The 111714-nt window shown below is 63.1% G+C and carries 106 protein-coding genes and 4 tRNA genes (2 of these 110 running past the window's edge); 66 read left to right on the forward strand and 44 right to left on the reverse strand.

Annotation, left to right across the window (positions count from 1 at the left end; translation table 11 throughout):
* The 7 genes from FJ543_RS01885 to FJ543_RS01920 form a co-directional block, all read left to right on the forward strand.
* Nucleotides 1-461 carry the final stretch of a phospholipase D-like domain-containing protein gene (locus FJ543_RS01885; protein ID WP_140873555.1) on the forward strand. Its footprint begins 1447 nt before the window's first position, so 461 of the gene's 1908 nt are visible here — the last part of the coding sequence; its start codon lies off the left edge, out of view; it ends in the stop codon at nucleotides 459-461.
* Between the two features lie 167 nt (nucleotides 462-628).
* Nucleotides 629-1804, forward strand: a complete 1176-nt coding sequence (locus tag FJ543_RS01890; protein WP_140873557.1) for an MFS transporter — start codon at nucleotides 629-631, stop codon at nucleotides 1802-1804.
* 96 nt (nucleotides 1805-1900) lie between these two features.
* Nucleotides 1901-3061: an MFS transporter gene (locus tag FJ543_RS01895; RefSeq protein WP_140873559.1), complete on the forward strand. Its 1161-nt coding sequence runs from the start codon at nucleotides 1901-1903 to the stop codon at nucleotides 3059-3061.
* Between the two features lie 98 nt (nucleotides 3062-3159).
* Nucleotides 3160-5229: a prolyl oligopeptidase family protein gene (locus tag FJ543_RS01900; RefSeq protein WP_140873561.1), complete on the forward strand. Its 2070-nt coding sequence runs from the start codon at nucleotides 3160-3162 to the stop codon at nucleotides 5227-5229.
* A gap of 244 nt (nucleotides 5230-5473) precedes the next feature.
* Entirely contained in the window at nucleotides 5474-6853 is a 1380-nt protein-coding gene (locus FJ543_RS01910) for an aspartate aminotransferase family protein (protein ID WP_140714867.1), read from the forward strand.
* A gap of 134 nt (nucleotides 6854-6987) precedes the next feature.
* On the forward strand, nucleotides 6988-7353 hold the full coding sequence (locus FJ543_RS01915; RefSeq protein WP_015317450.1) for a hypothetical protein: 366 nt from the start codon (nucleotides 6988-6990) through the stop codon (nucleotides 7351-7353).
* 81 nt (nucleotides 7354-7434) lie between these two features.
* Nucleotides 7435-8079 (forward strand): cytochrome c oxidase assembly factor Coa1 family protein, encoded by a 645-nt coding sequence (locus FJ543_RS01920; protein ID WP_015317451.1) that lies wholly within the window; start codon nucleotides 7435-7437, stop codon nucleotides 8077-8079.
* Between the two features lie 282 nt (nucleotides 8080-8361).
* Here the strand turns inward: FJ543_RS01920 and mmsB are convergent, their stop codons facing one another.
* The gene (mmsB, locus tag FJ543_RS01925; RefSeq protein WP_140873563.1) at nucleotides 8362-9246 is read right to left on the reverse strand and encodes a 3-hydroxyisobutyrate dehydrogenase; all 885 of its coding nucleotides are present in this window, start codon (nucleotides 9244-9246) and stop codon (nucleotides 8362-8364) included.
* A 26-nt stretch (nucleotides 9247-9272) separates the two neighbouring features.
* Nucleotides 9273-10439, reverse strand: coding sequence for an isobutyryl-CoA dehydrogenase (locus FJ543_RS01930; RefSeq protein ID WP_140615970.1), 1167 nt, complete (start codon nucleotides 10437-10439; stop codon nucleotides 9273-9275).
* Nucleotides 10440-10583: 144 nt separating this feature from the next.
* Between FJ543_RS01930 and FJ543_RS01935 the strand changes: the two genes are divergently transcribed.
* Nucleotides 10584-11198 carry a dimethylsulfonioproprionate lyase family protein gene (locus tag FJ543_RS01935; RefSeq protein WP_140661069.1) on the forward strand — a complete coding sequence of 205 codons (615 nt, stop codon included), beginning with the start codon at nucleotides 10584-10586 and terminating at the stop codon, nucleotides 11196-11198.
* Nucleotides 11198-12673, forward strand: a complete 1476-nt coding sequence (locus FJ543_RS01940; RefSeq protein ID WP_140714872.1) for a cobyric acid synthase — start codon at nucleotides 11198-11200, stop codon at nucleotides 12671-12673. The genes FJ543_RS01935 and FJ543_RS01940 overlap by 1 nt, the downstream gene beginning before the upstream one ends.
* A gap of 167 nt (nucleotides 12674-12840) precedes the next feature.
* Here FJ543_RS01940 and FJ543_RS01945 read toward each other — a convergent pair whose 3' ends face one another.
* The gene (locus tag FJ543_RS01945) at nucleotides 12841-13011 is read right to left on the reverse strand and encodes a hypothetical protein (RefSeq protein ID WP_023769888.1); all 171 of its coding nucleotides are present in this window, start codon (nucleotides 13009-13011) and stop codon (nucleotides 12841-12843) included.
* A 51-nt stretch (nucleotides 13012-13062) separates the two neighbouring features.
* On the reverse strand, nucleotides 13063-13848 hold the full coding sequence (locus FJ543_RS01950; RefSeq protein ID WP_015317457.1) for a TSUP family transporter: 786 nt from the start codon (nucleotides 13846-13848) through the stop codon (nucleotides 13063-13065).
* 114 nt (nucleotides 13849-13962) lie between these two features.
* On the opposite strand from FJ543_RS01950, the gene FJ543_RS01955 reads away from it, so the two are divergent.
* Nucleotides 13963-14394, forward strand: a complete 432-nt coding sequence (locus FJ543_RS01955; RefSeq protein ID WP_015317458.1) for a TerB family tellurite resistance protein — start codon at nucleotides 13963-13965, stop codon at nucleotides 14392-14394.
* 16 nt (nucleotides 14395-14410) lie between these two features.
* Here the strand turns inward: FJ543_RS01955 and FJ543_RS01960 are convergent, their stop codons facing one another.
* The 5 genes from FJ543_RS01960 to FJ543_RS01980 form a co-directional block, all read right to left on the reverse strand.
* Nucleotides 14411-16033 (reverse strand): dipeptide ABC transporter ATP-binding protein, encoded by a 1623-nt coding sequence (locus FJ543_RS01960; protein WP_140873564.1) that lies wholly within the window; start codon nucleotides 16031-16033, stop codon nucleotides 14411-14413.
* Entirely contained in the window at nucleotides 16030-16899 is an 870-nt protein-coding gene (locus tag FJ543_RS01965) for an ABC transporter permease (protein WP_015317460.1), read from the reverse strand. Before FJ543_RS01965 ends, FJ543_RS01960 begins: the two co-directional genes overlap by 4 nt.
* A complete protein-coding gene (locus tag FJ543_RS01970; RefSeq protein WP_140615980.1) occupies nucleotides 16896-17843 on the reverse strand; it encodes an ABC transporter permease in 948 nt (315 codons plus the stop codon). Before FJ543_RS01970 ends, FJ543_RS01965 begins: the two co-directional genes overlap by 4 nt.
* A 34-nt stretch (nucleotides 17844-17877) precedes the next feature.
* Entirely contained in the window at nucleotides 17878-19356 is a 1479-nt protein-coding gene (locus FJ543_RS01975; protein WP_140873566.1) for an ABC transporter substrate-binding protein, read from the reverse strand.
* A 162-nt stretch (nucleotides 19357-19518) separates the two neighbouring features.
* Entirely contained in the window at nucleotides 19519-20799 is a 1281-nt protein-coding gene (locus tag FJ543_RS01980; protein WP_140873568.1) for an acetylornithine deacetylase/succinyl-diaminopimelate desuccinylase family protein, read from the reverse strand.
* A gap of 215 nt (nucleotides 20800-21014) precedes the next feature.
* Here FJ543_RS01980 and FJ543_RS01985 point away from each other — a divergent pair, with 215 nt between their 5' ends.
* Complete coding sequence (locus tag FJ543_RS01985; protein ID WP_140714882.1) at nucleotides 21015-21443, forward strand: L,D-transpeptidase; 429 nt, start codon at nucleotides 21015-21017, stop codon at nucleotides 21441-21443.
* Between the two features lie 69 nt (nucleotides 21444-21512).
* Here the strand turns inward: FJ543_RS01985 and FJ543_RS01990 are convergent, their stop codons facing one another.
* From FJ543_RS01990 to FJ543_RS02035, 10 genes are all read right to left on the reverse strand, one after another.
* Nucleotides 21513-22496 (reverse strand): lipid A biosynthesis lauroyl acyltransferase, encoded by a 984-nt coding sequence (locus FJ543_RS01990; protein WP_181171093.1) that lies wholly within the window; start codon nucleotides 22494-22496, stop codon nucleotides 21513-21515.
* Nucleotides 22497-22622: 126 nt separating this feature from the next.
* On the reverse strand, nucleotides 22623-23651 hold the full coding sequence (locus tag FJ543_RS01995; RefSeq protein WP_140714884.1) for a zinc-binding dehydrogenase: 1029 nt from the start codon (nucleotides 23649-23651) through the stop codon (nucleotides 22623-22625).
* Between the two features lie 36 nt (nucleotides 23652-23687).
* A complete protein-coding gene (locus FJ543_RS02000) occupies nucleotides 23688-24959 on the reverse strand; it encodes a beta-ketoacyl-ACP synthase (RefSeq protein ID WP_140873570.1) in 1272 nt (423 codons plus the stop codon).
* A gap of 44 nt (nucleotides 24960-25003) precedes the next feature.
* Entirely contained in the window at nucleotides 25004-26194 is a 1191-nt protein-coding gene (locus tag FJ543_RS02005) for a beta-ketoacyl-ACP synthase (protein WP_140723841.1), read from the reverse strand.
* Nucleotides 26195-26249: 55 nt separating this feature from the next.
* Nucleotides 26250-26531 carry an acyl carrier protein gene (locus tag FJ543_RS02010; RefSeq protein WP_010909964.1) on the reverse strand — a complete coding sequence of 94 codons (282 nt, stop codon included), beginning with the start codon at nucleotides 26529-26531 and terminating at the stop codon, nucleotides 26250-26252.
* A 175-nt stretch (nucleotides 26532-26706) separates the two neighbouring features.
* Complete coding sequence (locus FJ543_RS02015; protein ID WP_181173898.1) at nucleotides 26707-27849, reverse strand: slipin family protein; 1143 nt, start codon at nucleotides 27847-27849, stop codon at nucleotides 26707-26709.
* Nucleotides 27850-28206: 357 nt separating this feature from the next.
* Nucleotides 28207-28271 (reverse strand) — tRNA-Met (locus tag FJ543_RS02020).
* Nucleotide 28272: 1 nt separating this feature from the next.
* Nucleotides 28273-28346: transfer RNA gene (locus FJ543_RS02025), tRNA-Tyr, on the reverse strand.
* Between the two features lie 230 nt (nucleotides 28347-28576).
* A complete protein-coding gene (locus tag FJ543_RS02030; protein ID WP_015317470.1) occupies nucleotides 28577-29125 on the reverse strand; it encodes a histidine phosphatase family protein in 549 nt (182 codons plus the stop codon).
* A gap of 93 nt (nucleotides 29126-29218) precedes the next feature.
* On the reverse strand, nucleotides 29219-29467 hold the full coding sequence (locus FJ543_RS02035) for a hypothetical protein (protein ID WP_140873571.1): 249 nt from the start codon (nucleotides 29465-29467) through the stop codon (nucleotides 29219-29221).
* Between the two features lie 57 nt (nucleotides 29468-29524).
* On the opposite strand from FJ543_RS02035, the gene FJ543_RS02040 reads away from it, so the two are divergent.
* The 3 genes from FJ543_RS02040 to FJ543_RS02050 all read left to right on the forward strand — a co-directional run bounded on the left by FJ543_RS02040 (nucleotide 29525) and on the right by FJ543_RS02050 (nucleotide 33222).
* A complete protein-coding gene (locus tag FJ543_RS02040; RefSeq protein WP_140873573.1) occupies nucleotides 29525-30475 on the forward strand; it encodes an AEC family transporter in 951 nt (316 codons plus the stop codon).
* A gap of 179 nt (nucleotides 30476-30654) precedes the next feature.
* Nucleotides 30655-32112, forward strand: a complete 1458-nt coding sequence (locus tag FJ543_RS02045; RefSeq protein WP_140661079.1) for an NAD-dependent succinate-semialdehyde dehydrogenase — start codon at nucleotides 30655-30657, stop codon at nucleotides 32110-32112.
* An 87-nt stretch (nucleotides 32113-32199) separates the two neighbouring features.
* Entirely contained in the window at nucleotides 32200-33222 is a 1023-nt protein-coding gene (locus FJ543_RS02050; RefSeq protein WP_140661080.1) for an aldose epimerase family protein, read from the forward strand.
* Nucleotides 33223-33227: 5 nt separating this feature from the next.
* On the opposite strand, the gene FJ543_RS02055 is transcribed toward FJ543_RS02050, so the two are convergent.
* Complete coding sequence (locus FJ543_RS02055) at nucleotides 33228-34151, reverse strand: sugar kinase (RefSeq protein WP_140873575.1); 924 nt, start codon at nucleotides 34149-34151, stop codon at nucleotides 33228-33230.
* Nucleotides 34152-34302: 151 nt separating this feature from the next.
* On the opposite strand from FJ543_RS02055, the gene FJ543_RS02060 reads away from it, so the two are divergent.
* Nucleotides 34303-34752 (forward strand): FixH family protein, encoded by a 450-nt coding sequence (locus FJ543_RS02060; RefSeq protein ID WP_041163818.1) that lies wholly within the window; start codon nucleotides 34303-34305, stop codon nucleotides 34750-34752.
* 7 nt (nucleotides 34753-34759) lie between these two features.
* On the forward strand, nucleotides 34760-35959 hold the full coding sequence (locus FJ543_RS02065) for a cytochrome c peroxidase (RefSeq protein WP_140661082.1): 1200 nt from the start codon (nucleotides 34760-34762) through the stop codon (nucleotides 35957-35959).
* Between the two features lies 1 nt (nucleotide 35960).
* Here FJ543_RS02065 and FJ543_RS02070 read toward each other — a convergent pair whose 3' ends face one another.
* Nucleotides 35961-36413 (reverse strand): Lrp/AsnC ligand binding domain-containing protein, encoded by a 453-nt coding sequence (locus FJ543_RS02070; RefSeq protein ID WP_015317477.1) that lies wholly within the window; start codon nucleotides 36411-36413, stop codon nucleotides 35961-35963.
* 163 nt (nucleotides 36414-36576) lie between these two features.
* On the opposite strand from FJ543_RS02070, the gene putA reads away from it, so the two are divergent.
* Complete coding sequence (putA, locus tag FJ543_RS02075) at nucleotides 36577-40185, forward strand: bifunctional proline dehydrogenase/L-glutamate gamma-semialdehyde dehydrogenase PutA (protein ID WP_140792271.1); 3609 nt, start codon at nucleotides 36577-36579, stop codon at nucleotides 40183-40185.
* An 8-nt stretch (nucleotides 40186-40193) separates the two neighbouring features.
* Here the strand turns inward: putA and FJ543_RS02080 are convergent, their stop codons facing one another.
* The 4 genes from FJ543_RS02080 to FJ543_RS02095 are packed head-to-tail and all read right to left on the reverse strand — an operon-like array spanning nucleotide 40194 to nucleotide 44326.
* Entirely contained in the window at nucleotides 40194-40508 is a 315-nt protein-coding gene (locus FJ543_RS02080; protein WP_140873577.1) for an antibiotic biosynthesis monooxygenase, read from the reverse strand.
* 57 nt (nucleotides 40509-40565) lie between these two features.
* Complete coding sequence (locus tag FJ543_RS02085) at nucleotides 40566-41672, reverse strand: TonB family protein (RefSeq protein ID WP_318011594.1); 1107 nt, start codon at nucleotides 41670-41672, stop codon at nucleotides 40566-40568.
* 24 nt (nucleotides 41673-41696) lie between these two features.
* A complete protein-coding gene (locus FJ543_RS02090) occupies nucleotides 41697-42134 on the reverse strand; it encodes a hypothetical protein (protein ID WP_140873579.1) in 438 nt (145 codons plus the stop codon).
* Nucleotides 42135-42136: 2 nt separating this feature from the next.
* Nucleotides 42137-44326 carry a TonB-dependent hemoglobin/transferrin/lactoferrin family receptor gene (locus FJ543_RS02095; RefSeq protein ID WP_140873581.1) on the reverse strand — a complete coding sequence of 730 codons (2190 nt, stop codon included), beginning with the start codon at nucleotides 44324-44326 and terminating at the stop codon, nucleotides 42137-42139.
* Nucleotides 44327-44523: 197 nt separating this feature from the next.
* Between FJ543_RS02095 and hemP the strand changes: the two genes are divergently transcribed.
* The 5 genes from hemP to FJ543_RS02120 are packed head-to-tail and all read left to right on the forward strand — an operon-like array spanning nucleotide 44524 to nucleotide 48639.
* Complete coding sequence (hemP, locus tag FJ543_RS02100) at nucleotides 44524-44730, forward strand: hemin uptake protein HemP (protein ID WP_015317483.1); 207 nt, start codon at nucleotides 44524-44526, stop codon at nucleotides 44728-44730.
* A 23-nt stretch (nucleotides 44731-44753) separates the two neighbouring features.
* Nucleotides 44754-45815, forward strand: coding sequence for a hemin-degrading factor (locus FJ543_RS02105; RefSeq protein ID WP_140873583.1), 1062 nt, complete (start codon nucleotides 44754-44756; stop codon nucleotides 45813-45815).
* Nucleotides 45816-45825: 10 nt separating this feature from the next.
* On the forward strand, nucleotides 45826-46734 hold the full coding sequence (locus FJ543_RS02110; RefSeq protein WP_140873585.1) for a hemin ABC transporter substrate-binding protein: 909 nt from the start codon (nucleotides 45826-45828) through the stop codon (nucleotides 46732-46734).
* Between the two features lie 5 nt (nucleotides 46735-46739).
* Nucleotides 46740-47840, forward strand: a complete 1101-nt coding sequence (locus FJ543_RS02115) for an iron ABC transporter permease (RefSeq protein ID WP_140873587.1) — start codon at nucleotides 46740-46742, stop codon at nucleotides 47838-47840.
* A 7-nt stretch (nucleotides 47841-47847) separates the two neighbouring features.
* Nucleotides 47848-48639: a heme ABC transporter ATP-binding protein gene (locus tag FJ543_RS02120; RefSeq protein ID WP_140661088.1), complete on the forward strand. Its 792-nt coding sequence runs from the start codon at nucleotides 47848-47850 to the stop codon at nucleotides 48637-48639.
* Nucleotides 48640-48671: 32 nt separating this feature from the next.
* On the opposite strand, the gene rirA is transcribed toward FJ543_RS02120, so the two are convergent.
* A complete protein-coding gene (rirA, locus tag FJ543_RS02125) occupies nucleotides 48672-49136 on the reverse strand; it encodes an iron-responsive transcriptional regulator RirA (RefSeq protein ID WP_015317488.1) in 465 nt (154 codons plus the stop codon).
* Between the two features lie 268 nt (nucleotides 49137-49404).
* On the opposite strand from rirA, the gene FJ543_RS02130 reads away from it, so the two are divergent.
* From FJ543_RS02130 to FJ543_RS02140, 3 genes are all read left to right on the forward strand, one after another.
* Nucleotides 49405-50700 carry a DUF445 domain-containing protein gene (locus FJ543_RS02130; protein ID WP_140873589.1) on the forward strand — a complete coding sequence of 432 codons (1296 nt, stop codon included), beginning with the start codon at nucleotides 49405-49407 and terminating at the stop codon, nucleotides 50698-50700.
* 106 nt (nucleotides 50701-50806) lie between these two features.
* On the forward strand, nucleotides 50807-51235 hold the full coding sequence (locus FJ543_RS02135; RefSeq protein ID WP_140821987.1) for a phasin family protein: 429 nt from the start codon (nucleotides 50807-50809) through the stop codon (nucleotides 51233-51235).
* 259 nt (nucleotides 51236-51494) lie between these two features.
* Nucleotides 51495-51992: a MaoC family dehydratase gene (locus FJ543_RS02140; RefSeq protein WP_140792287.1), complete on the forward strand. Its 498-nt coding sequence runs from the start codon at nucleotides 51495-51497 to the stop codon at nucleotides 51990-51992.
* 233 nt (nucleotides 51993-52225) lie between these two features.
* On the opposite strand, the gene FJ543_RS02145 is transcribed toward FJ543_RS02140, so the two are convergent.
* Nucleotides 52226-53626: a PLP-dependent aminotransferase family protein gene (locus FJ543_RS02145; RefSeq protein WP_140873591.1), complete on the reverse strand. Its 1401-nt coding sequence runs from the start codon at nucleotides 53624-53626 to the stop codon at nucleotides 52226-52228.
* 107 nt (nucleotides 53627-53733) lie between these two features.
* Between FJ543_RS02145 and FJ543_RS02150 the strand changes: the two genes are divergently transcribed.
* Nucleotides 53734-54624, forward strand: a complete 891-nt coding sequence (locus FJ543_RS02150; protein WP_140873593.1) for a DMT family transporter — start codon at nucleotides 53734-53736, stop codon at nucleotides 54622-54624.
* A gap of 12 nt (nucleotides 54625-54636) precedes the next feature.
* Here FJ543_RS02150 and FJ543_RS02155 read toward each other — a convergent pair whose 3' ends face one another.
* Both FJ543_RS02155 and FJ543_RS02160 read right to left on the reverse strand, forming a co-directional pair.
* Nucleotides 54637-55680 carry a zinc-dependent alcohol dehydrogenase family protein gene (locus FJ543_RS02155; RefSeq protein ID WP_015317494.1) on the reverse strand — a complete coding sequence of 348 codons (1044 nt, stop codon included), beginning with the start codon at nucleotides 55678-55680 and terminating at the stop codon, nucleotides 54637-54639.
* Nucleotides 55681-55790: 110 nt separating this feature from the next.
* Entirely contained in the window at nucleotides 55791-56252 is a 462-nt protein-coding gene (locus FJ543_RS02160; protein WP_140873594.1) for a helix-turn-helix domain-containing protein, read from the reverse strand.
* 99 nt (nucleotides 56253-56351) lie between these two features.
* Here FJ543_RS02160 and FJ543_RS02165 point away from each other — a divergent pair, with 99 nt between their 5' ends.
* Nucleotides 56352-57596 (forward strand): MFS transporter, encoded by a 1245-nt coding sequence (locus tag FJ543_RS02165; RefSeq protein ID WP_140873596.1) that lies wholly within the window; start codon nucleotides 56352-56354, stop codon nucleotides 57594-57596.
* A 3-nt stretch (nucleotides 57597-57599) separates the two neighbouring features.
* On the opposite strand, the gene maiA is transcribed toward FJ543_RS02165, so the two are convergent.
* Together maiA and FJ543_RS02175 are read right to left on the reverse strand one after the other, a co-directional pair.
* The gene (gene maiA, locus FJ543_RS02170) at nucleotides 57600-58250 is read right to left on the reverse strand and encodes a maleylacetoacetate isomerase (protein WP_140661095.1); all 651 of its coding nucleotides are present in this window, start codon (nucleotides 58248-58250) and stop codon (nucleotides 57600-57602) included.
* Nucleotides 58251-58253: 3 nt separating this feature from the next.
* Entirely contained in the window at nucleotides 58254-58949 is a 696-nt protein-coding gene (locus FJ543_RS02175; RefSeq protein WP_140661096.1) for a fumarylacetoacetate hydrolase family protein, read from the reverse strand.
* A 229-nt stretch (nucleotides 58950-59178) separates the two neighbouring features.
* Here FJ543_RS02175 and FJ543_RS02180 point away from each other — a divergent pair, with 229 nt between their 5' ends.
* The gene (locus FJ543_RS02180; RefSeq protein ID WP_015317499.1) at nucleotides 59179-59862 is read left to right on the forward strand and encodes a response regulator transcription factor; all 684 of its coding nucleotides are present in this window, start codon (nucleotides 59179-59181) and stop codon (nucleotides 59860-59862) included.
* A gap of 13 nt (nucleotides 59863-59875) precedes the next feature.
* On the opposite strand, the gene FJ543_RS02185 is transcribed toward FJ543_RS02180, so the two are convergent.
* Nucleotides 59876-61216 (reverse strand): hybrid sensor histidine kinase/response regulator, encoded by a 1341-nt coding sequence (locus FJ543_RS02185; protein ID WP_015317500.1) that lies wholly within the window; start codon nucleotides 61214-61216, stop codon nucleotides 59876-59878.
* A 14-nt stretch (nucleotides 61217-61230) separates the two neighbouring features.
* A complete protein-coding gene (locus FJ543_RS02190) occupies nucleotides 61231-62367 on the reverse strand; it encodes an FIST signal transduction protein (RefSeq protein WP_140616037.1) in 1137 nt (378 codons plus the stop codon).
* Nucleotides 62368-62679: 312 nt separating this feature from the next.
* Here FJ543_RS02190 and FJ543_RS02195 point away from each other — a divergent pair, with 312 nt between their 5' ends.
* The 4 genes from FJ543_RS02195 (at nucleotide 62680) to FJ543_RS02210 (ending at nucleotide 67785) form a co-directional block, all read left to right on the forward strand.
* Nucleotides 62680-63180 (forward strand): (2Fe-2S)-binding protein, encoded by a 501-nt coding sequence (locus FJ543_RS02195; protein WP_140661098.1) that lies wholly within the window; start codon nucleotides 62680-62682, stop codon nucleotides 63178-63180.
* Nucleotides 63181-63291: 111 nt separating this feature from the next.
* Nucleotides 63292-65637: a xanthine dehydrogenase family protein molybdopterin-binding subunit gene (locus FJ543_RS02200; protein ID WP_140723793.1), complete on the forward strand. Its 2346-nt coding sequence runs from the start codon at nucleotides 63292-63294 to the stop codon at nucleotides 65635-65637.
* 114 nt (nucleotides 65638-65751) lie between these two features.
* Nucleotides 65752-66549, forward strand: coding sequence for a xanthine dehydrogenase family protein subunit M (locus FJ543_RS02205; RefSeq protein WP_140714918.1), 798 nt, complete (start codon nucleotides 65752-65754; stop codon nucleotides 66547-66549).
* Between the two features lie 255 nt (nucleotides 66550-66804).
* Nucleotides 66805-67785, forward strand: coding sequence for an acyltransferase (locus FJ543_RS02210; RefSeq protein WP_246678812.1), 981 nt, complete (start codon nucleotides 66805-66807; stop codon nucleotides 67783-67785).
* Between the two features lie 167 nt (nucleotides 67786-67952).
* Here FJ543_RS02210 and FJ543_RS02215 read toward each other — a convergent pair whose 3' ends face one another.
* On the reverse strand, nucleotides 67953-68441 hold the full coding sequence (locus FJ543_RS02215; RefSeq protein ID WP_140873598.1) for a GNAT family N-acetyltransferase: 489 nt from the start codon (nucleotides 68439-68441) through the stop codon (nucleotides 67953-67955).
* Entirely contained in the window at nucleotides 68438-69196 is a 759-nt protein-coding gene (locus FJ543_RS02220) for a copper homeostasis protein CutC (protein WP_181172938.1), read from the reverse strand. Before FJ543_RS02220 ends, FJ543_RS02215 begins: the two co-directional genes overlap by 4 nt.
* A 199-nt stretch (nucleotides 69197-69395) precedes the next feature.
* On the opposite strand from FJ543_RS02220, the gene FJ543_RS02225 reads away from it, so the two are divergent.
* Complete coding sequence (locus FJ543_RS02225) at nucleotides 69396-69824, forward strand: SRPBCC domain-containing protein (protein ID WP_140873600.1); 429 nt, start codon at nucleotides 69396-69398, stop codon at nucleotides 69822-69824.
* Between the two features lie 102 nt (nucleotides 69825-69926).
* Nucleotides 69927-70382, forward strand: a complete 456-nt coding sequence (locus tag FJ543_RS02230) for a carboxymuconolactone decarboxylase family protein (protein ID WP_140873602.1) — start codon at nucleotides 69927-69929, stop codon at nucleotides 70380-70382.
* Between the two features lie 96 nt (nucleotides 70383-70478).
* Here FJ543_RS02230 and FJ543_RS02235 read toward each other — a convergent pair whose 3' ends face one another.
* On the reverse strand, nucleotides 70479-70910 hold the full coding sequence (locus tag FJ543_RS02235; RefSeq protein WP_015317510.1) for a cupin domain-containing protein: 432 nt from the start codon (nucleotides 70908-70910) through the stop codon (nucleotides 70479-70481).
* 341 nt (nucleotides 70911-71251) lie between these two features.
* Between FJ543_RS02235 and FJ543_RS02240 the strand changes: the two genes are divergently transcribed.
* The 3 genes from FJ543_RS02240 to FJ543_RS02250 all read left to right on the forward strand — a co-directional run bounded on the left by FJ543_RS02240 (nucleotide 71252) and on the right by FJ543_RS02250 (nucleotide 72604).
* On the forward strand, nucleotides 71252-71740 hold the full coding sequence (locus tag FJ543_RS02240) for an Hsp20 family protein (RefSeq protein ID WP_140616045.1): 489 nt from the start codon (nucleotides 71252-71254) through the stop codon (nucleotides 71738-71740).
* Nucleotides 71741-71808: 68 nt separating this feature from the next.
* Nucleotides 71809-72261 carry a hypothetical protein gene (locus FJ543_RS02245; RefSeq protein WP_140791251.1) on the forward strand — a complete coding sequence of 151 codons (453 nt, stop codon included), beginning with the start codon at nucleotides 71809-71811 and terminating at the stop codon, nucleotides 72259-72261.
* A 43-nt stretch (nucleotides 72262-72304) separates the two neighbouring features.
* On the forward strand, nucleotides 72305-72604 hold the full coding sequence (locus tag FJ543_RS02250) for a DUF982 domain-containing protein (RefSeq protein ID WP_023791605.1): 300 nt from the start codon (nucleotides 72305-72307) through the stop codon (nucleotides 72602-72604).
* A gap of 141 nt (nucleotides 72605-72745) precedes the next feature.
* Here FJ543_RS02250 and FJ543_RS02255 read toward each other — a convergent pair.
* Nucleotides 72746-72820, reverse strand: a tRNA-Asn gene (locus tag FJ543_RS02255).
* 222 nt (nucleotides 72821-73042) lie between these two features.
* Here FJ543_RS02255 and FJ543_RS02260 point away from each other — a divergent pair.
* Entirely contained in the window at nucleotides 73043-73303 is a 261-nt protein-coding gene (locus FJ543_RS02260; RefSeq protein WP_015317514.1) for a hypothetical protein, read from the forward strand.
* Nucleotides 73304-73350: 47 nt separating this feature from the next.
* Here the strand turns inward: FJ543_RS02260 and FJ543_RS02265 are convergent, their stop codons facing one another.
* Entirely contained in the window at nucleotides 73351-73602 is a 252-nt protein-coding gene (locus FJ543_RS02265) for a hypothetical protein (protein ID WP_015317515.1), read from the reverse strand.
* Between the two features lie 218 nt (nucleotides 73603-73820).
* Between FJ543_RS02265 and FJ543_RS02270 the strand changes: the two genes are divergently transcribed.
* The 8 genes from FJ543_RS02270 to FJ543_RS02305 all read left to right on the forward strand — a co-directional run bounded on the left by FJ543_RS02270 (nucleotide 73821) and on the right by FJ543_RS02305 (nucleotide 84825).
* Nucleotides 73821-73894 (forward strand) — tRNA-Cys (locus tag FJ543_RS02270).
* 90 nt (nucleotides 73895-73984) lie between these two features.
* Nucleotides 73985-74653 (forward strand): protein-L-isoaspartate O-methyltransferase, encoded by a 669-nt coding sequence (locus tag FJ543_RS02275; RefSeq protein WP_140873604.1) that lies wholly within the window; start codon nucleotides 73985-73987, stop codon nucleotides 74651-74653.
* Nucleotides 74654-74833: 180 nt separating this feature from the next.
* The gene (locus tag FJ543_RS02280; protein WP_015317517.1) at nucleotides 74834-76219 is read left to right on the forward strand and encodes a TolC family outer membrane protein; all 1386 of its coding nucleotides are present in this window, start codon (nucleotides 74834-74836) and stop codon (nucleotides 76217-76219) included.
* Between the two features lie 253 nt (nucleotides 76220-76472).
* Nucleotides 76473-77297 (forward strand): PopZ family protein, encoded by an 825-nt coding sequence (locus FJ543_RS02285; protein ID WP_140873606.1) that lies wholly within the window; start codon nucleotides 76473-76475, stop codon nucleotides 77295-77297.
* Between the two features lie 315 nt (nucleotides 77298-77612).
* Nucleotides 77613-80396, forward strand: a complete 2784-nt coding sequence (locus FJ543_RS02290; protein WP_140873608.1) for a valine--tRNA ligase — start codon at nucleotides 77613-77615, stop codon at nucleotides 80394-80396.
* Nucleotides 80397-80755: 359 nt separating this feature from the next.
* Nucleotides 80756-81979 carry an OmpP1/FadL family transporter gene (locus FJ543_RS02295; protein WP_140873610.1) on the forward strand — a complete coding sequence of 408 codons (1224 nt, stop codon included), beginning with the start codon at nucleotides 80756-80758 and terminating at the stop codon, nucleotides 81977-81979.
* A 289-nt stretch (nucleotides 81980-82268) separates the two neighbouring features.
* A complete protein-coding gene (ilvD, locus tag FJ543_RS02300; protein WP_140873612.1) occupies nucleotides 82269-83993 on the forward strand; it encodes a dihydroxy-acid dehydratase in 1725 nt (574 codons plus the stop codon).
* Nucleotides 83980-84825 (forward strand): tetratricopeptide repeat protein, encoded by an 846-nt coding sequence (locus FJ543_RS02305; protein WP_181173899.1) that lies wholly within the window; start codon nucleotides 83980-83982, stop codon nucleotides 84823-84825. Before ilvD ends, FJ543_RS02305 begins: the two co-directional genes overlap by 14 nt.
* A 23-nt stretch (nucleotides 84826-84848) precedes the next feature.
* On the opposite strand, the gene FJ543_RS02310 is transcribed toward FJ543_RS02305, so the two are convergent.
* From FJ543_RS02310 to erpA, 4 genes are read right to left on the reverse strand one after another with little or no spacing between them, the layout of a single operon-like run.
* Nucleotides 84849-85166: a hypothetical protein gene (locus tag FJ543_RS02310; protein ID WP_181173900.1), complete on the reverse strand. Its 318-nt coding sequence runs from the start codon at nucleotides 85164-85166 to the stop codon at nucleotides 84849-84851.
* A gap of 50 nt (nucleotides 85167-85216) precedes the next feature.
* The gene (xth, locus tag FJ543_RS02315) at nucleotides 85217-86014 is read right to left on the reverse strand and encodes an exodeoxyribonuclease III (protein ID WP_140873614.1); all 798 of its coding nucleotides are present in this window, start codon (nucleotides 86012-86014) and stop codon (nucleotides 85217-85219) included.
* Between the two features lie 7 nt (nucleotides 86015-86021).
* Complete coding sequence (locus FJ543_RS02320; protein ID WP_140716618.1) at nucleotides 86022-86414, reverse strand: VOC family protein; 393 nt, start codon at nucleotides 86412-86414, stop codon at nucleotides 86022-86024.
* A gap of 7 nt (nucleotides 86415-86421) precedes the next feature.
* Complete coding sequence (gene erpA, locus FJ543_RS02325; RefSeq protein WP_140661113.1) at nucleotides 86422-86769, reverse strand: iron-sulfur cluster insertion protein ErpA; 348 nt, start codon at nucleotides 86767-86769, stop codon at nucleotides 86422-86424.
* A gap of 76 nt (nucleotides 86770-86845) precedes the next feature.
* Here erpA and FJ543_RS02330 point away from each other — a divergent pair, with 76 nt between their 5' ends.
* The 13 genes from FJ543_RS02330 (at nucleotide 86846) to FJ543_RS02390 (ending at nucleotide 102960) form a co-directional block, all read left to right on the forward strand.
* Complete coding sequence (locus tag FJ543_RS02330; RefSeq protein WP_015317527.1) at nucleotides 86846-88060, forward strand: deoxyguanosinetriphosphate triphosphohydrolase; 1215 nt, start codon at nucleotides 86846-86848, stop codon at nucleotides 88058-88060.
* A 60-nt stretch (nucleotides 88061-88120) separates the two neighbouring features.
* Complete coding sequence (argS, locus tag FJ543_RS02335; protein WP_015317528.1) at nucleotides 88121-89878, forward strand: arginine--tRNA ligase; 1758 nt, start codon at nucleotides 88121-88123, stop codon at nucleotides 89876-89878.
* 103 nt (nucleotides 89879-89981) lie between these two features.
* Nucleotides 89982-93473 (forward strand): SPOR domain-containing protein, encoded by a 3492-nt coding sequence (locus FJ543_RS02340; RefSeq protein WP_140873615.1) that lies wholly within the window; start codon nucleotides 89982-89984, stop codon nucleotides 93471-93473.
* 248 nt (nucleotides 93474-93721) lie between these two features.
* On the forward strand, nucleotides 93722-94741 hold the full coding sequence (gene nagZ / locus FJ543_RS02345; protein WP_140716626.1) for a beta-N-acetylhexosaminidase: 1020 nt from the start codon (nucleotides 93722-93724) through the stop codon (nucleotides 94739-94741).
* A 62-nt stretch (nucleotides 94742-94803) separates the two neighbouring features.
* On the forward strand, nucleotides 94804-95604 hold the full coding sequence (locus tag FJ543_RS02350) for a ScpA family protein (RefSeq protein WP_140874440.1): 801 nt from the start codon (nucleotides 94804-94806) through the stop codon (nucleotides 95602-95604).
* Entirely contained in the window at nucleotides 95601-96365 is a 765-nt protein-coding gene (gene scpB, locus FJ543_RS02355; protein ID WP_140873617.1) for an SMC-Scp complex subunit ScpB, read from the forward strand. The genes FJ543_RS02350 and scpB overlap by 4 nt, the downstream gene beginning before the upstream one ends.
* 180 nt (nucleotides 96366-96545) lie before the next feature.
* The gene (locus FJ543_RS02360) at nucleotides 96546-96767 is read left to right on the forward strand and encodes a twin-arginine translocase TatA/TatE family subunit (protein WP_015317533.1); all 222 of its coding nucleotides are present in this window, start codon (nucleotides 96546-96548) and stop codon (nucleotides 96765-96767) included.
* A gap of 29 nt (nucleotides 96768-96796) precedes the next feature.
* Complete coding sequence (gene tatB / locus FJ543_RS02365) at nucleotides 96797-97570, forward strand: Sec-independent protein translocase protein TatB (protein ID WP_140873619.1); 774 nt, start codon at nucleotides 96797-96799, stop codon at nucleotides 97568-97570.
* Nucleotides 97567-98442: a twin-arginine translocase subunit TatC gene (tatC, locus tag FJ543_RS02370; RefSeq protein ID WP_140873621.1), complete on the forward strand. Its 876-nt coding sequence runs from the start codon at nucleotides 97567-97569 to the stop codon at nucleotides 98440-98442. Before tatB ends, tatC begins: the two co-directional genes overlap by 4 nt.
* Before the next feature lie 102 nt (nucleotides 98443-98544).
* On the forward strand, nucleotides 98545-99849 hold the full coding sequence (serS, locus tag FJ543_RS02375; RefSeq protein ID WP_140873623.1) for a serine--tRNA ligase: 1305 nt from the start codon (nucleotides 98545-98547) through the stop codon (nucleotides 99847-99849).
* The gene (gene surE, locus FJ543_RS02380) at nucleotides 99849-100607 is read left to right on the forward strand and encodes a 5'/3'-nucleotidase SurE (RefSeq protein WP_140873625.1); all 759 of its coding nucleotides are present in this window, start codon (nucleotides 99849-99851) and stop codon (nucleotides 100605-100607) included. The genes serS and surE overlap by 1 nt, the downstream gene beginning before the upstream one ends.
* On the forward strand, nucleotides 100604-101263 hold the full coding sequence (locus FJ543_RS02385; protein ID WP_140873627.1) for a protein-L-isoaspartate(D-aspartate) O-methyltransferase: 660 nt from the start codon (nucleotides 100604-100606) through the stop codon (nucleotides 101261-101263). The genes surE and FJ543_RS02385 overlap by 4 nt, the downstream gene beginning before the upstream one ends.
* 164 nt (nucleotides 101264-101427) lie before the next feature.
* Nucleotides 101428-102960 (forward strand): peptidoglycan DD-metalloendopeptidase family protein, encoded by a 1533-nt coding sequence (locus FJ543_RS02390; protein ID WP_140873629.1) that lies wholly within the window; start codon nucleotides 101428-101430, stop codon nucleotides 102958-102960.
* A 103-nt stretch (nucleotides 102961-103063) separates the two neighbouring features.
* Here FJ543_RS02390 and FJ543_RS02395 read toward each other — a convergent pair whose 3' ends face one another.
* The gene (locus tag FJ543_RS02395; protein WP_140874442.1) at nucleotides 103064-103960 is read right to left on the reverse strand and encodes an NAD-dependent epimerase/dehydratase family protein; all 897 of its coding nucleotides are present in this window, start codon (nucleotides 103958-103960) and stop codon (nucleotides 103064-103066) included.
* A 115-nt stretch (nucleotides 103961-104075) separates the two neighbouring features.
* Here FJ543_RS02395 and FJ543_RS02400 point away from each other — a divergent pair, with 115 nt between their 5' ends.
* Nucleotides 104076-104894, forward strand: coding sequence for an AraC family transcriptional regulator (locus FJ543_RS02400; RefSeq protein ID WP_140873631.1), 819 nt, complete (start codon nucleotides 104076-104078; stop codon nucleotides 104892-104894).
* 39 nt (nucleotides 104895-104933) lie between these two features.
* On the opposite strand, the gene FJ543_RS02405 is transcribed toward FJ543_RS02400, so the two are convergent.
* Complete coding sequence (locus FJ543_RS02405) at nucleotides 104934-105809, reverse strand: ATP-binding protein (protein ID WP_140873633.1); 876 nt, start codon at nucleotides 105807-105809, stop codon at nucleotides 104934-104936.
* A gap of 291 nt (nucleotides 105810-106100) precedes the next feature.
* On the opposite strand from FJ543_RS02405, the gene yajC reads away from it, so the two are divergent.
* The 6 genes from yajC to FJ543_RS02435 all read left to right on the forward strand — a co-directional run.
* Nucleotides 106101-106442: a preprotein translocase subunit YajC gene (yajC, locus tag FJ543_RS02410; protein ID WP_010909882.1), complete on the forward strand. Its 342-nt coding sequence runs from the start codon at nucleotides 106101-106103 to the stop codon at nucleotides 106440-106442.
* Between the two features lie 51 nt (nucleotides 106443-106493).
* The gene (secDF, locus tag FJ543_RS02415) at nucleotides 106494-109043 is read left to right on the forward strand and encodes a protein translocase subunit SecDF (protein ID WP_140873635.1); all 2550 of its coding nucleotides are present in this window, start codon (nucleotides 106494-106496) and stop codon (nucleotides 109041-109043) included.
* Between the two features lie 27 nt (nucleotides 109044-109070).
* Nucleotides 109071-109463, forward strand: coding sequence for an Mth938-like domain-containing protein (locus FJ543_RS02420; RefSeq protein WP_015317544.1), 393 nt, complete (start codon nucleotides 109071-109073; stop codon nucleotides 109461-109463).
* Nucleotide 109464: 1 nt separating this feature from the next.
* Nucleotides 109465-110313 carry a phytoene/squalene synthase family protein gene (locus tag FJ543_RS02425; RefSeq protein ID WP_181173901.1) on the forward strand — a complete coding sequence of 283 codons (849 nt, stop codon included), beginning with the start codon at nucleotides 109465-109467 and terminating at the stop codon, nucleotides 110311-110313.
* A gap of 84 nt (nucleotides 110314-110397) precedes the next feature.
* On the forward strand, nucleotides 110398-110832 hold the full coding sequence (locus tag FJ543_RS02430; protein WP_140873637.1) for a hypothetical protein: 435 nt from the start codon (nucleotides 110398-110400) through the stop codon (nucleotides 110830-110832).
* Nucleotides 110832-111714, forward strand: partial view of a sterol desaturase family protein gene (locus tag FJ543_RS02435; protein WP_181173902.1) — the 5' portion only. Its footprint extends 68 nt past the window's final position; the window shows 883 of its 951 coding nt (coding positions 1-883); the start codon lies at nucleotides 110832-110834; its stop codon lies beyond the right edge, outside the window. Before FJ543_RS02430 ends, FJ543_RS02435 begins: the two co-directional genes overlap by 1 nt.

The following is a 111714-nucleotide window of genomic DNA, read 5'->3' on the forward strand; positions in this document are numbered from 1 at the left end:
ACAAGTCGAACAAGGACGGCAAGTCGCCCTTTGTCTGTCCGGAGAAAGTCTGGGAGGCCCCGAATGTCTCCATCGTACGGGCGGCGAACCTGACCGGGGCCACGATCGCGACGGATTTCCAGGCCGAAGTGCTCACCGTCGGCCACGCGATCGTGCACGATAAGATCGTTATCATCGATCCGATGGAGGACAACGCCACCGTCATTACCGGCAGCCATAACCTCGGTTACAAGGCTTCCTACGAAAACGACGAGAATCTGGTCATCGTGGAAGGCGACAAGACCTTTGCCGCGGCCTATGCCGTGCACATGCTCGACGTCTTCGACCACTATAAGTTCCGGGCCTGGCGCAGGACGATCGGCAAGGGCCCTTCCGATGCTGACGGGATTGCCATCGACGACAAGTGGCTGAAGCCCTATGCGGACGGCAAGAAAGGCGCAATCGCCCGCTACTTCCCGTAGCCATCGCGTTCTGTATCCAAGGTTCGTTCATCCGGGCCGATGGCGTCGGCCGGTCGGTCGATTTCCTTGGTGCAAGCGGATCTCCGGTTCGGCTCTTCCTTTCCTCTGGTCGAACCAGTAGCTAGTCGTGCTTGCTGGCCGATGGCCGCATTGACATGGATGACGGCATGGTCGCGACCGGCTCGAGCGAAGGCGAAGCGGGAACGCAATGGGCGGCGCTCGCGGGCGTCACCGCCGCATTAGCCATGTTCGGAGCGGCGCAAGGGTTGAGCTCGCCGCTGTTTACGCTCCTGATGCAGAAGCAAGGCATGTCGCCCGCCCTGATCGGCTTGTCGGCGGCGATGATGCCGGTTGGCCTGATTCTGTCGGCCTCTTTCGTGCCGGCTGCCGTGCGGCTGGTCGGGGCGCGAAACCTGGCGGTTGGCTGCTCGCTGATTGGGGCGATGTGCTTCCTGGCCATCTTCTGTCTGCAAGACTGGGTTGCCTGGTACGTCATCCGATTCATCATCGGCATCGTCATCAACCCGCTCTATGTGCTGGGCGAAGTCTGGGCGCTGTCGCTGGCGCCGCCGTCGCGGCGCGGGCGAGTGATGGGCGTGTTCAACACACTGATGGGCGCCGGCTATGCCGCCGGCCCCTTTACGCTCACTCTGGTCGGTATCGAGGGCTGGGCTCCCTTCAGCGTCGGCATCGTCGGTTTCCTGCTCTGTGCCGTCATTTTGCGCCTTGTCTCCTCGAAGCTCGCCGGTTTCGAGGATGACGGCCAGCCTGCCGGCAGCTTTGTCGGTTTTGCCCGGCTGGCGCCGGCGCTGCTGCTGGCGGTGCTGGTCTCGGCCGCCGTCCAGCAAAGCACCTATGCCCTGGTTCCCGTGTTTGGGGCCGGCTATGGCTTGCCCGAGGCGGTGCTCGCCGCGCTGGTGATGTCGCTGTCGCTGGGCAACATCCTTCTGCAGATCCCGCTCGGCCTGCTCGCCGAACGCTTCGGTGGCCGACCGATGATCCTGGCCTGCGCGGTGGCGACGACCGTTTGCGCTGTTCTGCTCCCGCTGCTGATTACCACACAGCTGATCTGGGGCGTGCTTCTGGTGATGGGCGCGGTGGGCTACGGTGTCTATACGATGGCGCTGGTCGAACTCGGCAGCCGCTTCAGAGGTTCGCTGCTGGTCACCGGCAATGCGGCGTTCGCCTTGCTATGGGGTGTCGGCGGTATCGTTGGTCCGCCGGGCGCGGGCCTGCTGATGCAGGCGATCGGGCCGGTGGGTTTGCCAACCGTGATCATTGGCCTCGACGCTTTGCTGGTCGCCTTCGCGCTTTATAGATCGGCCAGCCGCGCAGGCTCCTGACAGGGTTTGGCTGGAGCCGGGCATCCGTCCGGGCCGCGGGGCTTACCGCCGCCGGGCCGAACCGCTAAGTCTGCAACCGCGACAGCGTTATGGATCATGGACCTGGTGGACACGAGAAGCGACGAGACGATGCGATGGGCAGCGATCACCGGTGTGATCGCGACCGTGTCCGTTTTCGCCATCGCGCAGGGCCTGTCCTATCCGCTGCTGAGCTTCATCCTGCAGCGCCAGGGTGTCTCGCCCGCGATGATCGGCCTGTCGGCGGCGATGACGCCGATCGGGTTCATCGTCTCGTCGCCAATTATTCCAGCGCTGGCGAGGCGGTTCGGAGCAGGGCGCACGGCCCTCACTTGCGCGGCGCTTTCAGCTGTCGTGCTGGCGCTGATCGGCTGGACGCAGAACGTCTATCTCTGGTTTCCGCTGCGCTTGCTGATCGGCGCCGTGACCAACCCGCTCTATGTGCTCAGCGAAATCTGGGTAATCGCGCTGGCGCCGCCGGCCCGGCGCGGCCGCATCATGGGCCTCTATTCGACGATCATTTCGGCCGGCTTCGCCTCCGGCCCGCTCTGCCTGCTCGCCGTTGGCACAGAAGGCTGGCCGCCGTTCCTTGTTGGCATTGGCGCCTTCGTGCTCTGCGGCATCTGCCTGGCGTCGGTTCTGCCACGGCTGCCCAGAGTAGACGAGGCCGGGCATCAGGTTTCGGTGATGGCTTTCATGCCGCTCGCATGGCTGCTTCTGTCGGCGGTGGTCGTAGCCGCGGGCTTCGAGCAGGCGGTGCTGGCGCTGCTGCCCGTCTACGGCACGCATCATGGCATCGCGGAGGCTCGCATGTCGGCGCTGCTGTCGGTCATGATCGCCGGCAACATCGCCATGCAGGTTCCGCTTGGCCTGCTGGCCGAGCGGCTGACGGCCCGTCTCGTGCGCTTCATCTGCGTCCTGCTGACGCTGTTTGGCTGCGTGCTTTTGCCGATGCTGATCGACACGCCGCTGATCTGGCCTTGCGTCTTCGTCTGGGGAGCTGTGTCCTACGGCATCTACACGATGTCCATCATCGAACTTGGCGAGCGCTTCACCGGTTCGGCGCTGGTTGCCGGCAATGCGGCATTCTCCCTGATGTGGGGTGTCGGCGGCATTGTCGTCCCGCCGCTAGCGGGCGGCATAATGGATGTGACCGGTGCGAGCGGCCTGCCGCTGACGCTCGGCGCGATCTGCGCCGTGCTTGCGTTGGCGACGATTATCCGTCGGCGGGTGCGGTGAAGCAACGCCGCAAGGGCCGCGAAAGGCCGTATCGCACCTTGAATGTCAGCGCCGCCAACGCAATGTAGGCGAAGCCGTTCAAAATCCCGGAGACCTGCATGACCGCTTCGACGACCAGAGCCCAGCCCTTTCAGAAGACCGGCGATCCCTTCCTCTGGCTGGAAGACAGGACCAGCAAACAGTCGCTCGACTGGGTGCATCGCCAGAACGAGGTCACTGTAGCGGAATTGCAGGGCGACCCATCCTACCAGGCGTCGTTCCACACGGCGCTCGACCTGATGACGGCCGAGGACAATATCGCGGTTGGCGCGGCGATCGCCGGTCATGTCTACAATTTCTGGCAGGACAAGACCAATGCGCTCGGCCTGTGGCGCCGCACGACGGTCGCTTCCTACAAGACCGACAAGCCCGACTGGGAGACGATCATCGACTTCGACCAGCTGGCTGGGAAGGAGGGGATAAAATGGGTGTTCGGCGGCGCGGTCAGGCTCTACCCCGATTTCAACCGCTGCCTGGTATCGATGTCGCCCGATGGCGGTGACGCCAGCGCGATGCGCGAGTTCGACATCGCGGCCAAGTCCTTCGTGGAAGGCGGTTTTCAGGCACCGGCCTCGAAATCGGGCTTCGGCTGGCTGGACGAGGATACGGTCATCGTCTCGGCCGCTTTCGAAGAGGCCGACAAGACAGAGTCCGGATATCCGCGTGTGGTCAAGCTCTGGAAGCGGGGCACCAGGCTGGAAGAGGCGACCCCGATCTTCGAGGGAGAGATCGAGGATCTTGCCGTTGGCGCCGGTGTCGAGTTCGACGGCGAGAAGCGTCACCTGTTTCTGGCGCGGACACTCAATTTCTTTGCATCGCACAGTTTCCTGCGGCTGCCTTCGGGCGAGAACCGCCGTATCCCGCTGCCCGACGACGTCACCGACACCTCGCTCTTTAGGGATCAACTGGTGTTCGGGGTGCGCACACCATGGACGGCGCCGGACGGCACCGCATGCCAGCCGGACGGGCTTTACTCCTTCGACTTCGCGCATTGGATCGAAGCCGGCGGTTTTGGCGCCATCGAAACCTTATTGGCGCCGGCGCATCGGGTTTCCATTGCCGGGCTCGCCAGAACTCAGGACCGCCTGTTCATCAGCTTGATGGACAATGTGCGCGGCAAGGTTCTCGTCTGCGACCGCGAGCGCGGCGCCTGGTCGCTGAAACCCGTCGTGCTGCCTGAAAACGGCACTGTCGGCATCAGCCATGCCGAGCATTTCGGCTCCACCGTCTCCTTTTCCTTCACCGATTTCCTGACGCCAAGCTCGATCATCTGGTCCGATGACAATGGCGAGACGCTGGCGACCGTGAAATCGCAGCCGGCCCGCTTCGATGCCTCGCCGCTGATCTCGGAGCAGTTCGAGGCGCGCTCGAAGGACGGCACGATGATCCCTTATTTCGTCGTCAGGCGGCGCGACCAGAACGGTCCGGTGCCGACGCTACTCTACGGCTATGGCGGTTTCGAAGTGCCGCTGTTGCCCGGCTATGCCGGCGTGCGCGGCAGGCTGTGGCTGGAGAAAGGCAATGCCTATGTGCAGGCCTGCATTCGCGGCGGCGGCGAGTTCGGACCGGCTTGGCACCAGGCGGCGCTGAAAGGCAAGCGCCAGAACGGGTTTGATGATTTCGCGGCAGTGGCGCAGGACGTCGTCGAACGCGGCATAGCAACGGCTCAATCGCTCGGCATCCAGGGCGGCTCCAATGGCGGCCTGCTGACCGGCGCTTCCCTGACGCAGCATCCCGAGCTTTTCGGCGCCGTCATCATCGAGGTGCCGCTGCTCGACATGCTGCGCTACACCGAATTGCCGCCGGGCGCTTCGTGGATGGCCGAATATGGCGATCCGTCAAAGCCGGAAGACGCCAAGTGGCTTTCCGCCTATTCACCCTATCAACATGTCAAGGCCGATGCCGCCTATCCGCCGGTGCTCTTGACGACCTCGACCGCCGACGACCGGGTCCATCCCGGCCATGCGCGCAAGATGGCGGCCCGCCTGCACGAGGCAGGACATGGCAGGACGCTGTTCTTCGAGGAGACCGAGGGCGGACATGGCGGGCGCGGCGACCGCCGGCCGCAGGCGGCGCAGACGGCGATGAAGTATGTCTTCCTGCAGCGGGCACTGGGCGGAAAAGCCTGACCTCATTCCATGGCACCCCTGAGCAAAGGGTGGTTCACCTCGACCGCCCTTTGCTCTAAGGTACCTTCATGGCTCTCGCTACACTATCAGCTCGCGCATTCCGGGTCGCGGTGACACCGTCGTCACGCACGCTGCGCGCCGAGCTTTTGCGGCTGTGCGCCCGCATCGGCTATTCGCCGCCTGCCGTCCTCTGACGAATTCGCCCCGGCACCGCCGGAATGATTTCAGAGGAAAGACCAGATCAATGACCTATCAGAATTATTCGCTGAAGCAGCTTCAGCAGATCGACGCCGCGCATCACCTGCATCCCTTCACCGATCATAAGGAGCTGCGTGAGGCAGGCGCGCGCGTCATCACCCGCGCCAATGGCCCGTTCATCTACGATTCCGAAGGGACGGAACTGCTGGACGGCATGGCCGGCCTGTGGTGCGTCAATATCGGCTACGGCCGCGACGAGCTGGCCGAGGCCGCCTATGCACAGATGAAGGAACTGCCTTACTACAATTCCTTCTTCAAATGCTCCACGCCGACGCCGGTGCTGTTGTCGAAGAAGCTGGCCGAGATCGCACCACGCAACGTGAACCAGGTGTTTTACGGCTCGTCCGGTTCGGAGGCCAACGACACCGCCTTGCGCCTGGTGCGCCATTACTGGGTGCTTGAGGGCAAGCCGGAGAAGAACCGCGTCATCTCGCGCAAGATGGCCTATCACGGCTCGACCATTGCCGGCACTTCGCTCGGTGGCATGGATGCCATGCACAAGCAGCTCAACGGTGCGGTGCCCAACATCGTCCATGTGATGATGCCCTATGCCTACGAGCTGGCTCTGCCGGGCGAAAGCGACCACGATTTCGGCCTGCGCGCGGCAAAGTCCGTCGAGGACGCCATCCTCGAGGCCGGTGCCGACAAGGTCGCGGCCTTCATCGGCGAGCCGGTGATGGGCGCTGGCGGCGTCAAGATACCGCCGACGAGCTACTGGCCCGAAGTGCAGCGCATCTGCCGCAAATACGATGTGCTTTTGATGCTGGACGAGGTCATTACCGGCTATGGCCGCACAGGTGAGTGGTTCGCGGCGCAGACCTTCGGCATCGAGGCGGACACCATCACCACGGCCAAGGCGCTGACCTCGGGCTATCAGCCTCTTTCGGCGCTGCTGGTTGGCGACCGCATTGCCTCGACGCTGGTCGAGAAGGGCGGCGAGTTCAACCATGGCTACACCTATTCGGGGCACCCGGTGGCTTGCGCCGTGGCCTTGAAGAACCTGGAGATCATCGAGAGGGAAGGGCTGGTCGACCGTGTCAGGAACGACACCGGACCTTATTTCGCTAGCGCGTTGCAGGAGCGTATTGCCGGGCATGATCTGGTCGGCGAGGTGCGCTCGATCGGCCTGATGGGCGCGATCGAGATCGTCAAGGACAAGGCGACGAAGGAGCGCTTCCTGCCGTCGGGGAGTGCCGCGGTGACGGTGCGCGACCACGCGATCGCCAACGGCATGATGCTGCGCGCCACCGGCGACACGATGATCCTGTCGCCGCCGCTGATCTGGACCCGTAATACGATCGACATGGCTTGCGAGCGCATCGGCAAGGCGCTCGACCTGGCACAGGCGGACCTGCGCAAGCGATAGGAGCAAACCTCGATTGGGCGTTTTTGCGAAGAAACGCCCAATCCCGGAAATATGCGCTATGAGCGGGAACGAATTTCGCCTTCGGCGCGTAATGTAAGGGGCGGCCGATCCGGCCGCGACAGGGGATTGCCCACATGAGAAAGACCGGCAAAAGCCGACGCGTGCAAGAGGCGGCCAGCCTTGGCGCGGACCTGATGCTGGCGCCGCTGGTGGTGATGATGCGGCTGCCGCTGATGGCCATGGAGGCGCGAAGCGGCGAGCCCTGGAGCGCGGAGACGGCAATGGCTGTCAGCGAGAAGACCGTCGCCATGGCCGAGGGCGCGCTTGCGGCGCAAATGTCTTTCCTGCAATCGGCGTCACGTTTCTGGCCGGAGGTTCTCTCGGGTCGAACGCCGTCGCTGTTCAACGGCGTCGCGGCCGAACGGTCGATCAGCGCAGCGCTGAAGCCGGCCGGCCGCGCGGTGAGGGCAAATTTTCGCCGCCTTTCCACAAAGGGTTGAGGCGGAAGCCCCGGAACTTTTTTGCGCATCGTCGAAGTCTTGCGCTAGAACCAATCGGCATACACGCCGATGGGGAACAACATGGCCGGACAACCGCTCAACCAACCGGCTGAAATTCCAGCCGAACTCGATCGCTGGAACTGGGGCGCCTTCTTCCTCAACTGGATTTGGGGCATCGGCAACAGCACCTTCATCGCGCTGCTGGCGCTGATCCCCGTCGTCAACCTCATCATGATCTTCGTGCTCGGCGCGCGCGGCAGCCGCTGGGCTTGGCAAAACCGGGCTTGGCGCGACGCCGAGCAGTTCCGCAAGACGCAGCGCAATTGGGCGATTGCCGGCCTTGCCGTATGGGTGGTCAGTATCGGCGGTTGTGCGACGATGGTCGGCAGCATCCCTTTCGTGCTCAAAGGCAGCGACGCCTACCGCATGACCATGGACGCCGTCCGCACCGATGTTCGGGTCAAGGCCGCCATCGGCGACGATTTGGCCGACAATTTCTGGGTCGGCGGTCATCTCAACGTCAATGCAAATGGCGCGGGCGACGCCCAGTTCAGCATTCCCGTCCACGGCGCCAAGGGCAAGGGCACCGTATATTCCCATCTGGTTCGCAATGCCGGCACATGGAGCACGCGCCTGCTCGTGGTCCGCGTCGACGGCGTCGATGCACCGATCGTGCTGACCAATGAAGACCATGTGCCGATCCCGGGTGCGGCGATCGGAATATAGACGGATCGTCGGTAATAAAGGGGCCGGAAATGCAAAAACCGCGCCCCATCGGGAACGCGGCTTTGCCAGATACGCATGGCGTTTCGCTACCAAGACACTTGCGAAACTTACGGGCTCCGGTACGCGAGACCTGATCCGGAGCGCCGGGCGGATGCGATATGTCCGCCTCGCAATCTGTTTTATAGGGACATCGTTACCGCGGAGTTATCGAGAGCTTAAGCAAATCTAAATTTGCGGCCCTTGGTCCGAAGAACCCGAAAAAAACTAAACCAAATCCGCTGCTTACGCCGAGTTGCCGCGCAGAAAATTTATTATGCCGGAGAAATCGGCGCCGCCATGGCCCTGGGCGTTGAAAAGGGCATAGAGCTGCGCCGCTTCTGCGCCAAGCGGTGTCATCGCGCCCGCGCCAAGCGCTGCTTCCTGCGACAATTTCAGGTCTTTCAGCATAAGAGCCGCCGCAAATCCGGGCTTGTAATCCCTGTTGGCGGGCGAAGTGGGAACCGGGCCAGGCACGGGGCAATAGGTGGTCAGCGACCAGCACTGGCCCGACGAGGTCGAGGCGACGTCGAACAGCGCCTGATGCGACAGGCCGAGTTTTTCCGCCAGCACGAACGCCTCGGCGACGCCGATCATCGAAATGCCGAGGATCATGTTGTTGCAGATCTTCGCCGCCTGTCCGGCGCCGTCACCGCCGCAATGGACGATGCGGCCGGCCATCGGCTTCAGGATCGGCTCGGCGGCCGAGAAAGCATCGTCGGCTCCCCCAGCCATGAAGGTCAATGTACCGGCCGTGGCACCACCGGTGCCGCCCGAAACCGGCGCGTCGATGGACAGCAGGCCGTGCTTTGCTGCAATCGTATGCGCCTTGCGCGCCGATTCGACGTCGATCGTCGAGGAATCGATGAACAGCGCGCCGTTCCTGGCCTTGGGAGCAATGTCCCCATAGACCGACAGCACGTGCTTGCCGGCCGGCAGCATGGTGATGACCACGTCGGCATCCTTCACCGCCGCGAGCGCATTGGCCATAACGACGACGCCATGTTCGCGCGCGACCGCGAGGTTTTCCGGCATCAGGTCGAAACCGTGCACGGCATGCCCAGCCTTGACCAGGTTTGCGGCCATCGGATTGCCCATATTGCCGAGGCCGATGAAGGCGATCGTCGTCATAGTCTCTCTCCCGGAGTTTGCTGGCGTCAGCGGCCGATCAGGGCGCGCGCGATGATGACGCGCATGATTTCATTGGTGCCTTCGAGGATCTGGTGCACCCTGAGATCGCGCACCAGCTTCTCGATGCCGTAATCATGCAGGTAGCCGTAGCCGCCGAGCAGTTGCAGCGCGTCGTTGGCGACGTTGAAGCCGGTGTCGGTGACGAAGCGCTTGGCCATTGCCGACCATTTACCGGCGTCCGGCGCCTTGCGGTCGAGTTTGGAGGCCGCCGCATAGAGGAAGATGCGCGCCGCCTGCAACTCTGTCTCCATGTCGGCCAGCCTGAACTGCAGGGCCTGGAACTGGTTGATCTTCGAGCCGAATGCCTTGCGCTCGGCGGTATAGGACAGCGCCTTGTCGAGCGCCGACTGGGCGCCGCCCAGCGAACAGGCGGCGATGTTCAGCCGGCCGCCGTCGAGCCCGGCCATGGCGATGCCGAAGCCGGCGCCTTCGCCCGACAAGAGGTTCTCCGCCGGCACCTTGCAATCCTCGAAGATGACCTGGCGGGTCGATTGCATGTGCCAGCCCATCTTGTGCTCATTGGCGCCGAAGGAGAGGCCGGGCGCATCCTTGGGCACGACGATGGTGGAGATGCCTTTCGGGCCGTCGGCGCCGGTGCGCACCATGACGGCATAGACATCGCTGTCGCCGGCGCCGGAGATGAACTGCTTGGAGCCGTTGAGGATGTAATCGCCGCCGCTTTTCGCCGCGCGCGTCTTCAGCGCCGCCGCATCCGAACCCGAGCCAGGCTCGGTCAGGCAATAGCTCGCCAGCCATTCCATGGAGGTGAGCTTCGGCAGGAAGCGCTGGCGCTGCTCATCATTGCCGAACCGGTCGATCATCGAGGCCACCATGTTGTGGATCGAGATGAAGGAGGAAAAGGCCGGGTCGGCGTGCGACAGCGCCTCGAAGATCAGCACGGCGTCGAGCCGGCCGAGCGCGGAACCGCCGACATCGTCCCTGACATAGATGCCGCCGAGGCCGAGCGGCCCCGTCTCGCGAATCACATCGGCGGGGAAATGTCGCCTGCGGTCCCAGTCGAGCGCATTGGGCGCCACGCGATCGGCGGCGAAGGCCCGCGCCATCTCCTGGATGGCACGCTGTTCCTCATTGAGTTCGAACTGGCTGGTGCTCGCATCGACCGCGGCGTCCATGGCGTGCTCCCTGTAGGCTGGCCAGCTAGCCCGCTGGCCTGTCGTTTTTGGCTTTGCGCGCGCATCAATCTAGACCAATGATGCCGCCGCGCAACCCGACCTATCGCGGAGCGGCTGTGCACCAATGCATGCCCGGAGCAAGATGTGACGACAAAATTCGATGAGCTGCTGGAAAAGTTCCACGCCTATCTCGCTTCCGTCCATGACGCTCTGGTGCGCGACGCCGTGGCACGCACAGGTTGGGACATGCCGGCCCGAAAGTTGGAGCCGCATGCGCTTGGCTGCCTGCGCCATCTTGATCGCGGGGCCGGACTGGCACCGCCGGATGCGAGGCCGCTGGTGCGATTGCTGGCCGAGCAGCGCAACGAACTGCATTGGGGACAGACCTACACCGAGGCTGATTTCGGCAGGGCCTTCATCGACAATTACGGCTGGCTGGAAATCTTCGGCACGCGTGGGCACTTCGTCAACGAAGAGGCTGCCGCCGGGCTGCTGATTCTTGGACCCGGGATCGTCTACCCCGACCATCATCACGTCGCCGAGGAAATCTATATTCCGCTGACCGGCGGTACGGAATGGCGCATGGGCGAAAGCGGTTTTCGCAGGCGGGAGGCCGGCGAGGTCGTCCACCATGCCTCCAACGTCAACCATGCCATGCGAACGGGCAAGGAGCCGCTGCTGGCGCTCTATATCTGGCGCGGCGGGCCGTTGGCGCAAAAATCCACGATCACCGGCACCGCGACGCAGGTCAGAGGCTGATGGCCAGGGCAATCATGCTGCAAGGCACAGGGTCGGATGTCGGCAAGACGGTGCTGGTCGCAGGCCTTTGCCGCGCCGCGAAAAAGCGTGGCCTGAAGGTGCGGCCATTCAAGCCGCAGAACATGTCGAACAACGCCGCCGTCGCCGATATCCCCGGCGACAACAACCATGGTGGCGGCGAGATCGGCCGCGCGCAATGGCTGCAGGCGATCGCCTGCGGCGTGCCGCCATCGGTGCATATGAACCCGGTGCTGCTCAAGCCGCAGACCGATGTCGGCGCGCAGGTCATCGTCCAGGGCAAGGTGTTCGGCGAGGCGCGGGCGCGCGACTACCAGGCGCTGAAGGGCCGGCTGATGGATGCAGTGCTGGAGTCCTGGGGCAAGGTCGGCGAGGGCGCCGACCTCGTCATCGTGGAGGGCGCCGGCTCGCCGGCCGAAATCAACCTCCGCAGCCGCGATATCGCCAATATGGGCTTTGCCACGCGCGCCGATGTGCCGGTGGTGCTGGTCGGCGACATCGATCGCGGTGGCGTCATCGCCTCGGTCGCGGGCACGCATCTGATCCTGCCGCAAGAAGACCGGCGCATGATCGTCGGCTATCTCATCAACAAGTTCCGGGGCGATGTCTCGCTGTTCGATGACGGCATCAAGGCGATCGAGAAGTTCACCGACTGGCGCTGTTTCGGCGTCGTGCCGTGGCTGAAGGCTGCGGCACGGCTACCCTCGGAAGATTCCGTGGTGCTGGAGCGGCTGGCATCCGGCGAGGCGCGCGCGCTCAAGGTGGCGGTGCCGATGCTTGGCCGCATTGCGAATTTCGACGATCTCGACCCGCTCAAGGCCGAACCGCAGGTCGAAGTGGTGTTCGTGCCGCCGGGAAAGAAGCTGCCGCCCGATGCCGGGCTGGTGGTCATTCCCGGCTCCAAGTCGACGATCGGCGATCTCCTGAAGTTTCGCGAGAATGGTTGGGATCGGGATCTTGCGGCGCACCGCAAGCGCGGCGGCCATGTCGTCGGCATCTGCGGCGGGTTCCAGATGCTCGGCCGCATGGTACGCGATCCCGACGGCATCGAAGGCTCCGTCATGGAAGCCGAGGGGCTCGGCCTGCTCGATGTCGAGACGGTGATGGAGCCCGAAAAGACGGTGCGCAATGTCAGCGCGCGCTCGATCCAATTCGACCTGCCGCTCGAAGGCTACGAAATCCATCTCGGCAGCACCACGGGCCCCGACACCAGGCGGCCGTCGGCGATCATCAATGGCGCCGAGGATGGCGCGATCTCGGCAGACGGCAAGGTGATCGGCACTTACATGCATGGCCTGTTCGGCGCCGACGGCTTTCGCGGGAAATTCCTCGAAAGCCTAGGCATCAAGGGCGGTGGCCTCGACTATCGTGCCGAAGTCGAGCGGGCGCTGGACGAAGTCGCGGCCGAGCTGGAGACCCATCTCGACTGCGACGCGATTTTTTCGCTGGCGCGTTGAAGGTCAGGCCTTCTCGCTGGCCTTCGGCCAGTACGTGCCGAACGACCAGACATCTCGATTGGCATTGCCCATCCTTCCGCCAAGCGAATCTAGCAGAGCCCGCATTAGAATCAAAAACGCCCGGCTTGGCCGGGCGCTCTCAGTCCCCGCTTGTCGAGGGAAACTTGTCAGGCGCCGCGCATCAGGCAGCCGGCGGCCAGCACGATGTAGGCGATAAGCACAATCCACACCGATGCGATCGGAATGAACGCAAGGACGCCAAGCGCGGCAAGAATGCCGATGATGGCGATGACAACGGAGATGATGAAAACAATCTGGGTAGGCGCGCTGAGATTCATGTCTGGCTCCTCCAACATGATTCGAACATCAGCATTGTAACAGGCGCGTGATTACAGACCAATCATGACGCGCAACGGGTTGGCCGGATCGGCAAGCAGCTTCACCGCCAGAGCCACGCAGACGATGACCAGCAGCGGCTTGATCAGCTTGGCGCCGATGCGCATGGCCAAGCTCGCGCCGACGCGGGCACCGAGGAACTGGGCGACGCCCATCATCAGGCCAATCTTCCAAGATATGACGCCGACGGCGGCGAAGATGATGAAGCCGCCGATGTTGGAGGCGAAATTGAGCAGTTTGGTGTGCGCCGTTGCCTTGAGCACGCCGTAGCCGGCGAGCGTCACGAAGGCCAGCATGTAGAAGGAACCGGCGCCCGGCCCGAATACGCCATCATAGAAGCCGATGGCCGGCACCACGGTCACGCCGAACAGGAAGGGCGACAGGCGCTCGGCCCGGTCGACATCGTTCATGTTGGGCTTGAGCGCGAAGTAGAGCGCAATGGCAATCAGCACCAGCGGCAGGGCCGCGCGTAACAGGTCGCCGGGCACGATCGTGGCCAGCAGTGCGCCGATGGCGCCGCCAGCGAGGGCAAGCAGCGCCGATGGCAACTGCCGGCGCAGGTCGACATGGCCTTTCGAGGCATAGTGGATCGTCGCCGACCCGGAGCCGAACATGCCTTGCAGCTTGTTGGTTCCAAGCGCCTCGACCGGCGAAAAACCGGCGAGCAGCAGCGCCGGAATGGTGATCAGCCCGCCGCCGCCGGCAATCGAATCGACAAAGCCCGCGGCAAAGGCGGCGAAAGCGAGCATGGCGATGGTCTGGGCGGTGAGGTCGATCATCTGATATGTCGAGATGTCCGTCGGCTGCAGCGCGCGTTCGACCACGGCCACCCCGTTTGCGCAAGGCCGATTCCGCGCTAATTCTGTTGACGAGGAATCGGAAAGGGGCCGTTCATGGCATTCGCATTGCTGGACCAGATACGCTCGATCTTCGACGGCGACCCGGGCGTGCGCAAGGTCGCGGACGATCCCGTCCTGTCGGCGGAACTGCTGATGCTGTTCCGGATGATCCTGGCCGATGGCACGGTGAGCGAGAGCGAGATGATCGCCTTCCGGCGCATCTGCAAGGATGCTTTCGGCATTCCGGAAACCAGCATCGACGCGGTCATCGAATATCTCAACGAATTCGGCTACGAGACCAACGGCTCGCAGGCGATCGCGCTGTTTCGCGACCTCGACGTCGGGCGGCGCAAGCAATTGGCGCAGCACATGGCGGAAATCGCCAAGGCGGATTCGCAACTGGCCGAGACCGAGGTGCGCCTGTTGCGCCGCACGCTCGATTTGCTCGACATCAGCCCGGTCGATGTGGTGAAGCCGGAAGAGTAGCGGGCGGATCGGCAACTCACCCTTGTTCCTGCATCCGTTTCGCGATCGCCCGGCGCAGATCCGGCGCCGCAGCGACAAGCGCCTTGGCCGCCTCTGATTGTGGCTGATCGAGCACTTCGCTCGTCCTGCCGCGCTCGACGATCTTGCCGTCATGCATGACAAGCACCTCATCCGTGATGGCGCGGGCGACGGCCAGGTCGTGAGTGATGAAGAGATAGGCGATGCCGAGTTTCTGGTTGAGTCCGGCGAAGAGGTCCAGGATCTGTGCACGAATCGAAACATCGAGCGCCGAGACCGGCTCGTCGGCGACAACGAGCTTGGGGCGTGTGATGATGGCGCGGGCGATCGACAGGCGCTGGCGCTGGCCGCCGGAAAATTCGTGCGGATATTTGTCCATGTCGCGTTGGTCGAGGCCAACCTCGTGCAGCGCATGCGCCACCATCTCGCGGCGCTCGGCGCGCGTCGGTTTTTTCTCCAGGACATGCAGGGGTTCGGCGACCAGTTTTTCGACCTTCTGGCGCGGATCGAAGGAGCCGTAGGGGTCCTGGAAGACAACCTGCATATCGCGCCTGGCCGGCTTCAGCTCGGCCTCGCTCCTGCCGGTGATGGGTTCGCCGCGAAAGCGGATCACGCCCGAACTCGGCCGGTCCAACGCCAGGACCATGCGGGCAAGGGTCGACTTGCCGCAGCCGGAGCGGCCGACCAGCGCCACCGACTGGCCCGGCGCCATCGACAGGGAGACATCGTCGACCGCACGTATGTCGGGCGCGCGCCTGAACAGCGCGATGCGGCGGCCGGGGTAGTCGCGGCTGACGCCCTCAACCTGCAGCAAGGGTTGGTCCATCCCGACACGATGAGGCTTGGCGCGCGCCGGAACATGCATCGAGGCCTGCGCCAGCTGGCGCGTATAGGGATGGAACTGTTCCGAGAGCGTGCGGGCCGTGTCGCCGGCGTCCATCACCTCGCCATGGCGCAGGATGGTGATGCGGTCGGCCATCTCTGTCACGACAGCGAGATCATGCGAGATGAGCAGCAGGCCCATGCGGTTCTCCGCCACGAGATCGCGCAGGAGGTCGAGGATCTGTGCCTGCAGCACCACGTCGAGCGCTGTCGTCGGCTCGTCGGCGATCAGCAGCTTCGGCTTCAGCGCGCAGGCGATGGCGATGACGACGCGCTGGCGCTGGCCGCCCGACAATTCGTGCGGATAGCGCGACAGCGGGAATTTCGCTTCGGGCAGGCCGACGCGGTCGAGCATTTTTCGCGCCCGCTCCTCGGCGTCGGCACGGCTCGCCCCGGTGTGCCAGCGTATGCCTTCGGCGACCTGTTCGCCGATCGTCTTGACCGGATTGAGCGCCGTCATCGGCTCCTGGAACACCATGCCGATGTCGTCGCCGCGCAAGGCACACATCTGGTCCTCGGTCGCTCCGAGAATATCGATGCCGTCGAATGTGATGCGCCCGGTGGCTCGTGCGGCATGGGGCAGGAGCCGCATCACCGTCAGCGCGGTCATCGATTTGCCGGAGCCGGATTCGCCGACCAGCCCCATCACTTCGCCGGGCGCGACGGAGAGCTCCATGTCTTTCAGGATCCGTGTGTCGCCGATGACCAGCGACAGATTATCGACTTCGAGCAGGCTCATCGCTGCCGCCGCGATTTCGGGTCGAGGATGTCGGCGATGCCGTCGCCCAGAAGATTCAGGCCGAGCACGGTGACGACGATCGCCATGCCGGGGAAGATCGCCATCCAGGGCGCCACCACCATGCGCGTCTGGGCGTCGAACAGCATGCGGCCCCAGCTCGGCATCGGCGGCTGAGCGCCGAGGCCGAGATAGGAAAGCCCGGCTTCGGCCAGGATGCCCAGCGCGAACTGGATTGTGCCTTGCACTAGGAGCAGCGTGGCGATGTTGGGCAGCACGTGTTCGATCGATATCTGCGTGCTGCTCTTGCCGGCGGCGCGCGCGGCAAGGATGAATTCACGCGGCCAGACGGCCAGCGCGCCGGCGCGGGCGACGCGGGCGAACACCGGAATGTTGAAGATACCGATGGCTATGATCGCGTTGACGGCGCCCGGCCCGAAGATGGCTGTTATCATGATGGCCGACAGCAGCGCGGGGAACGCGAAGACGAGGTCGTTGATGCGCATCAGCGCCTCGTCGACGAGGCCGCCGCGCGCGGCGGCGAAGGCGCCAAGCGGCACGCCGACACCCATGCCGATCCCGACGGCGACCAGCGCCACGGCGATCGAGTTGCGGGCGCCAACCATGATCATCGACAGGATATCGCGGCCGAAATGGTCGGTGCCGAACCAGTGCGCCAGCGAGGGACCTTGCGTCTTGTCCGCTATGACGAGCCTCGTCACATCGAAGGGTGTCCAGACATAGGAGACGACAGCCATCGCCAGGATCAGCACGGTGATGACGAAACCGGTAACGAAAGCGGTGTTCCCAAACGCCTTGACCAGGATGCCGCGGAACGTCTCGTCGGGGATGTCGATGCGCAGCGTCATTGCCGGGTCCTCAGGCGGGGATCGACCACCGCATAGGAAAGGTCGACGACGAGGTTGACGGCAATGACGGCGGCGACCAGCAGCATGACGACGCTCTCGACGACGATCAGGTCGCGCTGGGTGATCGCCTGGAACACCAGCCGGCCGAGTCCGGGCAAATAGAAGACATTTTCGATGATGATGGTGCCGGCGAGCAGGAAGGCGAACTGCAGGCCAAGGATGGTCAGCACCGGGATCATGGCATTGCGTAGCGCGTGCCGCCACAGCACGGCTCGATAGGGCAGGCCCTTGGCGCGGGCGGTGCGGATGTAATCCTCGTTGAGCACCTCGATCAGCGCCGAGCGGGTGACGCGCGCCAGGATCGCCGCTTGCGGCAAGGCAAGCGCCACCGCCGGCAACAGCAGCGATTTCAGTGCCGGCCAGGCGCCGGCGCCCCAACCAGGAAAACCACCGGCCGGGACCAGACGCAGCCAGACGGCGAAGACATAGATCAGCATCAGCGCGAACCAGAAATTGGGCACGGCAACGCCAAGCTGCGCGACGCCCATTGAAATCGTATCGCCGGCCCGTCCGCGCCGGCTGGCCGAAAACAGGCCGACCGGAATGGCGATCAAGGTGGAGAGCGCGAGCGCGATCAGCGCCAGCGGCAGCGAGACGGCCAGCCGTTCACGCACGAGATCGATGACCGGGACCGAGTAGGTATAGGAGCGGCCGAAATCGAGGGTGAGCAAGCCGCCGGCCCAGTGCAGGTAGCGCAGTACGATCGGCGCGTTGAGGCCCATCTGGTTGCGCAAGAGTTCCACTTGGTCGGCACTGGCGTTCATGCCCAGCATCAGCCGCGCCGGATCGCCGGGGAGGATCTCCAGCACGGCGAACACCACCATCGAGGCAAGCACCAGCGTGGCTAAAGCGACGGCGAGGCGCTTGAGGAGGTAGGCGCTCATGGAAGGCGAGGGAGTGGCGCGCGCACCACGAACCTCACTCGCTCCACTTCACCTTGGTCAGGTCATTGGCCTGGATCGGCGCATTTTCCCACAGGCCTTGCAGCTTGGCGTCCCAGACACCGACCTTGGGCAATTCGTAGAGGAAGCCGACCACGGCGTCGTCGGCCAGGATCTTCTGCGCCTCGCCAAGCAGTTCCTTGCGCTTGGCCTCGTCGGAGGTGAGGTTGAGGTCGGCGATCACCTTGTCGAAGGTCGGATTGTCGTAGTTGAAGTAATAGTCCTTGCGCGCATAGATATCGATGTCGTTGGGCTCGGTGTGGGAGACGATGGTCAGGTCGTAATCCTTCTTGGTGAACACCTGGTCCAGCCACTGCGCCCATTCGACCGGGATGATCTCCAGGTTGATGCCGACATCGCGAAGTTGCGAGGCGATGATCTCGCCACCGAGCCGTGCATAGCTGGGCGGCGGCAGTTTCAGCGTTGCCTTGAAGCCGTTCTCCAGCCCGGCCTCCTTCAGCAGTTCCTTGGCCTTGTCGACATTGTGCGGATAGAGGCCGGTGAGGTCGGCATAATCCTTGTTGGCCGGCGACATATGCGAGCCGATCGGCAGGCCAAGGCTGGCCGAGGCGCCGTCGATGATCGCCTTGCGGTCGAGCGCGTAGGAGATCGCCTGCCTGACCTGCAGCTTGTCGAAAGGTGGCTTCTTGTTGTTGATCGAGAGGATGGTCTCGCCTTCGGTCGAACCGATCACCACCTTGAAACGCGGATCGTCCTTGACCTGTGCGAGGCTGTCGGGATCGAAGAAGGGGAAGGCCTGGATGTCGCCGGACAAAAGGGCCGGCACATAAGCCGCGGCATCGGGCACGATGCGGAACTCGATCTTGTCGAGGAACACCGGAGCGCCCCAGTAATGGCCAGATTTGACCAGCGTGATCGATGATCCCTTGGCCCAGTTCTGGAACTTGAACGGGCCGGTGCCAACCGGGTTTTCCTTGTTGGTGGCGGCGGATTTCGGCGACACCATCACCGCGTCGCCCCAGCCCATATTGTAAAGGAAGGATCCTTGCGGGTTTTTCAGCGTGACGTTCACCGTCGCCGGATCGATGACATCGACCTTGTCGATGGCCGCGAACAGGCCCTTCTGCGCGTTGACCGAATTGTCGGCGCGGGCACGGTCGAGCGAGAATTTCACGTCATCGGCGCTGAAATCGGCGCCGTCGTGGAATTTGACGCCGGTGTGCAGCTTGAAGGTGTAGACCTTGCCGTCATCGGAAATGGTCCAGCTTTCCGCCAGATCCGGCAGCACTTCGCCATTGGGTCCGATCCGGGTCAGGCCCTCGAAGACATTGGCGTAGAGCACTTCCTTGATCGCCGCAGCGGCACCAGCGGTTGGGTCGAGATGCGGCGGTTCGAGCGGAATGCCGATGACCAGGTCGGTTCGGGCCGCAAAGGCGGAGGTTCCAGCGGCCAATGCGAGAACCGCGGCGGCCAGAATGGTTTTCCACAATCTCATCGTGCAACTCCCCATGCGTTCAGGACACGTGCTCAAGCCGGGCGATAGAAGCGTGATTTCGCGTGGGAGTAAATTGCGTTTCGTGCTGCCAGGCGGGGTGGCGGGGAATGTTTTTGCCGTGCCAGCCCTGTCGGCGGGCCGAAGCTTATCGCGATGCAGGGGTTATCCCGTGGCCGTGCCGCGCAGCAGCACGTTGAGCCCGATCGCCATCACCTTGGCCGATTCCACCATGTCCGATATGCCGACCCACTCGTCCGGCCGATGGGCGAGGTCGAGAATGCCCGGGCCATAGGCGATGCAGTCGTAGATATGCCCGATGCGGGCGATGTGCTTCTGGTCGTAGGTGCCGGGCGAAATGACGTAGTCGGGCTCGCGGTCGAAGATTGCATGAATGCCTTGCGCCACCGCCTTGACGACGGGCGCGTCGCGCTCGGTCATCAGCGGCAGTACTTCCATCAGATCGCGGATCTCGTAGTCGAATTTTTTGCGCTCGCGCTTCAGCCGGTCGAGAATGCCGGTCACTTCGGCTTTGACCGTGGCCAGATCCTCCTCGAGAAGGAAGCGGCGGTCGATGGTCAGACGGCAGGAATCGGGCACGTTGGGGGAGGGCAGGCCAGGGCGGAAATCCTCGGTCTGGCCGCCATGAATGGAATTGATGTTCATGGTCGAGCGCCTGGCGCCTTCCGGCACCACCGGCATGCGCGTGACCTTGAGGTCGAGTGCCGGGAACAGTTCGTCCTCGAATGCCTGCAGCACCGCGCCCATATGGCGCACCGCATTGTCGCCGAGAAACGGCATCGAGCCGTGCGCGATTTCACCCTTGGTCTCGATCTCCGCCCACCAGACGCCGCGATGGCCGAGGCAGATGCGGTCCTTGTTGAGAGGCTCGGGAATGATGACGTGATCGACCCTGGGTTTCGAGAAATAGCCGAGCCCGGCCAGATGGGCGACGCCGCCGAAGCCGCCGGATTCCTCATCGACCGTTCCCGAGATTTCGATGGCGCCGGGAAAGTCGGGAAAGACTTCCAAAAAGGCTTCGACAGCGATGATGGATGCGGCGAGGCCGCCCTTCATGTCGCAGGCGCCGCGTCCATAGACCTTGCCATCCCTGACGATGCCGGCGAACGGATCGACGGTCCAGCCGTCGCCGGCTTCGACAACGTCGATATGCGAATTGAAATGGACGCAGGCACCAGGTGACCGTCCATCAAACCGCGCAACGACATTGATGCGCGGATAGCGATCGGTGTCGCCGGGCGTGCCTTCGGCGCGGATGAACTCGGTCTCGAAGCCGCTCTTCCTTAGCCGCGCACCGATGTAGTCGGCACATGGCCCGTAGGCTTCGCCGGGTGGATTTATGGTCGGAAAGCGGATCAGGTCGGCGGTCAGCGCCACCAACTCGTCGCGCCTGATGTCGATTGCCTTGAGGAGTCGCCCGTTCATGCCGCGAGTTGAGCAGCGATCCCAGTGGTTTTGCAAGCCCGTCGATCAAACCCGTGCAACGTGTCGTTGTGGCAACTATCGCGGGAAATCGTTCAAATTCACTGCTTTGGATTGGCGAATTGGTCAAAGACTGTGTGTTATCTGTCCATCGCCATTAAAAAGGTGAAAAACACGTGATGGCGAGCAGGCAAGGGCAATCAAAGGGGTTTGATCGCATGAAAATGTCATTTCTCAAGGCAGCAGTATTGGTCGTCGCGCTGTTTGGCGCATCGGCCGCAAGTCAGGCCGCCACATTGGTGGCGAACATTGACGTGTCGTCGCAGACAATGACGGTTCGTTATGGCGATTCTGTCTATCGGTGGGCTGTCTCGACCGCCCGTCCGGGCTATTTCACGCCGCGCGGCACCTACCGGCCGCAGCGCACGGCGCGGATGTGGTATTCGCGCAAGTACGACATGTCGCCGATGCCGTACTCGGTGTTCTTCCGTGGCGGCTATGCCATCCATGGAACGGGCGCCGTCAGGCAGCTCGGCCGTCCGGCTTCGCATGGCTGCGTAAGGCTGCATACGGCCAATGCCGCGGCCTTCTATTCGATGGTCCGCGAAGTGGGCTTCGGCAATACGCGCATCGTCGTCACCAATTAGACACTTGAAGACTGTTGGTACTGGCTTTGTTTGCTGGCGGAGGAACTCACGTTCCCGCCAGCGGCTTGCTCATGTGTTTGAGACGGGAGCCGGCTTGGTGCGGTTTTTCCGCCGCCACTTGCTGATCTCCCACCTTTTGTGGAACCACATCCATTGGCCTGGATCCTCTCGGACCCAGCGCTCGACGACGTCGTTCAGCATCTGGGTGGTGGCGTGGACATCGACGCTGCCGTCGGCGGTACGCGGCAGCACCAACTTGTCCTCGATCTCGAGCCGGAAGCGGTTGCCCGGCAACCTGATACAACGCGCCGGATAGACGTCGCAGTCATAGTGGCGGGCAAGGGTGCCGAGCACGCGGTTGCTCTGACAGGGACGGCCGAAGAAGGTCGTGTCCAGGCCGTTGGAGAATTTCTGGTCGACGAGAACGCCGATATTGCCGCCATTCTCCAACACCCCCGCCAGCGCGAACGAGGCACCGGCCATCGAAGGCAGCAAGCCTCCCATGGTGGATCGCCTTGTCGAAAGGATGTAGTCGGCGAGGTAGGGGTTGTTGGGCGGCCGAAACAGCGCCGTGATGTTCATGCCGAAGGTCGCGGCCGCCACCGGCAGCAGCTCGAAATTGCCGAGATGGCCGGTGAAGACGATGTGCGGCTGCTTCTCGGCCGCGATCTCCACGAAATGCTCTGTTCCCTTGACCTCGATACGGCCGGACTTTCCGGCCGCTGGATCATAGTCGAACAGGGCGTCGAGGAAGATGTATTCAGCGGCAAGGCGGGCCATGTTGCCCCACATGTCGGAGGCGATGGCCCGGATTTCGTCCTCGCTCTTTTCCGGATAGGCCTTGCGCAGATTGTCGAGGGCGACCTGGTGGCGTCCGACCCTTGGACCGATGAGGCGTGCGGTGCGGTCGGCAAAATTCAGCGCGCTGTCGACCGGCAGCAGGCGCAGCAGCGACATGATGACCATCGCGAGACGCGCAACAAACCAGTAATTCACCTGGCGCAATTGTCTGCCATAGCGAAATTTCAGATCGCGGCGAAGCTTCTTGAGCACGGAAATCGAGGCTCTAGAGCATGATGCCGAAAAGTGTGAAGCGGTTTTCGGATGACATCATGCTCTATTCCTTGATTTAGAGGCGGATTCAGATTTCAGGTCAATTCGACCTGAAATCATCCGACTCTAGGCGACGCGCAGGATGATCTTGCCGAAAACGTCGCGGCCTTCCATGCGCTTCAGCGCGGCATCGATATCGTCGAAGCCGACCTCGGTGTCGATCACCGGAGCGACCTGTCCAGCGGCCATCTTCTGCATGGCGTTGGCCATGTTCTCCATCCGGCAACCGAAGGATCCGAGCAGTTTCAACTGCTGCTGGAAGAGCTGCATCAGGTTGATCTGAGTCGACACGCCGGAGGTCGAACCGCAGGTCACAAGGCGACCGCCGCGCTTCAGGCACAGCATCGAACCGGCAAAGGTGTCGGTGCCCACATGCTCGAACACCACGTCGACGCCTTTCTTCTTCGTCAGCTTGCGCACGACGCCCTCGAAACGATCGTCGCGGTAGTTGATGACATGGTCGGCGCCGAGCGCCTTGGCCTTGTCGATCTTGTCGTTCGAGCCGACCGTGGTGATGATCGTGCAGCCCATCCGCTTGGCCAGCTGGATGGCCGCCGAGCCGATGCCGGATCCGCCGGCATGGACGAGGATCGTCTCACCGGGTTCCAGCCTGGCATTGTCGAACAGCATGTGCTCGACGGTGCCGAAGGTAACGGGCGCCACGGCGGCCCCGATGTCGGTCACACCGGGCGGGGCGGGGACCAGCAGGCGCGCCGGCAGGTTGATTTTCTCCTGCGCGAAACCGTCGAGATGGAAGCCGTGAACGCCCGAAACATGCTCGCACAGATTGTCGCGGCCTTCGCGGCAGGCACGACAGAGGCCGCAGGTGCGCGCGCCGTAGATCGATACCAATTGTCCGGGCAGCAGGCTGGAAACGCCGGGACCGACCGCCTCTACCTCGCCGGAGGCCTCGGCACCCACGACCAGCGGCAGCTTGCGCTTGGCGAAGGCCATGCCGCGCCAGCCCCAGACGTCGATGTGGTTCAGCGCCACCGCCTTGATGCGCAGCGTCACTTCGCCAAGCGCGGGAGGCGGCGGGGGTGGCAGGTCCACCGTTTCAAGGCGGCGGTCCTCGATAAGTTGCAGTGCGCGCATGGAGCCTGTCGGTTCTGTTAAGCGGAAAGGGCTCGCTTAGACCGGTTCCCGCGCCATGACAAGGCAAGTGTTCTGGCCGCCAAAGCCGAAGGAGTTCGACAGAACGGAGCGAACCTGCGCATCGCGCTTCTTGTTCGGCACGACGTCGAGCACGATCGCCGGGTCAGGATTGTCATAGTTGATGGTCGGAGGAATGACGCTTTCGCGCATCGTCATCAGCGAAAACGCCGCTTCGACCGCGCCCGCCGCCGACAGCGTGTGGCCGATCATCGACTTGTTGGACGAGATCGGCAGAGAGCCGATGCGCTCGCCAAACACCGTCGACAGCGACAGGTGCTCCATCTTGTCGTTTTCCGGCGTCGAGGTGCCGTGTGCGTTGACATAGTCGATCTCGTCTTCGCCGAGACCCGCATCCGCAAGTGCGGCCCGGACAGCGGCAATCGCCGGCGATCCATCCGGCTTGGAGCGCGTGCGATGGAAATCGTCGGCCTTTTCGCCACAGCCGCTGAGGATGCCGAGAACGGCGGCCCCACGGGCAAGCGCCGCCTCCAGCGATTCCAGCACCAGAGCGCCGGATCCCTCGGCCAACACGAAGCCGTCACGGTCCTTGGAAAACGGCTTGGAAGCCTTTTCCGGATTGTCGTTGTGGGTGGAGAGAGCCGACAGCAGCGAGAAGCGGATCAGCGCCTCGGCGGTTGCCGAGCCGTCGGCGCCGATCGACAGCGCCCGGTCGCATTCGCCACGGCGGATCGCCTCGACGCCGAGCTGGATGGCGGTGGCGCCGGAGGCGCAAGCCGTCGAGAGCGTGATCGGCAGGCCACGCGTGCCGAACCGGTCGGCGAGCCGGTCGGCGATCGAGCCGAACTGGGTGGTTTCGAAGAGATCGAGTTCCTTCAGGCCGCGCGCCACGCGCAGCAGCCTTTCGGCGCCGGAATCCTGCTTGTCGGAATTGTAGAGCGAAAAGCGATCGTGCCAGTCGAGTTCGACCGGCGGCGAGGCGAGGAAGAGAGGGCCTCCGAAATCGCCGGAATTCAGGCCGGCTTCGCCAACAGCCTCCTGAGCCGCGGTTTCCGCCAGTTCATAGGTGAGAAGGCTTGCCCCCCTGGAACTCGACGGCAGAAAATCGACCATGCCGGAGATCCGTGTGTTGAGGTGATCGACCGGGAAGCGGGTGATCGGGTGGATGCCCGACTTGCCCGAGGTCAGCGCGCCCCAATTGTCTGATTTGCCGACGCCGAGCGAGGTCACCACCCCGATACCGGTGACGGCAACGACGGGCCTGCCCATGTGATCTCTGAAATTGGCCATCCGGGAGCCCTCTTATCTCTGCAGTGCGTTCGCCAGACGCCGCCTCAAGCGGCGTTGACCAGCGCCACGCCCTCGAATTGGTGATAGCCGATCGCCGTTGCAAGGACGCTCGCGGGAATGCCTTCAAACGGCTTTTCGGCCGTGGCGTCAAAGACAGGGTAGGCGGCCTTGCGGTCGACCGCGAGTGCCGCCAGCGCCACGGCGAAGGGAAACTGCGCTTCCTTCATGTGCCCGGTCAACGTTGCAAAACCGCGCGCCGATATCGCCGGATTGGCGTCGAGCGCCGCCTTTTCGGCTGATGTTGCCGCATGCGCGCCCGATGCTCCCGACATGGCGAGCAGCTTGCCGTTCAGCGGCAGCGCCTGTTTGAGCAGGAGAGCGATCTCGGCGTCGAGTTCTCCGCGCGCGCGCCTGGCGCGGCCGGAGACGACGGGGCCGAGTTCAGCGTAGATCTTGCGTCCGCGGCTTGCCGCGTGTTCGCGCTGCTCAAGCACCAGGAAGGCACCGCCGGAACCTGAGACCACGCCGCCGCCCTCGGCGCCCTGCCTTTGCCAGACGGGCTTCCACGGGCCGCGATGCAGGTAACCGGCCAGCTCGTAGCCGAGCAGCATGTCGGAATGTTCCGTCTGGAAGGCGCCGCCGACCAGGATGTGCGTCGACTGGCCGGAGCGAATGCGCGCGGCTGCCGTCTCGACGGCGGCGACGCCAGCGCCTTCCTCGCCCATGAAGGTCCTGGACGAGCCGGTCACCTTGTGGACGATGGAGATGTTGCCGGCGAGCAGATTGGAAAGCTGCGCCAGGAAAAGCGTCGGTCGCAATTCGGTGGTCAGCTTCTCGTTGAGCAGCACGTCGCGGTCGTTGCGGTTTTCCGAAGCGGCTAGAATGTCGGCGTCGACCGCTTCGTCGCGCTCGCCGCCGCCGGCCGCCACAACCATGTCCATGGTGGTGCAGAGTTCGTCATTGCCCTTGATGCCGGCGTCGTCGAGCGCGAGGCCCGCTGCATAGGTGCCGAGCCTCTGCCATGTCTCCATCTGCCGCTGATCGCCGCGCTTGGCGATCTGCAGGTTCCAGTCGATCTCGGGCAGTGGATGAACCGTGTAGGGCGCGAAGCGCCCGGCCTCGAGCACCGGCTCCCGGCCCGGTTGCGCCAGCTTTTGCCAATGGGCGTCAGGACCTTCCCCCAGCGAGGAAACAAGGCCGATACCTGTGATGACGACGTCGTGGGGGCTGCTCATGAGCGGCTTTGTGGGTCAGGTGACGGAGCGCGTCAAGTCACGCGCCCTGATGACCTCAGGCGGTCTTGGCGGCAACCAGCGCGTCGATCTTGGCGCACAGGTTCTTCATGACGAAGTAATCGTCGGTCGAAGCCTTGCCGTCATTGACTTCCTGGGTCCACTTTTCCAGCGGCACCTTGATGCCGAATTCCTTGTCGATGGCGAACACGATGTCCAGGAAGTCGAGGCTGTCGATGCCGAGATCGTCAATGGTGTGGCTCTCGGGCGTGATGGTGTCGATATCGATCTCGCTGGTGTCGGCAATGATCTTGGCGACTTTGTCGAACGTTGTAGACAAGGGGCTTTTCCTTCTTTGCGGGCGGAATCTGTCCGCATTCGTTTGGGCGCTGTCTAATCGGTTTTTCCCGGCAGGAAAAGGCCTGTTAAGCCGGGCGCAGATGGGTAGGATGCCCAGGAAACGCAAGAAGGGCCGCCGGTCGACCCGGTGGCCCTTCCGTTGACGCTACGTAAGCTCAGCTGTCGCGGAGCTTGACCAGATCGTTCAGCAGCCCGCCCGTTCCGTTGTGGACGGTCAGCCGCTCGACCTTGCCGGCGATGGTTTCCAGAGCCTCGAGCTCCTTCAGCCGCAGCATCACCGGGTTCTCCGCCATCACCTTGGCCGTGTTGAGAAGGGAACGCGTGGCGTTCGTCTCCTCGCGGCGGCGGATGACGTTGGCCTCGGCCTGCTTTTCGGCCGAAACCACCTGGTTGAGGATCTCGCGCATCTCACCCGGCAGGATGACATCCTTGAGCGCGATATCGCTGACCTCGACCCCGATCTCGGCCATGTCGGCACGGACCTTGGCCGCCGCTTCCTCGTCGACCGTCACCTTCTTTTCGAGGATCTGGTCGAGCGTGAGCGCGCCCAGCGTCTTGCGGAACGCGTACTGCAGGGCGCGGTAGAGGGCCTCGGAGAAGTCCTTCACCGCACTCACCGCCTTGACCGGGTCGATGACCCGGTATTCGGCCGCGATGTTGACGCGGACCGTGACGCGATCCCTGGTCAGCACTTCCTGCCCGGCGACATCGAGCGACTGGCGCTTGAGGTCGACGACCTTGATCTGCACCATCCGTCCGACGTTCCAGAAGCCGTGCACGCCAGCGGCAAGCGTCCGCACAAGGACACCGTCGATGAACAGCAGCCCGGCCTGGCCGTCGACAACCGGGTGAACGGACATCAATTCCGCCTTCCGAGCCTGGCCGAGCCGGCGCATGACAGCCGGATCGATGGCAAGATCGGCCGAGGTGTCGATCACCGTCACCTTCCACGGTCCGGCATCGGTCCACAGTACCAGCTTACGGTCGGGGGCCTGCACGGAATGCAGGTTGCCGTCACGCTCGATGACGGCAACTTCCGTGCGCCCGGTGCGCACGATGGTGAAATGACGCGCGGCCACGTCCGGGAGCTTGTCGAACAACGCCTTCTCGTACGCCGAAACGAATTCCGGGCTCTTCAGATCGTGCCGGGACACCTCAAGGCTCTGGTTCCGGTTGGCGAGCCAGTGCTCACCCGGCAGCAGGACAGCCTTGATCTCTCCCTTGTAGAGAGTGAGGGCACGTTCGTTTTCCCTAACGAGGACGCGCTCGCGCCCAAGAACTGTATCGAGAATAGTCATTGTCTTACTCCTGTCGGGCATGGCCCCATGCGAGGCGTCACGTCATGCGTCGATCTTCCCTTCGTTTCTCGTTTCACTTCCAATTCCGGACACGAATGATCCGGGGACTGGTGGCATCGATGCGCGGCGGGCCTGCGGGAGCGGATCACGGGGCAGCGAAGCGGGCGCCGGAGGCGAGCCTCCCTTGCCGGCGACACTGCGCCTTGACCATCACCGCGAGCCTGGCCGCGAGCCGATGGCATCGGACCTTTCGATACGTCCTGGCCCGAAGGCCTCGGCCGTCCGTCACGTCTTCAGCATTCCAGTCCCCGGACCGTTTCAGATAACACCTGGCAGGGTGCTGGCTTATCGAGCCAATGGAGAAGGAATCGAACCTTCGACAATCAGATTATGAGTCTGATGCTCTACCAACTGAGCTATCCGTGGTGCAGACGACGGGACTCGAACCCACAACCTCCGGATTATGTCCGGCGCTCTCCCAGTTGAGCTACATCCGCGATCCCAATCCCCAAAGCGGCGCCGTATACAGGGCGGCAAAGCCGTCTGCACGGGCGGAGACGAAAGCTCCAACCGGTGTGCTCGCTTCGGTTTTCGTGACCGGGAGCGCGCCTATAGCCCCTGCGACGGGTTGTCGCAAGCGACATTGTCGTGTCGAATTCGCGGCTTCTTTCGGCGGTAGCATTTCGGCAACACTCATTGCCGCGCCCGCGTTCGGGAGCAGTGGTTCTCAGAAGGTGACGCGGCCGAGTACGCGCAAGCCGTCGCCTTGCGGCTCGACCACCACTGCTTCGCCTTCGCGCGGCGACACGCCGGTCAGCGCCACGATGTTTTCGAGATGGGTGACCAGGACCAGATTGTCGGAGCCGGAATAGGCGCGGATTTCCTTCATGATGGCGGCGATCTGCGCTGCTTTCTGCGCATCGTCACCCTTCAGGAGATCGAGCGGTGCGAACAGCTCCGGCTCGGCTTCGAAGGCGGTGCGCGCGGTGTCGAGGCAGCGGCAATAGCGGCTGGACAAAATGCGCTCGATGGGAGCCGCGCGGGCGGCAAACAGGGCGCCGATCTTGCTTGCCTGCTGCTTGCCGCGCGCCGACAGATTGACCTGGGTGGCGCAATTGCCGATGTCGAAATTGGCCGGGTCGGTGGTGCCGGTGACCATGGCGTGGCGCAGCAGCACGACATGGCCGCCATCGCGCAGCAGCGCCCAGCCGGCGTCCGTCGCGTGCGCGGCGGCGGGGACGACAAGCAGGAACAACGCCAAGGCTAACCGGATCATCGCCACCCTTCCATGCTCCCGTGTCGGGCTCCAACCATTCGCATATAAGGATTGGAAAGCAGGCACAAAGACAAGCCGGGCGTCAGCCGCGTCTCACGCCTCACTTTTGGCGAGCTGCTGCTTCACCAGATCGATCTTCTGATCGGTGAGCGGGATGGGGATCGTGTAGCCGGCTTCGGTAAAGCCCTGTTTGGCATTATCGAAGAAGGCAATCGCCTTGAGGTATTCGGGCTTGCCGCCGCGCACCGGTTCCAGCCCGCCAGCTCCGATCGGCTCGGCCGAGTGGGTTGGCGCACGCCGCACCCATGGCATCGGCAGGAAACGGATTGGTGCGGCAGGCATCGAGCAGCATGACCGGGTGCGATTGCGCAGCGACCGTGGCTCGCCTATCCCTGAAAAATGTCTCCGCTTACCGAAACCGTCCTGTTCGTCTTCAGTCTTGTCGCGCTCGGCTATCTCGCCGGGCTCACGGGCTATTTGAGACCGGCGAGCGGCGAGGGGATATCCGACTTCGCGGTCTCGGTGGCAATGCCGCTGCTCCTGTTCCAGACCATGGTGACGGCGGATTTCCATGGCGTGGCGCCCTGGCCGCTGTGGGGTGCTTATTTCACGGCGGCGGCGATCACCTGGGCCGCCGGCCATCTCGTCATCACGCGGATATTCGGGCGGGATGCCCGCGCCGGCGTTGTCGGAGGCGTCTCGTCGGCCTTCTCCAACATCGTGCTGCTCGGCGCCCCCTTCATCCTCGGCATATTCGGCCCGAGCGGCTTCGAAGTGCTGTCGCTGCTGGTCTCGGTGCATCTGCCGATCATGATGATGGCTTCGATCGTGCTGTTCGAGATGTTCGGGCGCGGCAGCGGCGAACACGTGCATCCCTTGCGCGTTATCAGAAGTTTCCTCAGGCGGCTGTTCATGAATCCGCTGATCATCGGCATTGTCCTGGGCCTGGCATGGCGGCTCAGCGGCGTGCCGCTGCCTGGTCTCGCCATGCGCCTGGTGGATGCATTGGCCGATACGGCCGGGCCGGTGGCGCTGTTTGCCATGGGGCTCAGCCTGCGCCGCTTCGGGATATCAGGCAATGTCCGGCCGGCGCTGGCGCTTTCGGCGCTCAAACTGTTCCTGATGCCGGCACTGGTTCTTGCCTTCGTCTGGCTGCTCGGCCTGCCGCCCCTGACCGCCAAGGTGGCGGTCGTGGTGGCGGCGCTGCCCTCCGGCATCAATTCCTATCTCATCGCGGTGCAGTTCAACACCGGCCAGGCGCTGGCATCGAACCAGATGACCATCGCCACGGCCTGCGCGGCGATCACCACCGCTTTCTGGCTGACGGTTGTCCTGCATGTTTTCGGGTAAGGTGGCGACGCCGTACGCCAACGCGCTCGTCTTGTGCTGGTCCAACCCCTATATGCCATCTTGCGATTGCTTGCGGGGCTTTCCCTAGGTTAAGAGCAATGGCTCCAGCGCGGGGCCTGCCTGCGCTTTACCGAAGACATCCAGATAGCGGCCCGTGAGCGCCGAACGGAGGCTAGACCATGCTTCAGAAAACCAGCCATTTCATGCGGCAGGCCAATCTCATCAACGGCGAATGGGTGCAAGCCGACAGCGGCCAGACGGTCGACGTGAACAATCCGGCTACAGGCCTCAAGATCGGCACCGTACCGAAGTCGGGCAAGGCAGAAACTCGCCGCGCCATCGAGGCCGCCGATGAGGCTTTCAAAACCTGGCGCAAGACGACCGCGCTCGAGCGCTCGAAGCTGCTGCGCAAGCTGCATGACGCTATGATGGACAATCAGGACGTGCTGGCCGAACTGCTCACCATAGAGCAGGGCAAGTCGCTGTTCGAATCCAAGGGCGAGATCGGTTCGGCTGCCGCCTACATCCTGTGGTTCGCCGAAGAAGGCCGCCGCACTTATGGCGATGTCGTGCCCTCGCCATGGGCGGACCGCCGCATCCTGGTGACGAAAGAACCAGTCGGTGTCATCGCCGCCATCACGCCGTGGAATTTCCCCTCCTCGATGCTGGCCCGCAAGCTCGGTCCCGCACTTGCCGCGGGCTGCACCGCTGTCGTCAAGCCGGCCTCGCAGACGCCGTATTCCGGCCTTGCCTGGGGGGCGCTTGCCGAGGAAGTCGGCTTTCCCAAGGGCGTCGTCAACATCCTGACCGGCGCCGCCGGCGAGATCGGCGACGAGATTTGCGCCAATCCGCTGGTCAAGAAGATCACCTTCACCGGCTCGACCGAAGTCGGCAAGATCCTGATCCAGAAATCGTCGGTGACCGTCAAGAAGGTATCGATGGAACTCGGCGGCAACGCGCCGTTCATCGTTTTCGACGACGCCGATATCGAGCGTGCGGTGGCCGGCGCGATCACCGCCAAATATCGCAATTCCGGCCAAACCTGCGTCTGCACCAACCGCTTCCTGGTCCAGGCTGGCGTCTATGACAAGTTCGTCGAGAAACTCGCCGCGGCCAGCAACGGGCTGAAGGTTGGTTCCGGCCTGGAAGAGGGCGTCCAGCAGGGGCCGCTAATCGACGAGAAGGCGGTCGAGAAGGTCGAGGAGCTGATCGCCGACGCCACGGCCAAGGGCGGCAAGGTCGTCGCCGGGGGCAAGCGCCACGCGCTCGGCGGTTCGTTCTTCCAGCCGACGGTCATCGCCAACGCGACGCCGAAAATGCGCTTCATGAAGGAAGAGATTTTCGGGCCGGTCGCACCCGTGTTCAAGTTCGAGACCGAGGAAGAGGCCGTGGCGCTCGCCAACGACACGGAGTTCGGCCTTGCCTGCTACTTCTACACCGGCGATCTCGGCCGCGCCTTCCGGGTCATGGAAGGCCTGAAATACGGCATGGTTGGGGTCAATGAAGGGCTGATCACCACACCTGAAGCACCGTTCGGCGGCGTCAAGGAATCCGGACTTGGCAAGGAAGGCGGACATCAGGGCATCGAGGATTACCTCGATACCAAATATGTGTGCATCGGCGGCCTCGGCCTCTGATAGGCTAGTCCTCGAGGCAGGTTCGTAAACCTGCCTCGAGGCTGAAGAACCAGCCGAAGTCCTTTGGATCCACTGACGTTTGCGGGCATGATGATGAAGGACGGCGAGGTTTTCGGCACGACGCAGGCAGGCGAACCGGTCCGCCGCTTCACGATCAGGGGCGGCGGCCTCACCGCCAACATCATCGGGCTCGGCGCTATCGTCCAGGACCTGCGCCTGGCCGGGCATGACGCGCCGCTGGTTCTCGGCTACAGCACTCTGGAAGCGTATGAGACCGATACTGGCTTCTTCGGGGCGGTGGTTGGGCGCTATGCCAACCGCATCGGCGACGCTCGTTTCACAATTGGCGGCAACCGCTATCAGACCGAGCGCAACTTCCTGGACAAGCATACGCTGCATGGCGGCTCGCAAGGCTATTCCCACCGGCCATGGACGGTTTCGCTGCATGGCAGGGACTTCGTCACGCTGACGCTGCATGATCCCGATGGCGCGATGGGCTTTCCCGGAGCGCTCGACGTTACCTGCACCTACCGGCTGAAAATTCCCGGCACGCTCAGCGTCGAACTGACGGCGACCTGCGAGGAGCCGACGCCGTGCAATCTCACCCAGCATTCCTATTTCAACCTCGACGATGGCGGTGCCGGCGACATTCTCGACCATAGGATGATGCTGAACGCCGGCGCCTATCTGCCTGTCGACGGCGACATGATCCCGACCGGCGTGGTCAAGCCGGTCGACGGCACGCCCTTCGATTTTCGCCAGGCGCGGCCGCTGCGCATGGAGACCGAGGGCGAACAGTTACCCTACGACCAGAATTTCTGCCTGGCCGCGGCGCGCGGTCCGCTCAAGCAGGCAGCTTGGGTGCAAGGGGCGAGTTCCGGCATCGAGATGGAAGTCTGGACCACCGAGCCCGGCGTCCAGCTTTATACCGGGCAATATGTGACGCCACGCACCGGCCTGGAAGGGCGGGGTTACAAGGCCTTCAGCGGCTTCTGTCTGGAGCCGCAGATATGGCCCGACGCGCCGAACCGGCCGTATTTCCCGCAGGCGACGCTATGGCCTGGCGCGATCTACCACCACGTGACGGAATATCGGTTCCGGCAGGGCTGACTTTTTCAGGACTGGCCGAACGCCGCCCGTAGCGTCTCGAACGGCGCCAATGCGCCGCGGACCTGCACGACGGCGGCGGCGACGCGGTGCGCACGCTGGACAGCGTCCGCCGGGGCAATCCCGCCAAGCCGTGCGGCGAGATAGCCGCCGTTGAAGGAATCGCCGGCACCGGTCGTGTCCACGGGCGCAGGCACGTGGATTGCGGCGACCTCCCGCGGCGCTCCACCCTTGCCAATCAACGCCGGTGCCTCGCCGTTCTTGACCACGACCTCCTTGACCAATTGCCCGAGGCGCTCGGCGGTCGCCTGCGGTGTGTCATCGCCGAACAGCATCTGCTCGTCCGGGAACGTTGGCAGCGCGATGTCGGTAACCGCAAGCGCCCCGGCGATCGCTGCTTGTGCGTCCTCGCGGTTGCGCCAGAGCCGTGGCCGATAGTTCGGGTCGAAGGCAATCAGGGAGCCCGCCGCGCGCGCCTTTGCCACAGCGGCCAGCAGCGTCTTGCGCGCGGCCTCATCGAGAATTGCCAAAGTGATTCCGGAAAAGTACACAAGCGCCTGATCTTCCAGGTTTTTCGCCAGTGCTGCCGGGTCCGAGGCGAGCTGCCTGGCGGCGGCGTCACCGCGCCAGTAGGTGAAGGAGCGCTCGGCGCCGGTCAGCGTGATGGCATAGAGGCCGGGGCGCGCGCCCGGTATGACCGGACTGGAGCCGATGCCGATGCCGTTTTCGGCTAAGAAGTCGATCTGGCCCTGCGAGAAAGGGTCGTCGCCGAAAGCCGAGACATAGGTTGCCGGCCGGCCAGCGCTTAGCGCATGCAGCGCCCACAGCGTGTTGAACGTGTCGCCGGCAAAGCCCATGCGCCAGTTCGGCCCGGTCTGGCCCGACAGTTCCAGCATGCATTCGCCGATCGAGGCGACGCCGTTTCCCACCATCTGCAATCCTCCAGTGCTTTCGGTGCTGTAGCTTTTTGCCGAACGCAGCGCCATGCTTGGCAAGCAGGCTTTTTTCCGCCACAGCGTTTTCCCACAGGCTGGCGGGATGCGATCCGCCCGGCAGGACGTTATCTGCGAAAGAGGAACCGGTTTGGCATCGTTATGGCGTTATCTCCTGGCAGGTCTTGGTCTGGCTGCTTTGCTGGTCGGCGTTCTCGCGGCCGTTTATCTGACCGCGCCGCATTCGGCACAGCCCGCCGGCCCGGATGTCTCGCGGACGAAAAAAACCGACAACGGGTTGTACGTAGCGAGTTTCGTGCCGGAACGGGGCGTCGTGCGGCAGGGCGAACTGGAATCCTGGCTTCTGACGCTGAAGACAAAGACGGGGGCCTCGGTGGAGCGAGCCGCGATTGCCATCTCCGGTGGCATGCCGCAACACAATCACGGTCTGCCGACCAGCCCGCAGGCGACCGACTATCTAGGCGAGGGACGCTACCGCATCGAAGGGGTGAAATTCACCATGAGCGGCTGGTGGCAACTGCGTTTCGCCATATCGTCCGGCGCGGGCTCCGACACTGTGCTGTTCAACGTGGTGCTGTGAGCGGTCGATGAGGCGCTTTTTCTGCTTTTTGGCACTGACGGTGGCAGCCATCCTTGCCGGTTGCGGCAAGCCGGATTTTTCCGATGCCGAGAAGAAGACGATTGCATCGCTCGCGCTGAATACGCTGCCGGCGCTGAAGCCTGATACCACCAACCGCTTCGCCGATGAGCCGGCCGCGGCGGCGCTCGGCTCGACGCTGTTCTTCGACGTCGGGATGAGCCGCGACGGTACGGTGTCCTGCTCGACCTGCCACAAGATCGACCGGCAGTTCCAGGACGACCTGCCGCAGGCGGTCGGAGTCGGCCACACCAACCGGCGCACCATGCCGCTGGCCGGCGTGGCGCGCGACCCCTGGTTCTTCTGGGATGGACGGCGCGACAGCCTGTGGGCGCAGGCGCTGACACCGCTCGAAAACCCGTTGGAACAGGCGGGAAACCGTGCTGCCTACGCGCATTACATGAAGGCGCGTTTCGGCGAACGCTATGAGCGCATCTTCGGGCCATTGCCTGATTTGTCCAGCATTCCGCCAAATGCCAGCCCGCTTGGAAGCGATGCCGAAAAAACCGCCTGGAACGCGATGAGCGATGCGCAGCGCGACGCAATCAACGGCGTCTATGCCAATATCGGCAAGGCGATCGCCGCTTTCGAACGCTCGATCGAGCCGGCACCGACACGCTTCGACCGCTTTGCGCTGGACCTTGCGACAGGCGCCGAGCCGAAAGGCGATGCCGTCTTTTCCACGGAGGAAATCCTTGGGTTGAAACTGTTCGTCGGCAAGGCCAATTGCGTGAGCTGCCACAACGGCCCGCGCTTCAGCGACAACGGTTTTCACAACACGGGTGTACCGCCTGCTGCCGGCCTGCCGGCGGATCGTGGGCGCGTCGATGCGGTGGCCCAGGTCGAGGCCGACCCGTTCAACTGCTTCGGAGCCTATCGCGATGGCGAGGCCAGTGCCTGCGGCGAGCTGCGCTTCATGGTCAAGGATGCGCCGGAACTTGTGCGCGCCTACAAGACGCCGTCGCTGCGCGGTGCGGCGACGCGGCCGCCTTACATGCACGCCGGGCAGTTTTCATCGCTCGACGAGGTCGTCGCTCACTATGCCAAGGCTGCGCCAAGCGTCGAGGGCAGTTCTGAAATTCACCCGCTGGAGCTCTCGGACCGCGAGCGCGCCGCACTGGTGGCGTTCCTGAAGACGCTATCGGAATAGGTTACCTGTCCTTGACCGTCTCCATCGCCACGAAGGTCGAGGTCTGGGCGACGTGGGGCAGGGCGGAGATGCGCTCACCGAGCACGCGGCGATAGGCGGCGATGTCCTTCGTGCGGACCTTAAGGAGATAGTCGAAGCTCGACGCCATCATGTGGCACTGCTCGATTTCCGGCACGGCTTGTACGGAGCGGTTGAAGGCATCGAGCGCGGCGGATCGGGTGTCCGATAATTTCACCTGCACGAAGGCGACATGGCCTTCGCCCATGCGTTCGCGGTCGATGATCGCCTGGTATCCCCTGATATAGCCGTCCTTCTCCAGCCGCTTCACCCGCGCCTGCACCGGTGTCTTCGACAGGCCGACCTTGACCGCCAGTTCCGACATGGAAAGCCGGCCATTGCCGGCCAGTGCCGACAGGATGTTCCTGTCGATGCGGTCCAATTGATCTTCTGTCATCGAAACTGCAGCCCGAATGAGCAATTTTTCGGCAACATGATAGATCAATTGAGCTGCCCTGTCGATTTTTTCAGACCGCCTGAAATCTGGCACTTGTGCTAGCTTGCGCCATTCGGTCCGGTGACCGCCGGCCCGTTCCCTTGTGCTTGCTCATAGGACCGCCATGCCGCTCGACGCCATCCGCCAGCAGATCCGCGCCAATTATTTGCCCGACGAAGACGCAGCGGTTAAGCGATTAGCCGAGGCGGCCGGGCTTTCGGCCGGAGACCGTAAGGCGATCTCGGCGCGTGCGGCCGACCTGGTGCGGGCGGTGCGCGGTTCGTCCGATCCCCGGCTGATGGAAGTCTTCCTCTCGGCCTACGGCCTCTCCACCAAGGAAGGCGTGGCGCTGATGTGCCTGGCCGAGGCGCTGCTGCGCGTACCCGACACAGAGACGATGGACGATCTCATCGCCGATAAGATCGCGCCGCACGACTGGTCGGCGCATTCGGGCGGTTCGAGTTCGATCTTCGTCAACGCCTCGACCTGGGCGCTGATGCTAACCGGCCGCGTGCTCGATGAAGGTGAGGGCGGTATCGAAGGCACGCTGCGTTCGATGGTGCGCCGGCTGGGCGAACCGGTCATCCGCAAGGCAGTGGCCGCCGCCATGCGCGAGATGGGCGAGCAGTTCGTGCTTGGCCGCACGATCGCGGAAGCCGTCAAGCGCGGCCGGCCAATGACGCAGAAGGGTTACCTCTACTCCTTCGACATGCTGGGCGAGGCGGCCCGCACCGAGGCGGACGCGCTGCGCTATCACAAGGCCTATGCCGACGCCATTTCCTCGCTCGATGCTGGCTCGAACGGGCCAGATATCCGCCAGAACCATGGCATCTCCGTCAAGCTTTCGGCACTGCATCCCCGCTACGAAGAAGCGCAAAAGGAAGAGATGCTGCCTGTGATGGCCGAGCGGCTGTTGTCGCTGGCCCTGGCCGCACGGCATTCGCGGATGGGGCTCAACATCGACGCCGAGGAGGCGGATCGTCTCGACCTGTCGCTCGACGTGATCGAGCGGGTGCTGGCCGAGCCGGAACTCGCCGGCTGGAACGGCTTTGGCGTCGTCGTGCAGGCCTATGGTCCGCGCGCGGCTTTCACCATCGATTGGCTCTATGCCCTGGCCAACAAGCATAATCGCAACATCATGGTCCGGCTGGTCAAGGGTGCCTATTGGGACACGGAGATCAAGCGGGCGCAGACACTCGGGCTTGCCGGTTATCCCGTGTTCACGCGCAAGGCCAACACCGACGTCTCCTACATGGCTTGCGCGAAAAAGCTGCTTGGCATGACCGACCGCATCTATCCGCAGTTCGCCACCCATAACGCGCACACCGTCGCCGCCATCCTGTCGATGGCTGACAGTCGCGACACCTTCGAATTCCAGCGCCTGCATGGCATGGGCGAGGCTTTGCACGAAACGGTGCGCAAGGCCGAAGGCACGCGTTGCCGTATCTATGCGCCGGTCGGCGCGCATTCGGACCTGCTGGCCTATCTGGTCCGCCGGCTCCTGGAAAACGGCGCCAACTCCTCCTTCGTGCACCAATTGACCGACGAGGAGGTCGAGCCGGAGGATATCGCACGCGATCCGCTGGAAACGGTTGAAAGCCAGGGTCCCGCCGCCAATCCGGCGATTGCCCGGCCTTCCCAGATCTTTGGGATCGGGCGCCGCAACTCGAAGGGATTCGACATCACCGACACGGTGACGCTGGCGGCGATCGAGCAGGCCAGAGCGGCATTTGCGGGTCCCGATCGCTGGCACGCCAAGCCGATCACGCGCGCCGCCGGCTACGGCAAGCAGCGCCCGATCCTCAATCCGGCAAAGCCTTCCGAGGTGGTCGGCACGGTTCACGAGGCCGCCGCCAAGCAGGTCGCAACCGCCGTGCGCATCGCTGTCGAGGCGCAGCCGGCGTGGGCAAAACGCCCGGTCGCCGAGCGTGCCGCTATCCTCAACCGTGCCGCCGATCTTTACGAGGCCAATGCCGTCGAGTTCTTCGCGCTCGCCACGCGCGAGGCCGGCAAATCGCTGGCCGACGGCGTCGCCGAAGTGCGCGAGGCGGTCGACTTCCTGCGCTATTACGCCACCGAGGCGGCGAACGCCGAAACGGGCACGCAAGCGCGCGGCGCCATCGTCTGCATCTCGCCGTGGAATTTCCCGCTCGCCATCTTCACCGGCCAGATCGCGGCAGCACTTGTCACTGGCAATTCAGTGATCGCCAAGCCAGCCGAGCAGACCCCGCTGATCGCCTTCCGCGCCGTCGAGATGCTGCGCGAGGCCGGCGTGCCGGAAGACGTCATCCAACTCCTGCCCGGGGACGGCCCGTCGGTCGGTGGTCCGCTGACAGCGGACCCGCGTATTGCCGGCGTCTGCTTCACCGGCTCGACCGAGGTCGCCAAGCTGATCGAAAAGCAATTGGCCGAGACCGCGGCGCCGGACGCCATGCTGATCGCCGAGACCGGCGGCCTCAATGCCATGATCGTCGATTCCACGGCACTTCCTGAGCAGGCGGTGCGTGACATCCTCGCGTCGGCCTTCCAGAGTGCCGGCCAGCGCTGCTCGGCGTTGCGCGTGCTCTATGTCCAGAAAGACGTCGAGAAGAAGATGCTGGAGATGCTGAAAGGCGCCATGGAGGCGCTCAATGTCGGCGATCCCTGGCGGATTTCGACCGATGTCGGTCCGGTGATCGACGATGACGCGCAAAGTTCGATCCGCGATTATTGCACGACGATGGGCCTGCAGGGCCGGCTGATCGCTAAACTTGAGGCGCCCAAGGATGGCCGCTTCGTCGCGCCGCATGTCTTCCGGGTCAAGGGCATCGAGGAGATGGAGCGCGAAGTGTTCGGTCCGGTGCTGCACGTCGCGACCTTCGACGCCGACCAGATCGACAGCGTCATCGCCGCCATCAACCGCAAGGGCTACGGCCTGACCTTCGGCCTGCACACCCGTATCGAGGGCCGGGTGCAGCATTTCGTCGACGGCATCCATGCCGGCAACATCTATGTCAACCGCAACCAGATCGGCGCTGTCGTCGGTTCGCAGCCATTTGGCGGCGAGGGCCTGTCCGGCACCGGGCCAAAGGCCGGCGGGCCGCACTATCTCAGGCGTTTCCGGAAAGGGCCTGAAGCGGGCACGGAAGTCGGCGAAGGCCATAAGGTGACCGCGACCGAACTGGCCGACAATCTGCCCGATCCCGCTCTCGGCGGCTGGTCGACGCGGCCGGACCGGGTCGCCATCCTCAGGAAGCATCTTCGCGGCAAGGGCGCGGCCGCGATCGGTGCCGCCGCCAGCATTGATTTCGGCCAGGTCGATCTGCCCGGGCCGACCGGCGAGGCCAACACGCTGTCGCTGTCGCCGCGCGGCCGGGTGCTGTGCTTGGGGCCGGACGGCGACACGCTGCTGGCGCAGACCATCCAGGCGCTCGCCGCCGGCAATGCGGTGCTGGCTGTTGCGCCGGGCGCACCGGCTGCGCTCTCGGCATTGACCGGCAAAGGCCTGCCGCTGGCGGCCATCGACGGCCGCCCCGATCCTGTCGAGGCGCGCTCGCTGCGGGTCGATGTGGTTGCTTTTTCAGGCACGCCCGAGGCGGCGCGCATCGTGCGCAAGGTCATCGCCGAGCGCAGCGGGCCGATCGTCCCGCTGGTCAGCGAGGTGCTTTATCCGGCGGCTTATGCGCATGAGCGGGCGGTCTGCGTCGACACGACCGCCGCGGGTGGCAATGCCAGCCTCTTGGCCGCCGCATAGGTCGGTATCTACGCGCCCTCGACGACGGAAAAGCCCTCGAATTGCGGGTGGCCGAGATAGTGGACTTTCGTCGTGCCGACATTCCGGTGGGCGGCGCGGAAGTTCTCCGACTTGGTCCAGGCGACGAAATCATCGTGAGTCGCCCACACCGTGTGCGACGCAAACAGCGTGTAGCCCTCGGTCTCGTTGACCGGGCCGCGCAGCAGGTGGAATTCGCGAAAACCCTTCATCTTGGCCAGGCTGGAGTCGCGGTTCTTCCACATGGCTTCGAAGTTGCCCTCCGAGCCGGTCTGGACCTTGAAGCGGTTCATGGCGATGTACATGGGGTCCCTTTCACGCGGATGTTGATGGTTGCGCCGCACCGCTTGTTCCGGGCCTAGTCAAAACGGGCCGATCCCGACCTCGAACTCCAAGCTCGGGTTCGATGCCTGTGACGGAATTGGAGGGAAGGGAGCGGCCTTGCGCACGATGCCAAGCGCGGCCTCGTCGAAAATCGGCGATCCTGAGCTTTCCAGAATGCGCAACTGGTCTATGTCGCCCTTCCTGCCTATGGCGAACGCCACAACAGCATTGTTACGCGCGGCCAATTGCAGCGAAGGCGGGAGAGTACGATTGACGCTGCCGAGTTTTCGAAAGACGTTGCCGCGGTAGCTGTCTTCAGCAGTGCTGCCTGGGTCTTTTTGCCTTTTGCCCTTGCTGGCCGCTTCCGCCAGCCGGTCCTGGCCATCGGCCGTGCCGCTCCGTTCATTCGCTGCTCCAGCAGTGGCAGGGGCAGCCGCCGCAGTTGGCCTTGCAACGGGGATCGGCGGTTGGTCCGGAACGGTGACAGGAATTTCGGTGGTTTCGGCCTGGGCGTTCGGCTGTGCCGGCGTTTCTGTCCTGGCAGCCACGCTCTGGTCATCCGGGCGCGGGGTTGCCGCCACCAGTATGTCCGGCGTGGCCACGGGCTGTTTGACAGGTTCCGCCGAGGGCTCCGAAGCCTGTTTCGCGGCCTGGGCAGGCTCGGGAGCGTGTGTCACCGGTTCCTGCGCGGGCTGTGAAGGTTTAGTCGGCGCCGGCCTGGCCGCCTTTGCCGGATGAGGCTTGGCCGTCGGCGGGGGTGGCACCAGCGTGACATTCATTGCCGCCGGGTCCTTGTTCAATGCACTGCCGGCGACCTTGTCACCTTGGTGATCGCCGCCTTCCGACTGCTCTGCCTCCCTCGAATCGAACTTGCCGGCGGACGAGATCAGAAAAGCCGCCGCCACGCCGGCATGGACCAGGCAGGAGATGGCGATCGCAGCCTGCCACTTGCCGTTGCTGGCTTGCGGTCGTGCCTGGGCAAGTCGCTCTGCCGGCGCTATTGCCAACTCGCTGCCAGCGTCGGGGAGTGGACTGATTTCCTGCATGTCGCGGGCGCGAAATTGCAGCGATACGCGCAGACTTGTCAAATCAAGATCGGCTGCCTCAACCGGTAAGCAATCGAAGCCGGCCAGCGGCCCTGCCACGGTCTTTTCTTATGCAGTCCCACTTCAGACGCCGAAAGCGATGCCGGTCCTGGTGTCCGTCTTCAGCTTGCGCATGCAGGCAGTTGGTTCGACGCCCGTGCCAGCGCAATCCGTTCCGCTGTTGACCAGCACGCGGCTGACCTTGGTGCAGTCGGTGCCGGCCAGGTCAAAGCGTGTCACCTTGGTCTTGCCGTGCGGCAGGTCCTTGAAGTCGAGCACGGTCAGCCGGTCGACGATGCCGGCCTTGTTGAACAGAGCGATCTCGAACGCCGCCTTGGTCAGGTCGGCGCCGAGATTGTTGCTGATCAGGAAGGTCAGCCGGCAGCCCTTGCCGGAAGGCTGCGCGGCATTGAGTTCGAGGGTCAGGACCGGCGCGGACTGCTCAGCCCACGCCGGAATTGTCGTCAGCGACATCGCCAGCGTCGAGGTCAGCAAACGAAGGGATGCCGTCAAGGGCGTCATGGTCAGCCTCCAAAGCGCATGGTTGCCGCTAGCTTCAGCGTGATACCGGGTTCGTAGACCGCAACCGTGGTGCTGCCGTTCAGCGGATTGGCGTATTTGACGTCGAACAGATTGTCGGCGCGGAAATCGACTTTCAGATTGTCGGTCGCCTGATAGCTGGCGAAGGCATTGACCAGCGTGTAGTCCGTCGCAACGGCATTGCCCTTCGGCTTGCCGTTATACTGCACCTCACCGCCGACGGTCAGCTTGTCCTCGAGGAAACGCAGGCCAAGCTGAGCGGTGACCTGAGAGGAGGGAATAGTGGCGAGGTCGGCTTCCACACCCTTGTAGGAAACGGTGTGGCCATCCGTGATCGAGGCCGAGAAGCCGGCATAGCCCCATGCCGCGTCATAGACGCCTTCCAGCTCGAAGCCGTTGATCTTGGCCTTGGCGAAATTTTGATACTGGAAGCAGATCGGGATTCCGGGGCCGAAGGGGCAGCCACTGCCTGGAGCGAACGGCGACAGCGTTACGCCGTCGATATAGTCGTCGACATCGTTGTTGAAATAGGCTGCTTTCAGGCGCAAGGCGTCGCCCGGCTCGAAGATATCGTTCTGCTTGTAGTTGACGCCGAACTCGGTCGTCTTGCCGGTTTCAGGCCGCAGATTTGGATTGGGCAGGAACGGGAAGCTGACGCCGGCCGGATGATTGCCGCTGATCAGCGTTTCCGTGATGGAGGGCGAGCGGTAGCCTTCCGCATAGGTGCCGTAGAATTGCAGACCGGCAAGCCCGGCGCTCTCGAACGGCGAGACACCGACGGTGACGCGCGGGGATAGCCTGTCGCCGGAAATATCATGCGTGTCATCCTTCAGGCTGTAGCTGTCGTAGCGCAGGCCAGCGATGACTTCGAGCCAGTCCCAGGTGAGCTTGTCCTGGACATAGGCGCCGGACACGTTGCGCTTGCCCGACGGCGTGTAGAAACTGTCGCCCCCGGCCGCGCCACCCGTCTTGACGTTGTCGCCGACCCAATCGCCGCCATAGGTCAGTTCATGCGCGATGCCGTTCGTTTCGAACCGCGACGTGTTCCAGATATCGATGCCGGTCGTGCCGACATCGAATGTCGACAGTGATCCTGCCGGCAGCACCACGGGAAGACCGGTCACCGGATCGAAGCGATTCTGCGGCGCGAGACTGGTCAGGTCGAGATTGGTCTTGTTGTAGGACGTGTTGATGTGGAGATCGAGCCAGCTCTTGTCTTCGTCCGTGATGTTGTAGCGGGCCGTGAAGGTGTTCGACTTCAGGTCGACATCGTTGACCGGCACGCCGCCGCTGGTCTCGTCCCAGCCGTCGCTCGAACCGACCCAGCCGAGCTTGAGCTCACTGTTCTCGGTTGGCCGGATGGTCGTCTTGAACAGGCCGCTCTGCACGTCGAAGCCGGTGCCGTTGACGGTGTCGCCGTCGCCGTCCTTGTAGTTGTCGTAGTCGCGGTAAACGATGTTGCCCAACACGTCCCAGTTCTCATTGATGCGATAGGCACCGGTGGCGCTGGTGGTCCAGCCCTTGCCGTTGCTCTCGTAGCGTCCGGTGACGGATCCGGCCCAGGTCTCGTCGGGCTTCAGGAAATCGACCGCATCCTTGGTATCGAAGAAGACGACGCCGCCAATAGCGCCCGAGCCATAGGTGTTGGCGACGGGACCACGGATCACGTCGACGGATTTGACGAGCTCGGGATCGATGTAGAAGGTCGACTGGGTGCCGTGGTCGGAACGCTGGAAATTCTGGCGCGCGCCATCGACGATCACCGCGACGCGGCCGAAATCCTGCAGGCCGCGGATGTTGATGCTGGTGCTGACGCGCCTGGCGTCGGCCTGCGCAGCGACGCCAGGCACACCGAAAAGCATCTCGTTCGGCGTTGTCGCCATGCGGCGATCGAGCTGTTCCTGGTCGACATGGCTGGCAGAGGCCAGCGACTGTATCGCCGTTTCGCCGGTGCGGCTGAGCACCAGGATCCTGTCGAGCAACGTAGCGCCCGCGGGGGCTGCCTTTTGCTGGTCAGTCTTCTTCGATTGATCCGTCTGCTCGCTCGCCGCCTGCGTCGCAGGTTGCGCGTGCGCCGATGGCGCGGATAGAGCGATCGCCGCCACGCTTGCGAGCAAAGCCGCCGCACCGTTCGCCGCCCACCGACGGCGCCGTTCCCAACTTATCAACCCCATGCCCCAACTCCAAATCCCAGGTTCCATGCTGGCTGGCCCGGGGCTTGCTGGCATTTTGATCGTATCCGGCATCTTAAATGTTGACTCATTTAGTCCGGTATTGCACTGACTAGTAAACATGATTATTCAAGTCAAGAATGAATCGGCAATTCGCAACGCCTAGCCAGATGCCCGGCACAGGAAAGGGATCGACCCAGATGAACACGCACAATCCCAACGAGTTTCGCTATCGCGTCCGCCGTTCCGACGATACCTCCACCCGTTTCGATCGGGTCTCGCTGGCGGTGCGGACGCTGTCCAGCAACACGCTGTTCCAGGGCGAGCACGAAATCGGAATCGAGCATCATGGCGCGCTCTACCGGCTGAAGATCACCCGCCAGGGCAAGCTCATTCTCAACAAGTAAGGCAAGGCATCAGGGGTAAAGACATGGACCAGCGCGTAAAACCCGCTCCGCATGAAATCCGGCGGGCCCGGACCGACAATCCGAAAGCGCGCGAGCGTGACCTCGCCGCCCAGCTCGGCATTTCGGAGGCCGAGCTGGTGGCCGCGCATTGCGGCGACGGCGTCGTCCGCGTCGAACCGCGCGTCAACGACCTTCTGACCGGTCTCGAGGCCGTTGGCGAGGTGATGGCGCTGACCCGCAACGAAAGCGCCGTGCACGAGAAGATCGGCGTCTATGACAAGGTCGTCACCGGCAATCACAATGCCATGGTGCTCGGCGAGAACATCGACCTGCGCATTTTTCCGAAAATCTGGGCGCATGGCTTTGCCGTGGAGAAGCGCGACGGCGACGACATCCGCCGCAGCCTGCAGTTCTTCGATGCGGCCGGCGACGCGGTGCACAAGGTGCATCTGCGCCCGGCCTCCAGCCTCCATGCCTACCAGAAACTGGTCGCCTCGCTGGAATCACCGAACCAGGAGCCGACGATCGACATTTCGGGGCCGGTTCTCGATGAGGAAAGCGAGGCCGGGGCATCGACGGCGAGCCTGGACGACCTGCGTGACCGCTGGAGCCGGCTGACGGACGTGCACCAGTTCTTCGGCATGCTGAAGACGCTGAAGCTCAGCCGCCGCCAGGCAGTGCGCATGGTTGGCCAGGACTACGCCTGGCTGCTCGACAATGACGCGGTGCGCGCCATGTTCCATCACGCCGCCGAAAGCGAGATGCCGATCATGTGCTTCGTGGGCAACCGCGGCTGCATCCAGATCCACTCCGGGCCGATCAAATCGATCAAGCCCATGGGGCCGTGGATCAACGTGCTCGACGAGACCTTCCACCTGCACCTGCGCACCGACCACATCCATGAAGTCTGGGCGGTGCGCAAGCCGACCAATGACGGCCATGTCACATCGCTCGAGGTCTATGCCGCCAATGGCGACATGATCATCCAGTTCTTCGGCAAGCGCCATGAAGGCGAAAGCGAGCGCGACGACTGGCGTTTTCTGGCCGAGCACCTGCCGCGCATTCCGAACCCGACGGCAGCCTGAGGAAAGTGTGATGCGTTTTGTTTCGAGACCGTCCGCCCTGCGCGGATCGAGGGTTGGTTATGCAATCGGCCTTTCCATGGCTTTCGCCGCGCTGCAACCAGCCGGCGCCACCGAAGGCGTTTCGGTGTTCGCCGATCCTTCGAAGATCGCCGCTATTGGCGGCTCCATCACCGAGATCGTCTATGCGCTTGGCGAGGAGAGACATTTGGTGGCGCGCGATTCCACCAGCCTCTATCCAAAGGCCGCGCTCGACCTGCCTGATGTCGGTTACATGCGCCAGCTGTCGCCGGAAGGCGTCTTGTCGGTCAATCCGACGGGCATACTGGCATTGCACGGCAGCGGTCCCAGGGAAGCCGTCGACGTGCTGAAGAAGACGAGCATTCCGTTCATCGAAGTGCCCGAGCAGTACAACCGCGAAGGCATCCTCCAGAAGGTCCGCATTGTCGGCAAGGCGATCGGGGTCGAGGCCAAGGCCGAGGTGCTGGCCAGGGCGCTCGATGCGAAACTCACAGCCGCCGAAAAGCGGACAACCTCGATCAAGGAGCGCAGGCGCGTGCTGTTCATTCTCTCGACGCAGGGTGGCAAGATCCTGGCGGCCGGCAGCGAAACCGCGGCCGACGGCATGGTCAAGCTGGCGGGCGGGGTCAATGCGGTGGAAGGCTTTTCCGGCTACAAGCAAATGTCGGACGAAGCGATCATCACCGCAAGGCCGGACGTGATCCTGATGATGAGCAATGCCGGGCCGCCGGTCTCGGACGACGAAGTGTTCGGCAATCCATCCATCGCCTCAACGCCGGCCGGAACGGCGCGCAAGCTGATCCGCATCGATGGCGCCTATCTACTCGGCTTCGGGCCGCGCACGGCCGACGCGATCCATGATCTCGCCGTTTCGCTTTATGGCGCACAGGTCACGGACTGAGCATCATGGCCGACCAGTCGATCGCAGGTCCGGCGAAGGCGATTAGGGCATCCGAAGGGGATCGTTCCGGCCGCGCCCGTGCCGTCATCCTTCTGCTGTGCCTGGGCTTGGCGATCGCCATCTTGCTTTCGCTCACATCCGGCGCATCGGATGCATCCGCCGTGACCGTCTTCAGGGATTGGCTCTTTGGCTCCGTCCCCGGCGATGCGGCGCTCAACGCCCGCGACAGCTTGATCGTCCATGACATCCGCATGCCACGCGTCATCCTCGGCATGTTGGTGGGTGCGGCGCTCGCGGTTTGTGGCGCCGTCATGCAAGGACTGTTCCGCAATCCGCTCGCCGACCCCGGTCTGATCGGCGTTTCCGCAGGGTCCAGCCTTGGCGCGGTGATCATCATCGTTCTTGGCGGGACCGCGCTGGCGCCGGTGACCGCCTTGCTCGGAACGCTGGCGCTGCCGCTTGCGGCGTTCGTCGGCGGTCTCGTCACCACATTGGCGCTCTATCAGGTCGCCACGCGACGTGGACAAACCTCGGTCGCCACCATGCTGCTCGCGGGCATAGCCCTGGCGGCACTTGCCATGGCGCTGACCGGAATCCTCATATTCATGGCCGACGATCGCCAGCTGCGCGACCTGACCTTCTGGTCACTGGGATCGCTCGGCGGTGCGACATGGGCCAAGATCGCTTCCGTAGGACCCATAATCGTCCTGGCACTGGCGGCGATGCCGTTCCTGGCCCGCGGCCTTAACGCGCTGGCGCTGGGCGAAGCGACCGCCGGCCATCTCGGCATTCCGGTGCAGCGGCTGAAATACACTGCCATCATCGGCGTTTCGGCGGCGGTCGGCGCCTCCGTCGCCGTCAGCGGCGGCATCGGCTTCGTCGGCATCGTCGTGCCGCATCTGCTGCGACTGCTGATCGGACCCGACAATCGTTACCTGCTGCCGGCCTCGGGGCTGCTCGGCGCCTCCTCGTTGCTGCTTGCCGATGCGGTCGCCCGCACCATCGTGGCGCCGGCCGAGCTGCCGATCGGCATCGTCACCGCAATATCAGGCGCGCCGTTCTTCCTGTGGATATTGCTGCGCAGGCGCGGCGTGATCGATTTGTGAGGCTGGAATGATCGAGGCGAGGAATGTTTCGGTCGATATCGCCGGCAAGAGAATTGTTGCCGGTGTCGATTTCGATGCGCGGCCGGGCGAGGTGGCGGCAATCGTCGGCCCCAATGGTTCGGGCAAGACGACCTTCCTGAGGGCATTGTCGGGGGACCTCGGCTATACCGGGAGTGTCGTCCTCAACGGCCGCGACCTCGCAGCGATGAAGCCGGTGGAGGTCGCCGTCCAGCGGGCTGTGTTGCCGCAGGCGACGACACTGTCGTTTCCTTTCACTGTGCGGGAGGTCGTCAGGCTTGGCCTGGTCGGTGGCCGTTCGGGCGCGCTGCCGGGCGAGGACGGACGCCTGCCGGAACGGGCGCTGGCGCGGGTCGATCTCGACGGCTTTGCCGGCCGCTTCTATCAGGAGCTTTCCGGTGGCGAGCAGCAGCGTGTCCAGCTTGCGCGCGTGCTGTGCCAGGTCTGGGCGCCGGTGCTCGACGGCAAGCCGCGCTATCTGTTCCTTGACGAGCCGGTGTCCAGCCTCGACATCAAGCACCAGCTGATCATCATGAACATCGCCCGCGACTTCGCCAGAAGGGGCGGGGGCGTGGTAGCGATCCTGCACGACCTCAATCTGACGGCCATGTACGCTGACCGCATCTTCGTGATGCATCGCGGCCGGCTGGCCGCCAGCGGCTTGCCCCGCGACGTGCTGAGTGACGACCTGATCGAGAAGGTGTTCGATTGCCGGCTCAAGGTCGGCGTGCTGCCGGCCGGCAACATGCCGTTCGTGCTCCCGCAATCGTCGGTCAGCTGATATTCAGCCGACACTGCACGATGCGGCAGGGATCAGGCCGCTGGGGCGCGGCGCTCCATCAGCATGTCGATGCCGAGCAGGGCGCGTACATTTGGCCTTGCCGCCACGAGGTCGGCGATCGTGTAGCGGGCAAGCACGGCGAAGAAGGCGTTGAGCGCTTCGCGCAATGCGGAGTTCAGCGCGCAGCTGTCGACCAGCGGGCATTCGGCGGCATCGTTCTCGAAGCACTCCGCCATGGCAAAACTTTCCTCGGTCACGCGCACAACGTCGAACAGGCTTATCGATTCGGCGGCACGGCCGAGCCGTACCCCTCCGTTCCGGCCGCGCACAGTCTCGACCATGCCATTCTCGACCAGAGGCTGCAGGATTTTGAACAGGAACAGTTCCGACACCGAATAGGCGGCCGCGATCTCCGGGATGCGGCTCAACCGGTCATTGTTGGCGGCGCAATACATCAGAATGCGCATGGCATAGTTGGTTTGGCGCGTAAGCCGCATCTTGTCCTCACTTGGCGCTGATATGATGCAACCACGCCAGATTCTAAACTTTGCTGGCGCGGCCCTCGTCCGGAATCCGGATCGCTGCACTGGTCTCGGCGGAATATGGCCTATACCTTGGAATAATTCCAGACTAGCCGGGCATCATAGATGAATAAACTCGTCAACTTTATGTGCGCCGCCGGGCAAAAGCCGGGACAGACAAACCGGCTGCCACGGGCATTCCGGCGGCCGCGGCACTAGATAGGCCTAATAGACGAGGAGCGGCATGGCTCAATCGGACCAATCCCTGGCGCCAGTGCGGTTCGATGCCGACGCGGGCGCCAAGCTTTCCGCGCTGCGGCGGACAAAGTTCGTCGCCACGGCAGCATTGGCACTCTGCGTGGTGGTCTTTGCCTTGGCCAAGTCCTTCCAGAGCAGCTATCCATGGCTCGGCTTCGTCGCCGCCTTCGCCGAGGCGGCAACGATCGGCGGCCTTGCCGACTGGTATGCGGTGGTGGCGCTGTTCAAACGGCCGCTCGGGTTGCCCATCCCGCACACCGCCATCATCCCGGAAAACCAGGACCGTATCGCCGACAATCTCGGCCGTTTCATCGAGGCCAATTTCCTGGCGCCGGAACCGGTGCGTGAAAAACTCGCCGAGGTCGATTTTTCGGCGCTCGTGGCCGACTGGCTGGCCGATGCCGAACGCGCCGCCGGCCTGTCGCGCTTCGTCGTGCGGCTGGTGCCGCAGACGCTTACCGCCGTCGAACAATCCGGTCTGCGCGGCTTCGTCACCAGCCGCATGCTCGAACAGATCGAAAAGGTGCCGCTGGCGCCACTTGCGGCCGAACTTCTGTCCGCGCTCACCGACGACCGCCGCCACCAGAAGCTGTTCGACGAGTTCATCAAGGTCATCGGCCGGTTCCTCAACGACGAACAGGCGCTGGCGACGATGCGCGACAAGATCCGCGAGGAACTCCCGTCGCTATTCAACCTGTTCCGGGCCGACGCCTATCTCCTGAAGAAGATCGTCGCTTCGGCTGGCTCCTTGCTGGACGAGGTGCGTGCCGATCCAGATCACCCGATGCGCGCCGAATTCGACCGTTTCGCGCAAAGTTTCGTCGAGCGGCTGCGCACGTCCAAGCAATATGCCAGGCGAGCAGAGAAAATGAAGCGCGACTTCCTCGCCAGACCCGAAATCAGGGCGCTGGCCGGCGACATGTGGGAGAGCCTCAGCCTGTTCATCGAGCAGGACGCCAAGGCGCCGAATTCGTTGATCAGGGAGCATCTGGCCAACATGTTTGTCGAAGTCGGCCGCCATCTGGCCGGAGACGCGCAGATCCGGGCCGACATGAACCAAGGATTCGTGGTGGCGCTGGCCTCCTTCGTCGAAAGCCAGAAGAGCGGTGTGTCGAAATTCATCGCCGACCAGGTCAAGCGCTGGGACCTTGCCCAACTGACACGCCTGATCGAGATGAACATTGGCAGGGACCTGCAATATATCCGCTTCAACGGCATGATCATCGGTGGGCTGGCGGGCATCGTGCTTTACACGATCGAGCTGCTGCTCCCGGTCAATTGATCCCTAGCGATCGCCTAGGCCCGTGTTCGAAATGGACACGAGGCGTTCGAGTGCTATTCTTCTCGATGAGGGCGTCCGCGACCGCGGCAAAGGGGAGATGACAATCATGGCCAGACAATCGGAATCCGATTCCTTCATGGAAATGTTCGGCAGGTTCGGCCGTGACCTGAAGGTGCCGAATGTGGATGTCGAAGCGATTCTTGCGCATCACCGCAAGAATCTCGAAGCTTTGGAGAAATCCGCGCGTGCCGGGGCGGCTGGGACGTCCTCGCTGTTGTCTAGGCAACGAGAAATGCTGCAGGACACGCTGCGTGAAATCGCTGACATGGCTCAGAGCTACCGCGCACCGGGCAATCCGCAGGAGTTGATGGCCAAGCAGACCGAGTTTGCCAGAAAATCCTTTGAGGCGGCGCTCAAGAACGCCGCTGAAGTGGCTGAGCTAGCCAGGAAATCAGGCACCGAATCGATCGACATCCTGCGCGCGCGCATCAAGGAAGCGATGGAGGAGGTCCGCGCCGGTTACGAGCAGAAGTAGGTTCTCATGGGCTGTCGTTCCGCTCTCGGCCGGGCACACCCCGTTCCCGATTCCGTAACCTTTCGCACAGTTGCATTAGCGCCACGCCATAAGCTCCCGGCAGTCTGAAAGGTCGAAAAAGTCCCAATTCGCCTGCCATCGCATGGCAAGACGTGGCACGAGTGAGCGCGAATCCGCCGGAACGGATTTGCGAGGGACGAATTGACAGAGGCCGCCGGTTCGTGGTCCGGAAGCTTTGGAAGCGATCGGGAAAGCAGGCATGACGGAAGTACGGCCTAAAACGCCGCCAACCTACGAGCAGCTGAGAACGATGTCCGGACAGGAGCTCGGCGTCTCGGAATGGACCACGGTCGACCAGAACCGTATCAACCAGTTCGCCGAATGCACGGGCGACCATCAATGGATCCACGTCGATCCTGAACGGGCGCGGCGGCAAAGCCCGTTCCGCACCACGATCGCGCATGGCTATCTGACACTGTCGATCATCGGCGCGCTGGCCCTTGAAATGGGTATCGTGCCGGAGAATACGCAGGCCGCCTTCAACTATGGTTTCGACAAGGTGCGTTTCCTGGCGCCGGTCAAGGTCGGCGCACGCATTCGCCTGCGCACGACGCTGCTTTCCATGGAAGACAAAGGCCCGGGCCAATATCTGATGAAGGCAGCCAACACGGTCGAGATCGAAGGCGAGGAAAAGCCGGCGCTGATGGCTGAAACACTCGTCATGCTCTACGAGCGCCGCAAACGGGCAGGGGCCTGAACGGCGACCCGCCAGGCCCCTTGCGTCGTTTCCTTCAGCTGTTCTTGTGCGGCAAGGAATAGGCCCAGATCTGGGTATGGCATTTCGGAAAAGGCATGATTGAGCATCCGCGCAAATGGTGAGATTTGGCGGCGTTGTGCCGTTTCATGGATGGTCTGATTTGATGGAGCAGAAGGCCGCAACAACGAGGTGTTGTCGCGGCTTATTTGTCTGCTGACTTGGTGGTTCCCATATCAGCGAGTCATCGCCGTTTCGAGCGCCTTGAAAATCCGCTCGTCCGCGCACTGGGCGACGTTGAAGCGCAGGAAGCGGCTGGCGGACTGCGACAGGCTAAACGCATTGCCGGGCGCCAGCACGATGTTGTCGGCGAGCGCACTGCGGGCGATTTCGGCCGCGTCCACGCCTTCCGGCAGGGTGCACCACAGGAACAGCCCAGCCGGCTGCTCGATCCAGGGCGTAATGCCGATCGCCTTCAGCCGGGCGCTGGTCTCGCCCATGGCCCGCGAAAGGCGGGCGCGCAGCAAATCCATGTGCTTTCGGTAGCTGCCGTCCTTCAGCAGCGTCAGCACAAGTTCGGCCGCCAGCCGTCCGCCGCCGAAAGTCGTGGCGATCTTGAGATCGGTCAGGCCCTCGATCCAGTCACGGGGCGCGGCGATGAAACCGCAGCGGACCGACGCCGACAGCGTCTTGGAAAAACTGCCGATCTGGACGACGCGACTAAGGCCGTCGAACGCCGCTAGCCTTGGGGCGGGAATGTGCTCGAAATCGGCGAAGATATCATCCTCGACGATGGTCAGATCCGACTGGTCGGCCAGTTTGAGCAAACGATGGGCCGTCACCGGAGACAGGATCGCGCCGGTCGGGTTGTGGATGGCCGAGTTGGTGATGTAGAGGCGCGGCCGGTGTTCGGCCAGCGCCTGGGCGAACAGCTCGATGTCCGGCCCCGACGGCGTGTAGGGCACGCTGACGACCTTGGCGCGGTGGGCGCGCAGCAGAGCATGGAAGTTGAAGTAGCAGGGATCGTCGACCAGCACGGTGTCGCCGGGCTCGATCAGGAACCGGCACAAGAGGTCGATGGCCTGGGTGCCCGATTCCGTCAGCATGATCTGGTCGGGGGAGGCTTCGATGCCGTGCCCGGCCATGCGCCGCGCCAGCAATTGCCGCAGCGGCGGCAGCCCGAGCGGCGTGCCGTAATCTGCGAGAGCGACATCGTCGGCACGCGCGACAGTGCGCAATGCCCGGCGCAGCCCGGCCTGTGGCATCCATGAAGCCGGCAGCCAGCCGCAGCCGGGTTTCAGGACCTCGTCGCCAGCCTCCAGGGACTGGCGCGAGACCCAGAGCGGATCGACGGCACGGTCGAGCCGGGGACCGATCTCGGCGAGCGACAGCGGTGCCAGCGACCCGGCGGCATAGAAACCGGAACCGGGCCGCGAACGGATCGCGCCTTCGGCGGCAAGCCGTTCGTAGGCCTCGACCACGGTGGATTTCGACACCTGCATGGATTTGGCGAAAGCGCGGATCGAGGGCAACCTTGCTCCAGGCGTCAGGCTGCGCGCGGCAATCCGCTGCCGGATGGCGGCCATGACCCCTTCGACGAGAGTTCCGCCGCTGTCGAGCCTCACTGCTTCGTCCATCTGTACCTTCCAGAAAACCATGACAGTTTTATCGAATTGTACTGCATTGTCTCTGGTGGCGCCATAGCCGCGGGCCCCATAGAGGGGCGAAACAAACGGAGCCTGCGATGGACAAGACGGCGAGCGGCTGGGTGAGCGGATTTATCGGCGTGCTGATTTTCAGCGGTTCGTTGCCGGCGACGCGCGTGGCGGTGATGGATCTCGACCCGATATTCCTGACGTCGGCCCGCGCGGTCATTGCCGGCCTGCTCGGTCTCGCGCTGCTGCTTGTGTTCCGCGAGAAGCGCCCCGGGCGTCATGACTTGCTGTCGCTCGTCATCGTTGCGCTTGGCGTGGTCGTCGGCTTTCCCTTGCTGACGGCATTGGCGCTGAAGCATGTCACCTCGGCCCACTCCATCATCTTCGTCGGCCTGCTGCCGCTGGCGACCGCGATCTTCGGCGTGCTGCGCGGCGGTGAACGGCCTCGGCCGGCCTTCTGGCTGTTCTCATGCCTGGGCAGTGCGCTGGTGGCGGGCTTCGCGCTTGCGCAAGGCGTGACGGCTTCGCCGGTCGGCGATGGACTGATGCTTGCGGCCATCGTCGCCTGCGGCCTTGGCTACGCCGAGGGTGCCGCGCTGTCGCGCAAGCTCGGGGGCTGGCAAGTGATCTGCTGGGCGCTGGTGCTGTCCCTGCCGGTCATGCTGGTGCTGACCTTTGCGACCCTGCCGCTATCCTTCGCCAGCGTAGGCTCCAATGCCTGGATTGGCCTTGGCTATGTCTCGCTGTTCAGCATGCTGATCGGCTTCGTGTTCTGGTATCGAGGCCTGGCGCAAGGCGGCATTGCGGCGGTGGGGCAGTTGCAGCTTCTGCAACCGTTCTTCGGGCTCGCACTGGCGGCGACGCTGCTGCATGAACAGGTCAGCCCGATGATGATCGTCGTCACGCTTGGCGTGGTGCTTTGCGTTTTCGGCGCGAAGAAGTTTGCCAAGCAGGATTTGCCGCGTCGTGCGGCTGCATAGCGATGCCTACCCTCACGAGAACTTCGTCACCACCCCAATGCCGATACCCTCGAAGCCGCCCATCGCCATCAAGGCTGCTGGCGCTTCGTCGAGGCTGATTTTCTTGCCGACCAGCAGTTCGGGTTTGAGCTTGCCGTGGCGGATCATCTCCATCATCGCGGGGTAGCGATAGGCCTGCATGCCGTGACTGCCGAGGATTTCGAGTTCGAAGGCGATCACCTTGTCCATCGGCACCTGCGGGCGGGCGTGTTCGCCCAGCATCAAGCCGACCTGCACGTGACGGCCGCGCCGGCGCAGGTTGGCGATCGAGTTGAAGGACGTCGTCGGATGGCCGAGCGCGTCCATCGACATGTGAGCGCCACCATTGGTGATCTGCTTGACGGCCTTGACGACGTTCGGCGTCGTCGAAGCGTTGATGGTCGCCACGGCGCCGATCTGTTTGGCGAAGTCCAGCTTTTCCTCGGTGAGGTCGATGGCGATGACGTTGGCGCCCATCGAACTGGCGATCATGATTGCCGACAGGCCGACGCCGCCGCAGCCATGCACCGCCACCCATTCGCCGGGCTTTACCCGGCCCTGATCGACAATGGCGCGGAACGATGTGACGAAGCGGCAGCCGAGGCTGGCGGCGGTGGCGAATTCCATTTCGTCGGGCAGGCGCACGAGATTGGTATCGGCGTGTTCGATAGCGACATATTCGGCGAATGAGCCCCAGGTGTTGAAGCCAGGCTGGGACTGGTGTTCGCAGACCTGGTGATTGCCTGATGTGCATTCGAAGCAGTGGCCGCAGCCGACGGCAAACGGCACGGTGACGCGTTCGCCCGCCTTCCAGCGGGTGACGTGCTTGCCGGCGGCAACCACGACGCCGGCCAGTTCGTGGCCCGGCACATGCGGCAGGCGGATATCGGCGTCGTGGCCCATCCAGCCGTGCCAGTCGCTGCGGCAAAGCCCGGTCGCCTCGACCTTGATGACGACGCCATCGGCCGCCGGCTTGGGGTCTGGCACGGTCTGGATCGTCGGCGCTTCGCCGAATTTCTCGAAGACGACGGCTTTCATCGTTCATTCCACCCTTGAGACGACACTCACTGCGGGAAACGATAGCCGATTCCCTGTTCGGTCAAGCGGAAATCGATTCCGCCAAGCTGGCCAGCCTGCGGACCCTGCGGTCAGCCGTTTTCCTGGTTGCGGAAATCGGCAAGCCGGGTGTCACCGGGGGCAAGCAGGCGGCCGTCTTCTGCGTGCACTTCAAGACGCCTTATCGGCCGGCCACTCTCCGTGTCGACCATGAAGGTGTAGGGCTCGCCCGGACCGGAGAAATAGGTCTCGCCCCACTGCCGCAAGGCGACCAGCACGTAGAACAGGCCGCGTCCTTTTTGCGTCAGCACATATTCATGATGCGCGCTGCCGTCGGGAGCCGGGACGGTTTCGAGGATGCCGTGCGTAACCAGATTTCGGAGCCGCGCCGACAGGATGTTCTTGGCAACGCCGAGGCTCTTTTGGAACTCGCCGAAGCGTCGCAGCCCGTCGAACGCGTCGCGCACGATGAGAAGCGACCACCAGTCGCCGATCGCATCCAACGGTCGCGCGATCAGGCAATCCGCACTCTGGTGGCTCGTTCGTTTCACCATGGCTTTCGTTGGTCCAGCTTCTTCATTTCGGTTGCAAGATAAAACTGTTCTGTTTATTCCACAAGTGGTTTCAATTTGAAACCTTTTGTGGAGAGCAGCATGAATATACAGGTGGTGAACGGCGCGCCAACGAAGGTGGAGCAGCGCGAAGAGCCGGGGCAGGTTACGCCAGAATCATCACCGGGATTGTCCGGAATGACCGCGCTGGTCTTCGCCATCGCGTGTGGCCTGAGCGTCGCCAATGTCTATTTCGCCCATCCGCTGCTCGACGCCATGGCGCATGATTTTGCCATTGCGCCGGCCTCGATCGGCATCGTGGTGACAATCACGCAGGTCGGCTATGCGCTTGGCCTGTTCTTCATCGTGCCGCTGGGCGACCTGTTCGATCGCCGCAAGCTGATTGCCGGCCAGGCGATCCTTTCGGCCGTGGCGCTGATAGCCGTTGGACTTGCACCGAACGCGGCGATGCTGCTGGCGAGCCTCGCGGCGGTCGGGCTGCTTGCCGTGATGGTGCAGGTACTGGTTGCCTACGCGGCCGACCTCGCCGCGCCGTCGCAACGGGGGCGGGCGGTCGGCACCGTCACCAGCGGCGTCATAACAGGCATCCTGCTTGCCCGCTTCGTCGCCGGCGTCGTCGCCGATCTCGCCGGCTGGCGCTGGGTCTATCTTGTCTCGGCCGGCCTTACACTTGTCATGGCGGTTGTTCTCCACACCATCCTGCCGCGCCATGAGGCAGAGCGGCCGCGCACGTCCTACATCAGGCTGTTGGGCTCGATGGTGCTGCTGTTCGTGCGGGAACCGCTGCTGCGCGTGCGCGCGGTGCTCGCCTTGCTGATCTTCGCCAGCTTCAACGTGCTGTGGGCACCGCTGGTGCTGCCGCTCAGCGCGCCGCCATTTTCACTGCCGCACACCGCGATCGGGCTGTTCGGCCTTGCCGGTGTCGCCGGCGCGCTGGGGGCGCGATGGACCGGTGGTCTGGTGGATCGCGGGCATGGTCAACTGGTCACTGGCCTCAGCCTGCTTATGATGACGACGGCCTGGCTGCCTATCGCCTTCATGGGCATGTCACTATGGTTGCTTGTCGCCGGCATCGTCATGCTGGATCTGGCAATCCAGGCCGTCCACGTCACCAATCAGAGCCTGATTTTCTCCCGTCGGCCGGATGCGCGCAGCCGGCTGGTCGGCGGCTACATGATCTTCTACTCGGTCGGCAGTGCGCTCGGCTCGATCGCCTCGACCATGGCCTATGCCGCGGCCGGCTGGAGCGGGGTCTCGTTGCTGGGGGCGAGCATCGGCTTGATGGCGCTGCTGTTCTGGGCGCTGACACTGCGCGTTGGCCGGTGAGCCTTACTCCGCGTCGATCTGGTTCTGTGGCGCGGCTTTCTGGAAGGCGGGTAGCGCCACGCAGGCGGCGTTGATGCGCGCGATTGTCGGATAGGGCGTCATGTCGACGCCGAAGCGGGCGTTGCTGGTGACTTGCGCGGCAAGGCAGATGTCGGCCAGCCCCGCCGCCTCGCCATGGCAGAATGTGCCGGTTTCGGGCGACGCGGTGAGCAATTTTTCGAGCGGTCCAAATCCTTCATTGACCCAATGCCGGAACCAGTTGGCGACATCCTGGTCGCCGGCGCCGAACAGGGTGCGCAGCGAAGTCAGCACGCGCAGATTGTTCACCGGGTGGATGTCGCAGGCGATCATCTGCGCCAGCATTCTCACTCGTGCCCGGCTCGGCGGATCCTTCGGCAATAGCGGGGGTTCAGGTATGGTCTCGTCGAGAAACTCGATGATCGCCAGCGATTGCGTCAGGAGCATGCCGTCGCTCCAGATCAGTGCCGGCACCAGCCCCTGCGGATTGACCGCGAGATAGGCCGCCTCCAGATGCTCGCCATGGCGCAGGTGATGCGGGATGTAGTCATAGCCCACCCCTTTCATCTCCAGGGCAATCCGCACCCGGTGCGAGGTGGAGGAGCGGAAGTAGTTGTGCAGGACAATGTCGCTCATGCGTCACTTCCGCTGGCCGATGGTCAGTTCGATCGTGCCGATGCCGTCGACACCGCCTGATATCGTTTCACCCGGCTTGATCGCGCCGACACCGGCGGGCGTGCCGGTGAAGATCAGGTCGCCAGCCTGCAATTCCACGCCTTCGCTGCAGATCGAGACGATGTCCGATACCGGCCAGATCAGTTCGGCGAGGTCGGCATCCTGTTTCACCGCGCCGTCAACGGCCAGCCAGATGCGTCCCTTGGCCGGGTGCCCGGATTTCCGCGCGGCAACCAGCGGGCCGCAGGGCGCGGAACGGTCGAAGGCCTTCGACCAGTCCCAGGGCCGCGCCGCCTTCTTGGCGGCATCCTGGAGATCGCGGCGGGTGAGATCGATGCCGACGCCATAGCCCCAGACATGGTCCAGCGCTTTGTCGCGGGAAATGCGAAAGCCTGAGGTGCCGATCGCCACCACCAGTTCGATCTCGAAGTGGAGGTTTTCCGTCAGGGGCGGGTAGGGGATATCAGTGCCGGAATCGACCACCGCGTCGGCCGGCTTGGTGAAGAAGAAGGGCGGATCGCGATCGTCATTGCCGAACTCGCGCGCATGCGCCGCATAGTTGCGGCCGACGCAGAAAATGCGCCGCACGGCAAAGCGTTCGCCGGAACCCGCAATGGCGACGGAAGGCGTTGGCGGGGCGGGAAGGACAAAGGCGGTCATGGCGGTCTCTGCGTTTGGCGGGGAGTCGGCGGCACATTCGGCCGATTTCCAGGGGCGGGCAAGGCGTCGCTTTTGATAAAGCATGGGCTTCGCCTAGGCTGTACAAGGAATTCAGGCTTCCGATCATTTTTTGCAGCGATGAATCCTGTTCGACGGCGATAGACTATTTGCCAATAATCCGGCCATGGTCAGGAGACTATGGTGTGCCCGGTAAACCGGAACGAGCCCTATGACAGCCCCTACCGATCGCGTCCGGTTCCTTATCATCGACGATCATCCGCTGTTTCGCGAGGCGCTGCACAGCGCCGTTCAAATGGCTTATCCCGAGGTCGACACAGTCGAAGCGCGCTCGATCGCCGAGGCGCTGGACTTGCTGGCCGACGCAAAGCCTTTCGACCTTGCGCTTCTGGACCTCAGCATGCCCGACGTGCACGGCTTCGAGGGGTTGTTGCAGCTCAGGACCCGCTATCCGCGCCTGCCAGTGGTGATCGTGTCGGGTTATGAGGAGCCTCGCATCATTTCCGAGGCCTTGTCCTACGGCGCTGCCGGCTTCATTCCGAAATCGGCGCGCAAGAGCGATCTCGCCGCCGCCATTCGCTCGGTGATGGACGGCGCGATCTATGTGCCTGAAACCTATGAGGGCCTGCCGCCGGGCGCGGACAGCACCGATCGCGCCGATATGGTGCAGCGGCTTTCCAAGCTGACGCCGCAGCAATTGCGCGTGCTGCAGATGCTGCGCCAGGGCCTGCTCAACAAGCAGATCGCCTACGAGCTGCAGGTCGGCGAGACCACGGTGAAGGCGCATGTGTCGGAGATCCTGCGCAAGCTCAATGTGTATAGCCGCACGCAAGCGGTGATCGAGGTGTCGAAGCTGGACAGCGCCGAGCTGTTCCGGGATCAGGTAGGGTTTTGAACCAACCCTCCCGCTATGCCAGCAGATGCGCCAGCAGTGCCCTTAGCTGCGCCGGCTTCACCGGCTTGCGCATCAGTTCGATGCCGCCGGCCCGTGCTGCCTTGGCCACGGCTTCGGAGCTGTCGGCGGTGACAATCAGCGCCGGCACGGCGCGGCCGAGATAGTCGCGGACCTCCGATATGGTGGTGGTGCCGAGATCGCCGCCGTCGAGATGCTGGTCGGCAATGACGATGTCGGGCAGCCAGTCGGTGTCGCCAAGCATGTCCAGCGCATCGGCGGTGGAGGTCGCCGCGCGTACCAGGCACTGCCAGCGTTCGAGCAGGAAGGTCATGGCTTCCAGCACTTCGGCGTCGTTTTCGACCAGCAGCACCTTGGTGCCGAACAGGCCGTAGCCGCGCGGCCGCTCCATGCTGGCGGCGCTGGCGATGGCGTCGGCCGGCGCGCCGAGGCCGACGGGGACATCGATGTGGAAGATGGTACCGCGGCCGACCCTGGATGAAAACGTGACGGGATGGCCGAGCGCGCCGGCCATGCGGCGCACGATGGCGAGCCCCAGCCCAAGACCGCCGCCGTCGAGTTCGGCGGTAGCCGGCAAGGTGCCGCGATGGAACTCCTCGAACACCGCTTCGCGCTGATCCTCGGGGATGCCGCAGCCCGTGTCGGCGACATCGATGCGGATGGTATCGCCGCGATGGCGTGTGCCGACAAGGACGCCGCCCGAGCGCGTATAGCCCAGCGCGTTGGAAAGGATGTTCTGCAGGATGCGGCGCAGCAGCGTCCTGTCCGAGCGGACCACGGCATTGACCGGCCGGAATTTCAGCGACAGCGCCTTCAATTCCGCCACAGGCTGGAAATCCGAGCGCAGCGACGAGAACAGCGCCTCCAGGCTGACGTCGCCAATGTCGGGCTGAACCACGCCGGCGTCGAGCTTGGAGATGTCGAGCAAGGTGCGTAGCAGGTCTTCCATCGTTTCCAGCGAGCGCTCGACCTGCCGCACGAGCTTCTTTCCCTCTTCGCTGGTCTGCACCTCGGCAAGGGCTGAGACGGAGAGATGGGCGGCGTTCAGCGGCTGCAGCACGTCGTGGCTGGCCGCAGCCAGAAACCGTGTCTTGGACAGGTTCGCCTGTTCGGCGTTTTCCTTGGCGGCGCTGAGATCGATGTTCGACTGCTCCAGCCGCCGCAACGTCGAATGCAGTTCCTCGGTGCGCGTACGCACCCGGCTTTCCAACGAGATCGCCGTCTGGAACAGCGAAAAGGCATTGCCTTGCTGGTCCATCGAGCGCTCGACGCGGCTGACCAGGGCGGCGTTGATCTTCTTCAGCCTGTCGAGATCGTTTATGTTCCTGAGCGGCATGCTGTTGCGCCGCCCTATTCAGCCGCCTGGCGGTCGCCGAAAGCGATGCCGGTGAAAGTCTGGTTGAGGTGCATCGACCGGTATTGTTCGCCATAGGTGCCGAAGCCGATGACATTGTTGACCCGGTAGAGTTCCGAAATGTCACGAAAGACCTGGCGGTTGCGCGCATCCAGCCGGCGCAGCACGCAGTCGAAGCCAAGGATCATATCGATGCCGCCCAGCCTTTCCTCGACCTCGCGCAATGCCGCTCGTGTCGCGTCCACCATGTCCTTGGGCTGGGCGATCGACAGCACGACACCGTCGTCGATGGCACAGAAGAACGACAGCGAGCCATCCGCGTGCATCTTCTGGATCGAGCGGCAGTAATATTCTCCGCCCACCTTCACCACCACTGGATGCGAGGCGAAGCTCAACGGTGTCAAGGTCTGTGGGAGGATCCCGACCGAAGCGGCATATTCCTCCGCCGCATTGGTGGCGTTGAATTCCCGCACGACGCGGTGATCCGGATCGGACGCGGTCACCACAAGCTTTTCGTCGGTGGGAACGAAATTGTCGGTCTTGAAGACGTGGAACGGAATTTCCGTGGCGACCAGCACGATGATGGCGCTGTCGGAGGTGACCCTGCCGTTCGAGATCAGACGCGTCGTCTCGAATTTCAAATCGTCGCCAGCCGAGCCGCCGAGGAGCGGTATGTCGTCGAGACCCCAGTGGATGGCCGAACTCACCGCTTCCTCGGCATAGGACAGCCCGTCGATGAAGCAGAGCGCGAAGGTGTTGCTGGTCTGCTCGCCGCCGAGCCGGGCGCGCAGCGTGCGCCGCAGGGCCTCGACCTCTTCGGTGATCCTGTCCATGCCCGATGTCGACAGATTGTCGATCATCGTGCTGACCGCCGTGAAGGACGCCGAGGGCAGCAGCATCGCCAGCATATGGCCTTCCTCGAGCCCCTGCGGCGTGATCTCGCCGGCGGTGGAACAGCCAGCATGGTGGAGACACGGCGCGTGGGCCGAGAGTGCCCGTGACAGGGCGCCGGCCTCGATCAGGCTCTGGGAAAAGAACACGAGGGCAAAGCCGGCATTGATGGCGGCGGCCTCGGCGGCTACCGCTCGTGCGAAGACATCCGGGTCGGGCTGGTCCGTGGTCAGCGCCGACAAGCCGCATGCGTAGCGCGTCCGTGAACTTGTCAGCGGCGGTCCTCCCGCATTTCCTCCGACGCCTTCTTGTGCGCGGCTTTTCAAGTGCTTCTGGCGCGCGGGCGACGAGGGCATTGTTGCCGCCAGAAGGCGTTTTGGCAATGGGGCCGGAGGAATGCACTTTGGTGCCCTGGCCATGACCGAAAGTACAATGATCCGCCTTTTCCGTCGTGCTGTTTTTTGTGCGTTGTGCGGTGTACGACTAGCACGTGGCCGAAGTGCCAGCGGCGCGTCGGCAGCGTGATGACCAAGGTTGACACCCAGGGAGGGGCTATGTCGGACGTTTCGTTGATGGTGAACGGCAAGCGGGTCGGCGGTGCCGTCGAGGATCGAACGCTGCTCGTCCATTTCCTGCGGGAGAACCTCGGCCTGACCGGCACTCATGTCGGTTGCGACACCTCGCAATGCGGCGCCTGCGTCGTGCATGTCGATGGCAAGGCGGTGAAGTCCTGCACCATGCTCGCGGTCCAGGCCTCGGGGTCGAGCGTGATTACCATCGAAGGCCTGGCCAGTGGCGCCGACTTGCATCCCGTCCAGGCAGCCTTCAAGGAACATCATGGTCTGCAATGCGGCTTTTGCACGCCGGGCATGATCATGGCCGCGACCGACATGATCAACCGCCACCCCGAAGGCCTCGACGAGGCCACGGTGCGGGCAGAACTCGAAGGCAATATCTGCCGCTGCACAGGTTACCACAACATCGTGAAAGCCATCCTCGCCGCATCGACGACGATGTCGAAGGGGGCCAAGGGCAAGGCGAAGCAAGCGGCATGAGGGAAAGAGGAGTGGAGTAGTCGATAGTCAGTAATCGGTCTGAACCGGCGGCTGTCCTCACTACTACTTCCTATTCACACTTCCTATTCACTTTTCGGGAGGAATCTCTGCATGGGTATCGAAGGTGTCGGCGCTCGGGTCGCGCGCAAGGAAGACAAAAGATTCATCACCGGCGCCGGCCGCTATGTCGACGACATGGTGGTGCCCGGCATGAAGCATGCGGCCTTCGTGCGCAGCCCGCACGCCCATGCGCAGATCAAGAAGATCGACGTGAAAGCGGCTCAAGGCATGCCGGGCGTCATCGGCGTCTTGACCGGCAAGGAACTGAAGGCCGACGGCATCGGAAACCTCATCTGCGGCTGGATGATCCATTCCAAGGACGGCACGCCCATGAAGATGGGCGCATGGTCGCCGCTGGCCGTCGACAAGGTCCGTTATGTCGGCGATGCGGTCGTGGTGGTGGTGGCGGAAACCAAGGGCCAGGCACGCGATGCGGCCGAGGCGGTCGAGATCACCTATAAGGAATTGAAGGCGGTCGTCGATGCGACAAAGGCACTCGAAAAGGGCGCGCCGCAGGTCCATGCCGAGGCCGAGAACAACCTGATCTTCGATTGGGAAATCGGCGATGCCATGGCCACCGACGCCGCCATCAAGGCGGCGGCCCATGTCACGCGCATGAAGATCGTCAACAACCGGCTGGTGCCGAACGCCATGGAGCCGCGCGCCGCACTTGGCCATTACGACAAGGCCGAGGATCATTATACCTGCTGGACGACATCGCAAAACCCGCATGTCGCGCGGCTGGTGATGAGCGCCTTCTACAATGTCGCGCCCGAAAACAAGCTGCGCGTGATCGCGCCGGATGTCGGCGGCGGCTTTGGTTCCAAGATCTATATCTACCCGGAAGAGATCGTCTGCCTGTGGGCCTCCAAGAAGACCGGCGTGCCGGTGAAATGGGTCGCCGATCGCACCGAGAGCTTCCTCACCGACGCGCATGGCCGCGACCACGTCTCGACGGTGGAAATGGCGTTCGACAAGAACAACAGGATTACCGGCTTCAAGGTCGATACGATCGCCAATCTGGGCGCCTATATGTCGCTGTTCTCGTCCTGCGTGCCAACCTATCTCTATGCAACGCTGCTGTCGGGCCAATATGACATCCCGGCCATCCACGCCAATGTGCGCACTGTCTATACCAACACTGCACCCGTCGATGCCTATCGCGGGGCAGGGCGGCCGGAAGCCACTTATCTTCTGGAACGCACCATGGAAGCGGCGGCACGCGAGCTCGGCGTCTCGCCGGCAGACCTTAGGCGCAAGAATTTCATCACCACGTTTCCGCACCAGACACCGGTGATCATGAACTATGACGCCGGGGACTATGGCGCTTCGCTCGATGCGGCGATGAAGACCGCCGACTATACCGGCTTTGCCAGGCGCAAGGCGGATTCGGTCAGGAATGGCAAGCTGCGCGGCATCGGCATGAGCTGCTACATCGAGGCCTGCGGCATCGCGCCGTCGGCGGCGGTCGGCTCGCTCGGCGCCGGCGTCGGCCTGTGGGAATCGGCTGAGGTAAGGGTCAACGCCGTCGGCACGATCGAGGTGCTGACCGGCTCGCACAGCCATGGGCAGGGGCACGAGACGACCTTCGCGCAACTGGTCAACCAGCGTTTCGGGGTGCCAATCGATTCGGTGTCGATCGTCCACGGTGACACCGACAAGGTGCAGATGGGCATGGGCACCTACGGCTCGCGCTCGGGCGCGGTCGGAATGTCGGCGATCGCCAAGGCGCTCGACAAGGTCGAGGCCAAGGCCAAGAAGATCGCCGCCCACCTGCTCGAAGCCGACGAGGGCGACATCGTCATCGAGAACGGCGAGGTCAAGGTCGCCGGCACCGACAAGAGCCTGCCGTGGTTCCAGGTGGCTTTGGCCGCCTATACCGCGCACAATTTGCCGGCCGGCATGGAGCCAGGCCTGAAGGAAACGGCGTTCTACGATCCCGCGAACTTCACCTTCCCGGCGGGCTGCTATATCTGCGAGGTCGAGATCGATCCGGAAACCGGAACGACCGAGATCGTCCAGTTCGTGGCTGCGGACGATTTCGGCAACATCATCAATCCGATGATCGTCGAAGGACAGGTGCATGGCGGCATCGCCCAGGGCATCGGCCAGGCGCTGCTGGAAGGCGCTCACTACGACGCCAGCGGGCAACTGCTGACGGCAAGCTACATGGACTACACCATGCCACGTGCCGGCGACCTGCCGTCGTTCAAGGTCTCGACGTCGAACACGCCATGTCCGAGCAACCCGCTCGGGATCAAGGGCTGCGGCGAGGCCGGTGCCATCGGCTCGCCGCCAGCAGTGATCAATGCCATCACCGACGCCATCGGCATCGTCGATATAGCCATGCCGGCCACACCGTCCACCGTGTGGGCCGCGATCCGCGCCGCGAAATGAGTGAGTAGGGAAGTAGTGAGTTGCGGATAGGGCAGCGTGCCATCTCCGGCGGCGGCCATTCCCTGCTCCCTACTGACTACTCACTGCTGACTAACCACTTAGGGGGAGGATCCCATGTACGCAGTCAACTATCACCGTGCCGCCTCGGTCACTGAAGCCGCCAAGCTCGTGAAGAGCGGCGACGCCAAGCTGCTTTCTGGCGGCATGACCTTGATCCCCGCCATGAAGACGCGGCTGGCGGCGCCGTCCGATCTGGTCGACCTGTCCCGCATCAAGGAACTGCAGGGGGTCAAGGTGTCGGGCAAGACGGTCACGATCGGCGCTGCCACCACGCATTTCGACGTCGCCAATGACGAGAAGCTGCGCAAGGCCTGCCCGGCACTTGCCCATCTGGCGTCGCTGATCGGCGATCCGGCGGTACGCCACAAGGGCACGATCGGCGGTTCGATCGCCAATAACGATCCGGCGGCGGACTATCCGGCCGCACTTCTGGCGCTCGGCGCCACCATCATCACCAACAAGCGCGAGATGTCAGCCGACAAGTTCTTCAAGGGGCTGTTCGAAACCTCCTTGAAGGACGGCGAGATCGTCACGGCGGTCTCCTTTACGGCACCGGCGAAGGCTGCGTACGAAAAATTCCGCAATCCGGCCTCGCGCTACGCGATCGTCGGCGTGTTCGTGGCCAAGGGCAAGGACGGCGTCAGTGTTGCCGTCACCGGCGCCGGCGACGACGGCGTCTTCCGCTCGAAGGAGATCGAGGCAGCACTTGCCAAGAGCTTCGATGTCGCTTCGCTCAATGGTGTGAAAGTTCCGGCGAAGAACCTGATGAGCGACATTCACGCTTCATCAGACTACCGTGCCAATCTGATCACAGTCATGGCCAAGCGCGCGGTGGCGGCAGCCAACGCCTGACGCAAGATCGATTACGGACGGGGGAACGGGCTGTCACGGCCCGTTTTCATTCCCGGCGACCGTAGGCCTAGTTCCCGTCGGCCACGTCCCCATCCTTGCTTGAAGCAATTCCGGCCCATGCTGCGGGGGACATGCATCGGCGGCAATCTCGCACTTGCACAAACTTATATTGCGCTGCAGTATAGATCAGGGCGGGAATGCGAGCCGGGTTCGGGAATAGCCGTGCCTTTCGCATTACAATGCGAAGGGATCGGCATGTCCGAAATTTCCGCGACCCATCTGGCTCCGCCCCGAGCGATCGTCGAGCGACCGGCCAGGACAAGACTGGCCTATCTCGATGGCTGGCGCGGTCTGTCGATCGCGCTCGTGCTGATCGGGCATTTTTTTCCCGTTCCCGGGATCAATCTGGGCGTGCTGGGCGTCGAATTCTTCTTCGTGCTGAGCGGCCGGCTGATGGCCGAAATCCTGTTCATCGAACGCTATCCGCTGAAGAAATTTTTCAAACGCCGGTTCTCGCGCATCTATCCGGCGCTTCTGGTCTTTGTCGTCGTCGCCATGATCGCGCTCTCAGGCACGTTCATCGCCTTCAAATGGAAGGCGGCCCTGACGGCGCTGACCTTCACCTACAACTATGCCGGAATTCTCCTGAATCGGGCCGGCGCGCTCGACCACATCTGGTCGCTCTGCATCGAAGAGCATGCCTATATCATCCTGGCGGCGATCAGCGCGGTCGTTGCCAGCCGCAGCCGTGTCATCCCGCTGCTGCTGGTCCTGGCTCTGCTGGCCATGGTCAATGGCGCGGTTTCCTACTGGTTCCTGCACCTGGATTATGAAGCCACGTACTGGCGCACCGACGTGCACATCGCCTCGATCCTGCTGTCGGCCGCGATCTGCCTGCTCAAAGCGGACGGCAAGCTGCCGACCTTGCTGAAGGGGCCTTATGTCGCCGTTGCGGCGGCCGTCGGCGCGGTTTGCCTGTTCATGGACTCGGTACCGACACCGATCCACTACCTGGCCGCGGTGCCATTGCTGGCGATTGCCGTCAACGCGCTGGATTTCAGCACGCGGTTCTTGTCCGGATGGCTGTCGTCCCTGCCGATGACGACGCTGGGTCTATGGTCATATTCGCTCTATCTGTGGCAGCAGCCCTTCTACAAATTCGTCTACGAGCAGGGCAGCAATCCATGGCCGATGCTGGCCGGGGATTTGCCTGCGCGCTCTGCAGCTACTACCTGATCGAGCGCCCAGCACGCGAATGGCTCAACCGCAATTGGTGAGCCGCCCGATTGTTTTGATGGTGGCCAGACGATAGCCGTACGACCGCGAGGTCCCTTTTCGTCAGATAGCGCTTAGCTGTTTTCCGGGGTGGCGCAGCGTCCAGGTGAGTCGGCGGGTGCCACCGATCAGGCGGCGATCTGCCTGACGTAATAGCGCACCGCTTTCTTGCCGCCGTGGATCACCGCGTCGCCGACTTCGGCGAAGCCGAGTGCGGCGTGGAAGGCATCCGAGGCGGGGTTGGGCGGGTCGGTGTTGACCTCGCAGGTGACCAGCGCGTGACCGGCGCTCCGCGCATGGTCGAACAGGTCCCGATAGAGCCGGCGAGCATGGCCGCGGCCTCTTGCGTGCGCCGCCACGACGACGCGGTCGACATAGATGAAGCTGATGTAACGCTCGCGAAACCAGACGAAGTTCGGGCTGTCGTAGTTGGCATCCTGGTCGAAGGTCATGATGAAGGCTTCGAGATCGCCGATGCGGCGCGCGTAAAAGGCCTCGGCGAGCAGGAACGACAGCCGTTCGGCTTCAAGCCACGACAATTCGGCGGCGTGCTCGTTGTTGAGCGCCAGTATTGCCGCTTCGTCGGCCTGCGCAATGCGGTCTATGGGCGAGGTCATGCCTTGGCCGCCGCGATTGTCGCCGCCACCAGCGCTGTATCGGTCAGCGTGTTGCGATATTCGCGGTCGAGATCGGAGCCGCCCATGCCGACCTTCGGATTGCGGTAGCGCATGGCGCTCGACACGTCCTTGAGGGCGGCGAAGTGCATTTCGGCCAGGCCAGTCCTTGCGCGCACCTCGGCGATATTGCCGAGATCGAGCCCGCCGCAACCGAGGATGATGATGCGCTCGCCGGCCAGCCGGACCAGCTCTTGCAGCAATGCCAGGCCTTCGATCGCCGTGTCGCGCTGGCCGCTGGTCAGCACGCGGCCAACCCTGCAGCGGATGAGCGCTTCCAGGGCTTCGGCCGGATCGCGAGTCATATCGAAGGCGCGGTGGCAGGTGACGTTCAAGGGGCCCGCCGCCTCTGTCAATTCGCGCATGCGCTGCTCGTCGATGGCGCCGTCGGCGTTCAGGCAGCCGAACACCACGCCGGGCACGCCGAGCTCGCGAAGCGCGGCGACGTCGGCAAGCATCGAGCGGTATTCGGTCTCGCTGTAGAGAAAATCCCCGCCGCGCGGCCGCACCATGACATGAAAGGGCACGGTCGCCTGGTCGAGAGCGGCGCGCACGGTGCCGAGGCTCGGCGTGGTGCCGCCTTCGACAAGGCTGGCGCAGAGTTCGATCCGGTCGGCGCCGGCGGCCTGCGCGGCGAGCAGGCCATCAATGCCTTCGACACAGATTTCTATAAGCGGCGGGCGAATTTTTGGGGTCAAGGGGCGATCCAATCCATGGTGTTGCGCAAGCCCTAGCACCCGGGCGCCTGGCGCGGAAGCGTGAACGCTACGCCGCCACTTGGACCAGACGGCAGATTCCATTCTTGACAGTCACATAACTGCAGGGTTATGGGTTATACATAGCTGATGGGTTATGATTTTGCCCGTGGCACCACGACAGCAACGAGAGGAGCAAGGCATGACGGAAACCAAATCGATCGTCGTCGAAAGGCTGATTCCATATTCGGCGGAAAAGATATGGCGAGCACTGACCGTGCCGGCACTCGTCGGCGAATGGCTCATGCAGAATGATTTCGCTGCCCAAGAGGGGCATCGCTTCACATTCCGTGCGACACCAGTTCCCGGGTGGTCCGGGGTGACGAACTGCATGGTGCTGAAAGTCGAGGCGCCGCGGCTGCTGGCTTATAGCTGGGGCGATGGGACGGAATCGGACAGCGGGTTGAAAACCGTGGTGACGTGGTTACTGACACCCGAGGGGATGGCGACCCGGGTGCGAATGGAGCAGTCGGGATTTCGGCCCGCCGACGAGCGTGGCTATATCGGCATGGGAAGCGGCTGGCCGCGCATTCTCGAACGGCTCGAACAGGTTACCTCAAAACAGGCCTGACACCCGGCAGGCAGCTAACAGTTCCATCAAGTCGAAACCCTGGATGCGAGGCGTCCGGGCCGGGAAAGCACGCCCGGAGAACAGTTCAAAAGGAGAAGACACATGCAAGCGAGAATCAAGAGCCCGGTGACGCTCATCCCAGGCGCCCTGCAGGCGTTTCTGGCGCTGGACAAGTCGACCGAGGCAGCGGACCTGCCCTATGTGACACGCAAGCTCGTGCATCTGCGCGCCAGTCAGATCAACAGCTGCAGCGTCTGCGTCGACATGCACGCGCGCGAGCTCAAGAAAGCCGGCGAGAAGGAAGAGCGCATCTTTGCCCTCGCGGCCTGGAGGGAAACGCCTTATTTCACCGACGCCGAACGCGCGGCATTGGCGCTGGCAGAAGCCGGCACAAGGCTCGCCGACCGGCCGGACGCGGTGCCGGACGATGTCTGGGAGGAGGCGGCCCGGCATTATGACGAGAAGGCCCTTGCCGCACTGATCATCCAGATCGCCCTGATCAACGCCTTCAATAGGCTGAACGCGACGACCCGGCAGCCGGTTGGCGCCTGGGGCTGAGCGCCGGGTTCGCATGGGGGGCTGGATCCACGAGGCGAGGGGGCGGGCGGCGAATTGCCTTCCCGCCCCGCCGGGAGCACCTATGTAACCTGGTGGCTACTGTCGCAATTCGGTATTCTTGGCGCCTTCCTCGACCTGATCGATCACCAGGAGCTTGACCGGTCCGTCGCCAATGTTGGTGGCCTGGTGCCACTGCCCGATCATTTCGATGATGAAATCGCCAGTCTTGTAGGTGTTGCTGTTGCCGGTTTCGACGTTGGTGACCTTCAGCGTTCCAGCCTGGACATAGGCGTAGCGCGGGAAAGGATGGCGATGGACCGGCAAGGTCGCGCCGGGCGCGATGTCATAGGTCGAGACCAGCACCTGCACGTTCTTCCGCGGCAGCGTGATCGGCTGCCCGGATGCAGTGGTGGTACGTGATGCGAGTGGCGTCACGACGACCGGGGTTCCGCTGCTGTCCAGTGCATGAGCGCCGGTCGCGAACGATGCTGCCGTGAGCAGCAATACCGATGCCAGGATTTTCCGCATGATGTCCTCCCTTGACCGACGCATCTATCGCGCGGCGGCGGCAGCGTGCAAGGTCGCTCGTGACCAGAGGCCGAACCTGGCGCGCATTTGCACGGGCGGTTGATCCACCACCCGGGCCATATTCCTCACCCGCTTCCAACCGGAAGGCTGTCGCCGCAAGGCTTGATGCATGCCCGGTCAGGAATGGCCGTAGTGCCGCTTCAAAAAAATTTCGGGCGACCTCTTGAATAAAAAAATCGTGATTCCCAGATCGTTTTCTGTCGAGGCTTCGGCTCGACATACCGCGTCGCGGCGGCGCTGCGGCGACCCGTAAACCATGTTGCTTCACGGAGGATATGGCTATGAGAAGCTTTGATTATTCGCCTCTTTACCGCACCACGGTCGGCTTCGACCGGCTCTTCGACATGCTCGAAAACAGCGTGCGCTCCGACTGGCCGCCCTACAACATCGAGAAGAATGGCGACAACGACTATCGTATCACGATGGCCGTCGCCGGCTTCGGTCTCGACGAAGTGGAACTTGTGCAGAACGGCCCTGAATTGTCCGTCATCGGACAGAGAAAGCCCGATCAGCAACATCGGGAGATCCTCCACCGGGGCCTGGCGATAGGTAACTTCAAGCAGGTGTTCAAACTTGCAGACCACGTCAAGGTCAAGGCGGCCAATATTCATAATGGCCTGCTGTCGGTGGACCTGGTCCGCGAAGTGCCCGAGGAACTCAAGCCCCGGCGCATCGAGATCGGTTCCAACGCCGCAGCGGTTCCGCTTCAGGATGGCGGCAACAAGCAGTCCATAGATGTGGATGCCGAGCCGCAACGCAAGGTGGCCTGATACAGGAAACCTCAGTCTGTGGTCCGCCTCCCGGCTCGGCCGGGAGGCACAGATCGCGGAGAACGGAGATGAGATCCCAAGCTTACAGTTTTCATGAATCCAAACCGACGGATTACGCAGCGGAATTCGCTGCGCTGCGTACGCCCGAGGACGTCCTGAACGAGAACATGACGATCGGCGAGAAGAGGGCTCTGCTCGCCTTCTGGGCCTCGGACGCCCATGCGGTTCCTGACAATCCAACCCTGCGTCAATTGGACAACGGTGCGATGGCGCAGGTCAGCGAGATTCTTCGTGCGCTCCACACCTTGGACGAGATTGCGCGCAAGCCGCCGGCCAGAGCGCCGTTTGATCGCGGTCCATCCTCGAACCGGCATCGCAACAAAACCAGGCGCAGCTGGCTGCGATACCCCTGGCGAGATGACGATGACGATGATCCGCCGCCGGTTCCGGCATACGCCGGAGTCCCACCCAGATGCGGGGATGGCGGCATGTTCGCGGAGCCTGAGCATGCCGTCGCGTAAAAAGCTGAAGCAAACCAACTCGCCCGACCGAATGGAGGACTATATGAGCGACAGGACGTTCGATCGACCGGTGCTGGTCAAGGATGGCCAGTTCATCCAAGAAATAGGAAGCCTTGAGGATGCGTTCGATTTCCTGGATGAGTGGCCGCGGGAGCGTCGAGGCCCGATTTTCGAAACGGCGTTCCGGGCTTGCCAGCGTGCTTACGATGGCCAGATACCACTGTCGGTCGCGCGCGATGCCGTCGCTGGGTTCGCGAGATCCGTCAAGATGCTGCAGGAGCCGCTTGCTCCGCTGCCCTGGATGAGCGGCACCAAATCTGGCCGCGGTGGGGTGGCCGCCTAGCTGCGACAACGGCAGCGGCACTGCCTAGAGGTGTCGCTGCCCGCAGTCCCATACGGGTGAGCAGGACGGGTCACAGCCACGGCAAACCCCACTATGTCGCGTGGTGCCGACGATGGCAGGCAGAGAGGTCTTTTGAGAAATTGGCTCCCCGGGCCGGATTCGAACCAGCGACCAACCGGTTAACAGCCGGTTGCTCTACCACTGAGCTACCGGGGAACGGAGGCTCTTTGAGCAAGTGGCGCAGCCTATAGCAAACCCGTTTCGGCTTTGCAAAGAAGCATTTCGCATTTTTCCGAGACTTTTTCGCTCAGGCGTTTCTCGCAATCGGCCTTGCCCACCCTCATATTAGCCGTCTTGGCGACGAGCGCGGAACCGAAAGGGCGGTCGCGGCTTTCGTAAAATGAGATTGTCGAGCCCTAACACAGGCAGTTCTTCACGATGACGGCAGCGGACGAAAACCCGATACCCGCAAGAAAGATCTCGGTGTTCGGGCGTGAATTCACCATGCCGCAGTCGCGCGGCCTCAGAATCACGATCGGCGTGCTATTGACCCTTGGCGGCATCCTCGGGTTCTTGCCGATCCTCGGCTTCTGGATGGTGCCGCTCGGATTGCTAGTGCTCTCCTACGAAATTGCCATGGTGCGCCGCCACCGGCGCCGCCTGGTCGTCTGGTGGGAGCGGCGACGCCGGCCGAATTGAGCGGCCGATACCGATGCATGTCGCATGGCGGTCGCCTTCGACGAGAATCAATCGTCGCGCTGTTTCTCCGTGCTGGTGCCGGATTCCTCCGAATTCGGTTGCTGGCCTGCCTTCAGATCTTCGCTGATCTCCTTCAGGACTGCTGAAGCCGAGGCCAGGCGCGCCCGGTCGCGGGGTGAAAGCCTGCCGGTGCCTTCTATTCTCAGGCACTCGATGGCATAGCGCACCAATTCCTCGCATCCCAGTAGCGGCACGCTTTCGGTTTCGTGCGTTTCGTCCTTCGGTTTGGCCAGGGCCATGATGCAGTCCTCCCTGTTTCTCAACGCAAGCCGGTGCGCGGAGTTTCGCTCGATCATTTGCCATGCTTAACGGAATTGCCAATGTGAGTGGGCGGCTCTGACGGCGATCTAACAGGGCGCGGAGCCGGCGCAAGGAAACCGTTTCGGAATGCGCGTGGCCGCTTGACGGCATTTTCGCCGCAACCTATTGGAACCGGGTGGAACGCCGGGAGCAATGAGGCCTCGTGGCGGAGTGGTTACGCAGAGGACTGCAAATCCTTGCACCCCGGTTCGATTCCGGGCGAGGCCTCCAATACCCGGGCTCCAGCGCGTCAGCGCCGGAGCCTGAAGTTCCGGTCGAAATGAACCGCGATTCTGGCGCGGCAAGCAGATTGGTTGGAGCATGAGCGCTGATTTTTCCGAACTTCGCGTCAAGATGGTCGATGGTCAGATTCGCACCACCGACGTGACCAGCGCGCCGCTGCTCGACGCGATGCTTTCGGTGCCGCGCGAGGTCTTCGTCGGCGATCGCCAGCGCGATCTGGCCTATATCGACGAGGACATCCGCATCGCCGACAGCGCCGATGGCCCGCGTTACCTGATGGAAGCTTCGCCACTGGCCAAGCTGATGCAACTGGCCGAGATCAACCCGACCGACTCGGCGCTCGATGTCGGTTGCGGCACCGGTTATGCCTCGGCCATCCTGTCGCGCCTGGCGAGATCCGTCGTGGCGCTCGAAAGCGATTCGGCACTGGCGCAAACTGCCGCGTCGACCCTGTCCGGGCTTGGCTGCGGCAATGTGACCGTGGTTCAGGGCGCCCTGGCGCAAGGCCATGCCGCGAAGGCGCCTTACGAGGTCATCTTCATCGGCGGCAGTGTCAGTAAAGTACCGTCGGCGCTGCTCGACCAACTCGCCGAAGGCGGCCGCCTGGTGGCGGTCGAGGGCCAGGGCAATTCAGGCGTGGCGCGACTTTTTGTCAAAGCCGGGGGGGTTGTAACCGGGAGAAGGGCGTTTAATGCGGCAATTAAGCCACTACCCGGGTTCGAACGTGAGCATGCTTTCGAATTCTGAATGATTTGCCTTGCAGCAAAGACCTTGTCATGGTCGCTTGCATTTGAACGATCGTTGCTGATCCCAGACTGGGGGCACTTTGGGCTGAGCGACAGGGAACATAAACACGCCACGTCGCCTGCTCTGGAAGGAGAAGCCGGCGCGGCGCGGTTCCCATGGAAAACGAATGAGGGATACACCGTGCCGTCAGTACGCAAGTCACTTTTCACCGCCGTCCTTGTTTCGGCGACCGCGCTATCCCCACTGGCTGCTTCGGCTGAAACCATCACCGGCGCGCTTTCAAAAGCCTATCAGTACAATTCCACGCTGAATGCATCGCGCGCCGGCGTGCGTGTCACCGACGAGAGTGTGGCCATCGCCAAGTCGGGCTGGCGCCCGACGGTTACAGGTTCAGCCAACATTGATTATACGAACACGCGCCGGGCAAATGGCGGCGGCAGTTCGAAACTGACAAGCGGCAGCTACGGCATTCAGATCAATCAATCGCTGTTCGACGGGTTTCAGACGAGGAATAATGTCGCGGCCGCCGAATCCCAGGTCAAGGCGTCGGTGGAAAGCCTGCGCAATACCGAGGAAAACACGCTGTTCAACGCGGCCATGGCCTATATGGACGTGATTCGCGACCGGCAGATCGCGGTGCTGACCGAGCAGAACCTGCAGTTCCTGAGCGAGCAGGCGCGCGCCGCGCGCTCGCGCTTCGAAGTCGGCGAAGGCACGCGCACCGATGTCGCGCAGGCCGATGCCTCACGAGCGTCCGCGGTGGCATCGCTGAGCGCGGCCCGCGCACAGGCGCTGGCCAGCGCTGCGACCTATCACCAGGTCGTCGGTGACGAGCCTGGCAAGCTCAGGCCCGCTTCGCCATTGGGCCGGTTGCTGCCGTCGAGCCTCGACGCGGCGATCGCCGTCGGCTCGGCCGAACACCCGGCCATCCTTGCCACTCAGCATCTGGTCGACGCCGCAGCGTTTTCAGTCAAATCGGCTGAAGGCGCGCTGTTGCCGCAGCTGTCAGCTTCGGCCGGCGTTTCGGAAGATTACCGCAAGTCCATTCCCGACATCACCGGTTCCAACGGCAATTCGACCTCGGCCAATATCGGCGCGACGCTGACCATTCCAATCTACTCCGGCGGCCGGACGTCGGCGGTCGTGCGGCAGAACAAGGAATCGCTGGGGCAAGCACGCATCCAGGTTGACGTTACCCGCGACCAGGTGCGCCAGGCCATCGCCACGGCATGGTCGCAATACACCGCCGCGCAGCAAAGCGTATCCGCCAACAGGCAGGTTATCGACGCCGCACAATTGGCGCTGAACGGCGTCATCGAGGAACGCAATGTCGGCCAGCGCACGACGCTTGACGTACTCAATGCGCAGGCCACCGTGATTACCGCCAAGATCAACCAGGCCAATTCCGAACACGACGTTGTCGTGGCGAGCTATGCCATCCTTCAGGCGATTGGCCGCCTGTCTGTCGACCGGCTTGCGCTGCAGGTGACGAAGTACAGGCCCGAAGAGCACTACAATGCCGTCAAGGACAAGTGGATCGGCCTGCGTACGCCGGACGGCCGCTAGGCCGTTCGCTCGATCGGCGTTTTCTGGCTAGGATTCGATCGACACCGTTGGACCATCGTTGTCCCTTGGTCGGTGGCTGACGGGACCGTCACACGGCTTTGGCGGATTTGCTCTAATCTGTTGAAATCCCACATGTCCCCAGATTGGGGATTCTCGTGCGGCGATCCGTCGGTTACGCTGTCGCCATGATTCGAATCCGGCTTTTGCCGGAGCGGAAAATCTGCAACGGGTCACAAGGGCGGCGGATGTGACGATGGCAACGGCAAGCAGCGCACAGCGCGAACCTTCCATGGAAGAGATACTGGCTTCCATCAGGAGGATCATCGAAGACAGCGACAATGGCCGCAAGCAGCCCGGCGAGGCCGACGAATTGCAGCAGGACCTGGAGCCGGCAGCGAGCGCCGTCGCGGCCGCCGACATCGATGCGTTCCGCGCCGAACTGCATGCCGCTCCCGAGGTCAGGAAGCCGGTCGCTGTGACCGAAACAATCCAGGCGCAGCCGGCGATTGCGCGCATGGACGCGCCGCCGCGTGCCGATCCGGCTCCGGGCAGGACGCCGATGACCCTGGCCGAGGTCAGCGCCCGGGTTGCCGCCGAGCCTGCCGGCGACGCGCCAGCGGCTCCCGCGGAGGTTGCGACAAGTGAAGCCATCGTCGCCGATTGGCGGCGCGAGATCGCGGCGGTTGGCGAGCAAGCCAAGGCGATGCCGGACCGGAGCGTCCGCAAGCCAGCGGCACAGCCGGAGGTTTCGGCAAGCAAATCAGTGGTGGCGGAACCTGCGATCGACCGGGCTCCTTCAAGCGATGCTCTAACGGGTACGGCTGAGGCGCGCGCGGCGGCGAACGAAACGCCGGCGGTGCGTCCCGCGATTCTATCCGAACATACCGGCCGCCAGGTCGCGGCCGCCTTCGGCGAATTGTCCGACGCCTTTGCCAGCCGCAGCAAGAAGACATTCGACGAGATGGCCGAAGAAATGCTGCGGCCGATGCTGCAGGATTGGCTGGACAACAATCTGCCGACGCTGGTCGAGAGGCTGGTGCGCGAAGAGATCGAGCGCGTGGCACGCGGAGCCCAATAGCGTCCAGGCTTGCATCCCGAAGAAACGCCGCCGCCGAGGCGGCGTTTCCTTTGTGGCTGGATCAGTCACTGGTTGCCGAACTGGCGAAGGCGAGCAGGTTGCCGTCGGAGTCGCTGACAATGAAGGTGCGCGAGCCCCAGGGTCTGGGTCCAGCGATCCATTGGCGTCAAGACGCCCACGGCCCGTCCGTTGAAATGAATAGGCCGACGCCTATCTGCTTGTGAAGCCTCAGGACATCCCTCGCGGTTGACTTGGCCAAGACCTTCCGATTTACACCGAACCAGCAAAATTCCCGACAGCGCGGACCGTTTTCCCATGCTTGAAAAGACCTACGACGCAAAAACCGTCGAGCCGAAGATCGCCAAGGTGTGGGAGGAAGCCGACGCGTTTCGCGCCGGCGCTGGGGCGGAGGAGGGGGCCGAGGCCTTCACCATCGTCATTCCGCCGCCCAACGTCACCGGCTCGCTGCACATGGGCCATGCGCTCAACAACACGCTGCAGGACATTCTGGTCCGCTTCGAGCGCATGCGTGGCAAGAACGTCTTGTGGCAGCCCGGCATGGACCATGCCGGCATCGCCACGCAGATGGTGGTCGAGCGGCAATTGATGGAGAAGCAGATCCACCGCCGTGACCTGACCCGCGAAGAATTCATCGAGAAAGTGTGGGAGTGGAAGGCCGAATCGGGCGGCGCGATCTTCAACCAGCTGAAACGTCTCGGCGCTTCCGCCGACTGGTCGCGCGAACGCTTCACCATGGACGAGGGCCTGTCCAGGGCCGTGCTCGAAGTCTTCGTCACGCTCTACAAGGAAGGGCTGATCTACAAGGACAAGCGCCTTGTGAACTGGGACCCGAAACTGCTGACCGCGATCTCCGATCTCGAGGTCGAGCAGCAGGAGGTCAACGGCAATCTCTGGCACTTCCGCTATCCGGTCGAAGGCGTGACGTTCGATCCCGAGAATCCAAAAACCTTCGTTATCGTGGCGACGACTCGTCCCGAGACAATGCTGGGCGACACGGCTGTCGCGGTGAATCCAGAGGACGACCGGTTCCAGCATCTCGTCGGCAGGAATGTCGTCCTGCCGATCGTCGGGCGCAAGATTCCTGTCGTCGCCGACGAGTATTCCGATCCGGAAAAGGGGTCCGGAGCGGTCAAAATCACGCCGGCGCATGATTTCAACGACTTCGAGGTCGGCAAGCGCCACAAGCTGCCGGCGATCAACATCCTGACCGTCGAAGCCGCCATCAAGCTCAGGGATAATGAGGACTTCCTCGCCGGCGTCGAGGTGACGCCGGAGCGCCAGGCCGTCTGGGACGAACTCGACGGCCTCGACCGTTTCGTTGCGCGCAAGAAGATCGTCGACCTGATGGAGGCCGGCGGCTTTCTCGACAAGGTCGAGCCGCACCGCCACGCGGTGCCGCATGGCGACCGCGGCGGCGTGCCGATCGAACCGTTCCTGACCGAACAGTGGTACGCCAACGCGGCGGAACTCGCCAAGCCGGCGATCGCCTCGGTGCGCGAGGGGCGCACCAAAATAATCCCCAACAGCTGGGACAAGACCTACTTCCAGTGGATGGAGAAGATCGAACCCTGGTGTATTTCGCGCCAGCTCTGGTGGGGTCACCAGATTCCGGCCTGGTACGGGCCAGATGGACGTGTCTTCGTCGAGAAGACCGAGGAAGAGGCGCTGAGCGCCGCCATCGAATATTATCTGGCGCTCGAAGGGCCATGGAAGGCCTGGGTCGAGGACAAGCTCGAGAACTTCAAGCCGGGCGAGATCCTGACCCGCGACGAGGATGTGCTCGACACCTGGTTCTCGTCGGCGCTGTGGCCTTTCTCGACGCTAGGCTGGCCGGAGCAGACGCCGGAGCTGAAGACTTATTACCAGACCGATGTGCTGGTGACCGGCTTCGATCTTATCTTCTTCTGGGTCGCCCGCATGATGATGATGGGCCTCCACTTCATGGGCGAGGAGCCGTTCCACACCGTTTATATGCATGCGCTGGTGCGCGACAAGAACGGGGCCAAGATGTCGAAGTCGAAAGGCAACGTCATCGATCCGCTCGACCTGATCGACGAATATGGCGCCGATGCGCTGCGCTTCACGCTGACGGTGATGGCGGCACAGGGGCGCGACGTGAAGCTCGATCCGGCGCGTATCGCCGGCTACCGCAATTTCGGTACCAAGCTGTGGAACGCGACGCGCTTCGCCGAGATGAATGAGGTCGCCCGCAACGACGATTTTTGGCTGAACGACGCCAAGCTGGCGGTCAACCGCTGGATCCTGACCGAACTGACACGCGCCGCGCGCGAGGTCACCGACGGCATCACCTCGTATCGCTTCAACGAGGCGGCTGGAGCCGCCTACCGCTTCGTCTGGAACCTGTTCTGCGACTGGTATCTGGAACTCTTGAAGCCGGTGTTCATGGGCTCGGACGGGGCCGCCAAGGCCGAAAGCCGCGCCTGCGTCGCCTTCGTGCTCGACGAGATCTACAAGCTCCTGCATCCGATGATGCCGTTCATGACCGAGGAGCTCTGGGCGCAGACGGCGGGCGAGGGCAGGGAGCGGGGCTCGCTGCTGTGCCATGCCGCATGGCCGTCGCCGGATTTCGAGGACCATGAAGCGGCTGGCGACATCAACTGGCTGGTCGATCTCGTCTCCGGCATCCGCTCGGTGCGCTCGGAGATGAACGTGCCGCCGGCAGCCATTGCACCACTGGTGGTCGTCGGCGCCAACGATGTGACGCGTGAGCGGCTGGTTCGCGAGGAGTCAGCGATCAAACGGCTGGCGCGTGTCGGCGACATCTCGCTCGCCGATGCGGCACCCAAGGGGTCGGCACAGATCGTGCTCAACGAGGCGACGATCTGCCTGCCGCTGGGCAGCCTGATCGACCTCGCCGCGGAGGCCGCGCGGCTGCAGAAGGAACTGGCCAAGGTCACCGAGGAAATCGCGCGCCTGCACAAGAAACTGTCGAACGAGAAGTTCGTCGCCAGCGCGCCGGCCGAGATCGTCGAAGGCGAGCGGGAAAAGCTCGCCGAATATCGCGCCGCGCAGGACAAGCTTTCGGTGGCGTTGACCAGGGTTCGTGACGCCGGCTGAAAGGCAGATTCGCGAGACTTTAGCACCCTCTAAAATGGGTAGTCTTTTGCCTCGAAAATCGGCATTCCGTTGCGTTAATGTTGACGTAAACGGAAGTTTTTGCCCCATTGTTGCCATAATGTAACAATGGGGCCGAAGACCCCTTAAATCGGCTTTTTTTGGGCCTTTCTGGCCGTTTTTTTCCTTTTTTGGGAAAGGCAAACCTCGCCAAAGGCCCTTTTTTGGCGCCGCGGCATCCGCTCGCATTTTGTCCAAAATACGTTGCGGGAACATGTACATGTACGCCCATCAATTCGTTGTTGCACCGTTAACCTGAATTGGTTCTAGCTTGATGCACTGGTTATTCGGGGAGGACATCCATGAACAATTTGCGTCTGAAAGCACTGCTGGGAGCAGGATGCTTTTCGCTGGCTTTGGCGGGCTCGGTTATCCATCCGGCGCATGCGGGCGGCCTGGAGCGCGGCGGCTACGACATCGACCTGTTGTTCGATCCGGCGCCGTTCGCGACTGAAGCCGAAGCGACCTATGTGATGCCGGATCGCAAGTACAAGAATGCGACGGGTCCGGGTGGCTTCAATTTTCTCGGTTCGACGGCGGATGGCGCCGAGGGCTATTGGGTACCCCGTATCGGGGCGAAGGTGCAGGTCGTGCAGGGAGTCGACTGCATGGTCGACTATTCACAGCCGTGGGGTGCCCACACAGCGCCTGGTACGTCTTGGAATGGCGCGTTTTCCAACGTCGAAACGGATATCAAGAGCAATAACTACGCTGGTACCTGCTCCTACAAGTTCGATGTCGGCAAGGGCCAACTCCGTTTTATCGGCGGCGTGTTCTACCAGGATATTTCAGGCTTCAAGGAGAGCCTGGTTGGTTTCAATCCAATTGGGCCGTCACCGATTGGCCGCGTCGACCTGGAGGCCAATGGATGGGGCTGGCGAGCCGGCGTTGCATACGAAATCCCCGATATCGCTCTTCGCGCGAGCTTGGTCTACAATTCCCAGGTCAAACTTGACAACATCACCGGCACACTCACGACGCCACTTGGGTCTGAGCCGATTTATGGCTCGACGCAATACATGCCAGACTCGTTGGAGTTGAAACTTCAGTCTGGCATCGCACCCGGCTGGCTTGCCTTCGGCTCGATCAAGTGGGTCAATTGGAGTGTGCTGCAAAGCGTTCCGATCTGCCCGACTCGTTTTGTTCCATCCGCGTCTTGCTTTACCGGTTCCCCGGGTGCAGTCACCTCACTCGACCTGATGTATCGCGACGGCTGGACCGTCACCGGCGGTGTCGGTCACAAGTTTAACGATCAGTGGAGCGCTGCCGGTCAGCTTTCCTGGGATCGTGGCACCTCGCATGGTTACGGCGCGCAGACCGATACTTGGACGCTGGGCGGCGGCGTTGCTTATACGCCTCGGCCTAATGTCGAAGTACGTCTGGCGGGTGCGGTTGGCGTCCTGACCAGCGGCCATTCCGGCACGTTGGCTGGAGAGAACGGCTACGTTGCTGGCGAAGACGCCAGCTACGACTTCGGCAACGATCTGGTCACGGCGCTATCGGGTGGAATCAAGATCAAGTTCTAAATCTCTGAAAACTATAATAAAAGGCCGGGCATTGCCCGGCCTTTTCGTTTGAGCCGGGTTTATCGGCGGCGCCGTCATCCAAGCTGCGTTGTATATAAGCCGCACTGTGGCCGCCTCGTGCGATTGTGACGTTTTGGCAACACTTTCTGAACAACCCCTGCGCTGGAAGTCAGGTCGAGGAAATTGCCCATTTCCCGCCATAAACCCGGCGCACCTCGATCTTGTCTCGGGACCGGCGCCAAAAGGCTCGGCGATGGGACGGGCCGCACCGCCCGCGGCAAGGAAGAGAATGGACGCCAAGGTCATCTCAAAGGCTAAGCTCCCTAGCCGCCATGTGACTGTCGGTCCGGCGCGTGCGCCGCACCGGTCCTATCTGTATGCCATGGGCCTCTCGGCGGCAGAGATCGCGCAGCCGCTGGTCGGCGTCGCCTCCTGCTGGAACGAAGCGGCACCCTGCAACATTTCGCTGATGCGCCAGGCGCAGGTGGTCAAGAAAGGGGTGGCCGCCGCCAATGGCACGCCGCGCGAATTCTGCACCATCACCGTCACGGACGGCATCGCCATGGGCCACCAGGGCATGAAGTCGTCGCTGGTGTCGCGCGAGGTCATCGCCGATTCGGTCGAGCTCACCATGCGCGGCCATTGCTACGACGCGCTGGTCGGTCTCGCCGGCTGCGACAAGTCGCTGCCCGGCATGATGATGGCCATGGTGCGGCTCAATGTGCCGTCGATTTTCATCTATGGCGGTTCGATCCTGCCCGGCAGCTATCGCGGCCGCCAGATCACCGTGCAGGATGTGTTCGAGGCTGTCGGCCAGCACTCGGTTGGCACGATCGGCGATGCCGAGCTGCTCGAAATCGAGCAGGCCGCCTGTCCCTCGGCCGGCTCCTGCGGTGCCCAGTTCACCGCCAACACGATGGCCACGGTCGCGGAGGCGATCGGCCTCGCGCTGCCCTATTCCTGCGGCGCGCCCGCGCCCTACGAAATGCGCGACCGCTTCAATTTCGCTTCCGGCGAAAAAATCATGGAGCTGATCGCCAAAAACATCCGCCCGCGCGACATCGTCACGCTGAAGGCGCTGGAAAACGCAGCGACCGTGGTCTCGGCCACCGGCGGCTCGACCAATGCGGCACTGCACCTGCCGGCGATCGCGCATGAGGCGGGGATCAAGTTCGACCTGTTCGACGTGGCGCGCATCTTCGAGAAGACGCCTTACATCGCCGACCTCAAGCCGGGCGGCAAATATGTCGCCAAGGACATGTTCGAGGCTGGCGGCATTCCGCTGCTGATGAAGACGCTGCTCGACCATGGCTATCTGCATGGCGATTGCCTGACGGTCACTGGCCGCACTTTGGCCGAAAATATGGAGCACGTTGCCTGGAATGAACACCAGGATGTGGTCCGCCCGGCCGACAGACCTATTACCCAAACCGGCGGTGTCGTGGGCTTGAAGGGAAACCTTGCCCCCGAAGGCGCGATCGTGAAGGTCGCGGGCATGGCGGAGTTGAAATTCTCCGGTCCGGCGCGCTGCTTCGATTCGGAAGAGGAATGTTTCGAAGCGGTGACGCATCGCAACTACCGGGAAGGCGAGGTACTGGTCATCCGCTATGAGGGACCGCGCGGCGGTCCTGGCATGCGCGAGATGCTGTCCACGACGGCGGCGCTCTACGGCCAGGGCATGGGCGGCAAGGTGGCACTGATCACGGACGGTCGCTTCTCGGGCGCCACACGCGGCTTCTGCATCGGCCATGTCGGGCCAGAAGCGGCCGTTGGCGGTCCGATTGGTCTCGTCAGGGATGGCGACGTGATCACGATCGACGCGGTGAACGGCACGATAGAGGTGGCGCTGTCCGATAGCGAGCTGGCGGCTCGGGCGAAGACATGGAAGGCGCGTACGACCGACTATCAGTCGGGCGCGATATGGAAATACGCACAGACGGTAGGGTCCGCCCGGGATGGCGCGGTCACCCATCCGGGCGGTGCGAAAGAAACACACTGCTATGCGGATATCTGAGTTGTTGACAACACCAGAGTTGCTGAGGTCATCTGTCCTTCCGGTACTGGTCGCGGTTGCGATCTTTGGTGCCGTGGGCCAGGCCATGGCTTTCGACGACAAGGTGTTCGACGACAAGACCGGAGTGAAGCCGCAGTCGAGCCCCTGGGCGGTGTTCCAGTTCGGCTTCTCCGCCTACAAGAACGGCCACAAGGAACAGGCGGCCGAGGCCTATAAATACGCCGCCGAAAACGGCCAGATCGGCGCCACCTGGAAACTTGCGCGCATGTATGCCGAAGGCGACGGCGTGGCCCGCGACGATTATGAGGCATTCAAGTTCTTCTCGGAGATCGTCGACCAGGACGTCGAGCCCGGCTCTCCGGAAGAAAGCTACGTCTCCGACGCGCTGGTGGCGCTGGGCGACTATCTGCGCAAGGGCATTCCCGGCAGCCCGGTCAGCGAGAACGAGGTGGCGGCGCAGGAATATTACATGCGCGCCGCCGCCAATTACCGCAATCCGAACGCCCAGTTCGAGATGGGGCAGATGTTCCTGAAGGGTGAAGGCGGCGTGAAAGCCAGCGTCAAGCAGGCCGGGCGCTGGTTCCAACTCGCCGCCGAGAAGGGCCATGCCGGCGCGCAGGCGACGCTTGGCCATCTGTTGTTCCAGAGCGGCAAGGTCGTGCGCGGTCTGGCGATGATGACAGCGGCCCTCGAGCGTGCTTCCCCGGCCGATCAGCCCTGGATTCGCGGCATGCAGGAAGAGGCCTTCGCCGCTGCCGGCGAAGCCGACCGTCGCACCGCGATCTCACTGGCCGACGATATCCTGACCAAGGGCAGCAACGTCGATCAGTAAGGTTCTTTCGAGGAACCGGAAAATCAGTTTTCGGTTGGCTCCGTCGGCACCATGCTTGGCGCGGGTGTGGAGATCGGCGTGACGTGCAGGTACGGCGCCATCGTGTTTGCGGGGCAGCTATCGCCGACCTTTGTCCACGACGTGTTGTTGAGCACCATGTCGCAGCGAGCCAAATGACTCTGATCGGCGACCGTCAGGCAGGCGACCTGGCCGACCGGATAGGATTTTCCATTGGCAAGACATTCCTGCGCGGCGAAGGCCGGCACGATCGCGGCCGTGGCGAGTGCCAAGCCGATCGGACAAAGAGCAAATCGAATGGTCATGGGAACCCCGGCCGCCATGATGATCTCCCATCATGCGTCGGAATGTGGCGATATGAGGGTTTCTCTGGTTATCCGGCCGGCTGCAGCGCGAGGTTGATCGCTACCGGGACGTGATCGGACGGTTTTTCCCAGGCGCGCACATGTTTTTCGATCGAAGCCGATGAGAACCGGTTTGCGGCTTCCGGCGACAACAGCAGATGGTCGATGCGGATGCCGTTGTTCTTCTGCCAGGCGCCGGCCTGATAATCCCAGAACGTGTAGGTATCAGGCGCATCGGTGACCGCGCGCACCGCTTCGGTGAAGCCGAGGTTCAGCAGCCGGCGGAAGGCCTGCCGCGTCCGCGGCTGGAACAGCGCGTCGTCCAGCCAGTTCTCCGGAAACCGCGCGTCGATGGGCTCGGGGATGACATTGTAGTCGCCGGCCAGCACCAGCGCCTCTTCCAGCCTCAGGCGCTCCTGCGCCCACCGCTCCAGCCGCGCCATCCACGACAGCTTGTAGGGGAACTTCTTCTCGTCATCGATCGGGTTGCCGTTGGGCAGATAGAGCGAGGCGACACGAAGCGCGCCCTTGTCGGTGGAAAAAACACCCTCGATGAAACGGGCCTGCTCGTCGATGTCGTCGCCCGGCAGGCCCCTGATGACCTCGTCGAAAGGAAGCTTCGACAGCAGGGCGACACCGTTGAAGCCCTTCTGGCCATGGGTTTCGACATTATAGCCAAGCGCCTCGATCTCGGCACGCGGGAACTGCTCGTCGACCGTCTTGATCTCCTGCAGGCAGACGATGTCGGGCGCGCTCTCGGTCAGCCAATGGGTCAGGTTGCCGATGCGGGCGCGCACGCCGTTGATGTTCCAGGTGACGATTTTCATGACGGTCTCATTGTTCCTGCGGCGGGCGGCGTTCAACGAGTCCGATCGTATTGCCTGCCGGGTCCTTTATAAAGGCCATCCATTCGCTTTCCCCCGCCGGGCCGAACCGGCCCTCGGTGTCGCGATGGACGAGCGCCGGCGGCGCGGTGAAGGGAATGCCGGCTGCCTTGGCCTCGGCATAAAAGGCTTCGAGGCCTGACATGTCGAGATAGAGGGTGCCGGCCGGGATGCCGTCGGTGAACAACAGCCTGACATTGCCTGCCATGATGAAGGCGATGCCGGGCGGATCGTAGCGGGCATGAATGCTCATGCCGAGGACGTCGCGCCAAAAGGCCAGCGTCGCGTCGAGGTCGCGACCGGCTGAGAGCGCAACCTGACGAACCGCGCCAGTTGCGGGCATCTCGGTCCTAGATGGAGAAGCTGGTGCCGCAGCCGCAGGAGGCGACCGCATTCGGGTTCCTGATCTGGAACGACTGTCCCATCAGATCGTCGACGAAATCGATCACCGAGCCACCCATATAGACCAGCGACATGTCGTCGATCAGCACCGTGGCGCCATCCTTCTCGATGGCGACGTCGTCGTCATTGCGTGTGTCGACCAGATCGAATTTGTAGGAAAAGCCGGAGCAGCCGCCACCTTCGACGGACACACGCAGCGCCGTCTTGCCGGCTTCGGCCGAAACAATCCTGGCGATCCGCTTGGCCGCGGCCTCGGTCATATCGACTTTCATGGCAGTCTTGGCATCCGCGCCCATGGGCGTCACCTTGCTTTCGGTTTCACATGATAGGTATGAAGCGCGACGGGGCAAGTCAACTGCGGCAGCATCAGCCATGACAAATGAGCTTGGCGACATCGGTTTTGGCTATCGGCCGCGCGCGGCCTACGCCACGGATCCCGCACGTTCGCGGGGCCGTCTGTTCGACGAGGTGGAAAGTCCGACCCGCACACCGTTCCAGCGTGACCGCGACCGGATCATCCATTCGACGGCGTTTCGGCGGCTCAAGCACAAGACGCAGGTCTTCATCGCGCACGAAGGCGACCACTACCGCACAAGGCTGACCCATTCGATCGAGGTGGCGCAGATCGCACGTGCCTTGGCCCGGGCGCTGCGCGGCGACGAGGATCTCGCCGAAGCGGTGGCGCTGGTGCATGATTTCGGCCACACGCCTTTTGGCCACACAGGCGAGGACGCGCTGAACGAAAAGATGGCGGCGTGGGGCGGCTTCGACCACAACGCACAATCGCTGCGCATCGTGACCAGGCTGGAGGCGCGCTACGCTGAATTTGACGGGCTCAATCTGAGCTGGGAAACGCTGGAAGGCCTGGTCAAGCACAATGGTCCGCTCACCGACAGTAGCGGCCAAGGCCTGAAAGGGCCGGTACCGCAGGCGATCCGCGACTACTCGCAACTACAGGATCTCGAGCTAGACCGGTTCGCCGGCATCGAAGCGCAGTGCGCGGCGATTGCCGACGACATTGCCTACAACACGCATGATATCGATGATGGGCTGAGGTCAGGGCTGCTGACGCTTGACATGCTGAAGGCCGTTTCGCTGCCTGGAACGATCCTGAAAGCTGTGCGCGAGCGCTATCCCAGGCTTGATGACGTGCGCACCGGCCACGAATTGATGCGGCGCCAGATCACGGCCATGGTCGAGGATGTGATCAAGTCGACCACCGCCAATCTGGAGCGGATCAGGCCGCTGAGCGCTGACGCGGTCAGGGCCGCGGGCGAAACGATGGTAACATTTTCGATCGAGATGGCGGAAGCCGAGAAGGAACTGAAGGCCTTCCTCTACAAGCACCTCTACCGGCACGAGGAGGTCATGCGGGTGCGTGCGGACGCCGAGCAGATCGTCCGGGACCTGTTCGACGTCTATTTCGCCAACCCGCGCGCCATGCCGGACGGCTGGCGCGAAGGGCTGGACCGCGCCGAGGATCGCATCAAAGCGCGCAGCGTCGCCGATTTCCTGGCCGGCATGACCGACACCTACGCGCTCAAGGAACACAGGCGTTTGTTTGACCGCACCCCGGATTTGAGCTAGGGCGGGCTCGATTTGCCGGCCAAAGGGCCGGATTCGTCATAAAGCCACCGAGCATACACCATGAACATCTTCGCCGATTTCACCGCGCGAGTCACAAAGGCTGTCGAAGCGCTAGACCTGAAGGACCAGGACGGCGTTTCGCCTGATCTGTCGCGCATCGCCGTCGAGCCGCCGCGCGACGCCAGCCATGGCGATCTCGCGACCAATGCGGCGATGGTGCTGGCCAAGCCAACCGGACAGAACCCGCGCGCGCTGGCCGAGAGATTGGCGGACGCCCTGCGGGCCGACCAGGATGTCGCCGCCGCCGAGGTCGCCGGTCCCGGCTTCGTCAATCTCAGGCTCCAGGACGGTTTCTGGCAGGCGCATCTATCGGCGCTTTTGGGCGAGGGTCCCAACTACGGCCGCTCGACGATCGGCGCCGGCCGCAAAACCAATGTCGAATATGTCTCGGCCAATCCGACCGGGCCGATGCATGTCGGCCATTGCCGGGGCGCCGTCGTCGGGGATGCGCTCGCCAACCTGATGGCGTTCGCCGGTTACGACGTGACCAAGGAATATGTCATCAACGACGCCGGCTCGCAGATCGACGTGCTAGGGCGCTCGGCGATGTTGCGCTATCGCGAGGCGCTTGGCGACGATGTTGGTGAGATTCCGGCAGGACTTTATCCCGGCGACTATCTGGTCTCCGTCGGCGAGGCTCTGGTCAGGGAGTTTGGCCGTTCCTTGCTGCAGATGCCTGATGACGAGGCATTGGCCATCGTCAAGGATCGCACCATAGATGCGATGATGGTGATGATCCGCGAGGACCTTGCACTGCTCAACGTGCATCACGACGTGTTCTTCTCCGAACGCACGCTGCATGCCGACAATGCCAGGAAGATCCGCTCGGCGATCAACGACCTGACGCTGAAGGGCCATATCTACAAGGGCAAGCTGCCGCCGCCCAAGGGCGAGAAGCCGGACGACTGGGAAGACCGCGAACAGACGCTGTTCCGTTCGACCGCCGTCGGCGACGACATGGATCGGGCGCTGGTCAAGTCCGACGGCTCGTTCACCTATTTCGCGGCCGACGTGGCTTATCTCAAGGACAAGGTCGACCGCGGCTTCGTCGACCTGATCTATGTTCTCGGCGCCGACCATGGCGGCTACGTCAAGCGCCTGGAAGCCCTGGCACGGGCCATTGCCGGCGACGACGTCAAGCTCACCGTTCTGCTGTGCAATCTCGTGAAGCTGTTTCGCGATGGCGAGCCGGTGCGGATGTCGAAGCGGTCCGGTGACTTCGTGACGCTGCGCGAGGTGGTGGAAGAAGTCGGACGCGATCCGATCCGCTTCATGATGCTTTATCGCAAGAACGATGCGCCGCTCGATTTCGATTTCGCCAAGGTGACCGAACAGTCCAAGGACAATCCGGTGTTTTACGTGCAGTACGCCTCGGCGCGCTGCCATTCGGTGTTCCGGCAGGCGAGCGAACAATTGGGCGAGGCGAATTTCGACCGCAACAGCCTGGCGGCAGCGTCAACGTCGTTGACCGACGAAGGTGAAATCGGCTTGATTAGAAAGCTTGCGGAATATCCGCGCCTGATCGAGTCCGCCGCTCTTGCGCTCGAGCCGCATCGGCTGGCATTTTATCTTTATGATCTGGCTTCCAGTTTCCATGGACACTGGAACCGGGGTACGGATAATCCGGACTTACGTTTTGTTAAGGTTAACGACCGACAATTGACGCATGCCAGACTAGGGCTGGTGCAGGCTGTTTCGGATGTTCTGACGTCCGGCCTGACGTTGATCGGGGCCGCCGCGCCCACCGAAATGCGTTAGGTTTGACTAAAAAACCTGTCACCTTTTGCCCACATTGCGCTGGTAAGGGCCAACCCTGCGCGACGTCCATGGCGTCCGAATGAGTGCGAGTTCGGGAACAATAATGGCAGACAGAACCCAGCTGAGAGTAGCCGACAACAACGACATCGCCGCCGATGATCCGTTCGCGGAACTGACCAGGATCATGGGATTCGACCCCCGCCAGCCGGTCAAGCCGCATGCGCCGGCCGAGCCGAAAGCCATGGTCGCCGATCAGGCTGCGGAAGAGGGCGATTTCGACATCGATCTCGAGAAGGAACTGATGGGCGAATTCGACGCTGTCGACAGCGTCGCCGCTCCGCTTGTCGAGGCTCATGAGCCGGCATTCGAGCCGGTGGCAATCGATGTGTCGGATGACGATCTCGCGCTGTCGCTTGATGACGATTTTCACCTGGACATGGCTGAGGTCGATGACCGGACGGTGGCCGCCAGCCATGCCGGCGCCGCGGAAGCTGTGCCGTCCGTCGAGCCTGCCGTCGACATCGATTTCGACACTACCGTGGCCAGCTCGCTCGAAGACGTTTCGGCCTTCGACGACGATCTGCCGATGGAAGACGAGCTTGCCGCTTCCCTCGACCGGGATTTCCATATCGAGGACGAGGCCGCCGAGCCCCGGTATGCCGTTGAAACGCCGGTTGCAGAAGTGGCGGCAACGGCCGAGCCGGCTTCCGATCAAGAATTCGACGATGCCGTTGCGATCTCGCTCGAGGACGAGCTGATGCTCGACGACCATTCGGCGGATCAGCGCCAAGTGGCTGCTGCCGAATATCCAGAGCCGGCGCCGGCCACCGCGGATGAGACCCAGTCGATCTCCGGCGAGGATTTCGTTGGTCAGTTCGACGATGCCATGGCCGATGTCGACGTGGATTTTGACGTTCAGGCCGATGAGCCACAAGCTTTTGAGGAGCCGCGAGCACATGAGTTGCTTGCCGATGTCATCGGCACGAAGGACGAGGTTCCAGGCGCTGAAGCCATTTCGGATGACGCTTTCGACCTGGATTTGGACGAGGCGTTTGCCGAGCCCGCCGAAGAGCCAGCCGCCGAAATTGCCGCGGCTCCCGCGCAGCCGATGGCGGCAGCCATCGCGCCCCCAGTGCAGGCGCCCATCACGGACGAACGAAGCCTCGAAGACGAGTTGAACGCGCTTCTTGGCGCCATGACCGCGCGCACGCTGCCGTCGGCCAGGGAGCCGGCCATGGCTCAGCCGGTCGTGCCCCAGCCGGCCGCCGCGCCTGTTCAGCCGCCACTCGTCTCGACTGCAAAGGCCGCGGAGGAACCTGTCGATCTTGTTGGTGATCTCGACTGGGATCTCGATGAAGCAGCGTCCCAGGATGTGCATCAGTCCGGTTCCGACCAGGCCGCCGACGTTGACCTCGACGACCTGCTGCTCGACGAGCTTCAGGACCATGATTTCGGCTCGGAGACCGCTGAGCAGGGCGAGGTCGATTTCGACAATGGCGCCTTCGACGCCACCCGGGCCGAGGGCGTTGACCCGCATGAGGAAACAGCTTCCCTGCAGGATCAAGCCGATTCGCTCGATTGGCTGGCGGAACGCCCCGCGCCGTCGGAGCCGGCCCGTTCGTGGAGCCGCGTGACACCGGTTCCCCAACAGCCGGCATTTGCCGCGCAGTCTGCCGCCTCGATGGCGGCCTGGACGGCAGCACCGGAAACGGCCGCCGTGCCGTCCTACCGGCCGGCCGAGCCGGTTGCAGCCGCTCCCTACGTGGCTCCATCGGCACCGCAGGCGCAGCAGTCCTCGCGTTATGAAGAGATGCCCGATGTCGAGACGGTCGATGTGCCGGAGCGCGTCGTGGCGCTGGCCGACGATCTCGACATTCCAGAGTTGCATTTCGAGGACGATGAGCCGGTAGCATCCGGTTATGACGATCTCGACGCCGAATTCGCCAGCCTTCTGACTGAAATGAATTCGGTGGAGGTCGCGCCTGCTTCTGCCACTAGCGCCGCCTATGCGGACGAATCCTACAATGCCGGGTTCAATCCGGGATACGGCGCGGCCAATCCGGGATATGGCGACGCCAATCCGGGATATGACGCGGTCAATCCGGGATATGGCAACGCCAATCCGGGATATGGCAACGCCAATCCGGGATATGACGCGGTCAATCCGGGTGAAGAATCCAGGCCGGCCTATCAGCCGGAAGCGCGGACCTATGCGGCACGGCCGGCGGAAATGCCTGCCCGCGCGGCGGCGGCGGCCTCGACCTATGCCGATGCTGCTGAAGGCTTCGATGATCTGCCCGGCAGCCAGCCGATCTCGCAGGCGGACGATTTCACCGTCGATGAACTCGACTACGATCCCGAACTGGACGAAGCGATGTCGGTTCCGGGTCTCGGCGAGCGGGAAGCCGCCCGGTCGTCCGGCCGGCGCGGCCTCTTCATCGCGGCGATTGTCGGTGCCGTGGCGGTCGCGGGCGGTCTTGGCGCCTTTGCGCTGTCTTTCGGCGGCAAGGGCGGCAGTGAGGCTCCGGTGATCGTCAAGGCCGATAATTCACCGATCAAGATCAAGCCGGAAAATCCGGGCGGCACCGTGGTGCCGAACCAGGACAACAAGGTCTATGACGCGGTGGTCAAGGGCGCGAAGCCGGCCGAGCCGGTCCAGCAGAAGCTCGTCACCAACGCCGAGGAGCCGGTGGACGTGCAGGCGAAGGACCCGGCCCGCGCCGTCGATCTTTCTCCCGACCATAACGCCGCCGCCGGCACGGATGGCGCAGGCGACGTCTCGACCGCTGGTGCGGCCCCCGCCAACATAGCGGCGCCCACGCCGAAGTCGGAGGATCGCATCGCGCAGGTCCTGCAGGAAGCCGACAAGGGCACCAGCAACGATGTCGTTGCCGTTGCGCCGCGCAAGGTCAGGACCATGGTGGTCAAGTCCGACGGCTCGCTGGTGGCGCGTGAGGATCCGGCACCGGCGACACCCCAGGTCGCCGCGGCGGAGCCGACCGATCCGGCACCACAGCATGTGGCGCCTGCCGCGCTGGCCAATGCCGACCAGACTGGGGCCGACCAGACTGGGGCCGACCAGACTGGCGCCGCCCAGACTGGCGCCGCCCAGACCGGTACCGCCCAGACTGGCACCGACCAGACTGGAACCGTGGCGCCCGCCGCCGCGCAGGCCGACGATGAGCCGGCTCTGAAGCCCGCGGCCAAGCCTGCCAAGGCGCAGTCGGCCAACACGCCGGCCAAGGTTGCGATCGCGCCGCAGCGTCCGTCCGACCAGCCGGTCGACGTGGTCGGCGAGGTCAAGCCAGATCAGGTCGCTTCCATCGATCCCGCCTCGACCGCGACCGGCAGCGGTTCGTGGTCGATGCAGATCGCTTCTCAGCCGACGGTAGAGAGTGCCCAGTCGACCTACCAGGACCTGCAGCGCCGCTACGGCAGCGTGCTCTCCGGCCGCACGGCCAACATCGTCAAGGCCGAGATCGCCGGCAAGGGCACGTTCTACCGCGTGCGCGTTCCGGCTCAGTCGCGCAACGATGCGATCAATTTGTGCACCAGCTACAAGACCGCGGGCGGCAACTGCTTCGTATCGCGCTAGAGCCGGATGATTTCAGGTCGAGTCGACCTGAAATCTGAATCCGTCTCTAAGTCAAAGAGATAGAGCATGATGTCGTCCGAAAACAGCTTCACACTTTTCGGCATCATGCTCTAGACGTTGATCCAATCTCTCAAAGTCGGCGCGGCCCAAGGCCGCGCCGACTTTTTCATGTGGAAGCCTGTTTTGCAGCCCGTCCTATGCGGTCAGGGATGATTCCCTTTGACCGCGCGAAGCCCTAGACTCCTGAAATGACCGAATCAAAATCCATGATCCTCGGCTGTGCCGGGAAAACGCTCACCCGCGAAGAGATCCGTTTCTATCGCAATGAGTGCCCGTGGGCCTTCATCCTGTTCGCCCGCAACATCGGCGAGGCCGAGCAGATCCGCGATCTCGTCGCCGAGATGCGCGATTGCATCGGGCGCCCGGACGCGCTGGTGTTCATCGACCAGGAAGGCGGCAGGGTGCAGCGCCTGCGACCGCCGCTGGCGCCGAACTATCCGGCCGGTGGCGCGCTGGGGGCGCTTTGGCGCGACGATCACGACGCTGGCGTGCGCGCCGCCTGGCTGATGGCGCGGCTGCATGCCTTCGACCTCCTGCGCTATGGTATATCGGCGGATTGCCTGCCGGTGCTCGACGTCCCGATCGAAGGGGCCAGCGATGTCATCGGCGCGCGCGCCTATGGCAAGGATCCGCGTCCGGTCATCGAACTCGGCCGCGCCGCGGCCGAAGGCCTGATGGCGGGCGGCGTGCTGCCCGTGATGAAGCATGTTCCGGGGCACGGCCGGGCGTTTGCCGACACGCATTTCGAGCTGCCTGTCGTCGACGCCTCGCTCAGCGATCTGCAACGGCACGACTTTGCCCCGTTCCGCGAACTCAACCATCTGCCGATGGCGATGACCGCGCATGTCGTCTACAGCGCCATCGATCCCAAGAATCCGGCGACGACTTCCGGCAAGGTCATCGACGAGATCATCCGCCGCGAGATCGGCTTCGACGGGCTCTTGATGAGCGACGACACCTCGATGAAGGCACTTTCTGGGGATTTCCCGACAAAGGCCGCCTCGATCCTTGCGGCCGGCTGTGATCTGGTCCTTCACTGCAACGGCGTTTTCGAGGAGATGGCGGGGATCGCATCGCGCACCAAAGGGCTTGAAGGCAAGTCGCTGGAGCGCGCCAAGCGGGCAATGACCTATATAAAGAAAAGCGACACGGTAGAAGAAACCGAGATACGCGCTGAATTCGCCACCTATTTCGACGCGGTGGCATAGCCAAGGGAAGTGACAGGGCAGTGGCGGAAGCATTGGAAAGCAAGGCTCCGAAGGCCGCACCGATGGATCGCCTGTGGGCCGAGAATGACGATTCACGCGTCACCGGCGATCCGTCGCTGGTGGTCGACGTGGCCGGCTTCGAGGGCCCGCTCGACCTTCTCCTGCATCTTGCCCGTACCCAGAAGGTCGATCTGGCGCGCATTTCGATCCTGGCACTGGTCGAGCAATATCTGACCTTTGTCGAGACGGCGAGGGCGCTGCGGCTCGAACTTGCCGCCGACTATCTGGTGATGGCGGCTTGGCTGGCCTTCCTCAAGTCGAAGCTGCTGATTCCCAAGCAGCCGGGCGAGGAGGGCGAAAGCGGTGAGGAACTGGCGGCGGTGCTGCAGTTCCGGCTGAAGCGGCTCGAAGCCATGCGCGACGCGTCTGCGCGTCTGGTCAACCGCAACCGGCTCGGTCGCGACGTGTTCGCGCGCGGCATGCCGGAAATGGTGATCATCGAGAAGCGCAACGCCTATTCGGCGTCGCTCTACGACTTGCTGACGGCCTATGCCCAGCAGCGGCAGAAGCAGGCGATCAACAACGTGACGATCGCCAGGCGCGGTGTCTGGTCGCTCAAGGACGCGCGCGACATCCTGACCCGCCTTGTCGGGGCTGTAAGCGACTGGACGACACTGGAAAGTTTCCTGATCGTGTACATGACCAGCCCCGAGGAAAGGCGCACGGCGATCGCCAGTTCCTTCGCGGCAACGTTGGAACTGGTGCGCGACGGCACGATGGACGTGCGGCAGGATCAGACATTTGCCCCGATCTATTTGCGCGGCCGCACGCAAGCAATCAAGGCAGTCGAGGTGGCAACATGAGCGAACGCGCCAACGCTTCGGTTATCCCGTTCAAGGTCGAGGACGAGCCTGGGCAGGAGTTGTTCTCCGAGGATGTGGCCGAGCAGGTGCAGAACCCGGCCGAGCGTCTGCATATGGCGGAAGCCGTGCGCATGGCGGAGGCGATCGTGTTCGCCAGCGCCGAACCCGTCAGCGAAAAGCAGCTTGCCGCACGCCTTCCCGATGGCATCAATGTCGCGCTAGCCATGAGGGAGCTGCAGCAGATCTACGCCCGGCGCGGCGTCAATCTGGTGCGGGTCGGCGATGCCTGGGCCTTCCGAACCGCCGGCGACCTGGCCTTCCTGATGAGCCGCGATACGGTGCAGCAGCGCAAGCTGTCACGAGCGGCGCTCGAGGTGCTGGCGATCATAGCCTACCACCAGCCGGTGACGCGCGCCGAGATCGAGGACATCAGAGGTGTCGAGACGTCGAAGGGCACGCTCGACACGCTGCTCGAAACGGAATGGGTGCGCATGCGCGGCCGCCGCAAAACGCCCGGCCGCCCCGTCACCTATGGGACCACCGAAACCTTCCTTGACCATTTCGCACTCGAGGAAATCCGTGATCTTCCAGGCATGGAGGAACTGAAGGGCGCCGGCCTGCTATCGGGCCGCATGCCGTCGAATTTCTCCATCCCGCAACCGCCGGCCGATCCCGACGCGCTGACCGAGGAAGAGGATCCGCTGACCGACATCGACCTCGAGGAGCTCGGTCTGCTGACGCCGCGCGTCACGGAAGATTGACCACGAGCGCCTTTCAAAAGCTGCTTTCCGGCTTTACATGCGCCGTTTGGTAGCGGGCCGCATCGCCGAAAATGCGTGACATCCGTCGGCCTTTCATAAACTCTGTCGCGGTTGTGTTTGAATCCCAAAGCGAAAACGCATAGATCATCGCCAGGGAAAACATTCGAGAGAGATTTGGTTATGGGTTCATTTTCGATTTGGCACTGGATGATCGTGCTGGTGATCGTGCTGCTGGTGTTCGGCCGCGGCAAGATTCCCGAGCTGATGGGTGACATGGCCAAGGGCATCAAGAGCTTCAAGAAGGGCATGGCCGACGACGACGTTGCCGACGACAAGCGCACCGTCGAACACCGTGCCGATGAGACCGTTTCGGCCGCGAAGGAAAAGGCCAGCAAGAGCTGAGCCAAAAGTTCTAGTCGGAACAGATTGCCATGTTTGAAGTCGGCTGGACCGAAATGCTGGTGATCGCGATCGTCATGATCGTGGTCGTCGGGCCGAAGGATTTGCCCAACATGCTGCGCACATTCGGCCGCACGACGGCGAAGTTGCGCGCCATGGCCGCCGATTTCCAGAAGCAATTCAACGAGGCCTTGAAGGAAGCCGAGCTCGACGACGTCAAGAAGTCGGTCGACGAACTCCGGGGTCTCAGCCCAGTCGCCGAGATCAAGAAGCAGCTCAATCCGTTCGAGCAGGCGGCAGCCGATGTGCGCGCCGGCGTCGACGCGGCGATGAAGCCGAAGCCGGCCGCCGCCGATCCATCGGCCCCTGCCGCGGCGACGCCACAGGCGGCCGAGCCGTTGAAGAACGGTGCAACGACCATGCCTGGCGTCAATGGCCCGGAAGTCACGACACCAGCATCGATGTTCCCAGCGATGACCGATGAATCGGTGGTGGCGGCTTCCACGGAACCGAAGGCATCCAAGAAAACCGCCAAGGCGGTACCGGCTGCAAAAGCGCCATCCAAGGTCTCGACATCCATGAAGGCGGTGGCGGCAAAAGCCTTATCCGGGGGGGTGGCAAAAACCGCACCCACGCCCAAGGCGTCGACAAAGGCCACGACAGCCGCAGCGCCTGAAACCGCGGCTGTGACGAAGCCTGCCGTGGCCAAGGCGCCTGTAGCCAAGGCGTCCGCGAAAACCGAACCGAAACCTGCTGCCCCGGCCAATAAGCCGGCAGTCAAAAAGACGGCTGGAGCCGCAAAGTGAGCGTTTCGGACAAGGAAAAGGACGAGATCGAAAAATCGTCGGCGCCTCTGATGGAACATCTGATCGAGCTGCGCAGACGGCTGATCTGGTCTCTCGGTGGCTTCTTCGTTGCCTTCCTGGTTTGCTTCTTCTTTGCCAAGAGGCTGTTCAACCTTCTGGTTGTCCCCTTCAAATGGGCGACGAAATGGGCAGGGCTCGACCCGCACAAGGTCGAGCTGATCTATACCGCGCCGCAGGAATTCTTCTTTACGCAAGTCAAGCTCGCCATGTTCGGCGGCATGGTCATCGCCTTTCCGCTGATCGCCACGCAGATCTACAAATTCATTGCGCCCGGCCTCTACAAGAACGAGCGCAATGCCTTCCTGCCGTTCCTGATCGCATCACCCATCCTGTTCCTGATGGGCGCCTCGCTGGTCTATTTCTTCTTCACGCCGATGGTGATGTGGTTCTTCCTCGCCATGCAGCAGGTCGGCACCGACGACCAGGTACAGATTTCGCTGCTGCCGAAAGTGTCGGAATATCTCAGCCTGATCATGACGCTGATCTTCTCCTTCGGCCTGGTGTTCCAGCTGCCGGTGGTAACCAGCCTGATGACGCGCGTCGGCATGCTGTCGTCCAAGGCGCTGGCCGAGAAACGCAAATGGGCGATCGTCATCGCCTTCATCGTTGCCGCGGTGCTGACACCTCCGGATCCGATGAGCCAGATCGGCTTGGCCATTCCGACCATCCTTCTCTACGAGGTTTCCATCTGGGCCGCGCGGTGGATCGAGCGCGACCAGGAGAAACAGCGGCTTGCGCGCGAGAAGCAGGAAGCCGGCGAGACCGTGGCCGACAAGGTCCCGGACGAGCCGCCAGCGCCGGCGGCCTCGTAAGGCATCGGCGGCGGCGGAAAACGACAACCGCCGCCCGGCCCATCTTGCATCGATCAAGGATGCGGTTTACGCCCCTCAAACCTAGCTTGAGGACGGATAACCATGCTTGACATCAAATGGATTCGCGACAACCCGAAGGCTCTTGTCGAGGCGCTCACCAAGCGCTCGTGGCCGGCGGATGAGGCGCGGTCCACGGTCGACGGGCTGATCGCCAAGGATGAGGCGCGGCGCGAACATGTTACCGAGCTGCAGACCAGGCAGGAGCGCCGCAACGCCGCCTCGAAGGAGATCGGCAACGCCATGCGTTCGGGCGATGCCGCCCTTGCTGAGAAACTCAAGGCCGAAGTCGGCGAGATCAAGACCTTCATCCAGAACGGCGAGGCGCGCGAGCGCGAGCTCGACAAGGCGCTGAACGATGCGCTGGCGGTGCTGCCCAACGTGCCGCTCGACGACGTGCCGGTCGGCAAGGACGAGCATGACAATGTCGTCAAGCACATCGTCGGCAAGGTGCCGACGCGTCCCAACTGGGTGAAGGAGCATTTCGAGATCGGCGAAGCGCTGGGCATGATGGATTTCGAGCGCGCGGCAAAGCTGTCGGGCTCGCGCTTCACCGTGCTCAGGAGTGGCCTGGCGCGCATGGAACGCGCCATCGGCCAGTTCATGCTCGACCTGCACACGACGGAGCATGGCTATGAGGAAGTGATCCCGCCGCTGATGGTGAAGGACGACGTTCTGTTCGGCACCAACCAGTTGCCGAAATTCGAGGAGGATCTGTTCTTCACACCACATGGGGAGGGCAGGCTTGGCCTGATCCCGACCGCCGAGGTGCCGCTCACCAACCTCGTGCGCGAAGAAATCACTGCGCATGAAAAGCTGCCACTGCGCTTCACGGCGCTGACGCCCTGCTTTCGTTCGGAGGCAGGCTCGGCGGGACGCGATACGCGCGGCATGCTGCGCCAGCATCAATTCTACAAGGTCGAGCTGGTCTCGATCACCGACCAGGAATCCTCACTCTCCGAGCATGAGCGGATGACACAATGCGCCGAGGAAGTCTTGAAGCTGCTTGAGCTGCCGTTCCGGACCATGGTGCTGTGCACCGGCGACATGGGTTTTGGCGCGCGCAAGACCTATGACATCGAGGTCTGGCTGCCCGGCCAGAACGCCTATCGCGAAATCTCGTCCTGCTCTGTCTGCGGCGATTTCCAGGCGCGCCGCATGGATGCCCGTTACAAGGACAAGGATGGCAAGGGCAACCGCTTCGTCCATACGCTGAACGGTTCGGGCACCGCTGTCGGCCGCGCGCTCATAGCTGTCATCGAAAACTACCAGAATGAGGATGGCAGCGTAACCATTCCTGAATTGCTGCGGCCTTACATGGGCGGGCTGGAAAAGATCGAATCGAAATAATGCGCATTCTTCTGACCAATGACGACGGCATTCATGCCGAGGGCCTGGCGTCGCTCGAGCGCGTCGCCCGCACCCTATCCGACGATGTCTGGGTGGTGGCGCCGGAACAGGACCAGTCGGGCTATGCGCATTCGCTGTCGATTTCGGAGCCGCTGCGGTTGCGGAAAATCGGCGAAAGGCATTTTGCCGTGCGCGGCACGCCAACCGATTGCGTCATCATGGGCGTCAAGAAGATCCTGCCTGGTGCACCCGACCTGATCCTGTCCGGCATCAATTCGGGCGCCAACATCGCCGACGACGTGACCTATTCCGGTACCGTCGCCGGCGCCATGGAAGGCGCGCTGCTCGGTATCCGGTCGATAGCGCTCAGCCAGGGCTACAGCACTGTCGGCGAGGATCGCGTCGTCCCCTATGAGACCACCGAAGCGCTGGCGCCGGCACTGCTGAAGAAGCTCGTCGCGACGCCGCTGCCGGACGGCGTCCTGCTCAACGTCAATTTTCCCAACTGCCTTCCGGGGGAAGTGGCCGGCACGGTGGTCACCACGCAGGGCAAGCTGGTGCATAGCCTGTGGGTCGACGAGCGCCGCGACGGGCGCGGCCTGCCTTATTACTGGCTGCGCTTCGGCCGCGAGCCGGTCGAAGGCAAGCAGGGCACCGATCTCTTTGCCCTGCGCAACAGGCTGGTGTCGGTGACGCCGCTGCAGCTTGACCTTACCGCGCATGAGATCCGTGACCAACTGAGCAAGGCGCTTGCATGAATCAGGGCTTTCCAATCGATGATCGCGAAGGATTTGCCGCTTTCCTGCTGCGCCTGCGCGGCAGAGGAACGGTGCCGAAGGCGCTGATCGCGGCTTTCGAGGCGACGCCGCGACGCGGCTTCCTGGCAGCGCAATACCATCAGATCGCCTGGTCGGACCGCATGCTGCCGATCGAATGCGGCGAAGCGATCGAAGGGGCGGATCTGCAGGCGGCGGTGGTCGCCGCATTGGCCATTGAAACGGGAAACCGCGTGCTCGAGATCGGCACCGGTTCCGGCTACACATCGGCTGTCATGTCGCGGCTGGCGGCGCGGATCGTGACCGTGGATCGGTACAAGACGCTGGTCGAGCAAGCCAGGCAGCGTTTCGAGGCACTCGGCATAGGCAATGCCATCGTGCGGCAGGCCGATGGTTCCAACGGATTGCCCAATGAAGGGCCGTTTGACCGCATCGTCGCCTGGGCTGCATTCGATAGTTTGCCGCGCTTCCTGCTCGACCAATTGTCGAGCGGCGGCATCGTCATCGCGCCGATCGGACCGGAGGAGGGCGAGCAGGTGCTGGCCAAGCTCACCAAGGTCGGCAGCCGTTTCGAGCGCGAGGATATCGGCCTCGTGCGGCTGCAGCCGATCCTGCGAAGCATTGCAGCGGTTATCTAGTTTCCGGCCGGCCGCCGGATCTCTTTCGGGCTCGCCATCGTGCCGCTGATCATCCCCGAATGTTTTAAGAAAATTTTCGTCGGATTCTAATGGGTTAACCGGCCAGTAACATTAACGCGCTTTAATCCTGTCCAGTTGGTGCAGCGTTTGTGCGGGTTAGTGCGATGCAACTCAGTGTTTTGAAGACAAATAGTCGCAATCTGGCGCGGGGCTGCGCTGTTCTGATGATTGCAGGCGCGGCGGCCGGGTGCAGTTCCCAGGCTTCGCGGTTCAACAGTGTCGACGACGTCTTCACGTCCTCGACCAACAATCAACGTGCCATCATCAACAAGCAGGATGCGGTGCAGCCTTATCCGGACGACGTCTCGGCTGCTCCGCTTGATGGCAGCCACACGCAGTCGGTGAGCCGTTCCAGCCTCGATCCGGTTTCGAGCCGGCCTTTGCCGCCGCCGGCTTCCGCGCAAGCGCAGCCGGCTCCAGCGCTCGCGCCTGCCGCCAATCCGGTGCGTGTCGCATCGGCGCCGGCCTTGGTTCGGCCCGGTCCTCATGTCGACAGGACGACGACCGGCACTGTCGCGCCGGCCGCCAAGCCTTTCAAGAATGCCCAGCCCGACGAGCCGAGGATGGCCCAGGCAGGCACGCCGCACGCGACCGAAATCACCGTCAGGGACGGCGAGACCATTTCCGGCCTGGCGGCGCATTACAAGGTGCCGGCCGATGTCATCATGAAGGTGAATGGCCTGAGCCCGACCAAGGGGCTGAAGACCGGCCAGAAGATCGTCATCCCGGCCTATGCCTATTCGAGCAAGGCCGAGCCGAAGGTCGCCGACGCAAAGCCGGCAAAGGACGGCAAGCATGACCTGCCGGCCAGCGCGCCGGACAAGGTGGCGGTGCTGCCGCAGCAGCCTAAGCTGAAGGAGGGCAAGTCCGCCGCCCAGGTCGATGCGTCGGCCACGGCGAACCAGCCCAAGGAACCCAAGCCGGCGCAGATGGCCAAGGCAACCGGCGCCGCCGGTACGTATACGGTCCAGTCGGGTGACACGATGTCCTCGATTGCCAGAAAGACCGGCGTCGGCGTGGTCGCGCTGAAGCAGGCCAACGGCATGAAGGACGGCATATTGAAAATCGGCCAGACCTTGAAGGTGCCGGGCGGCGGAACGGCGACAGTCGCCAGCGCCAAGCCGGCCAAGGTCGATCCGGTGACCACCGCGACAACGCAAGCCCCGGCAAAGGCCACGCCTTCGGAAACGCTGGCCTCCTACACGCCGCCGAAGAAGGACGCCAAGGTCATCCAGCAGGCCGAGGACGACGACGCGGTGGCACCCGATGCCACCGGCATCGGCAAGATGCGCTGGCCGGTGCGCGGCCGGGTGATCTCCGGTTTCGGATCCGGCAAGGACGGCGTCGATATCGCCGTGCCCACGGGCACGCCGGTCAAGGCGGCCGAGAACGGCGTCGTCATTTATGCCGGCGACGGCCTCAAGGAATTCGGCAACACGGTGCTGGTGCGCCACGAGAACGGCCTGGTCACCGTCTATGGCCATGCCAGCTCGATCGAGGTCCAGCGCGGCCAGAAGGTCAAGCGCGGCCAGGAAATCGCGCTCTCGGGCATGAGCGGCACGACGGATTCGCCGAAGCTGCACTTCGAAGTGCGCAAGAACTCCGCCCCGGTCGATCCGTCAGGCTATCTCGAATAGAAGAAAAAAAGCGATATGCGGGCCGCCTGACCTCCAGTCCAGCCCGCCGGCTCAGCCCGTTCCGCAAGGAGCGGGCTTTTTCAGTTCTGCCGAAGGCCGGCCCTCAAGCGCGGAGATGATCACGCAGCGTGTCGGCGATCATGACCTCAAGGCTGCTGGCCTTGATACCGAGAAGCACCCCGGCGTCGGAAGAATCCACCAGCAAGGGGTTCTCGAAAAGATAGCTCATCTCGATGAGCTCATGCATACCCAATGCTTCCATCTCGGCAATCGAATAAGAACGGATTTCTGAAACCTCCTGTCGAAGCATCGCAGCGGTTTTCTGGATGAGCTCCCGGGGTGAGGCGTATTGCGAGGGGACGTGAAACGCCCGTCCCCATTTGCCCGTGTAGCGGGAAGCCGCGACCAGCGTCCTGGCGACGTCCTTGGTGAAGGCCCAGGCATGCGTCGCATCGAGGTTTCCAATGAAAGCGGTAGGCTTCCCTTCGATGATGGAGGGCAGGGCGACCAGCGAGAAGTAGCTGATCGCGCCGTGGCCGAGATAGTCGCTGGACCGCACTTCGATTGCCGGCACGTCGGCACGGGCGGCTCGCTGCCACATGATCGCCCTGGCCGTTCCCTTCTTCGAAGTAGGATCCAGGGACAGGTCGGAACGAAGCGGGCTATCGGCATTTTCCCCATAGCCATAGAGGTTGCCCAACACGATGAGTTTCGCGCCGACCGCTTCGGCCGCGCGCACGGTGCCGTCGATGATGGGGAAAAAATCGGTTGGCCACCTGTGATAGGTGGCCATGGCGCACATGAAGATGGCATCGGCGCCTTGGCAGACACGCGCGAGTTCCGACGCATCGGTAGCATCGGCCTGCATGGGCCGCACGTTCCGCAATGCGTTGGAGCCGACGCTTCGGCTGGTGAGAACGACATCATGTCCTTCCTCGCCAAGAAGGCGAGCGGTTTCGCGACCGACCGGGCCCGCTCCGACAACAACATAGAAACTCATGGTGTAACCTCTCGTCCAAGTTTGATGGAGAGGCGTGAGTACAGGTCGACGGCATTGAAAATCGCGCGGGAATTGCCAAATCTCGGACAGGTTTTGCCATGAATCGAGAGAGAGCATGCAGTCGCAATACGCTCCGGCTCAAGCCGTGTCCGATGTAACAATGGCCTCCCGGCATATCGAAGCCGGAGTCCACCGCCTGTCCCGGGCTCCACACCATCGCATCATGGTGCATGCCAGCGCGGCGACACGCTCCTACTGCGATCAGGTTGGGCGATATTTCGTCAGGCGCGCCGGGGATATCGACCTGGTGCCAGCCGGCCAGGAGGGCGGCTTCGAGGCCGAAACCCCGTTCGACACGATCGAGATTGCGTTGCAGCCAGCGCTGATGGAAAGGGTGGTGGCGGAGCTTGGCGGCAAGGGGCAAGCATTGCGGCTCGACACGCGCCACCTGCTTCGCGACCAGCGCATCGAACATCTCGCCCGGGCGCTCGGGAGCGAACTGAATGCAGATTCGCCGAGCGGCCCTTTGTTTGCCGACAGCATTGGCGCCGCACTGGCGGTGAGGCTGCTTGGCCTTGGTGAACCTGATATCGGTCGAACGAACCGGTTGTCGGATACCCAGCTCAAACGCGTGCTGGAGCACATCGAGGCGGCTCTTCACGAGCCGCTTTCGATTCATCGACTAAGCCGCGTTGCCGGCGCGAGCAGCTCGCATTTGCGGACATGGTTCAAAGTGGCGACGGGCGTCACCTTGCACCGCTATGTGTTACGGCGTCGCGTTGAACGCGCACGCGTTCTGCTGCAGCGAGGCGACCTCAGCACAAGCGAAGTAGCTGAAATGACGGGCTTCGCGCACCAGTCACACCTGGCGCATTGGATGCGCCGCGAGATCGGTCAAACGCCGCGCGATTTGCGACGGACGCCGCCCAAATGACGCTGTCGGTTGATCGGGTTGGCGACGCGATCCAACGCCTCAATCCTTCAATGGCTTGCCGAGCCTGCCGGCCAGATCCTGGGTGAATTGCCAGGCGACGCGGCCTGAGCGGCTGCCGCGTGTGGTGGCCCATTCCAGCGCTTCGGCGCGCAACTGCTCGGGGTCGATGTCGAGGCCATGATGGCTGGCATAGCCGTTGACCATGTCGAGATATTCGTCCTGCGAGCATTTATGGAAGCCGAGCCACAGCCCGAAACGGTCGGATAGCGAGACCTTTTCCTCGACCGCTTCCGATGGGTTGATGGCGGTCGAGCGCTCATTGTCGATCATGTCGCGCGGCAACAGGTGGCGGCGGTTCGAGGTCGCGTAGAAGATGACGTTGGCCGGACGGCCCTCGACGCCGCCTTCGAGTGCTGCCTTGAGCGACTTGTAGGACGTATCGTCATGGTCAAAGGACAGATCGTCGCAAAACAGGATGACGCGGAAGGGGGCCGCCTTCAGCAGGCCCATCAGCTTCGGCAGCGTGTCGATGTCCTCGCGGTGGATTTCTATCAGCTTGAGTGGCAGGCCGGGCTTCGCCTTGGCATTGATCCGCGCGTGTACGGCTTTGACCAGCGACGATTTGCCCATGCCGCGGGCACCCCACAACAGGACGTTGTTGGCGGCGAAACCGGCGGCGAAGCGCTCAGTGTTGTCGACGAGGATGTCGCGGACGCGGTCGACACCGCGGATCAGGCCGATATCCACGCGGTTGACCTTGCGCACCGGCTCCAGATATCCGGGATCGGCCTGCCAGGCGAAGCAGTCGGCCACGTTGAGGTCGGTTTCAGGCGCCGGCGGCGGCGCGAGGCGGCTGACCGCCTCGATCAGGCGGTCGAGTTTCTGGTTCAGGGCGTCGATGCTGGTATCGGTCATGTCGGGTCTTTTTTGCTTCGGTTTTTGCGGTGGCAGGTAGGTCCGGTTCGATTCCGGCGGTTTCGAAACCGGTTGCAACCATTTGTTCGAGCGTGATCTTTTCCGAAAACCGGCTCGCGGTTTTCGCGATCCTGCTCTAACACGGCTAAACAGGCCGGAAAAGCAGCCGATTTGCCCGGCCGCGCAGTTGCATTGACAACTTTACCGACTATATTCCGGCCAAATTTCTAGGGGCCGCCAAATCCCGCTTGATCGTTTGGTGGCTGTTTTTCAAAATTCAGGAGTACCTCGATGTTCGTGACACCGGCATACGCCCAAGGCATCGGCGGCGCCTCTCCCGATATGTTCATCAGCATTTTGCCGTTTGTCCTGATTTTCGTGATCATGTATTTTCTGATCATCCGCCCGCAGCGCACGCAGCTGAAGAAGCGCGGCGAGATGCTGGCGGCGGTTCGTCGCGGCGACACTGTCGTCACCGGCGGCGGCTTTGTCGGCAAGGTGACGAAGGTGATCGACGACAACGAGCTGGAGATCGATCTTGGCGGCGGCACCAAGGTGACGGCGCTGCGCTCGACGATCGCCGATGTGCGAGTCAAGGGCGAACCGGTCGCCAACCAGAACGCCAAGAAATAACCAGATTCAAGGCGGAGCGATCCGCGGACACGCTCTGACGGACGACGCCCTATGCTTTATTTCTCGCGCTTCAAGATGATCCTGATCTGGCTGGCCGTGGCCGCCACAGTGATCCTCGCCGCGCCCAACCTGTTCCCCGCCAGCACGCTGGCTCAGCTGCCCGGTTGGGTGCCGAAGCGGCAGATGACGCTCGGCCTCGACCTGCAGGGCGGTTCGCACATCCTGCTGGAGATGAACCAGAACGATCTGATCAAGGATCGGTTGGAGACGACCCGCGACGAAATCCGCACACTGCTGCGCGATGCCAAGATCGGCTATACCGGTCTTGCCGGCACCGGCAAGACCCTGCAGGTCCGCATCACCGATCCTGCCCAGCTCGATGCCGCCAAGAAGGCATTGAAGAGTTTGACCGATCCTGTCGCCGCCGGCTTGTTCACCGGCGGTTCCATCCAGGAAATGGCGCTCGATGATTCCGAGCCGGGCCTGCTTAAGTTCACCGTCACCGACGCCGGCATCAAATACCGCACGTCGACCGCGTTGGCACAATCGATCGAGGTGGTCGAGCGCCGCGTCAACGAACTCGGCACGACCGAGCCTATCGTGCAGCGGCAAGGCGAGGACCGTATCCTCGTCCAGGTGCCTGGCCTGCAGGATCCGCAGCGGCTGAAGGAAATTCTCGGCCAGACCGCGAAGCTGACCTTCCAGATGGTCGACCAGTCTATGCCGGTGCAGGACGCGCTCAAGGGGCGCCCGCCAGCCGGTTCGTCGGTGCTCTATTCCCAGGACGATCCGCCAGTTCCGTACCTGATCGAGAACCGCGTTATCGTGTCGGGTGAAAACCTCGTCGACGCACAGGCGACGTACAATTCGCAGAACAACGAGCCGGTGGTTTCGTTCCGCTTCGATTCCAAGGGTGCCGCCCGCTTCGGCCAGGCCACCGCGCAGAACGTCGGCAAGCTGTTCGCCATCATCCTCGACAACCAGGTGATTTCGGCGCCGCAGATCCGTGAACCGATCCTTGGCGGCACCGGCCAGATTTCCGGCAATTTCACAGCCCAAAGCGCCAATGACCTCGCCGTGCTGCTGCGCGCCGGCGCGCTGCCCGCGACATTGACGGTCATCGAGGAGCGTACCGTGGGTCCGGGCCTGGGCCAGGATTCGATCCATGCGGGCAAGGTCGCGGGCATCATCGGTTCGATCCTCGTCGTGGCATTCATGTTCGTCGCCTACGGTTTCCTCGGCTTCCTCGCCAATATCGCGCTGGCGGTCCACGTGGCGATGATCGTCGGGCTGCTGTCGCTGCTCGGCGCGACGCTGACCTTGCCCGGTATTGCCGGTATCGTGCTGACCATCGGCATGGCGGTCGATTCCAACGTGCTGATCTACGAGCGTATCCGCGAGGAGCGACGCGCCGGTCGCTCGGTGATCCAGGCGATCGACACCGGCTTCTCGAAGGCGCTGGCGACCATCGTCGATTCCAATGTCACCTCGCTGATTGCGACAGTGGTGCTGTTCTATCTCGGTACCGGACCCGTGAAGGGCTTTGCCATCACCTATGCCATCGGCATCCTGACCACGGTCTTCACCGCTTTCACCTTCACCCGCCTGCTGGTGTCGATCTGGCTGCGCCGCGCACGTCCGAAGGAACTGCCGCGCGCACCGGTGACCTTCGTTCCGCCCGGCACGAAAATTCCGTTCATGGGTATTCGCCGGTGGACGTTCGCGCTGTCGAGCACATTGTCGATACTGTCCGTCGTGTTGTTCATGAGCGTCGGCATCAATTATGGCATCGACTTCAAGGGCGGTTCCCTGATCGAGGTGCAGTCAAAGAGCGGCGATGCCAATATTGGTGACATCCGTAGCCGATTGACGGAACTGAACATCGGCGAAGTGCAGGTGCAGCAGTTCGGTGCACCCAACGACGTGTTGATCCGCGTCGGCACGCAGGATGCCGGTGAAAATGCCGAGCAGACCGTGATCGACAAGGTGCGCGGCGAGCTGCAGGATCAGTATAATTTCCGTCGCGTCGAAGTGGTGGGCCCGACGGTTTCCGGCGAACTGGCCAAGCAAGGCACGATCGCCATGATCGTCGCGCTGGCCGGCATCCTGATCTATGTCTGGTTCCGCTTCGAATGGCAGTTCGCGGTCGGCGCCATTGTCGCGACAGTGCACGATGTGGTCATGACGCTCGGTTTCTTCGTCATCACCGGGCTCGAGTTCAACCAGTCGTCACTGGCGGCGATCCTGACCATTATCGGTTATTCGCTGAACGACACGATCGTGGTCTATGACCGCGTCCGCGAGGATCTGCGAAAATACAAGCGAATGCCGTTGCCACAGCTGTTGAACAACGCCATCAACGAGACGTTGTCGAGAACGACGCTGACGTCCGTGACGACCAGCTTGGCGCTGCTGGCGCTGGTGCTGTTCGGCGGCGAAGTGATCCGCTCCTTCACGCTGGCGATGTTGTTCGGCGTCGTGTTCGGCACGTATTCGTCGATCTTCATCGCGGCGCCGTTGCTCATCCTGTTCAAGCTGCGGCCGCAGGCTTCGGCCGACGAGGAAAAGCCGGTCAGCGGCGGCAAGGCCGTCGCGACCTGACGCGCGGCCCCGAGGGGTGATAGAGTGATGGCCGGCAAAGGCATCATTATCCGCGAGGCGCATTTCCCCGGCCGCGCGCCGATCGAGGCCTATGGCAATGGCGGCTTCCGCTTTGCCGACATGTCGCATCGCGGCTCTCTCATGTGCCTGCCTACAGGCATCCATGGCTGGGAGCCGGCAAATCCCCAAGCGTTGACCGTGGCGGATTTCGACAGGCTGCTCGCCGAGGCCGACAAGGTCGAGATCCTGCTGGTTGGCATGGGTCGGGATCTCAGGCCGTTGCCGGCGGCGCTGCGGGCCGCGCTGAAGGATGCCGGCATAGCGTCCGACCCGATGTCGACTGGGGCAGCAGTGCGGACCTACAATGTCCTTCTGGCTGAAAACCGCGCCGTGGCGGCCGCGCTCATCGCCGTCGATTGATATGTCGCAGAATACTGAAATCGTCATGGATGCGGTGCGCGTCGCCGACCATGATCGGTATCTCACCGCGCTCTACGCGCCGGCCGACAAGCGCAAGCCGCTGTTTTCGCTGTACGCATTCAATGCCGAGATATCAGGCATTCGTGACCGCATCCATGAGCCTTTGCCCGGGGAGGTCCGGCTGCAATGGTGGCGCGATGTCATCGCCGCCGGCGGCGAGGCGGCCGCGGGCCATCCTGTTGCCGAAGCCTTGAACGCCACCATTGCGGCGTTCAAGCTGCCGAAACTGGCCTTTGAGAACATGCTCGAAGCACGCATCTTCGATCTCTACGACGATCCGATGCCGTCGCGCACCGATCTGGAAGGCTATTGCGGCGAGACGGCAGCCGCGCTGATCCAGCTTGCGGCAATGGTGCTCGATCCTGTCGAGGCGCCAAGGTTCGCCGAACTGGCCGGCAGGGCGGGCTGCGCGCAGGCAATGACGGGCCTTTTGCTTCTGTTGCCGCTGCACCGCGGGCGCGGGCAGTGTTTTGTCCCGGCTGACATCCTGGCGGCGGCGGGCTCGTCGCCGGAAGAATTTATTGCCGGCGATGGCGGTCCTGGTGCCCAGCGCGCCGTGGCCGCGATGATCTCGCTGGCGCGCGAACATCTTTCCGCCTTCGAACGGGGTGCTGCCGCGCTGCCGGGGTCGTTGCGTCCGGCATTCCTGCCGCTGGCGCTGTCACGCGCTTATCTCGACAAGATGGAAGGCTCGCGCCGGACCCCGCTCGGGGGCGTGGCACAGCTGTCGGCGTTGCGCCGGCACTGGCTGTTGCTGCGCCATGCGGGCAAGGGCTGGCCGACACATTGACGTAAACGTCAATCGTGTTAAGAAGTCCGCCTGCCGAGAACTGTCGCCTAAGACGACAGGCTGGCCCGGAGGAGATTCCCGTTCATGAGCTTGCCCGTGCTGGTCGTGATCGTCGTTCTGGGCATCGCGCTGTCGGTAGCCGCCGTGCATTTCACCGGCGGCAGCAATATGGTCACTCTGACCGGCGCGGATCAAGCCGCGGGCCGTTTCGCACAGGACTTTCCCGACGAGATCGCGACCGCGGTTCGACTAACCGCGGACAGCCGGTCCGCTTTTCTCGATCTTGGCCATGGCCGCACGGGCATCGTCCACGGTATCGGCGACTGCTTTCTGACCCGCGTCGTGACGCCTCGGGACGTCGTTGTGTCCCATGCCGACGAGACGGACACGATCCAGCTGCGGCTGACGGACTTCACCTGGAAGGGCGGCCGCTTCCGCTTCGCCAACGCCGCCGACGTGCAGGCCTTGCTGAACGCTCTTGGGCCGCGAGACACGAGTTCCCCGAAGGAGGCAGCGTGATGGACAGCTATGAGTTTCCGCAGGTCACCCAACTGGCCATTCCGTTTTTCGTCGCCGCGATCCTGATCGAGCTCTGGCTGGTGCGGACCGGTCGCGCCAAGGGCTCGTTCGAGACCCGCGACACGCTGACCAGCCTGATGATGGGCACCGGCAACGTCGTCGCCGGGCTGCTGCTCGGCGTCGTGTCCTACTGGGCGCTGTTGTGGCTATGGCAGTTCCGAGTCTTCAATCTCGGCCTGTCGGTTTGGGTGTTCCTGGCGGCCTTCCTTCTCGATGATCTGCGCTACTACGTCTACCACCGCATCGCGCACCGGGTGCGCTGGGTGTGGGCGGAGCACGTCAACCACCATTCCAGCCAGCACTACAATTTGTCGACGGCGCTCAGGCAAAGCTGGACCGGCCTGTTCACCTTCATGTTCGTGCTGCAGGCGCCGCTGGTGCTGCTCGGCTTCCATCCGGCGGTGATTGCCTTCACCTTCGGTTTCAACCTGGTCTGGCAGTTCTGGATCCACACCGAGACGATCGGCAAGATGTGGAACTGGTTCGAGTTCATCTTCAACACGCCCTCGCACCACCGCGTCCACCACGCCACCAACCCGCGCTATCTCGACGCCAACTATGCGGGCACGCTGATCATATGGGACCGCATGTTCGGCACCTTCGTCGAGGAGTTGGAAGAGGACCGGCCGCGCTACGGCATCGTGAAAAATCTCGGCACTTTCAACCCGCTGAAGGTGGCATTTCACGAATGGATCGGCATGTTCACGGATGCGTTCGCACCCGGTCTGACGCCGCGCGAGCGCGTGAACTACCTGATCAAGCCGCCAGGCTGGAGCCATGACGGCTCACGCGAAACTTCGGAGACGCTGAAGGCTGCTTATG

Source organism: Mesorhizobium sp. B2-5-7 (assembly GCF_006440875.1).
Taxonomy (GTDB): domain Bacteria; phylum Pseudomonadota; class Alphaproteobacteria; order Rhizobiales; family Rhizobiaceae; genus Mesorhizobium; species Mesorhizobium australicum.

Bases quoted from the DNA above. Each gene is read 5' to 3' on its own strand.
- FJ543_RS02240 (WP_140616045.1), top strand. From the start codon at position 71,252: ATGAGAAGCTTTGATTATTCGCCTCTTTACCGCACCACGGTCGGCTTC.
- FJ543_RS02425 (WP_181173901.1), top strand. From the start codon at position 109,465: ATGTCGCAGAATACTGAAATCGTCATGGATGCGGTGCGCGTCGCCGAC.
- FJ543_RS02320 (WP_140716618.1), bottom strand. From the start codon at position 86,414: ATGCCCGCAACTGGCGCGGTTCGTCAGGTTGCGCTCTCAGCCGGTCGC.
- FJ543_RS02180 (WP_015317499.1), top strand. From the start codon at position 59,179: ATGACAGCCCCTACCGATCGCGTCCGGTTCCTTATCATCGACGATCAT.
- FJ543_RS01900 (WP_140873561.1), top strand. From the start codon at position 3,160: ATGACCGCTTCGACGACCAGAGCCCAGCCCTTTCAGAAGACCGGCGAT.
- FJ543_RS02175 (WP_140661096.1), bottom strand. From the start codon at position 58,949: ATGACCGCCTTTGTCCTTCCCGCCCCGCCAACGCCTTCCGTCGCCATT.
- FJ543_RS02230 (WP_140873602.1), top strand. From the start codon at position 69,927: ATGCAAGCGAGAATCAAGAGCCCGGTGACGCTCATCCCAGGCGCCCTG.
- FJ543_RS02200 (WP_140723793.1), top strand. From the start codon at position 63,292: ATGGGTATCGAAGGTGTCGGCGCTCGGGTCGCGCGCAAGGAAGACAAA.
- FJ543_RS02430 (WP_140873637.1), top strand. From the start codon at position 110,398: ATGAGCTTGCCCGTGCTGGTCGTGATCGTCGTTCTGGGCATCGCGCTG.
- hemP (WP_015317483.1), top strand. From the start codon at position 44,524: ATGAACACGCACAATCCCAACGAGTTTCGCTATCGCGTCCGCCGTTCC.
- FJ543_RS02015 (WP_181173898.1), bottom strand. From the start codon at position 27,849: ATGACTATTCTCGATACAGTTCTTGGGCGCGAGCGCGTCCTCGTTAGG.
- FJ543_RS02035 (WP_140873571.1), bottom strand. From the start codon at position 29,467: ATGCCTGCCGCACCAATCCGTTTCCTGCCGATGCCATGGGTGCGGCGT.
- FJ543_RS01975 (WP_140873566.1), bottom strand. From the start codon at position 19,356: ATGAGATTGTGGAAAACCATTCTGGCCGCCGCGGTTCTCGCATTGGCC.
- xth (WP_140873614.1), bottom strand. From the start codon at position 86,014: ATGAAAATCGTCACCTGGAACATCAACGGCGTGCGCGCCCGCATCGGC.
- FJ543_RS02310 (WP_181173900.1), bottom strand. From the start codon at position 85,166: ATGGCGGCCGGGGTTCCCATGACCATTCGATTTGCTCTTTGTCCGATC.
- erpA (WP_140661113.1), bottom strand. From the start codon at position 86,769: ATGGGCGCGGATGCCAAGACTGCCATGAAAGTCGATATGACCGAGGCC.
- FJ543_RS02080 (WP_140873577.1), bottom strand. From the start codon at position 40,508: ATGTACATCGCCATGAACCGCTTCAAGGTCCAGACCGGCTCGGAGGGC.
- FJ543_RS02385 (WP_140873627.1), top strand. From the start codon at position 100,604: ATGAATCAGGGCTTTCCAATCGATGATCGCGAAGGATTTGCCGCTTTC.
- FJ543_RS02095 (WP_140873581.1), bottom strand. From the start codon at position 44,326: ATGGGGTTGATAAGTTGGGAACGGCGCCGTCGGTGGGCGGCGAACGGT.
- FJ543_RS02185 (WP_015317500.1), bottom strand. From the start codon at position 61,216: ATGCCGCTCAGGAACATAAACGATCTCGACAGGCTGAAGAAGATCAAC.
- ilvD (WP_140873612.1), top strand. From the start codon at position 82,269: ATGGACGCCAAGGTCATCTCAAAGGCTAAGCTCCCTAGCCGCCATGTG.
- FJ543_RS02040 (WP_140873573.1), top strand. From the start codon at position 29,525: ATGTCTCCGCTTACCGAAACCGTCCTGTTCGTCTTCAGTCTTGTCGCG.
- FJ543_RS02160 (WP_140873594.1), bottom strand. From the start codon at position 56,252: ATGGTGAAACGAACGAGCCACCAGAGTGCGGATTGCCTGATCGCGCGA.
- tatB (WP_140873619.1), top strand. From the start codon at position 96,797: ATGTTTGAAGTCGGCTGGACCGAAATGCTGGTGATCGCGATCGTCATG.
- FJ543_RS02330 (WP_015317527.1), top strand. From the start codon at position 86,846: ATGACAAATGAGCTTGGCGACATCGGTTTTGGCTATCGGCCGCGCGCG.
- rirA (WP_015317488.1), bottom strand. From the start codon at position 49,136: ATGCGGCTTACGCGCCAAACCAACTATGCCATGCGCATTCTGATGTAT.
- FJ543_RS01985 (WP_140714882.1), top strand. From the start codon at position 21,015: ATGAAAATGTCATTTCTCAAGGCAGCAGTATTGGTCGTCGCGCTGTTT.
- FJ543_RS02295 (WP_140873610.1), top strand. From the start codon at position 80,756: ATGAACAATTTGCGTCTGAAAGCACTGCTGGGAGCAGGATGCTTTTCG.
- yajC (WP_010909882.1), top strand. From the start codon at position 106,101: ATGTTCGTGACACCGGCATACGCCCAAGGCATCGGCGGCGCCTCTCCC.
- FJ543_RS02390 (WP_140873629.1), top strand. From the start codon at position 101,428: ATGCAACTCAGTGTTTTGAAGACAAATAGTCGCAATCTGGCGCGGGGC.
- FJ543_RS02395 (WP_140874442.1), bottom strand. From the start codon at position 103,960: ATGAGTTTCTATGTTGTTGTCGGAGCGGGCCCGGTCGGTCGCGAAACC.
- FJ543_RS02260 (WP_015317514.1), top strand. From the start codon at position 73,043: ATGACGGCAGCGGACGAAAACCCGATACCCGCAAGAAAGATCTCGGTG.
- FJ543_RS02405 (WP_140873633.1), bottom strand. From the start codon at position 105,809: ATGACCGATACCAGCATCGACGCCCTGAACCAGAAACTCGACCGCCTG.
- FJ543_RS02235 (WP_015317510.1), bottom strand. From the start codon at position 70,910: ATGCGGAAAATCCTGGCATCGGTATTGCTGCTCACGGCAGCATCGTTC.
- FJ543_RS02195 (WP_140661098.1), top strand. From the start codon at position 62,680: ATGTCGGACGTTTCGTTGATGGTGAACGGCAAGCGGGTCGGCGGTGCC.
- FJ543_RS01960 (WP_140873564.1), bottom strand. From the start codon at position 16,033: ATGAGCCTGCTCGAAGTCGATAATCTGTCGCTGGTCATCGGCGACACA.
- FJ543_RS02205 (WP_140714918.1), top strand. From the start codon at position 65,752: ATGTACGCAGTCAACTATCACCGTGCCGCCTCGGTCACTGAAGCCGCC.
- FJ543_RS02215 (WP_140873598.1), bottom strand. From the start codon at position 68,441: ATGACCTCGCCCATAGACCGCATTGCGCAGGCCGACGAAGCGGCAATA.
- FJ543_RS02400 (WP_140873631.1), top strand. From the start codon at position 104,076: ATGCAGTCGCAATACGCTCCGGCTCAAGCCGTGTCCGATGTAACAATG.
- FJ543_RS02135 (WP_140821987.1), top strand. From the start codon at position 50,807: ATGGCCAGACAATCGGAATCCGATTCCTTCATGGAAATGTTCGGCAGG.
- FJ543_RS02045 (WP_140661079.1), top strand. From the start codon at position 30,655: ATGCTTCAGAAAACCAGCCATTTCATGCGGCAGGCCAATCTCATCAAC.
- argS (WP_015317528.1), top strand. From the start codon at position 88,121: ATGAACATCTTCGCCGATTTCACCGCGCGAGTCACAAAGGCTGTCGAA.
- FJ543_RS01980 (WP_140873568.1), bottom strand. From the start codon at position 20,799: ATGAACGGGCGACTCCTCAAGGCAATCGACATCAGGCGCGACGAGTTG.
- FJ543_RS02360 (WP_015317533.1), top strand. From the start codon at position 96,546: ATGGGTTCATTTTCGATTTGGCACTGGATGATCGTGCTGGTGATCGTG.
- FJ543_RS02210 (WP_246678812.1), top strand. From the start codon at position 66,805: ATGTCCGAAATTTCCGCGACCCATCTGGCTCCGCCCCGAGCGATCGTC.
- FJ543_RS01930 (WP_140615970.1), bottom strand. From the start codon at position 10,439: ATGGACGCCGCGGTCGATGCGAGCACCAGCCAGTTCGAACTCAATGAG.
- FJ543_RS02350 (WP_140874440.1), top strand. From the start codon at position 94,804: ATGGATCGCCTGTGGGCCGAGAATGACGATTCACGCGTCACCGGCGAT.
- FJ543_RS02285 (WP_140873606.1), top strand. From the start codon at position 76,473: ATGGCAACGGCAAGCAGCGCACAGCGCGAACCTTCCATGGAAGAGATA.
- FJ543_RS01945 (WP_023769888.1), bottom strand. From the start codon at position 13,011: ATGAATCTCAGCGCGCCTACCCAGATTGTTTTCATCATCTCCGTTGTC.
- mmsB (WP_140873563.1), bottom strand. From the start codon at position 9,246: ATGACGACGATCGCCTTCATCGGCCTCGGCAATATGGGCAATCCGATG.
- FJ543_RS02005 (WP_140723841.1), bottom strand. From the start codon at position 26,194: ATGAGCAGCCCCCACGACGTCGTCATCACAGGTATCGGCCTTGTTTCC.
- FJ543_RS02120 (WP_140661088.1), top strand. From the start codon at position 47,848: ATGATCGAGGCGAGGAATGTTTCGGTCGATATCGCCGGCAAGAGAATT.
- FJ543_RS02000 (WP_140873570.1), bottom strand. From the start codon at position 24,959: ATGGCCAATTTCAGAGATCACATGGGCAGGCCCGTCGTTGCCGTCACC.
- FJ543_RS02140 (WP_140792287.1), top strand. From the start codon at position 51,495: ATGACGGAAGTACGGCCTAAAACGCCGCCAACCTACGAGCAGCTGAGA.
- FJ543_RS01940 (WP_140714872.1), top strand. From the start codon at position 11,198: ATGGCCAGGGCAATCATGCTGCAAGGCACAGGGTCGGATGTCGGCAAG.
- FJ543_RS01890 (WP_140873557.1), top strand. From the start codon at position 629: ATGGTCGCGACCGGCTCGAGCGAAGGCGAAGCGGGAACGCAATGGGCG.
- FJ543_RS01965 (WP_015317460.1), bottom strand. From the start codon at position 16,899: ATGACGCTGCGCATCGACATCCCCGACGAGACGTTCCGCGGCATCCTG.
- FJ543_RS02050 (WP_140661080.1), top strand. From the start codon at position 32,200: ATGATGATGAAGGACGGCGAGGTTTTCGGCACGACGCAGGCAGGCGAA.
- FJ543_RS02290 (WP_140873608.1), top strand. From the start codon at position 77,613: ATGCTTGAAAAGACCTACGACGCAAAAACCGTCGAGCCGAAGATCGCC.
- secDF (WP_140873635.1), top strand. From the start codon at position 106,494: ATGCTTTATTTCTCGCGCTTCAAGATGATCCTGATCTGGCTGGCCGTG.
- FJ543_RS02305 (WP_181173899.1), top strand. From the start codon at position 83,980: ATGCGGATATCTGAGTTGTTGACAACACCAGAGTTGCTGAGGTCATCT.
- FJ543_RS02055 (WP_140873575.1), bottom strand. From the start codon at position 34,151: ATGGTGGGAAACGGCGTCGCCTCGATCGGCGAATGCATGCTGGAACTG.
- FJ543_RS02065 (WP_140661082.1), top strand. From the start codon at position 34,760: ATGAGGCGCTTTTTCTGCTTTTTGGCACTGACGGTGGCAGCCATCCTT.
- FJ543_RS02110 (WP_140873585.1), top strand. From the start codon at position 45,826: ATGCGTTTTGTTTCGAGACCGTCCGCCCTGCGCGGATCGAGGGTTGGT.
- FJ543_RS01995 (WP_140714884.1), bottom strand. From the start codon at position 23,651: ATGCGCGCACTGCAACTTATCGAGGACCGCCGCCTTGAAACGGTGGAC.
- putA (WP_140792271.1), top strand. From the start codon at position 36,577: ATGCCGCTCGACGCCATCCGCCAGCAGATCCGCGCCAATTATTTGCCC.
- FJ543_RS02105 (WP_140873583.1), top strand. From the start codon at position 44,754: ATGGACCAGCGCGTAAAACCCGCTCCGCATGAAATCCGGCGGGCCCGG.
- scpB (WP_140873617.1), top strand. From the start codon at position 95,601: ATGAGCGAACGCGCCAACGCTTCGGTTATCCCGTTCAAGGTCGAGGAC.
- FJ543_RS01915 (WP_015317450.1), top strand. From the start codon at position 6,988: ATGAGAAAGACCGGCAAAAGCCGACGCGTGCAAGAGGCGGCCAGCCTT.
- FJ543_RS02165 (WP_140873596.1), top strand. From the start codon at position 56,352: ATGAATATACAGGTGGTGAACGGCGCGCCAACGAAGGTGGAGCAGCGC.
- surE (WP_140873625.1), top strand. From the start codon at position 99,849: ATGCGCATTCTTCTGACCAATGACGACGGCATTCATGCCGAGGGCCTG.
- FJ543_RS02130 (WP_140873589.1), top strand. From the start codon at position 49,405: ATGGCTCAATCGGACCAATCCCTGGCGCCAGTGCGGTTCGATGCCGAC.
- FJ543_RS02275 (WP_140873604.1), top strand. From the start codon at position 73,985: ATGAGCGCTGATTTTTCCGAACTTCGCGTCAAGATGGTCGATGGTCAG.
- FJ543_RS02225 (WP_140873600.1), top strand. From the start codon at position 69,396: ATGACGGAAACCAAATCGATCGTCGTCGAAAGGCTGATTCCATATTCG.
- FJ543_RS02090 (WP_140873579.1), bottom strand. From the start codon at position 42,134: ATGACGCCCTTGACGGCATCCCTTCGTTTGCTGACCTCGACGCTGGCG.
- FJ543_RS02145 (WP_140873591.1), bottom strand. From the start codon at position 53,626: ATGGACGAAGCAGTGAGGCTCGACAGCGGCGGAACTCTCGTCGAAGGG.
- FJ543_RS02250 (WP_023791605.1), top strand. From the start codon at position 72,305: ATGAGCGACAGGACGTTCGATCGACCGGTGCTGGTCAAGGATGGCCAG.
- FJ543_RS01920 (WP_015317451.1), top strand. From the start codon at position 7,435: ATGGCCGGACAACCGCTCAACCAACCGGCTGAAATTCCAGCCGAACTC.
- FJ543_RS02245 (WP_140791251.1), top strand. From the start codon at position 71,809: ATGAGATCCCAAGCTTACAGTTTTCATGAATCCAAACCGACGGATTAC.
- FJ543_RS02150 (WP_140873593.1), top strand. From the start codon at position 53,734: ATGGACAAGACGGCGAGCGGCTGGGTGAGCGGATTTATCGGCGTGCTG.
- serS (WP_140873623.1), top strand. From the start codon at position 98,545: ATGCTTGACATCAAATGGATTCGCGACAACCCGAAGGCTCTTGTCGAG.
- FJ543_RS01970 (WP_140615980.1), bottom strand. From the start codon at position 17,843: ATGAGCGCCTACCTCCTCAAGCGCCTCGCCGTCGCTTTAGCCACGCTG.
- FJ543_RS01955 (WP_015317458.1), top strand. From the start codon at position 13,963: ATGGCATTCGCATTGCTGGACCAGATACGCTCGATCTTCGACGGCGAC.
- FJ543_RS02030 (WP_015317470.1), bottom strand. From the start codon at position 29,125: ATGATCCGGTTAGCCTTGGCGTTGTTCCTGCTTGTCGTCCCCGCCGCC.
- FJ543_RS01910 (WP_140714867.1), top strand. From the start codon at position 5,474: ATGACCTATCAGAATTATTCGCTGAAGCAGCTTCAGCAGATCGACGCC.
- nagZ (WP_140716626.1), top strand. From the start codon at position 93,722: ATGACCGAATCAAAATCCATGATCCTCGGCTGTGCCGGGAAAACGCTC.
- FJ543_RS01895 (WP_140873559.1), top strand. From the start codon at position 1,901: ATGGACCTGGTGGACACGAGAAGCGACGAGACGATGCGATGGGCAGCG.
- maiA (WP_140661095.1), bottom strand. From the start codon at position 58,250: ATGAGCGACATTGTCCTGCACAACTACTTCCGCTCCTCCACCTCGCAC.
- FJ543_RS02155 (WP_015317494.1), bottom strand. From the start codon at position 55,680: ATGAAAGCCGTCGTCTTCGAGAAATTCGGCGAAGCGCCGACGATCCAG.
- FJ543_RS02420 (WP_015317544.1), top strand. From the start codon at position 109,071: ATGGCCGGCAAAGGCATCATTATCCGCGAGGCGCATTTCCCCGGCCGC.
- FJ543_RS02340 (WP_140873615.1), top strand. From the start codon at position 89,982: ATGGCAGACAGAACCCAGCTGAGAGTAGCCGACAACAACGACATCGCC.
- FJ543_RS02115 (WP_140873587.1), top strand. From the start codon at position 46,740: ATGGCCGACCAGTCGATCGCAGGTCCGGCGAAGGCGATTAGGGCATCC.
- FJ543_RS01950 (WP_015317457.1), bottom strand. From the start codon at position 13,848: ATGATCGACCTCACCGCCCAGACCATCGCCATGCTCGCTTTCGCCGCC.
- FJ543_RS02070 (WP_015317477.1), bottom strand. From the start codon at position 36,413: ATGACAGAAGATCAATTGGACCGCATCGACAGGAACATCCTGTCGGCA.
- FJ543_RS02265 (WP_015317515.1), bottom strand. From the start codon at position 73,602: ATGGCCCTGGCCAAACCGAAGGACGAAACGCACGAAACCGAAAGCGTG.